139 protein-coding genes and 3 pseudogenes (2 of these 142 only partly in view) are annotated in these 113845 nt (G+C 37.6%); 80 read left to right on the top strand and 62 right to left on the bottom strand.

From position 1 onward, the window contains the following. Positions 1 to 3286, top strand: the 3' end of a protein-coding gene (locus NYE68_RS09430) for a beta-ketoacyl synthase N-terminal-like domain-containing protein (protein ID WP_324635837.1). It extends 4172 nt beyond the left edge of the window; only the last 3286 of its 7458 coding nucleotides appear in the window; the start codon falls outside the window, past its left edge; the stop codon is at positions 3284 to 3286. A 136-nt stretch (positions 3287 to 3422) separates the two neighbouring features. Here the strand turns inward: NYE68_RS09430 and NYE68_RS09435 are convergent, their stop codons facing one another. After that, the gene (locus NYE68_RS09435; protein ID WP_229041401.1) at positions 3423 to 4634 is read right to left on the bottom strand and encodes a cytochrome P450; all 1212 of its coding nucleotides are present in this window, start codon (positions 4632 to 4634) and stop codon (positions 3423 to 3425) included. Positions 4635 to 4922: 288 nt separating this feature from the next. Here NYE68_RS09435 and NYE68_RS09440 point away from each other — a divergent pair, with 288 nt between their 5' ends. Beyond that, on the top strand, positions 4923 to 5357 hold the full coding sequence (locus NYE68_RS09440; RefSeq protein ID WP_229041400.1) for a NucA/NucB deoxyribonuclease domain-containing protein: 435 nt from the start codon (positions 4923 to 4925) through the stop codon (positions 5355 to 5357). Between the two features lie 59 nt (positions 5358 to 5416). Beyond that, positions 5417 to 6172 (top strand): YoaK family protein, encoded by a 756-nt coding sequence (locus NYE68_RS09445; RefSeq protein WP_003154084.1) that lies wholly within the window; start codon positions 5417 to 5419, stop codon positions 6170 to 6172. Positions 6173 to 6205: 33 nt separating this feature from the next. Here NYE68_RS09445 and NYE68_RS09450 read toward each other — a convergent pair whose 3' ends face one another. Together NYE68_RS09450 and NYE68_RS09455 are read right to left on the bottom strand one after the other, a co-directional pair. Beyond that, on the bottom strand, positions 6206 to 6568 hold the full coding sequence (locus tag NYE68_RS09450; protein WP_324635836.1) for a hypothetical protein: 363 nt from the start codon (positions 6566 to 6568) through the stop codon (positions 6206 to 6208). 192 nt (positions 6569 to 6760) lie between these two features. Continuing rightward, on the bottom strand, positions 6761 to 8089 hold the full coding sequence (locus NYE68_RS09455) for a S8 family peptidase (RefSeq protein ID WP_015417518.1): 1329 nt from the start codon (positions 8087 to 8089) through the stop codon (positions 6761 to 6763). Between the two features lie 178 nt (positions 8090 to 8267). Here NYE68_RS09455 and NYE68_RS09460 point away from each other — a divergent pair, with 178 nt between their 5' ends. From NYE68_RS09460 to NYE68_RS09470, 3 genes are all read left to right on the top strand, one after another. Then, positions 8268 to 8501 (top strand): hypothetical protein, encoded by a 234-nt coding sequence (locus NYE68_RS09460; protein ID WP_015239897.1) that lies wholly within the window; start codon positions 8268 to 8270, stop codon positions 8499 to 8501. 255 nt (positions 8502 to 8756) lie between these two features. After that, complete coding sequence (locus NYE68_RS09465) at positions 8757 to 9464, top strand: poly-gamma-glutamate hydrolase family protein (RefSeq protein ID WP_007410381.1); 708 nt, start codon at positions 8757 to 8759, stop codon at positions 9462 to 9464. Positions 9465 to 9523: 59 nt separating this feature from the next. Then, positions 9524 to 9976 carry an OsmC family protein gene (locus NYE68_RS09470; RefSeq protein WP_039251441.1) on the top strand — a complete coding sequence of 151 codons (453 nt, stop codon included), beginning with the start codon at positions 9524 to 9526 and terminating at the stop codon, positions 9974 to 9976. Positions 9977 to 9989: 13 nt separating this feature from the next. Here the strand turns inward: NYE68_RS09470 and NYE68_RS09475 are convergent, their stop codons facing one another. The 3 genes from NYE68_RS09475 to NYE68_RS09485 all read right to left on the bottom strand — a co-directional run bounded on the left by NYE68_RS09475 (position 9990) and on the right by NYE68_RS09485 (position 11118). Continuing rightward, positions 9990 to 10343 carry a multidrug efflux SMR transporter gene (locus tag NYE68_RS09475; RefSeq protein ID WP_007410379.1) on the bottom strand — a complete coding sequence of 118 codons (354 nt, stop codon included), beginning with the start codon at positions 10341 to 10343 and terminating at the stop codon, positions 9990 to 9992. 17 nt (positions 10344 to 10360) lie between these two features. Beyond that, positions 10361 to 10675 carry a multidrug efflux SMR transporter gene (locus NYE68_RS09480; protein ID WP_007410378.1) on the bottom strand — a complete coding sequence of 105 codons (315 nt, stop codon included), beginning with the start codon at positions 10673 to 10675 and terminating at the stop codon, positions 10361 to 10363. A 137-nt stretch (positions 10676 to 10812) separates the two neighbouring features. Then, positions 10813 to 11118 (bottom strand): hypothetical protein, encoded by a 306-nt coding sequence (locus NYE68_RS09485; protein ID WP_039251440.1) that lies wholly within the window; start codon positions 11116 to 11118, stop codon positions 10813 to 10815. A 101-nt stretch (positions 11119 to 11219) separates the two neighbouring features. Between NYE68_RS09485 and NYE68_RS09490 the strand changes: the two genes are divergently transcribed. The 9 genes from NYE68_RS09490 to NYE68_RS09530 all read left to right on the top strand — a co-directional run bounded on the left by NYE68_RS09490 (position 11220) and on the right by NYE68_RS09530 (position 17987). Continuing rightward, entirely contained in the window at positions 11220 to 11624 is a 405-nt protein-coding gene (locus NYE68_RS09490; protein WP_014417831.1) for a YmaF family protein, read from the top strand. A 97-nt stretch (positions 11625 to 11721) separates the two neighbouring features. Continuing rightward, entirely contained in the window at positions 11722 to 12666 is a 945-nt protein-coding gene (miaA, locus tag NYE68_RS09495; protein ID WP_324635835.1) for a tRNA (adenosine(37)-N6)-dimethylallyltransferase MiaA, read from the top strand. 39 nt (positions 12667 to 12705) lie between these two features. Then, positions 12706 to 12927 carry an RNA chaperone Hfq gene (gene hfq, locus NYE68_RS09500; RefSeq protein ID WP_003154064.1) on the top strand — a complete coding sequence of 74 codons (222 nt, stop codon included), beginning with the start codon at positions 12706 to 12708 and terminating at the stop codon, positions 12925 to 12927. Between the two features lie 96 nt (positions 12928 to 13023). Continuing rightward, on the top strand, positions 13024 to 13299 hold the full coding sequence (locus NYE68_RS09505) for a YmzC family protein (protein ID WP_007611597.1): 276 nt from the start codon (positions 13024 to 13026) through the stop codon (positions 13297 to 13299). Positions 13300 to 13381: 82 nt separating this feature from the next. Next, a complete protein-coding gene (locus NYE68_RS09510; RefSeq protein WP_003154062.1) occupies positions 13382 to 13597 on the top strand; it encodes a hypothetical protein in 216 nt (71 codons plus the stop codon). A gap of 259 nt (positions 13598 to 13856) precedes the next feature. Continuing rightward, positions 13857 to 14249, top strand: a complete 393-nt coding sequence (gene nrdI / locus NYE68_RS09515; RefSeq protein ID WP_015417520.1) for a class Ib ribonucleoside-diphosphate reductase assembly flavoprotein NrdI — start codon at positions 13857 to 13859, stop codon at positions 14247 to 14249. Further along, a complete protein-coding gene (nrdE, locus tag NYE68_RS09520; RefSeq protein WP_007611605.1) occupies positions 14209 to 16311 on the top strand; it encodes a class 1b ribonucleoside-diphosphate reductase subunit alpha in 2103 nt (700 codons plus the stop codon). The genes nrdI and nrdE overlap by 41 nt, the downstream gene beginning before the upstream one ends. A 17-nt stretch (positions 16312 to 16328) precedes the next feature. Then, the gene (gene nrdF, locus NYE68_RS09525; protein ID WP_012117608.1) at positions 16329 to 17318 is read left to right on the top strand and encodes a class 1b ribonucleoside-diphosphate reductase subunit beta; all 990 of its coding nucleotides are present in this window, start codon (positions 16329 to 16331) and stop codon (positions 17316 to 17318) included. Between the two features lie 48 nt (positions 17319 to 17366). Then, complete coding sequence (locus NYE68_RS09530; RefSeq protein ID WP_324635834.1) at positions 17367 to 17987, top strand: hypothetical protein; 621 nt, start codon at positions 17367 to 17369, stop codon at positions 17985 to 17987. Between the two features lie 48 nt (positions 17988 to 18035). On the opposite strand, the gene NYE68_RS09535 is transcribed toward NYE68_RS09530, so the two are convergent. Then, entirely contained in the window at positions 18036 to 18794 is a 759-nt protein-coding gene (locus tag NYE68_RS09535; RefSeq protein WP_324635832.1) for an N-acetylmuramoyl-L-alanine amidase, read from the bottom strand. Between the two features lie 306 nt (positions 18795 to 19100). Between NYE68_RS09535 and NYE68_RS09540 the strand changes: the two are divergent. Further along, a pseudogene (locus NYE68_RS09540) lies at positions 19101 to 19655 on the top strand (AAA family ATPase); the annotation flags it as partial. A gap of 712 nt (positions 19656 to 20367) precedes the next feature. Here the strand turns inward: NYE68_RS09540 and NYE68_RS09545 are convergent. Continuing rightward, positions 20368 to 21333 carry a thermonuclease family protein gene (locus NYE68_RS09545; RefSeq protein ID WP_113766227.1) on the bottom strand — a complete coding sequence of 322 codons (966 nt, stop codon included), beginning with the start codon at positions 21331 to 21333 and terminating at the stop codon, positions 20368 to 20370. 263 nt (positions 21334 to 21596) lie between these two features. On the opposite strand from NYE68_RS09545, the gene NYE68_RS09550 reads away from it, so the two are divergent. Beyond that, positions 21597 to 22031, top strand: a complete 435-nt coding sequence (locus tag NYE68_RS09550; RefSeq protein ID WP_076982859.1) for an SMI1/KNR4 family protein — start codon at positions 21597 to 21599, stop codon at positions 22029 to 22031. 296 nt (positions 22032 to 22327) lie between these two features. Here NYE68_RS09550 and NYE68_RS09555 read toward each other — a convergent pair whose 3' ends face one another. Next, complete coding sequence (locus tag NYE68_RS09555) at positions 22328 to 23077, bottom strand: hypothetical protein (RefSeq protein ID WP_342494078.1); 750 nt, start codon at positions 23075 to 23077, stop codon at positions 22328 to 22330. 266 nt (positions 23078 to 23343) lie between these two features. On the opposite strand from NYE68_RS09555, the gene NYE68_RS09560 reads away from it, so the two are divergent. From NYE68_RS09560 to NYE68_RS09570, 3 genes are read left to right on the top strand one after another with little or no spacing between them, the layout of a single operon-like run. Further along, on the top strand, positions 23344 to 25230 hold the full coding sequence (locus NYE68_RS09560; protein WP_342494079.1) for a T7SS effector LXG polymorphic toxin: 1887 nt from the start codon (positions 23344 to 23346) through the stop codon (positions 25228 to 25230). A gap of 12 nt (positions 25231 to 25242) precedes the next feature. Further along, positions 25243 to 25701, top strand: coding sequence for a YrhA family protein (locus NYE68_RS09565; RefSeq protein ID WP_064115748.1), 459 nt, complete (start codon positions 25243 to 25245; stop codon positions 25699 to 25701). Positions 25702 to 25726: 25 nt separating this feature from the next. Next, positions 25727 to 26212, top strand: coding sequence for an SMI1/KNR4 family protein (locus NYE68_RS09570; RefSeq protein ID WP_064115747.1), 486 nt, complete (start codon positions 25727 to 25729; stop codon positions 26210 to 26212). Between the two features lie 230 nt (positions 26213 to 26442). Here NYE68_RS09570 and NYE68_RS09575 read toward each other — a convergent pair whose 3' ends face one another. Then, positions 26443 to 26532, bottom strand: a complete 90-nt coding sequence (locus tag NYE68_RS09575) for a putative holin-like toxin (RefSeq protein WP_076982784.1) — start codon at positions 26530 to 26532, stop codon at positions 26443 to 26445. 218 nt (positions 26533 to 26750) lie between these two features. On the opposite strand from NYE68_RS09575, the gene NYE68_RS09580 reads away from it, so the two are divergent. Beyond that, entirely contained in the window at positions 26751 to 27224 is a 474-nt protein-coding gene (locus tag NYE68_RS09580; RefSeq protein ID WP_223255060.1) for a DUF4879 domain-containing protein, read from the top strand. Between the two features lie 5 nt (positions 27225 to 27229). After that, positions 27230 to 27589: a hypothetical protein gene (locus NYE68_RS09585; protein ID WP_021493945.1), complete on the top strand. Its 360-nt coding sequence runs from the start codon at positions 27230 to 27232 to the stop codon at positions 27587 to 27589. A 61-nt stretch (positions 27590 to 27650) separates the two neighbouring features. Here NYE68_RS09585 and NYE68_RS09590 read toward each other — a convergent pair. Beyond that, a pseudogene (locus tag NYE68_RS09590) lies at positions 27651 to 27995 on the bottom strand (hypothetical protein); the annotation flags it as partial. Positions 27996 to 28082: 87 nt separating this feature from the next. Between NYE68_RS09590 and NYE68_RS09595 the strand changes: the two are divergent. Both NYE68_RS09595 and NYE68_RS09600 read left to right on the top strand, forming a co-directional pair. After that, on the top strand, positions 28083 to 28415 hold the full coding sequence (locus NYE68_RS09595; protein WP_206583812.1) for a YolD-like family protein: 333 nt from the start codon (positions 28083 to 28085) through the stop codon (positions 28413 to 28415). Further along, positions 28408 to 29658 carry a UV damage repair protein UvrX gene (locus NYE68_RS09600; protein WP_113766221.1) on the top strand — a complete coding sequence of 417 codons (1251 nt, stop codon included), beginning with the start codon at positions 28408 to 28410 and terminating at the stop codon, positions 29656 to 29658. The genes NYE68_RS09595 and NYE68_RS09600 overlap by 8 nt, the downstream gene beginning before the upstream one ends. 163 nt (positions 29659 to 29821) lie before the next feature. Here NYE68_RS09600 and NYE68_RS09605 read toward each other — a convergent pair whose 3' ends face one another. From NYE68_RS09605 to NYE68_RS09635, 7 genes are all read right to left on the bottom strand, one after another. Further along, positions 29822 to 30982 (bottom strand): tetratricopeptide repeat protein, encoded by a 1161-nt coding sequence (locus NYE68_RS09605; protein WP_079891475.1) that lies wholly within the window; start codon positions 30980 to 30982, stop codon positions 29822 to 29824. Positions 30983 to 31133: 151 nt separating this feature from the next. Further along, positions 31134 to 31412: a hypothetical protein gene (locus NYE68_RS09610; protein WP_342494080.1), complete on the bottom strand. Its 279-nt coding sequence runs from the start codon at positions 31410 to 31412 to the stop codon at positions 31134 to 31136. Between the two features lie 337 nt (positions 31413 to 31749). Continuing rightward, positions 31750 to 32001 (bottom strand): phage holin, encoded by a 252-nt coding sequence (locus NYE68_RS09615; RefSeq protein WP_014417851.1) that lies wholly within the window; start codon positions 31999 to 32001, stop codon positions 31750 to 31752. 20 nt (positions 32002 to 32021) lie between these two features. After that, positions 32022 to 32414 (bottom strand): hypothetical protein, encoded by a 393-nt coding sequence (locus tag NYE68_RS09620; RefSeq protein WP_014417852.1) that lies wholly within the window; start codon positions 32412 to 32414, stop codon positions 32022 to 32024. Between the two features lie 113 nt (positions 32415 to 32527). After that, the gene (locus NYE68_RS09625) at positions 32528 to 33571 is read right to left on the bottom strand and encodes an N-acetylmuramoyl-L-alanine amidase family protein (protein WP_113766218.1); all 1044 of its coding nucleotides are present in this window, start codon (positions 33569 to 33571) and stop codon (positions 32528 to 32530) included. A 163-nt stretch (positions 33572 to 33734) separates the two neighbouring features. Beyond that, positions 33735 to 36284 (bottom strand): peptidase G2 autoproteolytic cleavage domain-containing protein, encoded by a 2550-nt coding sequence (locus tag NYE68_RS09630; RefSeq protein ID WP_160182823.1) that lies wholly within the window; start codon positions 36282 to 36284, stop codon positions 33735 to 33737. A gap of 13 nt (positions 36285 to 36297) precedes the next feature. Further along, positions 36298 to 37113 (bottom strand): hypothetical protein, encoded by an 816-nt coding sequence (locus NYE68_RS09635; protein ID WP_020954192.1) that lies wholly within the window; start codon positions 37111 to 37113, stop codon positions 36298 to 36300. A gap of 498 nt (positions 37114 to 37611) precedes the next feature. Here NYE68_RS09635 and NYE68_RS09640 point away from each other — a divergent pair, with 498 nt between their 5' ends. After that, positions 37612 to 38187 carry a DUF6037 family protein gene (locus NYE68_RS09640; RefSeq protein WP_199022537.1) on the top strand — a complete coding sequence of 192 codons (576 nt, stop codon included), beginning with the start codon at positions 37612 to 37614 and terminating at the stop codon, positions 38185 to 38187. 288 nt (positions 38188 to 38475) lie between these two features. Here NYE68_RS09640 and NYE68_RS09645 read toward each other — a convergent pair whose 3' ends face one another. From NYE68_RS09645 to NYE68_RS09785, 29 genes are all read right to left on the bottom strand, one after another. Then, positions 38476 to 39174 carry a hypothetical protein gene (locus NYE68_RS09645; protein WP_127010393.1) on the bottom strand — a complete coding sequence of 233 codons (699 nt, stop codon included), beginning with the start codon at positions 39172 to 39174 and terminating at the stop codon, positions 38476 to 38478. Between the two features lie 117 nt (positions 39175 to 39291). Further along, on the bottom strand, positions 39292 to 41931 hold the full coding sequence (locus NYE68_RS09650) for a phage tail protein (protein WP_342494081.1): 2640 nt from the start codon (positions 41929 to 41931) through the stop codon (positions 39292 to 39294). Between the two features lie 14 nt (positions 41932 to 41945). After that, positions 41946 to 42701 carry a phage tail domain-containing protein gene (locus NYE68_RS09655; RefSeq protein WP_199022539.1) on the bottom strand — a complete coding sequence of 252 codons (756 nt, stop codon included), beginning with the start codon at positions 42699 to 42701 and terminating at the stop codon, positions 41946 to 41948. 48 nt (positions 42702 to 42749) lie between these two features. After that, entirely contained in the window at positions 42750 to 49646 is a 6897-nt protein-coding gene (locus NYE68_RS09660) for a phage tail tape measure protein (RefSeq protein WP_342494082.1), read from the bottom strand. Positions 49647 to 49709: 63 nt separating this feature from the next. Then, complete coding sequence (locus NYE68_RS09665; protein WP_342494083.1) at positions 49710 to 50336, bottom strand: hypothetical protein; 627 nt, start codon at positions 50334 to 50336, stop codon at positions 49710 to 49712. A gap of 610 nt (positions 50337 to 50946) precedes the next feature. Further along, positions 50947 to 51162: a hypothetical protein gene (locus NYE68_RS09670; protein ID WP_218791657.1), complete on the bottom strand. Its 216-nt coding sequence runs from the start codon at positions 51160 to 51162 to the stop codon at positions 50947 to 50949. A 44-nt stretch (positions 51163 to 51206) separates the two neighbouring features. After that, positions 51207 to 52208 (bottom strand): site-specific integrase, encoded by a 1002-nt coding sequence (locus NYE68_RS09675; protein ID WP_342494084.1) that lies wholly within the window; start codon positions 52206 to 52208, stop codon positions 51207 to 51209. A gap of 13 nt (positions 52209 to 52221) precedes the next feature. Further along, a complete protein-coding gene (locus NYE68_RS09680; RefSeq protein WP_218791658.1) occupies positions 52222 to 52638 on the bottom strand; it encodes a hypothetical protein in 417 nt (138 codons plus the stop codon). Further along, a complete protein-coding gene (locus NYE68_RS09685; protein ID WP_053574393.1) occupies positions 52638 to 53123 on the bottom strand; it encodes a hypothetical protein in 486 nt (161 codons plus the stop codon). The genes NYE68_RS09680 and NYE68_RS09685 overlap by 1 nt, the downstream gene beginning before the upstream one ends. Positions 53124 to 53205: 82 nt before the next feature. After that, positions 53206 to 54054 (bottom strand): glycerophosphodiester phosphodiesterase family protein, encoded by an 849-nt coding sequence (locus tag NYE68_RS09690; protein ID WP_342494085.1) that lies wholly within the window; start codon positions 54052 to 54054, stop codon positions 53206 to 53208. Between the two features lie 18 nt (positions 54055 to 54072). Next, a complete protein-coding gene (locus NYE68_RS09695; RefSeq protein WP_014470095.1) occupies positions 54073 to 54225 on the bottom strand; it encodes an XkdX family protein in 153 nt (50 codons plus the stop codon). Next, entirely contained in the window at positions 54226 to 54501 is a 276-nt protein-coding gene (locus NYE68_RS09700; RefSeq protein WP_332274793.1) for a hypothetical protein, read from the bottom strand. Positions 54502 to 54514: 13 nt separating this feature from the next. Further along, entirely contained in the window at positions 54515 to 55846 is a 1332-nt protein-coding gene (locus tag NYE68_RS09705) for a pyocin knob domain-containing protein (protein ID WP_342494086.1), read from the bottom strand. Next, positions 55846 to 56202 carry a hypothetical protein gene (locus tag NYE68_RS09710; RefSeq protein ID WP_342494087.1) on the bottom strand — a complete coding sequence of 119 codons (357 nt, stop codon included), beginning with the start codon at positions 56200 to 56202 and terminating at the stop codon, positions 55846 to 55848. The genes NYE68_RS09705 and NYE68_RS09710 overlap by 1 nt, the downstream gene beginning before the upstream one ends. 71 nt (positions 56203 to 56273) lie before the next feature. Beyond that, entirely contained in the window at positions 56274 to 56738 is a 465-nt protein-coding gene (locus tag NYE68_RS09715; RefSeq protein ID WP_207719809.1) for a hypothetical protein, read from the bottom strand. Positions 56739 to 56756: 18 nt separating this feature from the next. Continuing rightward, positions 56757 to 57560 carry a hypothetical protein gene (locus NYE68_RS09720; RefSeq protein WP_053574387.1) on the bottom strand — a complete coding sequence of 268 codons (804 nt, stop codon included), beginning with the start codon at positions 57558 to 57560 and terminating at the stop codon, positions 56757 to 56759. 40 nt (positions 57561 to 57600) lie between these two features. Next, positions 57601 to 58311 carry a hypothetical protein gene (locus NYE68_RS09725; protein ID WP_053574386.1) on the bottom strand — a complete coding sequence of 237 codons (711 nt, stop codon included), beginning with the start codon at positions 58309 to 58311 and terminating at the stop codon, positions 57601 to 57603. Beyond that, entirely contained in the window at positions 58308 to 58814 is a 507-nt protein-coding gene (locus NYE68_RS09730; RefSeq protein ID WP_160182815.1) for a hypothetical protein, read from the bottom strand. Before NYE68_RS09730 ends, NYE68_RS09725 begins: the two co-directional genes overlap by 4 nt. After that, the gene (locus tag NYE68_RS09735; protein WP_160182814.1) at positions 58811 to 59476 is read right to left on the bottom strand and encodes a hypothetical protein; all 666 of its coding nucleotides are present in this window, start codon (positions 59474 to 59476) and stop codon (positions 58811 to 58813) included. The genes NYE68_RS09730 and NYE68_RS09735 overlap by 4 nt, the downstream gene beginning before the upstream one ends. Positions 59477 to 59485: 9 nt before the next feature. After that, entirely contained in the window at positions 59486 to 59872 is a 387-nt protein-coding gene (locus NYE68_RS09740) for a hypothetical protein (RefSeq protein ID WP_020954177.1), read from the bottom strand. Between the two features lie 12 nt (positions 59873 to 59884). After that, entirely contained in the window at positions 59885 to 60358 is a 474-nt protein-coding gene (locus tag NYE68_RS09745; RefSeq protein ID WP_020954176.1) for a hypothetical protein, read from the bottom strand. Between the two features lie 54 nt (positions 60359 to 60412). Further along, positions 60413 to 61519: a hypothetical protein gene (locus NYE68_RS09750; RefSeq protein WP_020954175.1), complete on the bottom strand. Its 1107-nt coding sequence runs from the start codon at positions 61517 to 61519 to the stop codon at positions 60413 to 60415. Positions 61520 to 61543: 24 nt separating this feature from the next. After that, positions 61544 to 62008 (bottom strand): hypothetical protein, encoded by a 465-nt coding sequence (locus NYE68_RS09755; protein WP_047474209.1) that lies wholly within the window; start codon positions 62006 to 62008, stop codon positions 61544 to 61546. A gap of 40 nt (positions 62009 to 62048) precedes the next feature. Next, positions 62049 to 63203, bottom strand: a complete 1155-nt coding sequence (locus NYE68_RS09760; protein WP_218791665.1) for a hypothetical protein — start codon at positions 63201 to 63203, stop codon at positions 62049 to 62051. 17 nt (positions 63204 to 63220) lie between these two features. Next, a complete protein-coding gene (locus NYE68_RS09765) occupies positions 63221 to 64762 on the bottom strand; it encodes a hypothetical protein (protein ID WP_218791666.1) in 1542 nt (513 codons plus the stop codon). An 18-nt stretch (positions 64763 to 64780) separates the two neighbouring features. Continuing rightward, the gene (locus NYE68_RS09770; RefSeq protein ID WP_201741785.1) at positions 64781 to 66556 is read right to left on the bottom strand and encodes a hypothetical protein; all 1776 of its coding nucleotides are present in this window, start codon (positions 66554 to 66556) and stop codon (positions 64781 to 64783) included. A 2-nt stretch (positions 66557 to 66558) separates the two neighbouring features. Continuing rightward, positions 66559 to 67488, bottom strand: coding sequence for a hypothetical protein (locus NYE68_RS09775; protein ID WP_201741784.1), 930 nt, complete (start codon positions 67486 to 67488; stop codon positions 66559 to 66561). A 103-nt stretch (positions 67489 to 67591) separates the two neighbouring features. After that, positions 67592 to 68122 (bottom strand): hypothetical protein, encoded by a 531-nt coding sequence (locus NYE68_RS09780; RefSeq protein WP_160182812.1) that lies wholly within the window; start codon positions 68120 to 68122, stop codon positions 67592 to 67594. A 30-nt stretch (positions 68123 to 68152) separates the two neighbouring features. Further along, complete coding sequence (locus NYE68_RS09785) at positions 68153 to 68350, bottom strand: hypothetical protein (RefSeq protein ID WP_160182811.1); 198 nt, start codon at positions 68348 to 68350, stop codon at positions 68153 to 68155. 156 nt (positions 68351 to 68506) lie between these two features. On the opposite strand from NYE68_RS09785, the gene NYE68_RS09790 reads away from it, so the two are divergent. Beyond that, positions 68507 to 68917, top strand: a complete 411-nt coding sequence (locus tag NYE68_RS09790) for a hypothetical protein (protein WP_053574380.1) — start codon at positions 68507 to 68509, stop codon at positions 68915 to 68917. A 32-nt stretch (positions 68918 to 68949) separates the two neighbouring features. On the opposite strand, the gene NYE68_RS09795 is transcribed toward NYE68_RS09790, so the two are convergent. The 8 genes and pseudogenes from NYE68_RS09795 to NYE68_RS09830 all read right to left on the bottom strand — a co-directional run bounded on the left by NYE68_RS09795 (position 68950) and on the right by NYE68_RS09830 (position 76021). After that, positions 68950 to 70167, bottom strand: a complete 1218-nt coding sequence (locus NYE68_RS09795) for a hypothetical protein (RefSeq protein WP_053574379.1) — start codon at positions 70165 to 70167, stop codon at positions 68950 to 68952. Positions 70168 to 70178: 11 nt separating this feature from the next. After that, a complete protein-coding gene (locus NYE68_RS09800) occupies positions 70179 to 70388 on the bottom strand; it encodes a YonK family protein (RefSeq protein WP_215532395.1) in 210 nt (69 codons plus the stop codon). Between the two features lie 969 nt (positions 70389 to 71357). Then, a pseudogene (locus NYE68_RS09805) lies at positions 71358 to 71469 on the bottom strand (hypothetical protein); the annotation flags it as partial. 194 nt (positions 71470 to 71663) lie between these two features. After that, positions 71664 to 71810 (bottom strand): hypothetical protein, encoded by a 147-nt coding sequence (locus NYE68_RS09810; protein WP_181461937.1) that lies wholly within the window; start codon positions 71808 to 71810, stop codon positions 71664 to 71666. Positions 71811 to 72388: 578 nt separating this feature from the next. Further along, on the bottom strand, positions 72389 to 72664 hold the full coding sequence (locus NYE68_RS09815; protein WP_053574266.1) for an HU family DNA-binding protein: 276 nt from the start codon (positions 72662 to 72664) through the stop codon (positions 72389 to 72391). 252 nt (positions 72665 to 72916) lie between these two features. After that, on the bottom strand, positions 72917 to 75445 hold the full coding sequence (locus NYE68_RS09820; RefSeq protein WP_215532394.1) for a hypothetical protein: 2529 nt from the start codon (positions 75443 to 75445) through the stop codon (positions 72917 to 72919). A 40-nt stretch (positions 75446 to 75485) separates the two neighbouring features. Further along, entirely contained in the window at positions 75486 to 75665 is a 180-nt protein-coding gene (locus NYE68_RS09825; RefSeq protein ID WP_053574270.1) for a hypothetical protein, read from the bottom strand. Between the two features lie 119 nt (positions 75666 to 75784). Further along, positions 75785 to 76021 (bottom strand): helix-turn-helix domain-containing protein, encoded by a 237-nt coding sequence (locus tag NYE68_RS09830; RefSeq protein WP_020954165.1) that lies wholly within the window; start codon positions 76019 to 76021, stop codon positions 75785 to 75787. Positions 76022 to 76199: 178 nt separating this feature from the next. On the opposite strand from NYE68_RS09830, the gene NYE68_RS09835 reads away from it, so the two are divergent. The 13 genes from NYE68_RS09835 to NYE68_RS09895 all read left to right on the top strand — a co-directional run bounded on the left by NYE68_RS09835 (position 76200) and on the right by NYE68_RS09895 (position 86382). Then, a complete protein-coding gene (locus NYE68_RS09835; RefSeq protein WP_053574271.1) occupies positions 76200 to 76484 on the top strand; it encodes a hypothetical protein in 285 nt (94 codons plus the stop codon). Then, complete coding sequence (locus NYE68_RS09840) at positions 76484 to 77596, top strand: cell division protein FtsZ (RefSeq protein ID WP_342494088.1); 1113 nt, start codon at positions 76484 to 76486, stop codon at positions 77594 to 77596. The genes NYE68_RS09835 and NYE68_RS09840 overlap by 1 nt, the downstream gene beginning before the upstream one ends. Before the next feature lie 986 nt (positions 77597 to 78582). Continuing rightward, positions 78583 to 78762 carry a hypothetical protein gene (locus tag NYE68_RS09845; protein WP_038458712.1) on the top strand — a complete coding sequence of 60 codons (180 nt, stop codon included), beginning with the start codon at positions 78583 to 78585 and terminating at the stop codon, positions 78760 to 78762. Between the two features lie 304 nt (positions 78763 to 79066). Then, positions 79067 to 79303, top strand: coding sequence for a hypothetical protein (locus NYE68_RS09850; RefSeq protein ID WP_053574274.1), 237 nt, complete (start codon positions 79067 to 79069; stop codon positions 79301 to 79303). Between the two features lie 80 nt (positions 79304 to 79383). Further along, a complete protein-coding gene (locus NYE68_RS09855; protein ID WP_053574275.1) occupies positions 79384 to 80616 on the top strand; it encodes a hypothetical protein in 1233 nt (410 codons plus the stop codon). 310 nt (positions 80617 to 80926) lie between these two features. Further along, entirely contained in the window at positions 80927 to 82798 is a 1872-nt protein-coding gene (locus tag NYE68_RS09860; protein ID WP_342494089.1) for an LPD29 domain-containing protein, read from the top strand. A 51-nt stretch (positions 82799 to 82849) separates the two neighbouring features. After that, on the top strand, positions 82850 to 84451 hold the full coding sequence (locus tag NYE68_RS09865) for a DNA N-6-adenine-methyltransferase (RefSeq protein ID WP_342494090.1): 1602 nt from the start codon (positions 82850 to 82852) through the stop codon (positions 84449 to 84451). A gap of 157 nt (positions 84452 to 84608) precedes the next feature. Continuing rightward, entirely contained in the window at positions 84609 to 84974 is a 366-nt protein-coding gene (locus NYE68_RS09870) for a hypothetical protein (RefSeq protein WP_217002439.1), read from the top strand. A gap of 196 nt (positions 84975 to 85170) precedes the next feature. After that, positions 85171 to 85416, top strand: coding sequence for a hypothetical protein (locus NYE68_RS09875; protein WP_342494091.1), 246 nt, complete (start codon positions 85171 to 85173; stop codon positions 85414 to 85416). Positions 85417 to 85447: 31 nt separating this feature from the next. Beyond that, positions 85448 to 85774, top strand: coding sequence for a hypothetical protein (locus NYE68_RS09880; RefSeq protein WP_342494092.1), 327 nt, complete (start codon positions 85448 to 85450; stop codon positions 85772 to 85774). A 38-nt stretch (positions 85775 to 85812) separates the two neighbouring features. Next, positions 85813 to 85977 carry a hypothetical protein gene (locus NYE68_RS09885; protein ID WP_342494093.1) on the top strand — a complete coding sequence of 55 codons (165 nt, stop codon included), beginning with the start codon at positions 85813 to 85815 and terminating at the stop codon, positions 85975 to 85977. A 25-nt stretch (positions 85978 to 86002) separates the two neighbouring features. Then, a complete protein-coding gene (locus NYE68_RS09890; protein ID WP_095353135.1) occupies positions 86003 to 86200 on the top strand; it encodes a hypothetical protein in 198 nt (65 codons plus the stop codon). Beyond that, the gene (locus NYE68_RS09895; RefSeq protein ID WP_342494094.1) at positions 86200 to 86382 is read left to right on the top strand and encodes a hypothetical protein; all 183 of its coding nucleotides are present in this window, start codon (positions 86200 to 86202) and stop codon (positions 86380 to 86382) included. Before NYE68_RS09890 ends, NYE68_RS09895 begins: the two co-directional genes overlap by 1 nt. Before the next feature lie 218 nt (positions 86383 to 86600). Here the strand turns inward: NYE68_RS09895 and NYE68_RS09900 are convergent, their stop codons facing one another. Then, positions 86601 to 87692, bottom strand: a complete 1092-nt coding sequence (locus NYE68_RS09900) for an acyltransferase (protein WP_342494095.1) — start codon at positions 87690 to 87692, stop codon at positions 86601 to 86603. 469 nt (positions 87693 to 88161) lie between these two features. Between NYE68_RS09900 and NYE68_RS09905 the strand changes: the two genes are divergently transcribed. The 8 genes from NYE68_RS09905 (at position 88162) to NYE68_RS09940 (ending at position 91809) form a co-directional block, all read left to right on the top strand. After that, positions 88162 to 88434 carry a hypothetical protein gene (locus NYE68_RS09905; RefSeq protein ID WP_113766192.1) on the top strand — a complete coding sequence of 91 codons (273 nt, stop codon included), beginning with the start codon at positions 88162 to 88164 and terminating at the stop codon, positions 88432 to 88434. Positions 88435 to 88513: 79 nt separating this feature from the next. Further along, positions 88514 to 88960 (top strand): hypothetical protein, encoded by a 447-nt coding sequence (locus tag NYE68_RS09910; RefSeq protein ID WP_342494096.1) that lies wholly within the window; start codon positions 88514 to 88516, stop codon positions 88958 to 88960. A 93-nt stretch (positions 88961 to 89053) separates the two neighbouring features. After that, on the top strand, positions 89054 to 89266 hold the full coding sequence (locus NYE68_RS09915) for a helix-turn-helix transcriptional regulator (protein WP_342494097.1): 213 nt from the start codon (positions 89054 to 89056) through the stop codon (positions 89264 to 89266). A 47-nt stretch (positions 89267 to 89313) separates the two neighbouring features. Further along, positions 89314 to 89529 carry a helix-turn-helix transcriptional regulator gene (locus NYE68_RS09920; RefSeq protein WP_342494098.1) on the top strand — a complete coding sequence of 72 codons (216 nt, stop codon included), beginning with the start codon at positions 89314 to 89316 and terminating at the stop codon, positions 89527 to 89529. Positions 89530 to 89620: 91 nt separating this feature from the next. Continuing rightward, positions 89621 to 89836, top strand: a complete 216-nt coding sequence (locus NYE68_RS09925) for a hypothetical protein (protein ID WP_069007545.1) — start codon at positions 89621 to 89623, stop codon at positions 89834 to 89836. Between the two features lie 126 nt (positions 89837 to 89962). After that, positions 89963 to 91273 carry an RES domain-containing protein gene (locus NYE68_RS09930; protein ID WP_215532385.1) on the top strand — a complete coding sequence of 437 codons (1311 nt, stop codon included), beginning with the start codon at positions 89963 to 89965 and terminating at the stop codon, positions 91271 to 91273. A gap of 53 nt (positions 91274 to 91326) precedes the next feature. Then, positions 91327 to 91554, top strand: a complete 228-nt coding sequence (locus NYE68_RS09935) for a hypothetical protein (protein WP_327973125.1) — start codon at positions 91327 to 91329, stop codon at positions 91552 to 91554. A gap of 24 nt (positions 91555 to 91578) precedes the next feature. Continuing rightward, complete coding sequence (locus tag NYE68_RS09940; RefSeq protein ID WP_342494099.1) at positions 91579 to 91809, top strand: hypothetical protein; 231 nt, start codon at positions 91579 to 91581, stop codon at positions 91807 to 91809. A 14-nt stretch (positions 91810 to 91823) separates the two neighbouring features. Here NYE68_RS09940 and NYE68_RS09945 read toward each other — a convergent pair whose 3' ends face one another. Further along, complete coding sequence (locus NYE68_RS09945; protein ID WP_342494100.1) at positions 91824 to 92006, bottom strand: hypothetical protein; 183 nt, start codon at positions 92004 to 92006, stop codon at positions 91824 to 91826. Between the two features lie 70 nt (positions 92007 to 92076). Here NYE68_RS09945 and NYE68_RS09950 point away from each other — a divergent pair, with 70 nt between their 5' ends. The 14 genes from NYE68_RS09950 (at position 92077) to NYE68_RS10015 (ending at position 99718) form a co-directional block, all read left to right on the top strand. Next, on the top strand, positions 92077 to 92328 hold the full coding sequence (locus NYE68_RS09950; protein ID WP_342494101.1) for a hypothetical protein: 252 nt from the start codon (positions 92077 to 92079) through the stop codon (positions 92326 to 92328). Positions 92329 to 92330: 2 nt separating this feature from the next. Further along, the gene (locus tag NYE68_RS09955) at positions 92331 to 92546 is read left to right on the top strand and encodes a hypothetical protein (RefSeq protein WP_053574292.1); all 216 of its coding nucleotides are present in this window, start codon (positions 92331 to 92333) and stop codon (positions 92544 to 92546) included. 11 nt (positions 92547 to 92557) lie between these two features. Further along, positions 92558 to 92689 (top strand): hypothetical protein, encoded by a 132-nt coding sequence (locus NYE68_RS09960; protein ID WP_124692914.1) that lies wholly within the window; start codon positions 92558 to 92560, stop codon positions 92687 to 92689. Next, entirely contained in the window at positions 92674 to 93282 is a 609-nt protein-coding gene (locus tag NYE68_RS09965) for a hypothetical protein (RefSeq protein ID WP_342494102.1), read from the top strand. The genes NYE68_RS09960 and NYE68_RS09965 overlap by 16 nt, the downstream gene beginning before the upstream one ends. Before the next feature lie 5 nt (positions 93283 to 93287). Next, on the top strand, positions 93288 to 93599 hold the full coding sequence (locus NYE68_RS09970; protein ID WP_342494103.1) for a hypothetical protein: 312 nt from the start codon (positions 93288 to 93290) through the stop codon (positions 93597 to 93599). A gap of 218 nt (positions 93600 to 93817) precedes the next feature. After that, positions 93818 to 94963: an AimR family lysis-lysogeny pheromone receptor gene (locus NYE68_RS09975; protein ID WP_095353331.1), complete on the top strand. Its 1146-nt coding sequence runs from the start codon at positions 93818 to 93820 to the stop codon at positions 94961 to 94963. Positions 94964 to 94983: 20 nt separating this feature from the next. Next, positions 94984 to 95124: a lysogeny pheromone AimP family peptide gene (locus NYE68_RS09980; protein WP_342494104.1), complete on the top strand. Its 141-nt coding sequence runs from the start codon at positions 94984 to 94986 to the stop codon at positions 95122 to 95124. A 130-nt stretch (positions 95125 to 95254) separates the two neighbouring features. Continuing rightward, on the top strand, positions 95255 to 95410 hold the full coding sequence (locus NYE68_RS09985; RefSeq protein ID WP_179288787.1) for a hypothetical protein: 156 nt from the start codon (positions 95255 to 95257) through the stop codon (positions 95408 to 95410). Between the two features lie 149 nt (positions 95411 to 95559). Further along, entirely contained in the window at positions 95560 to 95772 is a 213-nt protein-coding gene (locus NYE68_RS09990; RefSeq protein ID WP_014472000.1) for a hypothetical protein, read from the top strand. Between the two features lie 14 nt (positions 95773 to 95786). Further along, positions 95787 to 96017, top strand: a complete 231-nt coding sequence (locus NYE68_RS09995; RefSeq protein WP_014471999.1) for a hypothetical protein — start codon at positions 95787 to 95789, stop codon at positions 96015 to 96017. Between the two features lie 38 nt (positions 96018 to 96055). Further along, complete coding sequence (locus NYE68_RS10000) at positions 96056 to 96220, top strand: hypothetical protein (protein ID WP_215532382.1); 165 nt, start codon at positions 96056 to 96058, stop codon at positions 96218 to 96220. Positions 96221 to 96229: 9 nt separating this feature from the next. Beyond that, positions 96230 to 97288, top strand: a complete 1059-nt coding sequence (locus NYE68_RS10005; RefSeq protein ID WP_095353254.1) for a tyrosine-type recombinase/integrase — start codon at positions 96230 to 96232, stop codon at positions 97286 to 97288. 76 nt (positions 97289 to 97364) lie between these two features. Then, positions 97365 to 98714 (top strand): DNA sulfur modification protein DndB, encoded by a 1350-nt coding sequence (locus NYE68_RS10010; RefSeq protein ID WP_045207908.1) that lies wholly within the window; start codon positions 97365 to 97367, stop codon positions 98712 to 98714. A gap of 20 nt (positions 98715 to 98734) precedes the next feature. Continuing rightward, positions 98735 to 99718, top strand: coding sequence for an integrase (locus tag NYE68_RS10015; protein ID WP_095353255.1), 984 nt, complete (start codon positions 98735 to 98737; stop codon positions 99716 to 99718). 220 nt (positions 99719 to 99938) lie between these two features. Here the strand turns inward: NYE68_RS10015 and NYE68_RS10020 are convergent, their stop codons facing one another. After that, positions 99939 to 100160, bottom strand: coding sequence for a helix-turn-helix transcriptional regulator (locus NYE68_RS10020; protein WP_045207905.1), 222 nt, complete (start codon positions 100158 to 100160; stop codon positions 99939 to 99941). Between the two features lie 164 nt (positions 100161 to 100324). On the opposite strand from NYE68_RS10020, the gene NYE68_RS10025 reads away from it, so the two are divergent. The 10 genes from NYE68_RS10025 to NYE68_RS10070 all read left to right on the top strand — a co-directional run bounded on the left by NYE68_RS10025 (position 100325) and on the right by NYE68_RS10070 (position 105033). Then, positions 100325 to 100624 carry a hypothetical protein gene (locus NYE68_RS10025; protein WP_045207904.1) on the top strand — a complete coding sequence of 100 codons (300 nt, stop codon included), beginning with the start codon at positions 100325 to 100327 and terminating at the stop codon, positions 100622 to 100624. Positions 100625 to 100698: 74 nt separating this feature from the next. Further along, the gene (locus NYE68_RS10030; protein ID WP_045207902.1) at positions 100699 to 100944 is read left to right on the top strand and encodes a hypothetical protein; all 246 of its coding nucleotides are present in this window, start codon (positions 100699 to 100701) and stop codon (positions 100942 to 100944) included. A gap of 108 nt (positions 100945 to 101052) precedes the next feature. Continuing rightward, positions 101053 to 101277 (top strand): hypothetical protein, encoded by a 225-nt coding sequence (locus tag NYE68_RS10035; RefSeq protein ID WP_069007467.1) that lies wholly within the window; start codon positions 101053 to 101055, stop codon positions 101275 to 101277. A 31-nt stretch (positions 101278 to 101308) separates the two neighbouring features. After that, complete coding sequence (locus tag NYE68_RS10040) at positions 101309 to 101590, top strand: hypothetical protein (RefSeq protein ID WP_342494105.1); 282 nt, start codon at positions 101309 to 101311, stop codon at positions 101588 to 101590. 330 nt (positions 101591 to 101920) lie between these two features. Further along, positions 101921 to 102982: a hypothetical protein gene (locus NYE68_RS10045; protein WP_342494106.1), complete on the top strand. Its 1062-nt coding sequence runs from the start codon at positions 101921 to 101923 to the stop codon at positions 102980 to 102982. A 41-nt stretch (positions 102983 to 103023) separates the two neighbouring features. After that, on the top strand, positions 103024 to 103245 hold the full coding sequence (locus NYE68_RS10050) for a hypothetical protein (protein ID WP_224443665.1): 222 nt from the start codon (positions 103024 to 103026) through the stop codon (positions 103243 to 103245). 192 nt (positions 103246 to 103437) lie between these two features. Continuing rightward, positions 103438 to 103635 carry a hypothetical protein gene (locus NYE68_RS10055; RefSeq protein ID WP_224443666.1) on the top strand — a complete coding sequence of 66 codons (198 nt, stop codon included), beginning with the start codon at positions 103438 to 103440 and terminating at the stop codon, positions 103633 to 103635. An 86-nt stretch (positions 103636 to 103721) separates the two neighbouring features. Beyond that, positions 103722 to 104348 (top strand): SLOG family protein, encoded by a 627-nt coding sequence (locus tag NYE68_RS10060; RefSeq protein ID WP_342494107.1) that lies wholly within the window; start codon positions 103722 to 103724, stop codon positions 104346 to 104348. A gap of 15 nt (positions 104349 to 104363) precedes the next feature. Then, positions 104364 to 104627 carry a hypothetical protein gene (locus NYE68_RS10065; RefSeq protein WP_053574305.1) on the top strand — a complete coding sequence of 88 codons (264 nt, stop codon included), beginning with the start codon at positions 104364 to 104366 and terminating at the stop codon, positions 104625 to 104627. A gap of 190 nt (positions 104628 to 104817) precedes the next feature. Then, positions 104818 to 105033 carry a hypothetical protein gene (locus NYE68_RS10070; RefSeq protein WP_342494108.1) on the top strand — a complete coding sequence of 72 codons (216 nt, stop codon included), beginning with the start codon at positions 104818 to 104820 and terminating at the stop codon, positions 105031 to 105033. Between the two features lie 17 nt (positions 105034 to 105050). Here the strand turns inward: NYE68_RS10070 and NYE68_RS10075 are convergent, their stop codons facing one another. After that, positions 105051 to 105425, bottom strand: coding sequence for a YoqO family protein (locus NYE68_RS10075; RefSeq protein ID WP_342494109.1), 375 nt, complete (start codon positions 105423 to 105425; stop codon positions 105051 to 105053). A gap of 119 nt (positions 105426 to 105544) precedes the next feature. Here NYE68_RS10075 and NYE68_RS10080 point away from each other — a divergent pair, with 119 nt between their 5' ends. Beyond that, positions 105545 to 105853 carry a hypothetical protein gene (locus NYE68_RS10080; protein ID WP_222893576.1) on the top strand — a complete coding sequence of 103 codons (309 nt, stop codon included), beginning with the start codon at positions 105545 to 105547 and terminating at the stop codon, positions 105851 to 105853. Positions 105854 to 105936: 83 nt separating this feature from the next. On the opposite strand, the gene NYE68_RS10085 is transcribed toward NYE68_RS10080, so the two are convergent. Continuing rightward, positions 105937 to 106083 (bottom strand): hypothetical protein, encoded by a 147-nt coding sequence (locus tag NYE68_RS10085; RefSeq protein WP_342494110.1) that lies wholly within the window; start codon positions 106081 to 106083, stop codon positions 105937 to 105939. 142 nt (positions 106084 to 106225) lie between these two features. Here NYE68_RS10085 and NYE68_RS10090 point away from each other — a divergent pair, with 142 nt between their 5' ends. After that, positions 106226 to 107062, top strand: coding sequence for a hypothetical protein (locus NYE68_RS10090; protein WP_342494111.1), 837 nt, complete (start codon positions 106226 to 106228; stop codon positions 107060 to 107062). A 392-nt stretch (positions 107063 to 107454) separates the two neighbouring features. Here NYE68_RS10090 and NYE68_RS10095 read toward each other — a convergent pair whose 3' ends face one another. Together NYE68_RS10095 and NYE68_RS10100 are read right to left on the bottom strand one after the other, a co-directional pair. Beyond that, positions 107455 to 108267, bottom strand: a complete 813-nt coding sequence (locus tag NYE68_RS10095) for an ATP-dependent DNA ligase (RefSeq protein WP_342494112.1) — start codon at positions 108265 to 108267, stop codon at positions 107455 to 107457. A gap of 69 nt (positions 108268 to 108336) precedes the next feature. Further along, positions 108337 to 109011, bottom strand: coding sequence for an SOS response-associated peptidase (locus NYE68_RS10100; protein ID WP_053574160.1), 675 nt, complete (start codon positions 109009 to 109011; stop codon positions 108337 to 108339). A gap of 70 nt (positions 109012 to 109081) precedes the next feature. Here NYE68_RS10100 and NYE68_RS10105 point away from each other — a divergent pair, with 70 nt between their 5' ends. The 7 genes from NYE68_RS10105 to NYE68_RS10135 all read left to right on the top strand — a co-directional run. Further along, on the top strand, positions 109082 to 109303 hold the full coding sequence (locus NYE68_RS10105; RefSeq protein WP_053574161.1) for a hypothetical protein: 222 nt from the start codon (positions 109082 to 109084) through the stop codon (positions 109301 to 109303). After that, positions 109303 to 109665 carry a hypothetical protein gene (locus NYE68_RS10110; protein WP_342494113.1) on the top strand — a complete coding sequence of 121 codons (363 nt, stop codon included), beginning with the start codon at positions 109303 to 109305 and terminating at the stop codon, positions 109663 to 109665. The genes NYE68_RS10105 and NYE68_RS10110 overlap by 1 nt, the downstream gene beginning before the upstream one ends. Next, positions 109662 to 110057, top strand: a complete 396-nt coding sequence (locus NYE68_RS10115; RefSeq protein WP_220007225.1) for a YopX family protein — start codon at positions 109662 to 109664, stop codon at positions 110055 to 110057. The genes NYE68_RS10110 and NYE68_RS10115 overlap by 4 nt, the downstream gene beginning before the upstream one ends. Positions 110058 to 110152: 95 nt before the next feature. Further along, positions 110153 to 110977, top strand: coding sequence for a poly-gamma-glutamate hydrolase family protein (locus NYE68_RS10120; RefSeq protein WP_160182784.1), 825 nt, complete (start codon positions 110153 to 110155; stop codon positions 110975 to 110977). Next, positions 110974 to 112716 (top strand): right-handed parallel beta-helix repeat-containing protein, encoded by a 1743-nt coding sequence (locus NYE68_RS10125; RefSeq protein ID WP_160182783.1) that lies wholly within the window; start codon positions 110974 to 110976, stop codon positions 112714 to 112716. The genes NYE68_RS10120 and NYE68_RS10125 overlap by 4 nt, the downstream gene beginning before the upstream one ends. Positions 112717 to 112754: 38 nt before the next feature. Next, a complete protein-coding gene (locus tag NYE68_RS10130; protein WP_020954103.1) occupies positions 112755 to 113132 on the top strand; it encodes a hypothetical protein in 378 nt (125 codons plus the stop codon). A gap of 504 nt (positions 113133 to 113636) precedes the next feature. After that, positions 113637 to 113845 carry the 5' portion of a hypothetical protein gene (locus NYE68_RS10135; RefSeq protein ID WP_069007268.1) on the top strand. Its footprint extends 166 nt past the window's final position, so only the first 209 of its 375 coding nucleotides appear in the window; its start codon is at positions 113637 to 113639; the stop codon falls past the right edge of the window.

The raw sequence follows: 113845 nt of genomic DNA on the forward strand, positions 1-113845 counted from the left end.
GCCATCTCTTCGTTCTGACGCGAATATCATGGAATTGGGACTTGATTCAGCGAGCCTGATCGGGCTGACAAAAGAGATCGGCGAAGAGGCGGACATCGATGTGAATCCAACATTGTTTTTCGAGTATCCGACCGCGGAGGAGCTGACCCGCCACTTCGCGTCAGCATATGAGAGCAAGTTTTCTCAATTGCTTGCCGATCATAAGCATTTAGAAGAGGCCAGGGTCACGGAAACAGAAGAGCGCACTTTACCGAGGAAACAGCATACGCCTTGTGATAACGCCGATGTCAAGCAAGGAATCGCGATTATCGGTATGTCAGCTCAGTTTCCGCAATCCCCGGATATCCAGTCTTTTTGGGAGCACATCGTAAACGGGGATCACTGTATTACCGAAATTCCGGCGGACCGCTGGGACTGGCGCCGTTACGCCGGTGATGAGAATGACACGAGTCTCAGATGGGGCGGTTTTATTGATGGTGTCGGCGAATTTGACCCGCTCTTTTTCGGAATTTCTCCTAAAGAGGCATCACAAATGGGGCCGGAGCAGTTTCTGCTTTTGATGCATACATGGAAGGCAATGGAGGATGCGGGCCTGACAAATAAGGCGTTATCAAGCAGACCGACAGGCGTTTTCGTTGCCGCGGGCAACAGCGATCCGAACAATGGAACAGCCATTCCGTCCATCATTCCGAACAGAATATCATATGCCTTGAATTTACAAGGACCGAGTGAATATTACGAGGCTGCCTGCACGTCAACCCTGGTGGCATTGCACAGGGCGGTTCAATCAATACGTCATAACGAATGTGAGCAGGCTGTCGTGGGCGCCGCCAATATTCTGCAGTCGCCGAAGGGCTTTATCGGTTTTGATTCAATGGGGTATTTAAGCAAAAACGGCCGGGCGAAATCGTTCCAAAAAGATGCCGATGGCTTTGTCAGAAGCGAAGGGACGGGCATTATCATCATCAAACCGCTTGAGGCGGCAATTGAAGACGGCGATCATATTCACATGGTCATTAAAGGAACAGGAGTGTCTCACGGCGGTAAAGGCATGTCGCTTCACGCACCGAATCCGGCGGGAATGAAGGCCGCGATGAAAAAAGCGTACGAAGACACCGATGTTGATCCGCAAACCGTTACTTATATTGAAGCGCACGGCATTGCCTCCGAAATGGCAGATGCGCTGGAGTTTAATGCAATCAAAGCGGGTTACGGCGAGCCTGCAAATCAAGAGGAAAGCGCGCCTTGTTATATCAGCACCGTGAAACCTTGCATCGGGCACGGCGAACTCGCTTCCGGACTGGCCGCCCTTATAAAAGTGGCGATGGCCATGAAGCATCATACCATCCCGGGCATTCCCGGATTTACAGCTGCAAATGAGCAAATGGCCATTCAGAAAAGCCGCTTCCGTTTCACCGAAGACAATCAGGAATGGACACAGCTCACCGACCATACGGGCAGACCGATCCCGCGCCGGGCCGCAATTAACAGCTATGGCTTCGGCGGCATGAATGCGCATGTCGTCTTGGAACAGTACAACCCGCGCCATAAGGACAAAGAATCTGCGCAAGAACCGCAGCTTATCGTGCTTTCTGCTAAGAGCGAAGGGCGTCTTAAGGCGGCCGCAAGTCAGCTGGCTGATTTTGTGCAAACTGGAGATACTCCGTCATTGCGGGATATTGCTTATACGCTTCAGACCGGCCGTGAGGCGATGAACTGCCGCCTGGCACTCGTTGCCCGCAATCAAGATGAATTGCTGGAAAAACTGAAAGAGTACAGAGCATTTTCCGAAGAAGGCAATGGAATGAAAAGCTTCTTTACAGGCAGTCAGCAGACTGGATCAGGAGATATCGGCGTTTTACTGGAAGGGACTCTCGGTACAGTCGTCACAGAGACGCTGTTGGCTGAAAACAATCTCGAAAAGCTTGCATTTTGCTGGGTGAAAGGTGCGGATATACCGTGGGACAGACTCCACCAAGGCAAATCTGTTCAAAGAGTGCCGCTTCCGACATATCCTTTTGAAAACCATAAGTATTGGAACGGCGGTCAGTCAGAAGACATCAGCCTTGCACCGGTTTCACAGAATCCTCAGATCCGCTGCGGGAGCGCGGCTGACATTGTGGCAGACATTTTGGGGATGAAGGCAGCGGAAATTGATCAAAATAAGCCGCTGACTGAATACGGCTTCGATTCAATCTCCTCTATTCAGCTGTTGAAGAAACTTGAGGACGGAGACAGCCGCATCAGTCTGGAGGCTCTTCAGAAATGCAGCACTCTTCAGGAGATCGGCATGCTGTTAAAAACGAACCAATCGCAGGAGGCGGGCCGAAATTTTCCAGAACTCGTCAAGCTGAATGATAGAGAAAAAGGCCGTCCTGTTTTTTGGTTTCACGGCGGAACGGGAGGCGTGGAAGCATACCAGCCATTCGCCAAAAAGAGTCAGCGTCCTTTTTACGGCATCCAGGCAAGAGGTTTGACAGGGAAAGAGCCGCTGCAAGGAATCGAAGAGACGGCCGCTTCTTATAAGAGAATCATCCAAGCGGTACAGCCGAAAGGCCCTTATGACCTCGGCGGATATTCCTTGGGCGGCATGCTTGCATATGAAACCGCGCGCCTCTTGCAGGAGGAAGGTCATACGGTAAAAAGCGCCGTCATGATCGACACCCCGTACAGTGAAAAATGGAAAGAAAGAAAACCATCTGTTAAGTCAGTCATGCTGCAAACGATCAATACGATGCTTACAGCATATCTTAAGCCTGAAAACCTTGAAGAGGCATTAATCAGCAGAGAAGACATTACCGTCCAGGCTGAGGAAGAAGAAGTATTGAAAGAATTGATCGGCCTTGCCAAAAAGCGCGGTCTGCCAAAATCCGAAGAAGCAATCCGGATGCAGCTGGAGCAAATGATGAAGACGCAGCTCGCTTACGGAATGGAAGAGTATGACATGAAGCCGCTGCCTCATCCGGAAGCGCTGCAATGCTACTACTTCCGTAATAAAAGCGGTTTGTTCCTCGGAGATCTTGAACGTTATCTGACAGCAGAGGAAGAACAAATTCCGTTAGACCATGGTGCGTATTGGAAAGAATGGGAACGCCAGATGAAACAGTTTCACCTGCTGGACGTTCACTCTTCCAATCATGTCACGATGCTGTCGGAACCAAAGCCGCAAAACGCCATTAAGGCATTCTGTGAAAAACTGTACGCAAACAAAGGAACGATAAGCGCAAATTTCCTTAAATCTTTCAGAAAAAAGCTGGACGAAACAAATGAGTTGGTAAAACGGTAATAGAGAACGGCCGGAGCAATCCGGCCGCTTTTTTTATCCATATAGAACTAAATTTACTATGTACTAAATTTTCATTGTTGTATTGATTTCTGTTTATAAGACATTAAAAAAACCCCCGATAAACAGGGGGGCGATATTAAAATCTGACAGGCAATGTTTCAAGCCCTCTCAAAAACACATTTTTTCTCCATGTTACATCCTCGGGCGCGCCTTTCAGCTCTATATTCGGAAATCGTTTTAAAAGCGCAGTAAAGGCAATGGATGCTTCCATCCGGGCGAGCGGAGCCCCCAGACAAAAATGAATGCCGAATCCAAAAGAGATATGACGGTTCGGTGTTCTCGCTATATTTAATGTATCAGGATCATCAAAATATTCCGGGTCCCGATTGGCTGAACCGATGCCGATAAATATCATATCGCCTTTTTTAATGGAAACATCTTTATAGGTGAAATCTTCAATCGCCCATCGATTTGCCATCATGATGACGGGAGAGGTATAACGCAAAAGCTCTTCGACCGCCGTCTGGATATTTTCCGGCTGCCGCTTTATCTTCTCCATCTGGTCTTTGTGCAGAAGAAGCGCCAGGGTGCCGGAGCCGAGAAGGTTAACCGTTGTTTCAAGCCCGGCAACGACTAACAAAAACAGCATGGAATACAGCTCTGATTCACTTAGCTTTTGGCCGTCCTCTTCAGCGTAAATAAGCTTGCTTGTCAAGTCTTCACCCGGATGTTTTCTTTTTTCTTCGATCAGTGTTTTCATATATTGTTTAAATTCTTTGAGAGCCTGGTTGGTCGCATCTTGTCCGCTTTCTGACGTGTCGACCATTGCGTTTGTCCACACTTGAAATTTGGCGCGGTCCTCTTTCGGAATCCCGAGCAGTTCGGAAATGACGATAAACGGAAGCGGTGCGGCGAAATCTCTCATGATATCAGGATCTGCTTTTGTTTCCATTTCATCCAGCAGCTCTTCTGTGATCTGCTCTATCCCGGTGCGAAGCTGCTCAATCATCCGGGGAGTGAACCCCTGATGCACCAAAGAGCGAAGACGTGAATGATCCGGAGGGTCTTTTGCCAGCATATGATCTGAGACAAAATCGATATCTTCACTGACATTCAGCTTCGCGATCAGCTCCTTCGGCATGACCCGTTTTACATCTCTCGTAATTCTGCCGTCTTTTAAAAACGCCATACAATCATCATAACGCGTGATGAGCCAAGCCGGAAAGGTGCCTCCGAAACGCTGCAGTTCGAATTTATGTATGGGGTCCTGCGCTCTGAATCTGCTTAAAACCGCAAAAGGGTTTTCGTGAAACTCGGGTGAGTGTGGGTGAAACATTGTTTTTTCCATCTGGATTTCCCCGCCTTCATGTTTTTGAAAAGACATAACAAACAGCCGGTGCCTGCCGACCGGACGGCATTCCTCCTTTTATCTGCCGAAGACACTGATCACAACGGCTCATAAGTATGTCTAAAATATATAAGGAAACAGAAGCCGGTTCAATAGACAAATCGTAAAGCCGCCATTTTCGTTGATTATCAACAAAACAGCAAACTTTTTTTGCCATTTCATCATGTGTGTTAAATCCGGCTAATATACATATTTACGCTTCATATCAACTTCTTAAGGAGGATGTGAATGAATGCGTTTATGAAATGGGCGGCAAGTCTGCTTTTGGTGATCTCTCTTCAGTTCGGCCTTACGGGCGCCGGTATCCATTCGGACAGTGCTGCTCATGCCGCATCCCGATACGATCAGGTGCTGTATTTCCCGCTGTCAAAATATCCGGAGACGGGAAATCATATAAAAGACGCCATTTCGGCAGGTCATTCTGAGATTTGTACAATTGATCGGGGCGGAGCAGAGAATAGAAGGAAAGAATCATTGAAAGGAATTCCGACAAAGCCCGGGTTTGACCGTGATGAATGGCCCATGGCAGTCTGCACAGAAGGCGGGGCGGGGGCTGATGTCAGATATGTAACCCCGTCGGATAACCGCGGGGCCGGTTCGTGGGTTGGAAATCAAATGAGCGGATATTCCGACGGCACGAGAGTATTATTTATCGTTCAGTAGCTTCTCCGGTTCGCCGGAGTTTTTTTATGCTCTGAAAAAGCGGCACGCCGGCTGGACATATGAAATGGCAAAGAGTAAACTTATATGTTGGAATCAGCATGAGAAAGGATTGGATCACATTGACAGTGACTACATACCGAAATATTGCACTTTTACTTCTTTGTTTAACAGCGGGAATTGTGGATGTGATCGGTTATTTAAGCCTGGGACATATCTTTACCGCCAATATGACGGGGAACATCGTTCTGTTCGGCCTGGCGATCGGCAACTCGTGGCACCTTGCCGTACTCAAATCGTTAACCTCGTTAATCGGATTTATTGCCGGCGTTATTGCCGCGGCCCTGCTTGTGGGCAATAAAAAGAAATCATTCTGGCCCCCTGCGGTAACTGCCGCTTTAGCTATTGAAGGAGCTGTTTTGCTGCTGTTTGCTTTGTTCTCCTGCTTTTTTGCAGATGCCATTTCTGTTTATGTGCTGATTATGCTGCTCAGCTTCGCAATGGGAATGCAGACGACAGCCGCGAGAAAACTTGGTGTAGCGGGGATTTCCACGACCGTATTAACGGGAACGCTCGCTAATTTTTTTGAAGATCTCACCGCAAGGTTTTACAAAGCGGACAAGCGGAAGCAGTTTACGAGAGATGCTGTATTGCGCGCGCTTGCCTTGGTGCTGTATTGCTTTGGGGCGGTCATCGGTGCATTCGCTGAACCGGATTATAAGTTTGCCGTGATCTGGCTCCCGATTATCATTATTTTAGGCATTATGCTTTGCGCATTCACGATGTTCCACGGATATTCAGAAGAAAAAAACCAATAAAAAAACGCCGCTGATTCAGGGCGTTTTTTCTTTTTATTGCTCTTTCCGGGTCCCGATTGTATAAACGGCCCGATCTGTATGTACCTTTAATCCGTCTTGCTCCTTTTGGATGGTGATGTCGCCGAGCAGAGGGATTTCATACGCATCTTGGGGAAGCGGGACATTTCCTTCCTCCGTATAGGTTGTGCCGTGCCCTTTTAAGACGAGTTCTTCGTCCGCTACATAGTCATCGGGATGGTTTGTCCGGCGGACGAGAACATCATCAAGTTGAAGCATGATCTGGTCCATATCAGAAATCTCGTTTCGGCTGTCTGTCAGCTCTCCTTTTCTGATATCAAGCGTTTGTCCGATCTGTTTTTGCAGCCATTCAGACAATTCGGTGTTTGTAAGTGCCATTGTGATTCCTCCTTTTATCTACACCATACTTATTCCCTATTTTTTTAGAAATACACTGCCTTGCATTGATCTTTTTTTCTGACAGCCGGTTCTGAAGCGTTCCGAGTTCCTTCATTATAAATGTTTCATCTGTTCACCTGAAAAACGGAGTCATCTGCAGGTTTAGACGACCCCGTTCTCATGATAAAAAGGTTACTCTTTCGGCACGGCGTTTTCAGCGTTAACTGCGCCCGCTCCGTAAATGTTCGGATCTTCATTTGTCCATTGATCCGGACTTTGTTTGATCAGTGTTTTCACTTCGTCAGGCGAAAGCTGCGGGTTCTGCTGAAGGATTAAGGCGGCAATTCCCGCACAGATCGGAGTGGCCATGGACGTGCCCGACAGACTGAAATACAAGGAGCCTACACGGTTTGATTTCTGTAATTTGTCAAGGTATGAACGCGGAGAACGGAGAGATACGATATCGACCCCGGGCGCAAGAATGTCAGGCTTCTCTTTTCCGTACACCGTCGGGCCGCGGCTTGAGAAAGAAGCGACCGTATCGTCCTCATTGCTGGCCGTATCATTGTCATCATAGGCGCCTACCGTGATGACCTTCTCGCTGACACCGGGGCTTGAAATCGTTTGAGCTTCCGGACCGGAGTTGCCCGCGGCGACGCAGACGACGATTCCTTCATTCCATGCCTCCTCAACGGCTTTGACGAGCGGGTCGTCCGTTTCTTTATCATATCTGAGCGCATCTCCGCCCAGTGACATGCTGATGATTCTGATCGGATTCTTTGTGTGTTCTTTATTATATTGTATGCACCATTCCACACCTTCAATGATATCAGCCAAGGTTCCTGATCCTGATTTGTTTAAAACCTTGACTCCGATCAGATCAGCTTCCGGCGCCGGCCCCTGATATTTACCGGAAGATGAAGCGCCGCTGCTTGCGATATCACCGGCGCAATGGGTGCCGTGTCCGTTGTCATCATACGGTTCTGTCTTTTGGTTGACAAAGTCCGCAAATCCGATAACTCTGCCTTCTAAATCGGGATGCTGATAGATTCCGGTATCAATAACGGCGACGGTTACGCCTTTTCCTGTTAATACGGTGCCGTTACGGGTCACTTCTTTTGCATGAGACGATTCAGCTGCCGTATCAAGGAGCGCTTTTACTTCACGGTTTAAATAGATTTTACGGATATCCCGGCATTGCGAAAGAAGCATGTGAAGGGCGGATGGAGTGACTTCGGCGCTGCAGCAATTGATTGTTTGAAACTGCTTTTTTATGGTGCAGCGTTTTTCTTTTGATAAGACCTGTCCTGTGCTGTGAAAACCGGATTCATGGCAGCCCTCTTCAAATTCAATGATGACTGACATTTTCTTTCTGTTTTTCACCTTTTTTTCGAAAAACTTGTGCAAAAAGCAAGGTGTCCATTTGAAAGGTTTATATAACTGTAATACGTTTTCTCTGAGCGGCCAGTCCAGCTTATGAGCATTTGACCGCACCATTTGTACCATTGAGTAACCAAACATATATACTTTTCCTCCCATTCTGGCGATTCTCTCTATACCATATGAACAGGCCGTATGTTCGGTCAGTTTGTTTGTCCTTCAGGAGCGCTGGTTACTTGCGGCTTTTTCAGGAGAAGAAATCGAGTTGAAACGGAACTTTTGTTCGTTTATAGTGAAGCCGGCGGAAGGAGGTATATACATGAACATAATATTGAGACATTCCTTGGAAAAACAGCTTCCGATTGATATTATATATATGAAAAAAGACGGCTCCATTTCAAAACGGACCATTATGATAAAAAAAGGGGATGAGCGGGCTGTAACGGCATTTTGCTGTACAAAAAGGCAGATGAGAACTTTTTTGACGGGCTCCATTCTGTCCTGTGCATTTGCTTCGGGAGGCGGATATTCATTTTTAAAAGCGTATTCTTGATGCCGTCCGTTTCCGGCCGTGAATCTCCCGCCCCTGAAAATTCGGGCGTTCCTCCCTTTTTTTTTGCCCTCTCTCAACCTTTTTTCACTGATGTCCGGCATTTGAGCGCTTGAACCGTGACAATCCATTGATTTTTCGAAACCGGGAAGTTTTTCACTGATGATAATGTTAATAGAATGTTAAGATAAGACCTATTGACAAAAATCCATATAATGAACATGTCATTTTTCAGAAAGGAGCAAAGAAGGAGAGCTGATGAAAAGAATTTTACTTAATGTCATCATTATCGTAGCAATGGTCTTACTAATAAGATGTGCTCATTATGCGTCAGACCCTGATCCCTCGAATTCTTCTGATACATACACAGATTTTAAAGATTTGGCTGAACATGAAGACCCCGATGATTATCATATATCGTACAATAAGCGAAAGGGGAGCCCCGTATTGATCATGTCGCCGCACGGAGGGAGAATTGAGGGCGGGGTGAGCGAGATCGTCCGCTCTTTCAGAGATGATTATTCAACCTATCTGTTTGAGGGATTAAAAACGCATGATAACCAGACTCTTCATATTACGAGCACCAGGTTCGATGAGCCTTCAGCAGTCGAAAGCATTAAGCAGCACCATTATGTTATCGCAGTTCACGGTTATAAAGGCGACGAGAAAAATACTCTTGTCGGAGGAAGCGACCGGAAGCGGGCGAAAAAATTGGTGAGAGCTCTCGAACGAAACGGATTTTCTGCAGAATTGGCAACCTCAAAAACCGGTCTGGCCGGGGTTGACACCGAAAATATCAATAACCAGGCGCAAACCGGGCTGAGCATACAGCTTGAGATCAGCAGAGAACAGCGGGAAGCGTTTTTTGATAATTTTGATTACCGCGAAAGGGAATTCACAAAAACGGAGGAATTTTACCGGTTTGTCCGTACGATAAAAAGAGTGATCAATCAAGAGTATTCGTAAGCTTAAAAAAAGACAAACGAGTGAAAGATGAGTAAACTGAAAAAAAGGAGGTTTGTCCCTTGGCAAAACATCACTTTTATTTAAAAGCAAATTGGCCCGGAAATCGCAATGACGTCGGCGATATTAAAAGCGGCCGGCTGGAAACGGCTGTGTCCATTCCTAAGGAAATGGACGGACCCGGAGAAGGCACAAATCCTGATGAAATGCTGCTTGGAGCGGCCGCGACCTGTTATATTATAACGCTTGCGGCGATGATGGAAAGAAGCGGCCTGGATAAAGAAGATCTACATATGGAATCTGAAGGAATTGTAGACGTCACGAACGGTGTGTTCACGTACCAGAAAATCATTCACCGTCCGTTTATATTATTAAAGCCGGGTGCAGCCGAAACGGACTTTACGCTCGCCAGGAAGTTAGCGCAAAAAGCGGAGTCCTCATGTATGATTTCACGAGCGGTCCAAGGAAACGTGGAGATGGAGCTTGAGGTTGAAGTAAAAGCTGCCCGCGCTTGACGAGTTCAAACGGTCAGCTCCGGGCCGTTTGATTTTTTTTAGCTTTTTGAGACTTGGAACGGTTCAGCAGGATGACGCCCGTGATGACCAAAACAAGCCCGATCATCATTTTGACTGTCATGGCCTCCTTAAAAACAAAAAAGCCGACAATTGCCGTTAAAGCGGTGCCGACACCTGACCATGTCGCATATGCGGCGGATAAATCAAGGCTTTTCAAAGAGAAGCTCAAAAACATAAAAGAGGCTCCGATTCCGGCAATGACGCCGAGAGCGGGCCACAGGTGCGTAAAACCGTCCGACAGCTTCAGCATCGTGCTCCCGAACACTTCTGATACAATGGCTAATGCCAAGCAAAGTAATCCTTTCATCAGCATGCCTCTCCTTTCTACCAATTCATCAAAATGACACCGGCTAATAAGAAAAAGAGTCCGATGACGGCCTGCTTGTCCAGTTTTTCATGAAACCATTTCGCTCCGATAATGGATGCGAGCACCGTTCCGGCTCCGCTCCATGTTGCATAGGATAAGCTAAGCGGAATGAGATTCAGTGTCAGTGAAAGCATATAAAAGGCCAATGAATAGCCTGCCACTACAAGCGCGCTCGGCAAAAACCGCGTAAATCCGCGGGAGACCTTCAGCATGGCCGCGCCGATTGACTCTGATAAAATAGCAATTGTGAGGAAGATATAACCCAGAATCATATCAAATCCCCCTCTCATCATAATCCTTATGCCTTTTGTTTAAGGCAGTAAAATAAAATAATATCCGAACTTTGCCCGCCAAGTCAAGACATTAGGCCTATATAAAAAGGCCCCCGGGGAGGAGCCTTTTTGATTCGTCAATAGTAATACGGATAACCTCCGTACGGATAGCCGTAGCCGTAACCCCCGTACAGGTACGGATTGAATAAAGCGCTTCCGACAAGCCCCCCGACAAGCCCTCCGACAAACGGTCCGCCGTAAAAACCAAACGGCCGTCCGAATCCATAACCAAACCAAGGCCGGCCAAATCCAAAACCCGGCCGTCCGAATCCAAATCCGAACCCGGGACGTCCGAATCCGAAGCCCGGCCGTCCGAACCCAAATCCAGGCCGCCCAAACGGTCTCATATCACTATCTGCTGCGTATGTGTATTCTTCATTCATAATTAAGGTACCTCCAAGAATAAATTTGAGATGATAACAGAGTATTCAGCCCACCAATTTTTGATTGGGCGTTTATCAAAAAAATAAAGGAGTGAGCTTTTGTGGGCCTGTATCAGTCCGATTGGTCAAAAAAACCTCCGCACACACACGCATACCGGGCGGTTACGGATGTAGTGCAGGGGCATTACCATTTGATCGAAGGCTTTTCGCAGCCGGAGAACGGCAGCAATACAGATGAGCATACACATTTCTATACGGGCATCACCTCGTTTGAAAACGGCCATTTTCATAGGTATTACGGCATTTCCGGCCCTGCCATCCCGAGGGTTGACGGAACACATTACCATGAGCTTTCAGAGACCACCTTTGCCGCCTACAATGAGCCGATTCAGATCCAGCACGGCGGCGTCGTTTACGATCCGCGGGAGGAAGGACGGAAAACGCACCGCCATACACTCAAAGGAAAAACGAGAGAGGTTGTCGGAAACGAGCCGATCGGGTGGTAGCGACGTTTAGCGCTCAGGAAAAAGGGCAAAATGGATAGGTGCCTGAAGAAATGAATGCTATAATTAGGGGGAGATTTATAAAAGAGAGTGATACATATTGAAAAATAAAAAACAGCCTGTCGTCATACTTGTCGGACCGACGGCAGTCGGAAAAACAAAACTAAGCATCGGACTCGCGAAAATGCTGAATGCGGAAATCATCAGCGGAGATTCCATGCAGGTATATAAAGGGATGGACATCGGAACGGCCAAAGTCACCGAAGAAGAGACAGAAGGCGTGCCGCATCACCTGATTGATATTTTGGAGCCGTCCGACACTTTTTCAACGGCGGATTATCAAAAAATGGTGAGGGGAAAAATCACCGAGATTGCCGATAGAGGAAAGCTGCCGATGATTGTCGGAGGGACGGGTCTGTACATTCAGTCCGTGCTGTATGACTATACGTTCACGGAAAACTCCGGCGACCCTGTATTCCGGGAGCGCATGGAGAAATTGGCGGCTGAAGAAGGGGCGGAAGCGCTTCATGCCAAGCTTGCGGCAGCCGACCCGGAAGCGGCGGCAGCCATTCATCAAAACAATACGCGAAGAGTCATCCGCGCGCTCGAAATCTTGCATGTATCGGGAAAAACAATGTCAGAGCATCTTAAAACCCAAAAACGGGAGCTGCTTTACAATGCGGTTCTTATCGGTCTTACAATGGACAGAGAAGTGCTGTACGGCCGGATTAACGAGCGCGTTGACCTGATGCTGGAAACCGGCCTTCTTGACGAAGTAAAGCGGCTGTATGATATGAATATACGGGACAGCCAATCGATTCAGGCGATCGGCTATAAAGAGCTGTATGAATATCTTGATGGAAAAGTGCCGCTCCCTCAGGCTGTGGAGCAATTAAAACAAAATTCAAGGCGATATGCGAAACGCCAGCTGACCTGGTTTCGCAATAAAATGCCCGTTTCATGGACAGATATGACGCCGCCTGTTGATATTGAGCAGAAAAAAAAGGAAATTTTCCAGTGCATAGCAGGAAAACTGGAAATTTAATCGAAACAGTATTGTATTGAGAACCAAGGAGGACGAAACATGAAACCGATTAATATTCAAGATCAGTTTTTGAATCAAATCCGAAAAGACAATACGTTCGTCACGGTGTTTTTACTCAACGGCTTCCAGCTTCGCGGCCAGGTAAAAGGCTTTGACAACTTTACCGTTTTGCTCGAAACGGAGGGGAAGCAGCAGCTTATTTATAAACATGCCATCTCCACGTTCGCCCCGCAAAAAAACGTCCAGCTTGAGCTTGAATAGACTTTTTGAAAAAGACCATGAACAATGGTCTTTTTCTATGCGCATCTGTATATTGCAGGCTGTATATCGGAAACATAAAAGGGGGTTCGGAAAATCGTGTTCGAAAGTGAAAATGAACTGAGAAGAATCAGGATTACGCTCGTTTGGATCGCTGTTTTTTTGCTGTTTGGAGCTTGCAGCAATCATGAGACGGTGGTGACGGATGATGACGGCGGCTCAACGGATACCGAACCGCAGACAGAAGGCATGGTGCAGCTGGAACATAATCGTTTCGGCATCGTTGAGGACGGTTACTTAAAAATATACCGCTATGATGAAAAAACGAATAAAATCGAACTGAAAAAAGAAACGGCGCTGGATGAGCTTGAATAAATTTCACAAGCGTTCGAATTTACAAAGCGGGCCGCACAAGCTACACTAAGTACTGACATTGATCATGCAGAGGGTGAGACGATTGAAACACAAGGTGATAATCAACCATTGGGAAGAAACTTGTGAAGATGATTCCTGCTATGAATATGGAACCAGCATCATCGTTGACGGCAAAGAACTGATCAGAGAGGCTTCCATCACAAGCGCTCTGAAAGCCGTACTGAAAGAAATCGGTGCTGATGTGGAGATTGAAGAAACCGTTGAAAGCGAAAAAAAATGTGATTCTTACAAAAAATAAGAATAAAAGTCTAGACTACTAAGCAGTTTTTTTTCATGTTATGATAGACATCGGCTTACACATGACACCTTGAGTAGGATGAGAGATGATTCTCGTTCTGCTCTCTTTTTTGGGCGTTAATCGGGCCGGAGCCAAAGTCCGCTCTTTCAAAAATATGAATTTTTTATAAATCGATCTCAATATGTTGTGTTTTTCTGAGAGGTTAGTATACTATATATAGTGTTAAGAGATTCATTATTTTTGATAGGTCGTGATAAGGATGGTTCAAATCATATTTGATTCAAAGACAGGGAATGTTCAGCGTTTTGTGAATAAAACAGACTTTCAGCTGATCCGCAAGGTGGACGAAACGAACCACGTGGACACTCCGTTTGTTTTGGTCACCTACACGACAAACTTCGGCCAGGTACCGGCATCAACACAATCATTTCTCGAAAAATACGCCCATCTCTTATTAGGAGTCGCTGCGAGCGGCAACAAAGTATGGGGCGATAACTTTGCAAAAAGCGCCGATACCATTTCAAGACAATATCAGGTGCCGATCTTGCACAAATTTGAACTCAGCGGCACATCTAAAGACGTTGAATTGTTTACTCAGGAGGTAGAAAGAGTTGTCACAAAATCAAGTGCCAAAATGGATCCAGTTAAATAACGAAATCATGATCCAACAAGATGGAAAATTCCAGTTTGATAAAGATAAAGAGGCTGTACATAGCTATTTTGTTGACTATATCAATCAAAACACAGTTTACTTTCACGATTTGAAAGAGAAGCTGGATTATTTGATTGAAAACCAATACTACGAAGAGGAATTCTTAAGCCTTTACTCTTTTGAAGACATTAAAGAAGTGTTTAAGACAGCTTACGCAAAGAAGTTTCGTTTTCCTTCCTTCATGAGTGCGTTTAAATTTTATAATGACTATGCTTTGAAAACGAATGACAAGAAAAGAATCCTCGAGCGTTATGAGGACCGAATCTCAATCGTCGCGCTGTTCTTCGCAAACGGCGACACTGAGAAAGCAAAAGAATATGTAAACCTGATGATCAACCAGGAATATCAGCCGAGTACACCGACATTTTTGAATGCCGGCAGAAAACGCCGCGGAGAACTGGTGAGCTGCTTCTTGCTCGAAGTCAATGATTCCTTAAACGATATTTCACGGGCGATCGATATTTCCATGCAGCTGTCCAAATTGGGCGGCGGGGTTTCTCTTAATCTGTCCAAGCTTCGCGCGAAAGGCGAAGCGATTAAAGATGTTGAAAACGCCACAAAAGGCGTTGTAGGCGTCATGAAGCTTCTTGATAATGCGTTCCGTTACGCTGACCAAATGGGCCAAAGACAAGGCTCGGGCGCGGCGTATTTAAATATTTTCCACCGCGATATCAATGATTTTCTTGATACGAAAAAGATTTCTGCGGATGAAGATGTGCGCGTCAAAACGCTTTCTATCGGTGTCGTCATTCCGGATAAGTTCGTTGAGCTTGCACGTGAGGATAAAGCGGCTTATGTATTCTATCCGCATACGATTTATAAAGAATACGGCCAGCATATGGACGAAATGGACATGACGGCGATGTATGAGGAGCTTGTCGACAACCCTCGTGTCAAAAAAGAAAAAGTGAATGCGCGCAAATTGCTTGAGAAGCTTGCCGTTCTCCGTTCCGAGTCAGGTTATCCGTACATTATGTTCCAGGACAACGTAAACAAAGAGCATGCGAATAACCACGTATCAAAAGTGAAATTCTCGAACCTTTGCTCTGAAGTGCTTCAGGCCTCACAGGTTTCGGCTTACACAGATTATGACGAGGAAGACGAAATCGGCTTGGACATTTCCTGCAACCTTGGTTCATTAAATATTTTGAATGTCATGAAACATAAATCGATTGAGCGCACGGTGAAACTCGCGACGGATTCCCTGACTCATGTATCTGAGACGACGGATATCCGCAACGCGCCGGCAGTCAGACGCGCGAACAAAGCGATGAAGTCGATCGGTTTAGGCGCCATGAACCTTCACGGCTACCTGGCCCAAAACGGCATCGCGTATGAAAGCCCGGAAGCAAGAGATTTCGCGAATACGTTCTTTATGATGGTGAACTTTTATTCCATTCAGCGTTCAGCTGAGCTTGCGAAAGAAAAAGGCGAAACGTTTGAGCATTATGAAGGCTCCACTTATGCAACGGGAGAATATTTCAATAAATACATCGAAAAAGAGTTCTCACCGGCATACGAAAAAATCGCTGCGCTCTTTGAAGGCATGCACATTCCGACAATCGAAGACTGGAAAGAGCTGAAGGCGTTTGTCGCTGAAAACGGCATGTACCACAGCTACAGACTGTGCATCGCACCGACAGGTTCCATTTCCTATGTCCAATCCAGCACGGCGTCCGTTATGCCGATCATGGAACGGATCGAAGAAAGAACATACGGAAATTCAAAAACGTATTACCCGATGCCGGGGTTAGCGTCTAATAACTGGTTCTTCTACAAAGAAGCTTATGATATGGACATGTTCAAAGTGGTGGATATGATCGCGACAATCCAGCAGCATATCGATCAGGGAATCAGCTTTACCCTGTTTTTGAAAGATACGATGACAACTCGTGATCTGAACCGTATTGATCTGTATGCCCACCATAGAGGCATCAAAACCATTTACTATGCAAGAACGAAAGATACCGGGCAGGACAGCTGTCTTTCTTGTGTCGTTTGATTAAAGGAGAGTTTACAGTGACAAAAATTTATGACGCAGCAAACTGGTCAAAGCATGAAGATGATTTCACCCAAATGTTTTACAACCAAAACGTAAAGCAGTTTTGGCTTCCGGAAGAGATCGCATTAAACGGCGATCTTCTCACTTGGAAGTATTTGGGTAAAAATGAGCAGGATACGTACATGAAGGTGCTCGCCGGCCTGACACTGCTTGATACAGAGCAGGGGAACACGGGCATGCCGATTGTGGCCGAGCACGTCGAAGGCCATCAGCGAAAAGCGGTTCTTAATTTCATGGCGATGATGGAAAACGCGGTGCACGCAAAATCATATTCAAATATTTTTATGACGCTTGCTCCGACTGAAACGATCAACGAAGTATTTGAATGGGTAAAGCAGAATAAATATTTGCAGAAAAAAGCGCAAATGATTGTCGGGCTTTACAAAGCCATTCAAAAAGATGATGAAATTTCACTGTTCAAAGCGATGGTTGCTTCCGTCTATCTGGAAAGCTTCCTTTTCTACAGCGGTTTCTATTATCCGTTATATTTCTACGGACAAGGAAAACTGATGCAAAGCGGTGAGATCATTAACCTGATCCTTCGTGATGAAGCGATTCACGGCGTGTATGTCGGTCTCCTTGCTCAGGAAATTTATAATAAACAGACAGAAGAGAAAAAAGCAGAGCTTCGTGAATTTGCGATTGACCTTCTGAATCAGTTATATGAAAATGAGCTTGAATATACAGAGGACTTGTACGATCAAGTCGGACTCTCACACGATGTAAAGAAATTCATCCGCTATAACGCCAATAAAGCTTTGATGAACTTAGGGTTCGATCCTTACTTTGAAGAAGAGGATATTAATCCGATCGTATTAAACGGATTAAACACCAAAACAAAATCACATGATTTCTTCTCCATGAAAGGGAACGGCTACAAAAAGGCGACGGTAGAACCGATTAAGGACGAAGATTTTTATTTTGGCCAAGATGAAGAGCAGATATAATATCTGCTCTTTTGGCTTGAATGGAGAGGTAAGACAGGAGGAACGGGCATGAATAAAATGGATGAAATCATCTTGGCTGCACCGCGGAGTGACGTCTTTCAAAACGAAATGCTGACATTTCAGGGAGTCAACAGCGAGGATGAACGTATCGTAAACATTATGGCTCAAATTGAGGCGCATTTTTTTGAAATCAGAAGAGGCGACGCGGAAGAGGACCCGCGATTTAAACAGCCGATTCCGTATGTCGTCATCCGCCGCGATGGTGAGGTGTTTGTGTATGAACGGCTTGCGGGCGGAGGGGAATCGCGCCTCCATAATAAGCTTTCTCTCGGCTTCGGCGGACACATGAACCCTATGGAAGGGGCGGCTTCATTTTCGGAAGTGCTGAAACAGAATACCGACCGGGAGCTGGCGGAAGAACTGTACATTCGTGAGGAGGACAAACAAAACATTGTCACACTCGGCCTGATCAATGATGATGAAAACGATGTAGGGAAGGTGCATATCGGCATCCTTTCTGCGCTCCAGTTAGCGTCTGCGGCACAAGTCGAAGTGAAAGAAAAAGATCAAATCGCCGGGCGCTGGATGAAACTGAGCGAACTGAAAGAGGAAAATGTGTATCAGCGTCTTGAAGCTTGGTCTCAGTTTGTCGCCGATATACTTCAATAACAAAAAACCCCGTTCGTCCCAAAAAAGGGAGAGCGGGGGTTTTTTCATTTAGTCTTGCACAATGAAGGCATCAAATCCGGCTTTTTCGGCCCGCGCGGCCAACGCTTCAGCGTAATCTTTGGAAGAGAATGCGCCGATCTGCACTTTAAATAAGCCGCCTTTTGGAAGCACAATCGCGTCAAAACCTTTAGACACCGCATCGGCGGCAAGCGCATCAGCATTTGCTTTCACTTTGAATGCGCCGATTTGCACTTTATATAAGTCAGCCTTTTTTTTTAGAGCGAAAGCTTGCTCCAAGCCCTTGGCATGTCCTCTTGCAAGGCTTTCAATAAAACTGGCTGTTTTCAGTTTGTTTGCATCAGCTGACGTATCAACAAAACCATTCTCCGTCAAAATTGCCGGCATACTTGTCTCCCGCAGCACATGGAAGTTGGCTGTTTTTTTTCCTCGGTCATTAAAACCCGATGCTTGAATCACTTGCGTGTGCACGGCTGATTGGTAAGTCGAGGTCGGCGCTCCGACACCGGGGTAAATATAGCTTTCGAACCCGGTTCCGCCTCCTGAGTTAATATGAATGGATAAATAATAATCTGCGCCCCAGCTGTTGGCGGCATCCGTTCTTTCCGTCAGGCTGACTGTCTTATCGCTTGTCCTGCTCATCGTGACAGAAACTCCTTCATACTCATTCGTCAGAATCGTGCGCAAAGCCAGCGCGATCTCCAGCGTGACCGCTTTTTCCTGAAGTCCGTTTCCGGTTGCACCTGAATCAGTTCCGCCATGACCGGGGTCTATAAAAATTTTAACCATTCTCCATCACCTCATTACAGCATATGATGATATTCAAATGGTGCTTGTACGGCTGTCATTCATGAAAAAAATGAGAAATATACCCAACATTTCCCGGAAAATAAAAATAAATGGTTTGTCCTCCCGTTTCTGCTGAATACAATAAGAAATGAAAAATATTTCTCGGGAAAGCGCAAGATTCAACATCATTCCCGAAGAGAACGGAAAAAGTGACAGATAAAGAGGAAAACGGGTCTCATGATGATAGGCGGATGTCACGGAACCGCTTCATCATGAGTAAGATAAAGAGAGAACAGAGAGGTGAGCATGTTGGAGCGCGCTGTAACCTATAAAAATAACGGACAAATTAACATCATTCTTAATGGCCAAAAGCAAGTGCTGACAAATGCGGAAGCTGAGGCGGAATATCAGGCCGCCCTGCAAAAAAATGAAGCCAAGCACAGCATTCTGAAAGAAATTGAAAAAGAAATGAACACATTAGTGGGTATGGAAGAAATGAAACGCAACATTAAAGAAATTTACGCGTGGATATTCGTCAACCAAAAACGGGCCGAACAAGGGCTGAAAGTCGGAAAACAAGCTCTTCATATGATGTTCAAAGGGAACCCCGGCACCGGGAAAACCACCGTCGCGAGACTGATCGGCAAGCTTTTCTTCGAAATGAACGTGCTTTCCAAAGGACATCTGATCGAAGCGGAACGTGCCGATCTGGTCGGTGAATACATCGGACACACGGCGCAAAAAACGAGAGATCTGATTAAAAAATCGCTCGGGGGCATTTTATTCATTGATGAAGCATACTCACTTGCAAGGGGCGGAGAAAAGGATTTCGGTAAAGAGGCGATTGATACGCTTGTCAAGAACAAGGTTTTAACTTTTATGTCACTTCTAAGATCGGCATCCCTAAACCAGAAAGCAATTACACATATCAGTGGGAACAATACTCAGGTAAGCTTGAACAAATAAAAAGACTTCACTTCGATGAACTTAAAACAGTGGGGGAAATATCAAAGGAGCTTAATATTCCAGACTGGAGTATTTTGAATCTTTTTAAGGCGAAAAAAGTGGACAAGCTTTCTTATTCTGAATTGTCAAAGAGGAGGAGAGCAAAGGATTTTGATCTGCTTTACGATCTGCATTTCAACAAAAAAATGAGTCTAAAAGAAATTGGCCGGAAATATGATTATTCACCTCCCTATATCCGTCAAGTTTTTAAGGATCAAGGAATCAAACACTTGGCGTTTAAAAATCAGAATAAGAATTAAATAAATTAAAGCTGACAACAATGACTGGAAATTCGTTTTGTATATCTGGGTAAAGACAACCGCCTAAATTCTGAAGAAGAGACAGAGATGATGATATCTCTAAAAGAAAGTTCTTTATAAAATCCTCATTTTAACGAAACATTTTTAGATCAGCTTGCTTATTAATCTAATTTAAAGTATTCTAATTGATGTATCATAGGGGTTTAACAGCCACTATAGACCACAGAGTCCCTCACAGCGCTCTGTGGTTTTTTATTTAGATAGAATATACCCAAATAAAAAAGAAGCCTCAGAGGGCTTCAAAATGATTAATTCTTCTCACATGCAAAGTTGTCATTGTCGCGATCCATTTTAGATGTATAGGCAGGGTGAGTGCTTGGTACACCATGTGGATATTTCTTTCTCAACTCTGTACAGTTTGCAAAGTGTTCTGCTCCTCCAGTAGAAGGGGAGGCTTGTGTAGAGTTAGAAGAGCTGCTTGATGCTGAACTGCTTGAGTTCGATTGATGTGTCTCTGATTGGTGTGTTGTAACGGACTTTTGAGCCGGTTTAGATTCACTTACTGATTTCTTCGGTTTAGATACGCAACCATTAAATCCTTTATCAGTTGAATAGCCATTCTTACTCCAAATCTTCAAGTCCTTATCTTTAGCAACTTGCTCATCTTTCTTATACGTGTCTAAATACTTCGTGTTCGGCTCATACACATAAGCTACTCGTGCTAATCCTTCTTTAAGAAGTGTTTCTTGAACAGATTTACCGTCTACATAAACGTAAGCCAGCATTCTGCCATACTTGTCTGTACGATCTCCTTTATCAAACTCCAGTTGAAGTTTGCCGTTATTGACTAGCTGCTTGTTTCTTGCTGAAGCATCCTCACCATATGGTTGCACACAAGAGTTTGGCTTTTTAGTTTCAGGAGTGTCAACCAGCAAATAACGAACTGTTTTGATTTCGCCTTTATAGTTAACTTTAATTGTGTCTCCGTCAACTGTTCTGTTAAGCGTTACATCGACCAGCTTTTTCTTATTTTCAGATTTCTTTTTATCCGACGAATCCTTCTTTGAAGCATTTTCGGCTTTTTCATTCTTGTCATTATTGCTTTTGTCGTTTGCTTGGGTGTCTGCCTTTGTCTCTTTTGCATTCTTTTCTTCTTGCTGCGTTGTTTTAGCTTTATCTGAATCTGTTTTATCTGTAGAAGCAGAATCAGACCCACACGCAGCCAAAGAAAAGCTTAGAGATAATGCGGCAATACCTAACAACCATTTCTTCATTGTAATTCCCCCAAATTTGTTTGTTCTGTCTCTATATCGGACAAACCTTCCTAATTATAAATATAAAGCCAAAGATTGTAAATTTGATTTTGTCATTTTAAAACACTCAAATAAAGTTGTGTGGTAAAATTTAGTGGTCTAAACCTTAGAGGAGGGAAAGTTATATGGAAGAAGGGAAGTTAATTCAAATGACTCTTAATGGAATAAAGGAAGCTGTTTCTAAATACGGAACATTCCCTATGTTTCATCATGGAGGGTATGTCATGGAAGATGCTACTTTTCATTTCAAAGATCCTGCTAGTCCTCAAGAAATTAGCGATATAGAACAGAAGCTAGGTGTTACCTTCCCTAATGACTATAAAGAGTTTTTGTTACAGCACAATGGGATGGAAATGTTTGATGGGATTGAAATACTTAGCTTAGAGGGAATCATTGAATATAATGAGGTTCAAGATTTCCCAGAGGGATACGTTTTAATTGGATATCATTTTGATGGAAGATATGTCATAGACACAAACAAATCAAAAAATGGATTAGGTTATATGCTATATCTAGACTCAATTGATGATATTGAAGATGCGATTAACTTAGATTCGAATTTTGAAATATGGTTTGATATGTTAGTGTCTTCTAATGGAACGAAATATTGGGAAGTGAATCCGAATATCCGAGAGTATTATAAACTGGTTTCAGAATAAAAAGACTCCGCATAGGAGTCTTCATCTACAATTTTACTTCTTTTTTGTATAAGAAGCCCACCATGGATTTACTTCTTTCCTGTGAAAATTCACATCGATAGGAATTAAATTGCTTGTCTGATTTCCTCCACCGTACTCTCTAGGTAGTTGATGATGAATCTCAAATTTTACCCAAGTTTTTTTGCCGTATTTTTTATCATACCAGTTCCTATATGCTTTGCGTTCTGTAGTTCCCCATTTTACTCTTTTATCGCTAGGCACCCATTTAATAAATGCATTAGATGGAGCTAATATATTTAATCCTGATTGCTTATCTGTGTAATTGGAGGGGAAAACATTCCCTTCATATTCGTTAGGTATAATCCTTCAGTCCAGGATATCGTTCTAACAGTTGGTTTTTTCCCTGCCCAAGTAGCAATTGCGCCGCCAGTATACTTCCAAAATGTTGTTTTGTTTACATTAATAAATTGATGAACTTCCGATCCCTTTTTCACTTGAGTCCCTACAAAGGTCTTTCTAATAGTATGGGGGCAAGTAAACTGTTTGTTATAATAGCCACTCTTACATAAACCCTGATGTACTTCTGCTGACGCAGGAGGAATTCCTACTATTTTTGAAATTTCAACTCCGTGCATCACTTTATTAACTTTTCCACCTAAAAAAGTGTGACTGAAATAGATAATACTTTTTGCTTTTTTCTCAACAGTTTTCCGTTGGTTTTCAGAGGTGACTTGTCCAGATGATGTCTGATTACCATCTTTGTCATAAGCTATATAAGTTTGGTATGAATTTTCAACATCCATTCCTTGTTCCTTGGCGATTTTTTGCAGCTTACTTTCTGATCCGGCTAATTCTCTTTTAGATGAATCGGTGTTTTGCGGTTTTTCATTTACTGTTGAGATACGTTTGTTAAGGTCAATGCCAGTTGCATTATTGTCAGTGATTTCTTTGTTTGCCGTTGCCTTTACATCATAGAGGGGATAGCAAGAGAATAATAAAGAGAGAGCTATTACAACTAACCAAATGCTTTTTGACACATACTTCATAATGGTTTTACACTCCTTTTTCTTCTGTTTAAACCTGTTATGAGTATCTGAGGTGTAAATAAATAATATATTTTACAATTAATACCTCCTTTCGTGAGGATAGTATCACCTTTTCCATTTTTTATCAACTGAATTAAGCCTATTTTAAGATTTTGTTAAAGTACAAATCTCCTAAGAAAGAGACCTTCAACAAAACGAAGAAGCTCTCCTTACATGTGATTTAATGTGGTAAAATTTAGATAAGATTGAGTGGGAAGGAGACGGATATGAAAGTATTTGAAGCATCCTCGTTAATTTCAGCAGCTGAAAAGCGAGCAAAAGAATACGATCAGATTAGAGAACAATTTATTAATCTCAGAAAAGCATTTCAAGGAATGGCTGATTTAGATGACAGTGAGTTTTCGGGCAAAGGTGCTGATAACATCAAAGCATTCTTTCAAGACCACGCCGGCGTCACAGACAGCTGGCTTGATCTGATCGATATGAAGATTGCGTTTCTTAACAGTATTTCAGGAAAAGTAGCTGATGCCGGATTGGCCGATTCGTTTGTGGAAGAGTCCTTTTTAGAACACGAGCTGATTCATGCGAAGAATAAATCAAAAGCCATCATGCAAGAGCAACGTAATGAAATGAGGGATATTCTTAATGAGATAAGTGATATCATTCATCTAGATGTTTTCTCTACAGAGGATGTCGATCAAAAGCTGGATTCAGCAGACAAGAAACGGGACAATACCATACATAAGCTCGGAAAGCTCGATCATGATCTAACGAAGGAATACGCAGAAACCGAGGCAAACGAACATTTCATTCAAGCAGATTTTCAACAGCTCCAAAATGCCACGGGTAAGGGGAAAAATGCAACACCACTTCACTATAACGCCAAGGCGTACAGAGAAAGTGACATACATAAGAAAAAAGGCGAGATTGCAAGACACTCAGACACATATTTAACGTTTAAGAAGGAAGAAGCGAAAGAGCGGGAGATCAAGGAACTGAAGAAAAAGCTCGCTGACGGAGTAACTGATCCGGATGAATATTTGGAAATTGCGAAGAAGATCGGCTATGAAAACCTTGAACCTTCCCAGCAGCAATATGTCATTCAGCTTGAACAAGCAAAACAGCTGGAAGAAGCCGGAGAAGTGACTTGGGATATTTTAAAAGGTGTAGGCATAGGGGCGTATGATATTGTTAAGGATACGGTAGTTGGTGCCAAAGACTTGGCAGTTGGTACTTGGGAATTTTCACAGCTTTCTGATGAGCAGAAGCTATTAAAAATAACTGGTACCATAATTGAAACACCTACTTATGCTAAAATTATTTGGAAAGACTTATCTGATTCTTGGAATGATAAAATGGTCAATGGTGATGCTTATTCGAGAGCGCACTATCTAACTTATGCTGTTGGAAGTCTTGTTGGATTAAAAGGTGGGGGCTCTATTCTTAAAGGGTCAAGTAAGTTAGCTACAACTGGAGCAGCCAAGGTTGATAAAGCCTTAGGAGCTGGAGAAAAAGCAGTTACTAATAGCGTAAAGACTGGAATTCATAAAGGGAAAGTCTTCAGTAATTCTTTTTCTATAAATAATAATCAATTGGCATATGCAGGTATCCTTCAGGATATAGAGAATACTCATAATGTTAAAAACACATCAATATTAAAAGAAGCGATAGACGAGAAGAAGAGTGTGCTTTATAAATCAGCTGGTAGCGATGACTTTATAGGAACATTAAAAGGTGAACAGGTTCTTTTGAAAGATGTTAAAGTTAAGGAAATTAGTTACACAAAGAGAAGCCCAGAAGATACAGCAATACTTAGAAGAAAGTTCAACAGTTCTATTAAAAAACAATTTTTAAAAGGTCTATCAAATGACCCTAATAAAGTTAAGAAACTCAAGAAGGCTGGCTTAACAGATAAAGATATAGCCAGAATGAAAGATGGTCTCAACCCTAAGGGATATCAAGTTCACCATAAACTTCCTTTAGATGACGGTGGCACAAACGATATGGATAACTTGATCTTGATCAAAAACGACCCTTACCATAAAGCAATAACTAATGAGCAAAATTCATTAACAAAAGGTTTAACACCAGGAGAAACAAAGAAAATTAATTGGCCTATTCCTAATGGTGAAATATATCCAAGTGAGAAATAAGGAGGCAGTTTTATGTGGATGAATTTATTGGAGGAAATTCGAAAAACTGAAGAAAAGTATGGAGATGAATTGAATTCTCCTGTTACAGACAAAGAATTAAGAAATTTTGAAGAAGCAGTATTAGGTAAGTTCCCTATAAATGAAATTCCTTCAGGATATAAAAAATTTCTTCAAACCGTTAACGGATTAGATTTTAATGGCTTGGTAATCTATGGGCTGGATAAAATATTTTTGGAAGAAGAAAATGATGAAGAAGTTTATGGTTTTATTGAAACAAATGAACAATGGCACGAAAATGACGAACAGAAAAAATACCTGTTTTTTGGTGATTCAGATACAGCTTGGTATTGCTTAGATGTGATTGAGAATGAATATTTGGAGCTTGATAAACCCTCTGGAACGTTGATGAACAAATTTGATGATTTTAACACCATGCTAGCTGATGCATTGAAATTTAGCTTAGACAATTAAATAAAAGTAATACAAAGGTGTGGATATGTTAATCAAAAAGATTGCTTCTACATCAGACTGTCGGTTGTTTGAAGCTGATGGTCTCCCAGTAATAGGCGAGAAGCATCAACTACCAAAAGATATTAGGGAATTTTATGAACAATGTGGTGGAGCAGTTTTATATGAAAATGCGGATTATCCAATATATATAGTAAGTCCACATGAGTTTAAATTGGCTAACCCCGTTATTGTTGGGGAACTTTGTGAAGAAGATATTTCATCCGAGTGGTATATTGTTTGTACGGATGGAAAAGGAGAATATCTGACAATTGATTTAAATGAAGATCGTAAAGGTAAGTGTTACGATAGCTTTTTTGATCGACATGGAATTGTTGGTGAAACACAGGTAATAGCCACTTCATTTACTGATTTAATACAGCGATTGCTTGAGAATAAGGGTAGGCACTGGTATTGGTTAAGGGGTGAATTTATATCATTAGGCTATGCGTATGATGGTGTAGAAATTGAATAATCCAATAAACAAAAGTTTTGCAAATCATTTCAATGGTTTCATTTAATGTGTTATAATCAAACTGTAAAATACAGACTGGTTACAGTGTATTTCTTTAATAAGAAATGCATAAAATAAAAAGACCAGGGTGCTACCAACACCCCAGCTTTGTACAAAAAGCTGCCCATCAAAGGGCTTGCTCAGCGGTTATTCGTGATAGACCTCTTCAGGATTCCAGTCTCAAGGGAGGTCTATTTTTTATTTATATACGTCAACAGGGCGATTATAAACGATCCGAATGCAAGCATTAACATTAATGCCTGAAATGTTGACATAAGCATCACCCCCTTTCGTAGGGGATGAGCAAGACTCCCTTGAGTGAGCAAACTTAATGTACAGGAAACATTATACACTAGTTCCATTTATATGTCGTTAAAAACCTCATACAGTTACCTAAACGAAAAGAACCATGTTAGAAATAGGTTCTTTTTTTGTATTTAAGTTAAATATCTCGCTGGAATTACCGATAAATAACATGTGAAATAATACCAAGGAGGTTGTGAAATTGAAAAAAGTATTTAGTTTAGTAACAATTGTACTTCTTGCTGTTGCAACGATGTTTTCTATTAACACATCAAAAGCAGAAGCAGTTGAAGCAACACCGCTTTACAGTCTTCAGATTCTTTCTGTCACATCGGATGGAAACGACTTTGTATGGGAGCCTATTACAAGCAGCAAGCCAAATGCAACAAATGTTTTGAAAGGTGACAAGCTGCATATTAAAGTTCGCTTTATGGGCTATACAAATTCGACCGTTATTAAAGCAAAGGATGGGAGAAATTTGTTATACAAAGGTGAAGCGAACATATACAAATATGACCCTATACTTGGACAAAACAAAGTTGTGATAGGATGGGACAAATACATTGAAATTCCAATGAACGAACTTCCTTCAAATGAGATTCAAGTTGAAGGTCTTGGGAAAAACATGAAAATCATTTATAGCAACGTTGTAAAATTCGAGAGAGGGTGAATGTTATGGAAGGTCTAAATAACTCTTACAATATTACGAAAGATCCGAAATTTTTAGCGTTTTGCAGTTTAGCGACAGAAGGTGCAGGAATTAGTTCGAATCAGCAATGTTCAATTGGTTTTAATGAATTCAAAGAAGCGCTGGAGAATGGCAAAGTAGTTGATAATAAAAACCTTAAAAGCAGTTCAGAGTTAAATCACCAGTTTGATTACTGGAAGTCCAGAATAACTGGGGGACGAGCTGTAACTGAAACTGATAATCAAGTGTTAGATATAATCAAACAAGCATACAATCTTGGAATGGTTACGAAAGATAATATGCTTTTGAGAAATCAAGCAATTAACGCTTATAAAACATCTATTTAATTTAAAATTAAAGCCCCTTCCTACAGGAAGAGGCTTTTGCTTTGCAACTTATTCTTTAAGTTTAATCTAAAACCATAAAGTCTTGCACTTTTGTTTCTTCTTCAGGTAAATCAAATTCATCAAGTTTCTTTTTAGTACGGATATTAAAAATCCCCATATAGCCACCAACCCCTTTTTTGTTTTCCTCTTGTGAAATCACATAAAGTTTTTGATCTTTAAACTTTGCATTCATATATGGAAATTTTAAATCGAATTTTTTAAAAGAAAAATCCTTACTGTACTCAAGTAAGCCGGCGTATCCGGATTTATTAATATATGTAACGTAAAATTTGCCACTTTTTTTGTCGTAATACACTGTGTCCGCTTGTTCGAGATCATCAGGATATTTAATGAATAGTCATTTCCAACAATTACATCGAACTATTGTTCTTATTTATATTGAATAAAGAACATTTGTTCTGTTAATATTAGATCAATAAAGGAGTGATTCAAAATGCTTAGAGATCGAGGGGCGATCAAATGGACTTCCATGATGCTTCCAGAACATTTAACGCAATTAAAACAGGACTTGTTAGATGTTTCTAAAATGGAGAAGCCATCTTTAGATGAACAACAAATTGAGGAGATTGACATCTTGGTTTCTGAAGCAATGGCATTGAATAAAGAACTGAAGTTTAAACTCTTTAAAGAAGGGGTTGCTGAGGACTTAATCGGTACAGTTCAATATCTCAATTACGAACAACACAAATTACACGTAAAAGATCAACACGATCAAACCGTATACATCACCATGAATGACATCATAGGAGTTGCTTACAATGATTGATTACTCACAGTTTCCACGTAAAAATATACTTTGTGTAGATATGAAATCCTTTTATGCTTCGGTTTCAGCTGTAACAATGGGATTGAATCCAATGACATGTTATCTCGCTGTAGTCGGGAATACAGAAAGACAGGGAAGTGTTGTCTTAGCAGCATCTCCTGCACTTAAAAAAGATTATGGAATCAAGACTGGCTCCCGGTTATTTGAGATTCCAGATGATCCAAGAATTCACATAGTAAATCCGCAAATGAAACTTTTCATCAGAGTTTCAACTGAGATCACTAAATTGTTTTACAGGTTCGTTCCTGAAACATGTGTGCACACGTACTCAATTGATGAATCTTTTTTAGATGCAGGAAAAGAAAATCCAGAAGCCATGGCAGAGGCGATTCAGAGCAGTATGAAGAGAGAGTTCGGCTTAGTTTGTACTGTTGGTATTGGTGACAATATGCTACTGAGTAAGTTAGCTCTTGATTTAGAGAGCAAGAAAACAAAGACTGGGATTGCACGGTGGAGATATGAAGATGTTCCTAAAAAGCTTTGGTGTGTTCATCCGTTATCTGAAATGTGGGGAATAGGAGGGAGGATGGAGAGGAATTTAAACCGGATGGGGATTTCAACTGTTGGTCAATTAGCTAATTATCCATTAGAGCTGCTTGAAAAACGATTCGGCATTATGGGCAATCAGCTTTATTATCATGCTCATGGAATCGACCTTTCTGAAATTGGAGCTCCTTTGATGCAGGGACAGATTAGTTACGGGAAAAGTCAGATATTACTTAGAGACTATACGAAGAAAGAGGACATAAAGGCGGTTCTCTTGGAGATTTGTGAAGAGGTTGCACGAAGAGCACGGACACATAATAAAGTAGGGCGTACGATCAGCTTAGGAATTGGTTACAGTAAAGATGAGTTCGGCGGTGGCTTTCACAGAGCTAAAACAATTGATTTACCTACAAATATCACAATGGATATTTATCGATATTGCTTGATGCTTTTTGATAAATTCTATGCAGGCAAAACGGTACGAAGTGTTTCAGTTACCTTATCCAATATTGAGGATGATGTAAATCAACAATTAAGTCTGTTTGAAAAAGATAATGAGAAGAGAAGAAAGCTTGGATTTGTTATGGACGGGATAAGAAACAAATACGGATCTAAAGCGATCTTACGAGCTGTTTCTTATACACCTGGAGGCACAGCTTTGCATAGAGCAGGTTTGACGGGTGGACATAAATCATGAGAACAGAGAGTCGTTCCCTCTGTTCTCCTTACAAAGTCATTAGTTTTTCACGTTTCGGCTCTTTCAGCAACCTTGAACGTATCATTTTGTTGTTGGAGATAGGAAGCACCCACTGTTCCGGCAACGCCGAATAATAGAACTGCACAAATAAATAGCTTAGTTTTCATATTGCTTCTCCCCTTTTGATTTGTCTTCTTGCTTCATTTGCCAAACGATAAAATTCAACTGCACCCCAAGCATCCTGTTTTCCAGTGAGAAAATCTGCTACAGAGACACCATAACTTTCCATGTCAGGGTATATACTTCTTTCTTTGAAGAACTCGAATGTTTTCCTAACTAAGTCTAAATCATAGTCCAAGAAAAGTCCTTTAACCATTTTTAACTTTTCAAGTACCATTTCATTGTTATGCCGTTCAGCCAACTGTTTGGCCTGTTCATAAAATCTTTTTGCGTTTTCAATGTCATTTTGCCTTCCCTTTAAGAAGGAGATAACAAATAATGTTTTAGCAGCGTAATCATGATTTTCCGGCTCAATGATTTGAAGTGACTTATTAAAGTGAAAAAATGCTTTATCAAGTTCTTCCATTTGATTATAACATAATCCAATATTAAACAGTGCTGAACGCATCAAATGCCCACGATTCTTTTCACTTTTGTTTAGCTCTACTGCTTCCTGATACGCTTTGTATGCTTGCTTTAAAGCTTCATCAAACTTCATACTGTCCAATAAATTACCAAATATGACGAATTGACAGCGTACCTTTTGTACCCCGTATGTAGGGTTACCGTCAATAACAGGTTGCTTTTTAAATATATCGTAAGCCCTCATGGCATAATTCATTGAAAAATAAGTCTGCTTCATGTGGTAATACACTTCTGATAATTTAAAATAAAATTCAGCTTTTTCAACTTCAATATCTTCGCTCTCGATTGAATCCAAATATCTCTCAGCTTGTCTATAGTGATTAAGGGAGAATGCCAACTCCTTTTGTCTAAAATAGAACATGCCCATGAAAAAATAATAGTAATATTCGAGCATTCCTGTTAAGTTTTCATGGCCTTCATATGCTTTTAACTCACCATAATTTTTCTCAATGTCTTTTATAGCATTAGGATACATATATGCCAACATTAACTTATGTCTAAACTCAAGCAGGGAGTAGTATAGTAAAACATCTTGATTTTCTTCCATAATTTTTATTTCCTGCATAACTTCTTTCCGCATTTCTTCTGCTCTACCGACCCAATTCTTTTTAATAGCCACATACCAATGATTCATCTTTGTTGCTACTAAATCATAAGGAATGACCTTTTCACTCTTCAAGTCCTAAACCCCTTTCATATCCATTTTATTATATAGTTGCATTAGAGGAAAGAAATGTAAAGGGGATTTGAGTGAAAATTAAAAACAAATCAATAATTCGATTTTGAACGAAACGAAAAAAATACCCTCCTCGTTAGAGAAGGGTACGTGATCAGTTTGCTGTTGCTTTCAGTGAGGCAAGCCACTCATCTAATGTTCCTGAGAAACCTTGTTGAACGGCTAATTCATATGCTGATTTTCCATCTTTACCAGCAGCGCCAGTAGCACCTTTAACCCCGGCTGCACCTGTAGCTCCAGTGTCGCCTTTTTCACCTTTTAATGATGCTAACCATTCCTCTACAGTTCCTGAAAAACCATTGTCTACTGCAATATCATAAGCAGACTTCCCAGTGACAATTGAGACATTAACCATTGGATTGAAGAAACTCATTTATGCGCCCCCAAAAAGTTATATGTTATTCCTGACTCAGAAATCTTGAAGCTTGTGATAGGTGAATCATGAGCGTCCATTTGAAAGCCTTGCCCAGCTCTTAAATAGATAGGATCACCACCATTGATTGATACGTGGCATTCCTGATCATTCGAAAAGCTGAACTTATAGAAAGAATATTTAATCGTCCAGGTTGCAGGTGGGGAAGGGATCACTTCATGGTTAGATTCTGACTGCTCAAGCATGGGACTTCCGATATATCCAGATCCTATTTGCATGATCAAAAATCATTCCTTTCTTCTTGAAAATGAAAAAAAGGGGAGATAAACTCCCCAAGTTATTTTGGTTCTGTATATTCCATTGCTTGATCACTATCTGAGATACCTGTAGTGGTTGGATCCACTACAATTCCCATGGCAGTTAAAAATGTTAACAGTGCATTAAATTTCTCAGTGAGATCATCACTAAACACAGAAATATCGTATCCAAAAGCTGATGCAATTGCTTGTGCGAATAAAAGAGTTGCAGAGAAGATTGCAACCAGGAATGTTTTCTTTTTAAGTCTTACTTTCCAGTTAATTTTAGTCATTAAATCGTCTCCTGTTCATTTTATTTAAGCCCAAAATGTATGAGTAACCAGGCTGCGACAATAGTCGCAATTACACTGGGCAGTACCTTAAACACAAGGTCTTTAGTAAACTGAGAGGGATCAATTTTGCGAGTAGAATCAGAGCGTTCCAATATTTCAACTCGATTGTCCAGTTTTTCATATGATTTACTCAGATTTTTTAAACTGTTGCTCATTTCGTTCAGAGTGCTGAATTGTTCTCTCGATTGTGCTTGAGAATCCTTATTAATTTCGACTTGCTGCTCAACAAGCGTAGCAATACGACCAATAACATTTGTTCTTTCTTCAAGAGAGTCAATTTTGTTATCAGTGTGCTTAGCTTTTTCTTCAAGTGCACTTAATCTTGAAATGGTGCTTTGCTCAAAGTTATCCATTTGTCACCAACCTTTATAAAATAGAAAGGTGACATTACATCACCTCCTAAAATAAGAGGATAATCATTGATATACCTCGATCAACAATCATCCTCAAAGATATTTAAATATATTTAGATTTTTGACCCAAACTGACCTGAGATGTAGCCGCGTTTACCTTTATAGATCACTTCCCAGTAACCTTTAGCATTGTTTGAACCTTTCACTGAGCCAGAAATGCTGAGTGTGTCACCTAGCTTTACAGTGCCGAGGTTCTTTGCTTTGTTTTTATCGGGTCTGTCCATAACGATTGCAGCGCTTTGTACACCGACAATTTTAATTTTGCCTACAGATTTGATACCACTGCTTTTAGGCTTAGAAGTGGATTTAGGCTTTGGGGTTGATTGTCCAAGTTCAGCATCACTTTTAATGTACTTCACATTTACGTAACCGCTGTATGTAGCACCTTTAGAGTTTGTATATTTGATATATCCCCAACCATTTTGAGTTGATCCTTTTTGGTATTGGACAGTGGAGCCTTTAGGAAGGGCAAGTACAATAGAGGAGTTCGCATTGCGCTGAGTTCTCACATTAAGACTGTCTGCAATAACTGTGTTCTTAACATAAGAGCCATTTGTTTTAACGACTTTTGTTGGCTTTGAAGATGAGGAAGAAGTTTTTCCGCCGAGTGCTTTCAATTCAGCAGCAATAGAAGCTTTAACAGCATTCCAACGTCCTTCATCAAGAACTCGATGTGGGCAATACTTGCCAGACCAGTCTTGATGCTTTTTAACTCGATCTATGCCCCAGCCACGTTCTTTAAGGAGTTGTGCAATAAACTTAATAGCCAATGCTTCAGCTTTTTTATAGCGCTCTCCGCCTGATTTAGAGTAGCAAACTTCTACACCGATTGACTTGCGGTTTCCAGTCCCGTATTCACCATCACCACAATGAAAAGCATTTCGGTTTGTTGGGAGTCCTTGAACTACCTCTTTATCGTCTACAGCGAAGTGATATGATACTGTTTCATTATTATTTCTCATATAACTGATCTCATTATTTGCGCTTGCGTCGTTTGCTGTATTGTGGAAAGTAATATACTCAGCTGTCATAGCATAGGGGCCTTTGATTGAATATTTTTCTGGGGATACTAACATTTGTCTCGCTTGAATAGACATATTAAACATCTCTCCTATTTGAGCACAAAAAAGAGAGAAGGGGACAAATCCCAATCTCTCTTTATCTCACGTATGCTCTTGTTATCTCTGTTTTTGAATGTTGTAAATTGAATAAAATTTATATTTTAACTAGAACATAATCACCTCCTTTAGTTTCAAAGGATTACTTAATTAAGCATATAGCAATGCCATAGCCAAGCTTGTCTGAATATGGAGTTACAATCTCCATAGCCTTCCAGGAGTAAAATCTGTCTTCTGTTTTTGTGCCGATGCCATAATTGCCTTCAATCCGATCTCCAACAGAAACGGTGTTGTCCACTTTCACATAAACCTGTCCAAGCAATCCTACTATATTCCATTCAGGGCGTTCTTCACGAGGGACGTAATCTATTTTTTCAATCCACTCAGGGTTTACTTTAGGCAGTTTCTTAACATCACCGGTTTCTGGGTTGACCACATCTTCATATATGTATCCACCGAATTCATTCTTTAAATATCTACCTTGCCAGTGAATATCAGCTCCGCCTAAAATAGTCCCTGCAGTTTCGGAAATTACTCCGTGTACATCTTCACCTTTTCTCGCCGGGCGAATTTTAGCTCCTTCAAGAGTGACAATTGTTCCTGTTGGTATTGCTTTTCCGTCTAGGCTTTCAAAATACTCAGCGTAATCACTGAAAGTGGCTCCGCCATTCATCTTGCCGGTAGATGTTATGTCTCCGTTCCAGGAGTTTAGCATCCATTTGATATTCGCTCTGGACGGGGTAGAACCATATCCACCAACCACCATATAGCGATCATTTGCACCGAGTTTGACTCCTCCCGAAGATAAGATAGTTCGTGAGACATTGTCGCCTTCAATGTGGGATTCGTTTGAAGACATGACTGTGCTACGCGAACCGCTAACGGAACTTGCTCCGGAAGAGGAAAATACTCCTGTTCTAACCCCAGTTGCTTTTGCTCCACCAGTGGTCCCTATAACAGCAGAAGCTTCACCTGATACTTCAGGTTGTCCAGTAGACGCTGCTATTAAGCCGGTGCTAGATTTGGGTGCTCCAGAAGAGGTTGCAATCCTTGTTCCGCCTTTTATATTATTTGGTACAAAAGTGTAATCAACTCCTGCAATTCTGGCAGCCTTTTTGTATTTTTCCACTGAAATTCCCATAAGGCTTACCTGAGAATTAGAACAATATACACCAATACTGTCAGCTTTCCCATCACCTATTAAACTTGCATTAATAAGCTTTACATTTTCTGTGCCACTGCCAATACGCACGCCGATTCTCGCCGATTCAAAACAATTCACATTTGAAATATTTACATTATCTGATTTTTGATCCCCACCGTATACATAAATGTCAGCTCCAGATGTTTTGAAGTTAGAAATAGAAAGATTGTTTAAATTGATGTTTCTTGATTTAAATTGTGTAGCGATTGCGGGATTTCCTTTGTAATCATAAAAAGGGTCTCCAATTGCGTTAAAGTTTGAAATGTTGACATTTCTGTAAGCTGAGATTACTAGTGCTCGTGGGCTCAACTCTTTATAAAGGTCACTAAAAATTGGGGACTTCGCAGTACAGTTAACAACATTAATGTCGAATGCACTAGTGGAAATTTTATCAGAAGCACGATGAAAGCCGATGTGTCTAAAATCAAATGCACGAATGTCATTCTCTGAGTAGCAGTTGATTAAATTAACGTTTCTTGCTGCAGGCGCTCTATTGTGGGCTTTAACTTCAAAACCTCTGCAGTTTTTTTGACTGTTGCAGTTCACCAGCCATACGTTTCTAGAACCGTCGTCGATTTCAAAACCATTTGAATTTGATGAGCCTTTGTCATGAGCAGACCCATTGGCATTGTATGCGTGACAATTAGTGAAGTAGATGTATTCAGAATAGTGAGTTGTGAAGCCATCGTCACCGAAATTAGTTGCAGTACAGTTTTCAATCCAAACATATTTACTGCCCTTCGGTTGATAATAATCAGCGCCATCTGAAGAAGTGTTCCAAATAGGAGAGCTTACATCAAAACCATGAAGACCGGGATTTCGGGCATTGACGTTTCTAACCCGAACAAATTTAGAGTTAACAATACCCACACAGTTTGCATTTGTCCCGTTTGTGATGGTGTTATCCTTTTTGTCTAAATTCCAATCGAGGTCTAAGTCTTCAATTAAGATATATTCGTTTCCGTTAGTATAGTCACTGTTGGTAAGAACGCAAGATGTTCCAGCAGCTGTAGGATGAAGTTTGATAATAGACCCTGATCCAACACCATAGAGTCTGACATAAGAGGGAATATGCAATCCTTGAACCATATAAATACCTGCAGGAACAAAAACTTCTCGCTTCCCACTTGCAAAGGCAGCTTTAAAAGCTTCAGTGTCATCAGTGACACCGTCACCCTTAGCTCCAAAATCCTGAACATTGACACTTCGTCTGATAAATTCATTTAGGACTTTATCAACAATTGTTGCACCGGATGCAGGGATTTTTGAAATGTCTCCAATAGTGTTTGTGATATCTGTTAAGCCAGAATCGACTGTACTTATTACGTTTTTAATATCCTTAGAAGCTTTATCAAAAGCCTCTTGAATATCGTCTGCAGTATATCTAATATTATTTGATTTTAACCCGATAGCATCAATGGGTATCCATTGCTCTGTTTCTTCGTCCATATAACCCATTGTGTTTACAGGAATTAAATTGTCGTTCAATATATACTCCTCCTTATCCTTTTCTAATCCAAACCATACTTCCGTCAGGGGGTTCTACAGAAGGTTTTATCCTCATCTTTTTGGGAGCATTGTTCGTTCTCAACCATACTGACCTGATGTTGTAAGGCTCTACATAGCTAGAAACAATGTTGAAACCATCATACTTATCTGAGACGCTAATATTTATCCAGTCAAAACCATCCCATCGATATTCAATGCCTGTTTCTTTTACAGTGACAGTCCAACCAATTTGAGGGGAAGGATAAGTGCTTAATAAATCCTGATAGGTGTACACAAACGGCAAGTAAATCTTCCTAGTGTTCTCAACTACATACTCATAATCTGATGTTGCTTGTCTGCACCAATTTGTTATTTCAACACATCGCTTGGTGACACGTTCACATTCAGCAATACGTTCGTTGATACGAATAATGGCATCTTCAGCATCATCAATTAAGCCTTGAAGTGTTTCAATGACCATATTTCCTTGCCGTTTAATCCAAATTCTTGAGGCAGGGAAGAAGGATGCACCTTCTCCTTGATATGTAAAAGTAAGTGATTTGCCTTCATTTGAACCATTGAAGAAGACAACTCCCATAAGGTAATCAACCTTAAAGTAGTTGTCTTCTAATTCACCATCTTCAATTTCTCGCCATTCTTTACTGTCACCACTAACCTCGACTCTGTACTCACGGTTAGGTACTTCTGTAAGTAAGACTCGACCATTGTAAACAGTTAAAGTTTCACTATAGCTTAAATAAGGGTCATCGATTGAACCCTTCCTTTTTTGAGAAAGGGTAGGGTCGTTATAGAGCTGAGGAAAATCCAAACTAAATTCACCGTCCTTTCTTATTGTGTAATTGATTTGAGCAATTCTTCCAAGTGCGCGACTCTCTCTTCTAAACTCTGCAGTCTTTTCTCTCTAAGCTTTTTTCCATTTACTCCTAACAATTCCCATGATCACTATGTATACAATCGCAATACCAACAGTTACATCCTCAATTTTTATAAAAAAGCTATTCAAAATTATTAATAAAAACGCTAGTACTGACGCAAACCAGTGTATAGATTCATGTTTTTTGTCACTCATTGCTGATCCCCTCACTCTTTCTGTTAAACACTTTATATACCAAAATCCATCATGACACAATTTCTACTATGGGATCAAGTGGTAAAATGGTATATAATTTACAAGGTATTTTTAAGTAAAAAAGGGGTATTTTCGTATGAAAACGGTCAAGTCTTTGCATAAAAGTCATCTGTTTAGTGGAAAAATAGTCCATAGAACATTAAAATTGAATGATAAACATCAAAAAAGGAGATGGCCATGAAACTAGATGGATTAGAAATTCTTCATCAGAATATGAAAGAAAACAATTTGGAACGTGTGAAGTTTGATTTTAGAAAAAACGGAAAACTTTTTAAAGTGATCTTCTTAGCTGATATTGACCCATATAAACTTTTAATTGGTGTACGTTCTGAATTATTTTGCCTTTCCGTGTCTGTAAGTACTGACTATGATATAAAGCCCTCTATTGACAGAGACCATTATAAGGCTTTAGTTGAGATTTTAGGATTACAGTACGATCCGAATAATCCTTTTAAACCAAAGTACTTTTTCGAAGAATTAAATATTCAGATTCCTGAAAGGGTTAATGTTAATTCAAGAGTTGCAATTCACGAAATAGCTGAATTGAATCGTCCAGCTTATGAAGATGGAGAGAAGATTTATTTCAAAGGGTGGAAGGATAATAATATCAAAGGTGAAAAAGTGCAAAATCTGCAAAAAACTAGAGAGTGTTTAGGTGAAGAAGCCTACCAAATCTGTAAAGAACATAATATTAGTAGTGTATGGACGAAGCACAAGGCAGAATCAAAAGAGTTCTATTTGTATAAAGTATAAACATTTACAGTTATTTATGAAAGTTATACAAACATGTCTTAGCCGAGAATCATTAAGGGAATCTTTCCTCATTTTAGAAGGAAATAACCGTTTTTTGTCGAATAGTATAAAGTCCTGTTATTCTAAGATGATGAAGAGGTGATTACTTTGACAACAAAACAATACATTCCCTTAAATGAATCCGGTAAACGGCCGGTTCCTCAAGCTCCAAAAGTTCATAAAGGCAGTAGTGAGACAAGGTCGGGTCGGAGAGATACTGCGTCTGCACCAAGACCGCCTCAAAAATAATTACTTAATAATATGTTCGGTATTATCTAACTCATTAACTACCAGCCCTGATTTGGTATCAACATAGGTTCTTTTAACAGGATACTTATATCTTTCGTATGCTTGTTTCCATTCATCAGGTTCTTGTAAAATTAATGCACGTTCCGCCTCAAAAGGGCGGGACATATTTGAAATAGCTCCATACATTCTGTTATCTGGATTATTTAAATAGTACATTTCTACTATCAGAGAAGGAGTCTTTTTTTTCTTTTCATTGTCACCTTTTTTGTTTTCTTTAAAAGCAAGAAAAAAAGTGTCCCAAATGGACGTGGTCTCATCTAAAACAACCATATTTCTAAACAATCTAATTTTGTTAATCACCCAAAGGAAAATGTTGTATAAAGAGACTGCCCAAATAGCTGAGACAAGCAAGCTTGAGAATAGTGTTATAATTGTAAAGCAGGTTAAAAAGCGAATATCCTCGGCGTTGTTCTTAATATCTTCCACAGTCTTCATGTATGACCACCATTGCCCGCTCTTGGCAAGAATATTCATAACCCATATGTTTATCGAAGAAACAGGAATCCACAATAAAGCTGATAAACCAACAAGTTCACCAGCATTGTGTTTAACTGCTGGATTTATACCGAATATTTGTATCCAAAAGTAAGCTAATAACCCTGGTAAAGAAAAAATGAGTACTGAGATTAATTGTTCCATTTATTTTACCCTCTCCTAATTGTTAATTTAATTTATTATAACCTACATTACGGAGCGACTTCTTTATATTTCCATTGTAAAATCAAAAAAAGACGCATCCAATAAGGATAAGCCTGTTTATTGTACATGCCTATATGCTTCCCAGATATACTTGATGTTTAATTTATTCCCTCTTTGATTACTGTCTGAGCCTGTTATAAATCCTAGTTCATTTATGCTTCCGTAGGTAGAGTTTCCTCCAATTAGGGATATTCCCATTTCATTTACCTGATACGTATAACCTCCTGTCTCATCAATTAATAGCATGGAATCATTAGAAGACACTGGCCACACTTTCACATGTGTTGGAGTGAAAGGCAGCAATATTTGTTTACTAATTGTTCCATCACCCACATACGTTCCTTTGGCCATCTGAGGAACATCAGAGGATAGCGCATATTCTGAGTGTAGTTTACCCCCAAGAAACTCAGCGTTGCCATCTATGGAACCTGTAATGATTCCTTGGTCATTACGTACAGGTATTGTATTAGGCGTGGATAGCGTTGAAGTCGTGTAACCATTTAATGAATCAGCCGATCCCGCAGAAGACACAATCCACTCTTCGCCATTAAAAAGCTCTTGTTTATTAGTCTTTGGATCGATCCAAATCGTTCCCGCTTCTGGCGCAATGGGCTTTGTCTCTGTAGATATTGTATAAAGTCCGTTAACTTTTCCATCGAGACTTCCTTTCACTTCAACGGAATTAGAGGGGAGGTAGGGGTTTTCTGATTTAACACTTGAGACTACAATGTCAGATCTAATATATCCATCAGTAGCAATATTGGGATCAACGCTTCTATATGCTTGTACTCCAAATGTGTAATACTTGTTAGGAGTAAGGCTTGTGAAAACCGCTTTACGTTTTTCTCTATCAACAGTCAAGCTATTTTCATGTGCCATTGTTGCTCCAAACATGTATTGATCCGGTAAATCGCTGGCATATGCAATTATTCTGAAGCCGTCTATATTATTTTTATCAATTGTGTAATCATCGGGGTATTCCCACTCAACCGTAATGTCAACAGAACCGTTATCATTTACAATGTGTGACAAAGTTTGTTTAGAGGATAGGGTAGGGGGATCAACAGGAGTAGAAATTTGATCATTTCTCTGCGTGAAATTGTAATACACTTTTTCGTAGTCCAGTTTTCTTTGATTAAATTCGGAAGCTGCTTTTTGAGTTTTGTATCGGGACTTGATTTGTTTATCCAGGGCACTTTCTGCACGCTTACCATTCGTTATTGACAATGCCATAGTTGAATCATCATGATTAATGACAATCTGCGTTATCGTTGCTTTTACATTTATGCCGAGCTCTTCATTGACAACCTGAACGATATCCCCTAGATCAAATTTATCCCAATAAAATTGATGATCAATGCACTTGAAGAAGTTGTATACGCTAAGGTTTGTTATATTAATGGGCGGAGAACTTTTGGTTGCCATTTCTTTTAGACCAGCTTCATATAAATCAGATTCATCAAAGATATTGTCATTCGTCCAGGTATCTTCATATGTGATCTTGGACAGTTCACTCATTAGCTTTTCCCCGAAAAAATTCTCTTGGGATAACAATCCTCTAAGGTTTTCAGTGTCAGTTGCATTTTTCGCAATGCTGCTGATTACATTTTCAATTTCTTTCTGGTTTTTGTTTACCTCTACAAGTTTATCACTCAGTTGTTTGTTAAGATCATCAATTGGATCCTTTGCGCTCTTAGCAACTTCAATCTTATCTAAAATCTGTTTTCTTTCAATTTCAAGTGCTGCTTTTTCTGCTTCTAATTGCGATCTTTGTTTATCAAGTTGTGTTTTTTCATTCAAAAGCGCTTTGAATCGTGTTGAATTCTCATTTATTAGCACATTATAATCTAATATCCGATGTGCCAGTTCATCACTTATTCGTTCACTTGATCTTATTACATTTCTATTTTCATCACGCTCAAAAGGGTATAGGAAAAATGAAAAGTCATCTAAATAGGGCTGTCCTGTTGGATTAACTGAGTTTATTCCAATTCCATCTTTACCTACAACTCTAAGTCTTGTAACAACTTCTTCTAGGTCGTCCGGATCTGAAACATCAATCAAAAATTGCCCTGGTTTAAACTTTACATGTTTAAATGTGGACAGCTCTTCTTTCTTATGGAAGTGTATAATTTCATTCTTAGTGTCAAACTTCAATGTTGCGTCGAATGTTTCAGCGATCTTAAACAAAAGGTCAAGCCGGTTTGTACTGGTTTCATCAAATGAGCGGCGTTTAATATTAAAATCCTCATAAACATAGCCAATATTCCATCCAGTTGTTTTTAAACAATCCTTAGCAGCTTCAGTTAGATTTCGAGATAAGTTTTCATACGCATCAATTTTCTTTCTGTATAGGAGATAGTGAAGACTTTTACAGCTTACTCCTATCCGTTTAGAATCGCTTGCTTGTTTTCTATCCACGTTCGTAATGACATACCAATGTTCTTCATTTTTATAATTAGCTTTAATCAAGAATCCCACTTTAAGAATATCCGCAATATGATTGCGTTTCTTGACATGACGTTTTAGAATAGTTGTCGGAATTTCAAATGAAAGTTCATTATAGCCGCTCCCAAAATTTTCTGTTGTGGAGGCGGAAAAGAAGGGGAGGACGTTGGCTATTTTTATTTTATTTGTGGTTGTTAATGACAGCTTTAATTTATCGACCTTAATATTTCTATTTATTCGTTTTCTCATAAGCCAGCCTCCGTTTAATTGTGTGTGCATTGATACGTGAAGGTTATGTGACATCCGCCTTCGACTTTAACTCTATTTACTCCATATACAAGCCACAAATACTCTTCATTACAATTTTTATATCGTGAATTGCCGTATTTGTCTGACTGAATGGTTTCATACTCTCCATCAATCATAATTTTCTCCCCATCTTCAAGGTTGGTTATGGTGAGTGGTTCTCCATTAAAGTTAGAAAGATTGGATAAGGTAATATCTCCGTTACCTTTTTTAACTATTGTGATTTCAGGGGTTATTTTAATTCTGCCCGTGTTTCTTATCTCAACAGTTTTATAGTCATTAACGATTTGATGTAGGCTAGTAATGGGACTATATTTATAAGGGGAATCACATCTCATGTTTAACTCTAAATACCCTTCTTTCAAGCCGTTATGAACTATTTCAGTCACATCTACAGGGAGACAATAATAAACATAGTCTTCAGGCATAAAGGAGAGCGGCTGATAGTAATCAACATCCAACCAATCTACAATTTCACTAATTTTCTTTTCATCCCATGATTCACTCATCCAAAAGCGGAGTTTGAGCTGTCTCGGTTCTCGTTTCACTCCTTCAAAATGCGGTATATCAATACCTGCTACTGACGTCTCATTTATTGAGCGGCTGCTTAAAAATTCTTCTCTAAATAAACCGTCATCAACCGAACAATTGACTATGCCAAAGTCGGTTGATCGTCTTCCGTTATACATGAAATACATTTTTTCACGAAACATAAGCTACCTCCAAATAAAAGAGCCGATTCTAAGACCGACTCTAAATGATTAAAATTCCATGCCATATTGTTTTTGTCTTTCGTTTAGTTCTTTCATTACCTGATTAGTAATCTGTTTAGGATCATTAATCCCGTGTAATGTAACATGATTGTTGAATACAGGGGAGATGTTTTTGGTTGTTTCCTTAGTATTATTGAGTGTCGAAATCGGTTTACCAATGCTTTGAATAGTCGGGATCAAACTATTAGATAGGCTCGATTGGTTAATATTCGGAATTATCGATGGAATAGAGGTGATCCCTTTGTTAATCAAGGCTGCTAATTTCCCACCTTGTCCCCATTTAGGTGTTTCATTATTCAAATCGTTATCAGACAGATTGCGAACTTGCTTTACAGTTTCAAGCATATTTTCAGTATCTGTTTTATTTAGGATAAGCTCTTTATCATGAAGGAAGGCGAGCTTACCTGCACCTAGTCCTGTTCCTGTATATCCGCCTGATGCAAAAGAAGATACCTTTTTTCCAGTTTTATTGCCTTTGGTCACAGTATTAAGGGCATTAGAGGCTTCTTTAAGCTTATCGATAAGGTTATTAGAGATGCTTTTTCCTATGGACTCCATATTGCTGTTAATGAACTTAGAGAATTCATTAAGCTGCTTAGAGATGTCAGTGATTTTCCCGTTCATGAGTTTGTCTTCAATTTTCTTGAATTCTCTTTCATCATTTGTCAGGTTATCATATTTGTCATTTATGGCATCCTGATCTTTTTCAAGCTGATCCTGCAGCGATTCTTTTCGTTTGCTGTTCTCACGATCTTTAAGAAACTCATCTAAATCAATCTGTTGTTTTTCTAATTCCTTTTTCAGATCATTATAATCAGACTTGCCTTTTTCGGAATCATCGAGTGCAAGCTTGTTTAGTTTATCTTGTATTTCCTGAATTCCATCTTGTTTCTCTTTTAACTGCTTTTGAAATTTAGCTTCATCATCAGTTTTATCAATCTCATCAATCAAGTCTTGTGTAGCTTTTTGGTGCGCTTTTAATTCGATATCACGCATCTTTTCGTACATCTCTTTGTAGATGGAGACAACTTCATCAGCAAGAGATTTATAGATGTCCTTGATCGATTTTTTGGTGTTATAAAGCTCAAGATTATAATCCTTCTGCTTATCTTTCCAATTTTCGATTTCCTCTGTGATTTGTTTCTGGATGTCAGGAAAGCCCTTTGCTGCTTTTTTCTGTTCCTCTAATTGCTTGATGTATTTTTTGGCCTCAGCCTGTTGTTGCTGTACTAATTTGACTTGCTGACTGTAGTACTTAACTTTGTCTTTGTCTTCTGTAGTCATCTGAATCTTGTTGTCAACATCTTTAAGCTTGGATTCAGTTTTCTTGGTTGATTTCTCTATACCGTTAAGTGTTTCATCAACTTTAGATTGGATGAGCTGTCCCTGAAGTTCTCTTACTTCTTCTTGGAAATTGATGAGATCAATCTTAGCTTGTTTTAATTCTTCAGCAAGTTGCGCTCTTTGAGCAGAATTCAGAGTTTTGTTTGTTTTGATCTCTTTTTCAATGAAAGAAACCTTCTGACTCTGAATCTTTTGCTGTTCAGTTAAAGCTTTTTTCTGATCGTTTGTATACTTGCGGAATTCTTTACTGTCGCTCAGATAATGACTAGCGAGCGCTTTGTCTTTAGCGATTCTTACATCAAAATCACCAATACGCTTGTCATATTCATCAAGTTTCGATTGAACGATCTCATATCTGAGCTCTTGTATCTGATCGTTTACTGAGTCAATATCACCTTGGAGGGAGAGGAGGTCGGATTTAGCTTGCGCTATTGCCTGTTGTCGTTCTGCTTCGGCTTGGGATGCATCTGAAATAGATGTACCGACACCTTTTAAATACTTCTCGGGGTCAATAGTCTTTCCGTTTTCCTCAATTTGAAGATGAAGGTGATTTCCTGTTGAATTACCCGTACTACCAACTTTACCGATGGTCTGACCAGCTTTAACAGTTTGACCGGCTTTAACAGAAGGGGTATCAAGCATATGCATATACTTAGCAACTTTTCCATCATCCTGCTGAATGACAACCCAGTTACCGGCAGTCTTACTATAACCAGCAATTTGAACTTTTCCACTCTGAACCGATTTAATTGCGGTTCCAGCTTTTGCTGCAAAGTCGATACCTTTATGTGGAGTTGATCGGTAAGCGCCATCTTGCGCATTATATTTAGAACTTATTCTAAACGCACTGTTCTTCGTGTAGTAGCTTGCAATGGAGGAATTAGCAGAAGTCATTGACTTAGTGTAATTAGACATGATCTTCTGAACATAATTCTGCGTTTCTTTGAAAGGAGGGACTCCACCATATTTAATCACATTACCAGGGCCTGCGTTATAAGCAGCAAGTGCTTTCTCAACATTGCCACCAAATTTGCTTAGTTGTTGGGCTAAATATTTCGTGCCACCCATAATGCTCTGATAAGGATCATAAACATTGTTTACACCTAAGCTTTTGGCAGTTGAAGGCATCAACTGCATTAATCCGGCTGCGCCTGCTCCAGAACGGGCTCTTGCATTGAATCCTGATTCTTGCTGGATTACAGCTGCAATTAGAGCTGGATCAACACCATATTTACTTGCGGCAGAATTAATGTAGCTGGAGTATTTACCGGAGTAAGACCCGCCACCGGAAGTATAAGAACTACCAGAAGATGAACCAGTTGAGAGGGAAGAGGTCACAATACCGTATTGTGCAATGTTCCCTGACTTGATTTGATCCTTGAGGAGTTTGGCTTGCTCCTGCATAAGCTTTTTCTTTTGTTGGAGAGCTTTGATTTCTTTCTGCAGGGCATTTCGATAACTTTGAGAATACTTTGGATAGTCGTTTACTTGCTTATTGTACTTTTCGACTTCAGCGTTGACTTTCTCCAGAGCTTCCTTGTATTTATCAGCCACGTACATAGATGTTTTAGTTTCTTCATTAGCTTTCTCTTGGCCATCAGAGTAGTCCTCAAGAGAAGTACCAGCCTCGTTGAGAGAAGATGAAGTTATATCGAAAATCTTGTTCATGTTCTCAAGACTATCTACGAGCTTTTTATAGTTTTCGTAGTTCTGTTTAGCACCACTGACATGTTGAATACCGCCATTGTTAATGTTCTTTAAGGCGTTGTCATAAGCATTTTTGAATTCAGCAAGTTGCTGTTTGGCTTCTTTCAACGAGCTAACAGTAATCGGATCTTTAGAGTGGTTCTTCGACATTTGAGCCGTATATTCGTTTGCTTGAGCTAAAATTAATTCCTTAACAGCTTTAATTTTATCTTTATAGGAGGCAACAAATTCATCTCTGCTTTTTATTACAGCTTGCCGGTTGATGTTAACCATGCCGTTTTGAACAGAAATTGCCTTTGAAAGACTCTTTTCTTTCTGAACAAGTTTCATTGCTTCAGAAGCTGATATGCTTTTACCTTCAGCCATTTTTTCAAGAAGGTTATTGTAAATTGAAACTTTATCTGCAACTTCGTTATATCCTTCTTCTTGAAGGACAGAAGCAGCGTGATCGCTTTGTTTGGAATTTACCAGGTCATCAATTACATCTAATGTTGCTTCGACGTCGCCTTTTACTTCTTTGAGCTTGTCAGATAAGTTCCCGACTTGCTCACCTAATGCATCTACACCTTCACCATTTTCATCCCATGTTACTTTTGCAGTTTTTGCTGAATCATTTGTAGAGTCAATAGCAGTTTTAAGGTCATCATAAGACAATGTTAGGCTATCTGTTTTGTCACTGCTGCTCATGTATTGATTAACAAGCTCCTGAAGGCTCTTAGATGCGGAAGCAAATCCGTCTTTATCGCCAGAGTTCAGTGCTTCTTGTATTCTTACCAAGTCATTAGAAACAGTTTTAGAAAAGGAGGTTAGTTCATCAGCGCTGAGCTGCGAAAAATCAATCTTACTAAATGCATCGTTAATTTCTTTCTTTATGTTCGGGTCAATCTTAATTGAGTTATAAGCATCTACAGTTTTCTTAACTTGTTCTCTTATTTCAATCTGAACACCAGATAGACTTTGGCCTAGTTTTTTGATTTCTTCCTTTGCTTTAACACCTGCATTTTTGTAATCATCATCACTAGAGAAAGGATTCTCCAGGAAAGACCAAACAGATTTACCTTTTGAGTACGTATTTGCCATTTTCTCGTACTGATTGATCTGTTCTCTTAATTTGTCAAATTCTTTGAGCTGGTCTTTGAAATCACTTTTAGTACTTGTTTTGATATCTTCTTTGTTTAATTTGGCTAAGTCTTCGGTGTACTTAATGGCATCCTTTAATGCCTCATTGTTTTTAATAATAGCATTGCCCTGAGAATCATAACCAGAAACCAGCATAGGAAATGTTTGTGCTAATTGTTGTGTTACTTGTAGATATTCTTGTTCTTTTTCAGGTGATAAAGAGCCTGATTCCTTAGCTTTTTGAAGGTCTTGATATTGACTTATTAGTTTGTCAGTTTCATCTTTATTCGTTGTAATTGCTTCAATACTTGTAGACTTTGATTGCTCAAAATCCTCTTTAGCTTGTTTTAGCTTTGAATAAGATGATATAAGTTTTTCAATTACTACCCCAAGACCAACCATTGCAGCCATTGGAAGAAAACTACCCGCTAAGAATGCTCCAGTAGTCATTGCTACTTTTTTAAGCCCGGCTAGGGACGTACTAAACGCAGTTACAATTCTATTCCAAATAACTGTTTTGGCAGACGCAGTAGTTACACCTACAGTTACAGCATTAAAGTTGAGCGCTAAATTCTTAAGAGTGGCTCCCATTGTCATTCCTGAAGTAAGTGCACTTGTACGGAGGGAAGTGTTGAAAAGCATAACTGCAGCTGTAGCGGCTCCTATAACTTGGGGAAGAAGTCCAACTGATTTAGTTATTTGGGCACTTATTTGCATTAAACCTTTAAGCGCATCTGCAAAAACAACAATGCTATCTGATATGAAAGCTTCACTTGAGGCAACCGACATTTCTGTAAATGCATTTGACAACCTGTTTAATCTTGCCTGTAAGCTGTCTGCGTATTTCTGTTGCTCGCTCCATGCACTCCCAGCGGAATTAGCGGCAGTCGTTGCGGCATTCTGGGCAATAGAGAAATTATTCATCATTGCATTAAATCTTGAAAGCTGATAAATACCGGCTACGCCTATTGAGGTATTTTGCTTTTGAGCATCACTCAGAGTGTCCCATTTTTCTGCAACTTCGCCGATAAGGTCACTTGCTGACTTAGCTTCTCCACCCGCAGTCTTTACAGAAATTCCGATCTGTTCTAAGGCTTTAATTGAGCTATCATTGTTTCCAATTCGTGCGAAAATCGTCTTTAATGAGTTACCAACAATGTTTCCTGATTCACGAGTGGTACTTCCAATTGCTGTAGTGTATCCAATTAAATCATTTAATTCAACACCAAAAGTAGAAGCAGTACTTCCTGCTTTTCGAATTGAGTTGGCTAGATCAAGAGTGGTTACAGCATAGTTGTTATCTACTTCATTTAGCTTATCTGCGACTGAAATAGAATCATTAGCTGCAATATTGAAGTTTAACATTGCGGCAGTTAAAGTGTTAACTGTGTCGTCAGGAGTCAAGTCAGAGACGTTTTGAAGTACCTGAGCGGTTTTTGTTAGAGTGGACAGTTCACTTTCATCGAACCCCATTCGCCCGAAATCGCCAGTCATTTGGAGTATGTCAGTGATCTTGTTTGAAAGGGTGTCTCCTAGGTTTATTGATTCCTCGAGTAGCTCATTGTACTTATAATCAGGCTCATTCATCACACGTCTGATGTTTGTCATTAGAGTATCAATTTCAACAGCCTGAGATACCATTTCCTTGAGTCCAGATATAGCGCCGTAGAACAAAGAACCAGAGATTAAATATGTAGACATACTTTTGAAAGCTTGCGTTAGCTCCGCACCAAAAGACGAGGCTTGACTAGCTGCTGCTTGCGCATTTGAAGCCAATTCCCTGTATTGCATGTTCAAGCTTTGCATTTGAGCTCTGATATTGCTTCCGCCGGCACTTACATTAAGGCTATTAACTGCATTGAGGTACTCTTGGATAGCTTGTCTATTTCCAGCGCCCATCGTATCGCCATAACGCGTATTAAGGTTTTGTGCGTTTACCTGCGCTTGGCGTTGATAAAGCTCAATAGTTTTTCGGAGTTCATTATTTTTAGCCACAGCAGCAGACTTATCATCGAGCATTTTAATTCTGTTTTGTAATGCTTCAATTTGTTGTGCTGTTTGAGCAGTATTTAATTTCCGTCCAAGGGAAGAGAGGGTGGTGTCAGTTACAATTCCTTGCTGTCTAAGTTTTTCTAAATCCAGCTTTAATTGTTCAATAGCTTTTCGTTGCTGATCATAATTCGTTGTAACTTTTGCCGTTGTAGCGTTTGTTTTTGGGTCAGTTGTATAGGTAATATCGTCAAAGCCATTGCGGTTCTTTTGAGTAACCCTCGTCGTTTGTCCTTGAGCATTCTTTTGCTCTGTTTTCTTCTGTGCCTGACCAAGCTTTTCTGTCGCTTGAGCAAGCCTGTTAACTTCTTGCGTTTGTTCACGTAATGATTGATTACGATTGTCTATGGTCTTTGTTTCTCGCTGAATGATTTCGCCATTTTTCTTATATTGCTGCGTCAGCTTTTCGACAGTGCCATCGGCATTTCTGGTAACCGTTGTGGTTTCTTTAACTGTTTGATTGAAGGATTTGAGATGTTTTTGATAAGTGTCAACTGCAGAGGAGAAATCGTTGAGAGTCTTTAAAGCAGAGGCATCAATATTGGTCTTTAAATTGAGGGAACGAAGCTTTTTCTCTAGAGATTTAATTTGCTGATTTAACTGTTCGACAGTTTTTGAAGAAGTATCAGTTTTAGGTGTGAGTATGATCTTTAAATTTTGACTCAAATATAGGTCACATCCTTTCGAATAGGGGAGAGTGATTTTTAGGGCATATAAAAAAGCCACTCATTATTGAGCGACTTTGTTTGCTTTCCGTATTGCTATCTCCATAATCCCTTGCCATATTTCAGCCTTTGATAATGCATCTTTAACTTTTGGATCATCCTGTTTAAACCCTTTTACATTTTCTAGGCCAAATTCATCTTTGCTTGGCAGAAAATCAAATCTGTAAATAGGGGAGGAGAAATCATCGAGCTTTAATTTTAAATCAATTTTTTTGAAGTACTTTGTTTCTGTCTTATTAGAAGATAACCCACCAACTAATGCTCCAATACTTCCTGCTGCTAACCCACCAACAACAGCACCTGCTATTTTACTTCCTTTGGACACTTTTGTAACTGTGTTATCATCAATTGAAACCTCAGCTTCAATGATTTTTTCAAAGGGTATAATTTTTTCTTCTAGCTCTCCATTTTGATTGAACATATGGATTGCAAATTTATCTTCTGGTTCAACCAATGTAAGTTTTGTTGTTTTATCTGGATTTAAAATGCCCTTGTACTGAGCAGGGAAGTTCCCGGCAGCTTCAATTTCAACCAACTTTTTTTTCTCAATTTCTTTCTGTTTGTCTGTTCCAAAGTCTCCAATTATAAAAAAAGCAGCAATGATCAATAAAATAACTATTGCCCAGATCATCCAACCACCACCAGTATTATTTTCCTACATTATACCATGATTTCCAAAAGTGTAGAACCAACAAAGGGGAGAGTCACTTTCCTTTTTCGGACTTAATCTGCTCGAGTAATTCTTTAAAATATGTTGCAGTAATAACAATATCCCTATCCTTTCGTACAATGAAAAGTAGGAGAAGGCAAATGGATGTTGCGATTAGAATATACCAAAGCAAATTAAAACTAAACATAATTCTGAGAGATAGTAAGCATGTTCCTATGAGCACACTTCCAACTGTCCACATTTTTGTATGATCGAAGGATGCTTCAATTCGAGTCATACGAGAAATAGCTAAAGTTAAATCTGATGAATTAAGTGATTTCAGGATTTGAAATTTGCGTTTTTGTTCTGAGTAAGGTTCGCCTGAGTGGGGGAATTCCTTTTGTATATATTTGATTAGGTCACGACTATCCATCTGTACTAAATTGTGTTTAAGTATGGTCTTATTCATATTTTTCACCTCTCCATATTATCGTCAAATATGGAAATAAGTTTAAGGTTTTATCCATAAGCAAAACCCCTCAATCGAAGGATTTTGATTCTGCATAAAAGAGGGATTTCATAAAGAATGTCGCTAAAGCAAATCAATTGATATGTCTCCCAACAAGCTTTTCTTAATCTTTCCGTATTCAAGTTTACCGGTGTTTGCATTGTAAACAAGAACTTTACCGTCACTGATCTTGGATTCATCAATCTGTTTAGACCCGAATTGATTCTTATCTGCTTTAGTATCAAGCAGCCTAGTTAATTCAGCTACAGCTTCGTTCAATTCATTAATTTGCTGTTGCATATTCTCAATTGAACTTTGGTGAGGATTGAAGAGACTCATAATGTTTACGAGAAGATTTGATTCTTTTCTTCTTTAAAATCACGAAGGTCGTAATGCTTAATTGTTGTAGACACGTCATTATGCTGTGCAACATATTTACTCACGAGCTCAATCTTAATTTTCTTAACTTCAAGAAGGTAAGTAATACAGGAGGCCTTAAAGAGGTGAGGGTTAATGCGGCGACCGAGGATATCAGAAAGAACATCAGAACAAAAATAGTCAGCCCAACCCTCTGACATTTGTCTTGGTTGGCCACCGTACTGTGTAGTAAATAGATATTCATGGTCATATCCCCGTTGTTCATGCCAAAGCTTCAAATATTCCAGAGCTTCTGTGTTAATCATGTAGTCGAGGGGTTTTCCTTCGCCTTTTCCTTTTCCGAGAACTTTGTGAGCCATGACATAAGATCGGCCTTCAGGTATCTCATAATTCAGGATTTCGGTTTTAAACTGAATGATTTCAGCTCTTCTGGCACCTACATTAAAGGCAGTAGCTAACCAAGCCATCCCCAAATAGTTTTTATCTTCTTCAAGCACTTTCATCATTGTTCTGTATTCATCGTAAGTAACCTTTACTTTTTCATACGTGGTTGTTTTAGGGATGGCAGGGAGACCTCTTGTAAAGTTCCTGAATGATTTGTAATTATCGTCATCTTCAGCAACAACATTTTCAATGTAGTTATTTAAAGAAGATACTCCAGCCTTTTTTAAAGCTATTCCACTTGAAGACATCCCTCTATTTTTCAGGAAGCTTTGATATCTGATGAAATCCCTTTTAGATATTTTGTAAAGCTTCTTCCCATTCAAGGAATTGTGCACCCACCAGAAGAACTGACGAAGAGAGGAGTTGTATTGCTTCCTGGTTTTATCTCGGAATGAGTGGGCGTCAAGAAACTCTTGAGTTAAGCTTCTATGCTCGTCATCAACCTGACCCCACATTTCATCCGTGACTTCGGGCAACTTTTCGGCTCTAGAGCGCATCATGTTTTGTTTTATTTCTCTGGCCATTAATACACCACCGTTATTCTGTTTTAATACCACTTGTATATAAATCTTTTTTCATAGCAGCAACCAATCGCCCATCTTTTAACGATTCAGCGGTATTCTTCATAAATGGGCGAGGTTTTCCATAACCATAACCGTATTTATCTGGATACGTATATCCTTGACCAGTCTCAACAACCGTGGCAACATCCTTACCGTTGTCTTCACGAGTATTGTCTAATGAAATTCCGTTAGATTCGTTTTGAATGACGAAGGAGTCCTTCAAAAGAGACGTACGTTCATATGCAAGAGGGTCGTATGTGTCATATACATCAGATTGCACATGCTCTTGACCCGTTTTAATCATCGTATTTTTTGTGCTGGATTGCTTTTGAACGGCTTGCTTTGCGGCAAATTCAATTAGTGCTGCTATTTCTTTTATGTTCTTGGCCATTATTCAGCCTCTTGTTCATTTTCAATCTCTTCGACCTTATTAAGGATAAGATCATTTATTTCTTCTTGAGATATGTTTGACAGTTTGTCTAAATTCTCTTGCATCATCTTTGTTGCTTCTCTAAATTTCTTCATGCTTTCTTCAGGGAAACTACTAATAATCAATGGGAAAAATTCAGAGTCCACAAGCTTAACAAACCACTTTACTTTGTTTTTGATATCACTTGGAATACCCAAGTCTGTAAATTCTTTAATTAATGAAAAGAATCCCCATTGAACAGGATTAATATCTTCAAACTTAATTCCAGCTTCTTTTGCCTCTTCTTGATCCGTAATTAATTCAGTAAGCATTTTGGTTAAGCGGGTAGGGGAGAAGTAAGGGTAAATATAAACATGAACGTCATCAGTAAGTTGCACTCGTTCTTTCTTGTCATATTTGCTTACACTTTCTTCGATCAACCCAAGATTTAATTTTTTCGATGCCATCTCATTTCCTCCTTATATATCCTCTGAACTCATTAAAAAAGACACCTCAAAAGGGGAGAGGTGTCTAAATAAAACTTGTATTTTATTTATAATCTTCTTTTAGAACTTTTTCTGTATAAGCTGGGTTATTTGTAAAAAGTCCATCAACTTTCAACTTAAGCATTTTGGGTGTGAGTGTTCTTTCTCTATCAGCATTAAAAAACACATGTACTTTCATATTGTTTTTGTGGACTAAATCAACAAAACCTTTATCAACCAATTTGGCATTAGGCCCAACAACATTTGAATATTTTTTTATTTCGTTTAGCTTTGATTTGCTCATAGGCTTAATATCTTCATCTTTCAAAAGTTGAACAAGAGGAACATCGCTGTCTAGCTTATGTAACTTCTTTAGACTTTTGTCACTAAATGACTCTAAAACAACTTTGTTATTAGCGATTAGTTTATATTTAGAGAGTATGTCAATTAATTTTTTCTCCATTACTAATTTGCCTTTGTTGTTTGTTCTAGTCTCGATATAATATTTTGTAGTTTGTCCAAATTTTTTAATGATCTCTTCAATAGTTAATATCTTTTGTCCTTTTCCAGTACGTAGCTTTTTAATCTGATCTAGTGTAAGATCCTCAACTTCTCCTTTGCCGTTTGTGGTTCTATCAACAGTCTTGTCATGGTTTGCGACTAGATGACCGTCTTTGGTTTGTCGTAAATCAATTTCAATGTAGTCTGCTTTGTCTTTTATTGCTCGTTCATAAGAGAGTAGGGTATGCTCTGGCTCAATTTCCGATGCGCCTCTGTGTGCAATCATTAGCGGCTCGTATTGTTTACTGCTTCCTTTTCCTAATCCCGTAGCTGATGTTTCTACTTCGTTAAATGAACATCCCCCAAGCAAGACTAAAGCACTGATGAATGTTATAAAATTTATTGTTTTCATAACCTAAAATTATCATAATTAGGTAGTTGGTTCAATATATTTCTTTCCAACAATTTCTTCGTACTGTTCTGGTGTGATTTTTCCTTTGACTACAGCTTGTGCTACACGATATTCGTCCCACACACCATTGCCATCGTTGTAATAATCTTTTATAAGTTCATACCAATTCATTTAAAGTACACCATCCATCATTAGTTGATATGTTAAATCACTTAATTGTTTTTTAACTTTTTCAGCTTCCGATGGCTCGGGGTCAAGGGGTTTTAAACTGTCAATGTATTCTTTGGAGGCGGACTCAACCCATTTTTTCGTTTTGGGACTGAATTTAGGAATATAAAGACCATCGGATGGAGCTATAGTAGTGCAATTATCAGGAAGCGGACTACCATCTTCAAGTACAACAGGGGATTCGTAAATATAATTTTCGTCATATTTGTATACTTGCATCATAATATTCTCCCTACACGGCCTTAAAACTAAAGCCTAAGCTAATGTAATCATTGGGTTTGGAGGTGTTTGAGCTATTTTCTATGATAACTTTTCCGTCAGTGTCAACAAGCGCTCTGTGAGTTTGCGGGACACCTGACATTCCCGCTTGGGAAGCTACACCAACCCACTGAAACGCTCTTCCAGGTCTGTAACCCTCAGGTAGGGTGAATGCTGCCACTCCAAAGCCAATTGTTCCTTTTGCAATAGCACCCTCTACAAAGACAGTTCCTACAGCGTCCTTTGTGTATCGAGTTTTAAACACTGTTTGATCTGTAGAGTTAGCATCAGTGTAATTAACCCATCCATTCTGTAAAGTAGGAGTGTACCATGTCGTAGAGGAAAGCTTGGTATCGGTATAGGTTTTAGCTGAGTTGAGTGCAGTAGTAGCTCTTGTTTGTGCTCCGTCGGTCGTTTCATGTGTTTGCCATGAAGTCCAAGTTGAATCACTCTTTCTAAATCGGAAATAACTATGAGTTCCGTAATATGCTTCTAAAGCAAATTGGGCTATTGTATCACCATAATTCATGACAACCAAATAGACATTGGACAAGTTAGCAGGGGAGTGGAGCCCCTGGTTGGCGATTAAATAGAACCCCGTGGTAATCAAATCATTGTATTCCGTTTTTTCGGAACTGTCTTTGTAGTTTACTTTTCCATCATCGGCAGTGAGTTTGAAAAGTTGAGCAGCGTTCCATTTATCCCGTTCAGATTTTTTGATATGGACATTAGTATCATTAAGATGATTGTCAAAGTCATTTTTAGTAGCTTGTTTTACATTGTCTACATTCCCAAGCCCGACCTGTTCAGCAGTAACCTTGTGTGGGTTTGATTGATCGTTAGTATGTTCAGCTAAAAAAGACTTCGACCTGTCATCTGAGCCGTTCCAATAACTGCGCTCATCCTTTGTGATATGTCTATCTAGGTCTGCATCGTGAGCATCAAAATCGGTTTTCGCTGCTTGTTGAATATTATCAACCTTAGACAAGCCAACTTGGGTTTTAGTAACTGAATGGGGATTTTTCTTATCGTCGAGATGGCTATCAAAATTCACTTTTGTGGCTTGCTCTTCATTGATTACATTTGATAATCCGACTTGTTCTTTTGTGACTTGATGTGGATTCGCATTGTTTTGAATGTGCATTTTTAATTCGAAGTTCTGCTTTTCCATAAACTCATCAACTTTGTCATTCAAACGTTTTTCATGATCAGACATATGAGATTCAGTTCTGAAAAATTGATCTTTAAGATTATTAATTTGCTCATTGTTTTGTTTGAGTTGACCTACAAATTTGCTACTACTCATTAACTCACCGCAATTCCTTTAATCGTTACATCTCCATTTACGGAAACAACCTCAACCATGAATTTGAAAAGCCCCGCAATATCGAAATCCCAGTTTTCATTTGTATTCAATGTGCCCGTACCTAATTGAAAATCAGTTTTGTTTGTTCCAGCAATTTCTGTCTTTTCACCATTTTCATCTACGGCAAAGAATTTTATTTCTCTTGAAGTTGAGGAACCAGAGATCTTAACAGTAATATCCCGATAATGTGATACTACAAATTCTTCACCTTCAGACGGGGCAGTTGTTGCTTCGTGGAATGTAAAGGTTGCTTTATCTGGAATGGTTTTTAAAATATTTGCATCGGTTTCTGTCAACAACTCCACCTCCTAAATCTGTTTAAAAACTGACTTTTATTTAAAAAGGAGAGGGGAAGAATCCCCTCAAATTATTTAGCCTCAAATACTCTTACGTCTCTGTCAGTACCGTCATTAATCACATAGACATAAAGTGTTTTACCAGCAGCGACAGGAACTGAAAAAGGTTTGTCACCTGCTGTCAATGGGATACCTGTATCAGCAGTCACAGTAGAGTTTCCAATATAAATCGTGCCTTCTGCAGGAGGATAAATAGTAAGTGCTGTTCTGTCAGTGATACCTGCGGTAACTTTTTGAGCTGTTGAAGTAACAGTGAATTTATCCGTTTTAAATGAGGAGAAACCGGGATCTCTTTCATTCAAGGTCACGGAAGGGGATTGTACTTGGATCTCTTTGATAGCATCCAAGCCAGCTTGAGGAAAGTCAACTTGTACTGGTTTTTCTTGTGATTTTAGATGAATGTCGGTAATTGGTTTACCAGTTCCATCGTCTCGAGCTGAAGTGTAAATGTCTCCGTCTTTGTTTAAAAGTGCCAAGATATCAAACTCCTAACGTTATTTTGTTTCTTGCGTTGTTCCAATGTCTACACTGCTTTTCGATGCCGCATCTTCTTGTTCCGTTTTAACTCCTTTTGTCCCATCTGGGTTACGCTTAACACGTGCAAAAGTACCGATCTTGCCATTGTCATCAGCTAATGCTCGGTAACCAATTTCTGGTGTGTAGGCTTGCCCAGCTTCTAAAGACATGTCTGCTTCACCAGAGAAATTAACTTTAGGCAACTGGATATAGAGATCACTGTAAATTTTCGATGTCTTTGGATCGTACTCTAGTGTGTGAATTTCGAAGTAATAGTTCTCGGAGAATTTTTCACCACTAATTTCAACTGTTTCTGCATCAACTTCAATTTGATAATGAGCTGTTACAGCGTTCCCTTTAGTAGCAAACGTTTCAGGAACAGTAATTGTTTTGTCTGAAACACTAAATTCTTGTTGATCTCCGTCTTCATTTGTAAGTGAGACTTTGGATAAAGGAGTATACGCGATTTTGACCGTTCCAGAATCATCTACAACAAGACTTTCATCTTCCCATACAGAAATCGTCTCATTTTCAATTTTTACACCTTGCTGCATTGCCATAAAATCAAGATCAAAGAAAGCATTTTTTACATTACCTGAAACTTCTTTGCTTGAGTTGATGACATAAAGGTCTCTATTTCCCCATCCACCTTTTAAAAAGTCTTGTTGGACTTGTTGCGAGAACTGAGTCATTTGCGTTACAGAAGATGCAACGACTTTATGGTCACTAAGCCTTTTGGTTAGCACCTTACCAACTTCATGGATAACTGTTTGTTTTGCCAAGTGTTTTCCTCCTAATTTAAAATGAAAAAGAGACTGAAAGTCAGTCTCCGAATAATTGCTCTAAGTTTTTAGCATCTGCTGTACTGAGGTGGTGCTTTTCTTCTTTATACATATCAACATGACTATTCCAGTCACCGATTTTCACATCAGCTGAAACAGTGGCAAATAACGCAGAAGTGTTATAATTCATTATTTCGCCCATTCTGTAATATGACAGGTACAATTGATAAATTGTCATATCGGCTACCTCTTGATATGTATATCCATTAAAAGCAGCCACACAGCTGGCGATGTCCTTTAAATCATTTTGAGAATCTTGAAGCTTTAATTGATTATTTAAATCATGAAACTCCTGCAATTCATCATTCTCAACAATTTTCTCTTCAGTCAAGCAATGCATCTCTAATATCAATTTTCTAACATTATTAAATGCTTTCTGATCAATAAGATGTAGTGATTCTTTGTCCACAAATACTTTGCTAAACACTTTAAAATAAGCTTGGTTAAATTCAGGTAAGTAATCATGAACAATTTTGAAGAGGCTGTTCTTCTTCAATTCGATAATTAAATCATTTAATGAACCATCATTGTTGATTTTTGAAAAGTTTCTGATGATTTCCTTCTTGCTCATTTTCATCATATTTAGCTCGCTTATGTACTCTGGGTAATCTCTTAAGTGGATAAAGCTTATTGCACCGACTTCAGTATTAATAGGCCTTCCTAAAAAGAAAAAATCCTTTAACACATTCATTTACTTGCTCCGAAAGTAAATATCAATTTGTATCCCAAATACCCTTCAGGTGCGTTCGATATGAGCAGTCTTGTGTATTTAACATTTTTACCGATACCAGCAAAATTTTGATTGAAGAGCATGTCACAAACACGATCCGTAATTTTCAGGTTCCTGAATTCAGTCTCTTCATAGGTGTTAATGTGTGTATAAACATCAATCATCAAATCTTGATCTAGCAGCATCACACTTTGGGTTGAGGGTTTAGGGATTCCATTACCAAGATAGACACAAAGCCTGCAAATTGGTTGATCGGTTAAATCATCAGTTTTGGGAGCACGTTTGATTATGGAGTTTAATATCGATGGGGAATCATCAACTGGATCATAATAATTTTCCAATGTCTGAACGTCAGGGAGAGAAGAGGAGAGAGGGTCATCTTTATAATATAGAAGACGATTCAATTCTGTGTCATTTATAATAGTTCTGAATACAGTTGTCATATGTTCGACCATCATACTCATTCACTATCACCTCCAACTTTCTTTTTGGCTATAAGTCTAATTGTTCCGATGTCTCCATAGACCTTGGAATAGTCTATATCATCAACACGGAATTCCTCACCATAAAAAGAAAGAAAAAGACCCTTCTTTAATTTTTCATGTTTTAAAAAGGGGATGGTGACATGTGCTTGCCCTTCAGGAATATTTATAGCCAATTCTGATCCAATTGTTGAGGTTGTCCGTTCTAAAACACACGGGATGTCAATCTTCTCACCAGGCACTTTAATCTTTATCGGTCTCCCTGTAACTTCATCGATCTTTCCGGAATCAATTAGTTTGTCAGAAGATGTTAGACTAATTGATGAATTACAAAGCCGCATAGTAGCACTGTCATTCATTTTGTTATCGGTAGGGCGTGAATTAACTAACCAGTAACTACCGTCATACAAAATCAAGTCACCACGATTTAATAAACCTAAAACTGTAAGGACTTTTTTTGTTTCACTGTCCTGAGTGGTTTGAATTATTACCTGTGCAGGCTTGCCATTCAATTTAATATCGTAAGTTTCAGGTGAATTTGCTAAGATTTCTTTGAAAATTTCATACTTGTTTGAATTAAACTCTTCATTTTCCCAGCCACTCAAATAATTTGAAGAAGAGGTAAGATACCAATCTACAGACACCGAACCACCTCAATCAAAATTATTTACTTTTAGTTTGCTCATTTTTTTTTCAATCTCATCGACAAGATCTTCATAGGATCTATTAACCTGAGCTTTAGTATTAGATAAACCTGTCAATTGAATATCTCTTCCTACAATGTTGTTTAATTTTAAGGCTCTGTCTCGATATCTTCCTAAATAATCTTTGTACATGAGTCTTCCTAAAATTTGAATTTGAGCAGGGGAGAGGGGTTCTTTAAAATCTTTTGTTTCTTTATCAAAACCCAGTTCAGTTAAATCTGTTTCATATTCACCAATAGCGTTCTTGAAAAACTGATACTCAAGTCCATCTGGTAATATTTCATTTGACTGAAACTTTGAATGGAAAACGTTTATGATTTCATCATAGGTAGTCAAGATTTAACCCCCTTATGATTGAGTATCAAATTTAAATCCAGTGTATTCTTCAATGAACTTAATCTTAGCGTAGTCATTAATCTTTTCTTTTTTAGCCACATCAAACAGCTGAGCTTTTTCAGACTCAAGTAAAATTTCTTTTTGAACATTTTCTTCGAAGGCTTTTTGTGTTTTATACCCCAAGATTTGTTTAATCCGTTCTACAGTAACAACTTCTTGCTTATCGTCTTTATCATCAGTCTCAAAACCTAAGTGTACACGGGTTTCTTTGTCATCAATATAGATTTTGGCATGAGTACCTTGACCGTCAGTTCCAGTGAATAGCGAGGTATTGTCATAGACTTGGGATTGCACTTCTCCAGCTGTAATCTGTCTAATCCCATTGGCTGGCAATCTGAAGTCTCCGTGAGTGTCAATCTTTCGGAAATATAAATCCCATGGACATAGGTTTTTAATTGTGATCTTTTTATCTAAATTAAAAGACATGTAATCCCTCCAAAAATAAAAGGAGGGACACAGCCCTCCTAGATTTTAAATTGTTTAAATTTGTGGTAATTCATATTTTGTGTCTCTGATGAGACCAATTTGATGTTCTTGTCCTTTTGCTACACCAGCCCCAATTTCCATATCAAAACGAGTAATCTCTGTTCCAGTAATAATGTCGTTACCATTCATTGAAGTAAGTCCGCCTTTTTGGAATACTTGAAGAGGGGATTTTTTACCTTGAGGAACGAAGAAAAGAAGTCCTTCAGGAAGATATGTTTTGAAGTTGTCGCCGGCTTTATTTAATTCAGTAAGATTATAAGCGTTAGGTAATTCTACAACAGAAGAACCTTTATAAGTGTTAAGCAATCCTGTTCTTCGGATCTCATCCATCACAGATTGAGGGAGCTTAGTGCTTGAAGCATCTCCGGCTACAGCCTGAAACCCTGCAAAGTCATTTAACTGAGAAACAACAGAAAAGTCACCAACAATAGAAGGTTGTCCAAATCGGCGAATCTTTGTGATAATATCGTCTACAGATGATTTGGTGATACCTTCAGTTTCAGCAAAGTATTTAACGCCTGTTGCATTTTTAATTGCATTGAACATTTCATTTACAACATAGTACATTGCTTTGTTCATCATATCTGTTTGAACTTGCTCCATGCCTTCTGCTACTTTATCGAGGTTTCCACTTTGAATCTCACGATAGTTAACAGCATAGCCAGAAGAAATGGTTTGAGTTCCAATTGGATATTCGCTCCAAGTTGTAGTAGCGAACGGTACGTCACCGCGGGAAGCTTGGAATTGGCTTCGGATGGATTCATGCGCGTATGTTGTCATCATTGGTTGCTGATCATAGCCAATAGTTCTAAATGTGCCCATAAAATCAAATAGCTTAATTGCTGAAATAAGCTTAGGCTCAATGGCATAACGCACAATTGTGTTGATCTCGGCTTTAGCTACAGGGTTGCCCATAAGAGCTTTGGAAGCTAGTTCCTTCACATGGGTCATAGCAGCATTGGCTTTTGCTCCAAACTTGGAAAGATCTTGACCTGTTGCAGCTGCAGAAAAGATTTCTACAATAGGGGACTTAGCATTCAATTTAGCATTTGCATAATGGTTTGAGTCTTTTTGAACATTATTTAATTCAACTGTAAACATTAATAATTACCTCCAGAATATTAATTAAGCCTGTACTGTTAGGTACAAACCTTTTCCGCCAAATGTATTTTTCTCTAAGACTTTTAGAGATACTTTAAACTCCGCAACGTCATCTCCAGCTTTAACCCATTTACCTGTTTTGTCCGCAGCAGGAACCAATACGTCATCTTTAACAAGCGCATCATAATCAACTACCACGTCTGAGCTGAGTTCAATTGGCAGTCCTTTTAAGTCTGCTAAATTAAATGCAAGGACATATTCACCTTTTAGAACTTTGAAGTCTTCTTTATTGCGAATTTCAGGTTTATCAATAATGTTTCCAACAACATACACATCACCTTTTGCAGTTGAAGATGCGCCTGGCGGGAATGCGTTACCAGAAGAATCGTTAGGGATTACGGCTAAACCAGGGACTAAATCGACACTAGCCTTGCAGCGTGGATTATTTCGTACTTGTTTGTAAGCACCAATTGTTCCGAATTTGAACATTGAGTATTCCTCCTAAATTTTATAAAAGTGTTATTTTATCTTAATAAAGATCATCAATTGTCACTGAACCTTGTTGCCCAGAATCACGAACGTCTGAATAAATATCGAAATTTTTGCTATTAGTCTCAGAGGCTTGTTTCTTTGAGCGTTCAGCGATGAAGGATCGAGCGATTGCTGAGTTGATTTCAGAAATAATTTCGTTCTTAAGCTCGATAGAAGGAGACTTAGAGAACATTTCAATTTTCTCTTTTGCGACATCCTTTTCTTCAGGGGAATATTCCTTTAAAGCTTGGTTAAGCTCTCCTTGCATCTTTTCGGCTACCGCCTTGTTTTTGAATTCCTTTAGGGAATTAAGCTCTTCATCTGCCTTGGCTTTTTCATCCTTGGCTTTTTGCGCTTCTTTTTCTTTTGCATCAGCCTTAGCTTTTTCATCCTTTGCAGCTTTAACAGCAGCATTCAGTTCTTCAGTTTTTTGCTTTAAGTCCTCAGTAAGTTTCTCAACTTTTTGATTTAACTCTCCAATTTCTTTATTCTTATTATCAAGTTTGTTGTTTAACTCAAGGACTACTTCTTCTTGAGATTTTGACATTAAATTATCCTCCTTTTGGTTACTGTTTAATTCAAGTAAAATGGCAGCGTCATCTGCAGGATCGATACCTAAAATTGCATCACCTGTAAAGTCAAACTTCATAGGTATACGTCCTTGCTCTTTCCAGCCACCTTCATATTCAATTGCATCTGAACCTTCCACAGCTGCTATCTCAACCGAGGTTTCAGGGAAATCACCATCAAACATTTTTGATTTTAACCATTGAACAAATTTAGGGTAGCGCTGGTTGTATAGGAAGCCTTCAGCTATTAACACTCTTTTTGGCTCACCATTAACATCTATAGTATCAATGTAAGCATTGGTGGTCGTACCAACCACAGCGCTGTTTTCAAAGAGCGGGGTACCGTCCTTGACTTCTGTTAACCCGTGTCCGAATGGCTCACTGTTTTCATCATCCAAGAACTCTGCGCAAATTGGCATTAACTTGATTGATTCAAGGTTAGCGTTTATGTATTTCTCCAGCCAGGTAATGCCATTCTTGTTAAACTGAGTATTGTTTTCATGAATTTCAAGAACGACCCACTTGATGTATGTCTGACCACTGGTTTTCTTCTGATTGTTAATTTCTAAAATCGTGCTTTTCAAATACTAATCACCTCCTCTCAAGAGCCAGAAGGCGTTCCGTTACTGTTATTTGTCTTCGATTTAATCGTGTTTTCATTTTTCGGATCGTCGATCTCAGGTGCGCCGGCTGACTTGTCGCTATTCTTACTCATTGTGAAAGAGGTCGCATGAACAGGGAACTTTTCATCAAAACCTTCGTCTTTTTCATATTCCATTAGGGATAAGTAAGCATCAGGATTCCATCCAGTCGCGGCTATCCAAGCAATAAGGCTACCTCGACCACTTGTATAAAGATCTTTCATGTTTTGGACTTTTTCTTTCCTGTTAACGTGAGTAAGAGGGAGGTAATAAACCTCAATATAAGAGCGAGGATCTTTGATGATATTGGCGTTTATCACCTTGTTAAACTCACTTTGAATTTGTTCTAACCAGGAGAATATTTGGGAAGAAACCATCTCGATATTGGTTTGTTGAGAAGAGTAGTTACCATCTTGCCCGTTGAGAGCAGAACCGGCAAATCCTAAATTTGTAGTAATTCGCTTAATGAGCTCGTCTTCACCTTTAACCTTCAAGAAATCCACATTGGTTTCTAACTTGTCTAATTTTGTTCCCGAAGCCAAGGAGAAGAACTTAACACCTTTAACGCTTCCTTTAGCAACTAATGCTTTTTTTATATTCTCATGCTGCTGTTCCTGTTGCTTCTGAGATAATGCAGATTTACCTTTTTGATCACCTTCAGGGAAAGTCTGATAAATTAAAGTGCTGTTGAGCTCATCTAAAATGTTCCGTTTAGTGTCAACAAAGTATTCATCATAAACCATATCAATAAATGCAGATAAACCGATTGGGCGTCCCCATTGATCTTCAATGTCGCTGCTTCCTTTAACAGCAATGGTCTTATTGTTATCAAGAACTAGCCATTTTCGATTTTGATCTTTCTTATAAGCCCTATAGCCTTGTCTAATTTCTTCTGGCCATCGTCTAAGCTTGAGCGATCTTCCGTTACTTGTGAACTTGTCAAAATAGGAGACATCAAAAGCTAACTGATAAGAGGAGTTTTTCCTGCCTATAATTTTGCAATAATCGAGAGGAAGGGGGAGAACGGAACAATTAAAGTCGTCAATAGCATTTGATTCAGTTATTGATCCGATCTCATTGTCACTTAGAGTAGTGGGGAAGGAATCATTCACCACAGAATCAAAATAATAAAAACCAGTGCCATATTTACTGAGTTTTCCTAATGCATCCCTGACAGCACTTTTGTCGCCGATTTTTCTTAAAGCCAGGTTGAATCTTTGTTTGTTCGATTTGAAACTATCCACTTTACTTGATCCCAAAATAACTCTGTCTAAAGTAGGGAGGGCTACCATGTAGTCAATAACGTTTCTATACACACCATTTGCGTTATAAAGCAATTTAGAGGCATCTCTAATCTGTTTATTGTAGGCGTTGTGGTCTTTCAGCCATGATTTAACTTTGTCGTAAGAAATGCCGTTAAATAAATCATTAAAGAACAATGAATCAAGCGGTGTTAAATTTGTATTAAACTCATATGATGGCTGTGGTTCAGGTGTAGTCATTATTCACCTCCTCAATTTCTAATTAAAAAAGAATCCAAATGAATACTCATCATCGGATTCTTCCTTTTCTAAAAATAAAGCTATGTAGTAAAGAGCGTAACTCAATGCACTGTACCTATCTTTATCAATACGTTTAACTACTTGTTCAACGCTAATTGAGTTCTGTGTTTTCTTTAGCCTTAAGTTGGCTACTTCATCAATTAATAATTGTGTTTGAATACATGTGGCCTCAACCATTATATCGTCGCTGATGACTTTTTTGCTTTTTATTTCTTCATATGGTCTCAATAATTTCAACTTTCCAGATTCAACATAATCTAAGAAAGTGGTAATAATCTTGTCATTAATCCCTTGAGATTTGAGGTTGTAAACAATAGCAGGGGAGTTTGGAACATCTGGCTTCTGATCAGTATTGATTGTTGCCCAGCATCCTAATTCTTCATTCGTTTCTGGATCTGTAACATCTTCTAGAAGTCTATCCACTAGTCCACTTCCGACTCCGTTTCCATCCACAATCACAGCTCTAACTCTTGATATAGATAGATCTTCATTACCTCCATAGTTTTTGAAAACCCTTTTAACCATGATCGATTGCTCTTTAAAATTCAATCCATTTGGTGGCTCGATTATATTTACAACCTGGACTTGTCTAATTGCATTATTGGAGTTGCGAATAATCTTCAGAACAATGATGGCTGTTTTGTTGTTTGACTTTTCACTTGAGCGGGCAACATCGACCCCAATCACATATTCATTTAATAAGAAATTCTTATTCTTATCTCTAGGGCAGGTCAGTTCTGGGTTTGTAATTGTCCTTGCTTTGATCAATTTGCTAATGTTGATAAGTGCTCCATCACTCGCACCAACCCATTTAGACTCATAGTTCATTGCAAAAGCAGTTGATGAGGTTGTAGGATCGTTTTTCTTTGCAAGTATTTGAGTCCGTGTTTCACCTCTGCCAAAGTGACAAGGTAACTCCCAGCTTGCTCCTAGAACAATTTTCCCTTTTAAATCAGCCATTTCATCAAGCATGTTTAAAATCCTGTTGAATTCATCCGATCCTCGATAGCCTGACGTTGTTAGGTAATTAATCATTCCGTTCAATTCAAAAGGGTTTACTGTAGCAAGCTTACCAATTGTTCTTCTGGGTACGTTTACTACTGGTTCAAGCACATCTTTAAATAGCTCGTTATTTAAAAGAGCTGATTCTTCAACATTTAGCCTTCTTCTACGCTGGCCTTTTGTAGACTGTGCATTTGCCAGTACAGAATAAACTCCTCCTGAAGAAAACTTAACCTCAACAGAGTCTTTAGTAAAAGAAGGTCTCCCAGCTAATTCATTTTTCATTAAAGGAAACCACTTCATAATTTCATTGTGTTTCTCTTCACTAATTGAAGCAGCGTTTTCTCTGGTTTGTGCTGACATGGCTATTGTGATATCAGGAAACCAAATAGCAGTATGGTAAATTGACATTAACTCAAGCATCGTTTTACCAAACCCACGAGGGAAAACTCCATACGTACTTACAAAACGACTCATACATCTTAGGAAAACCCTTTGATCTAAGTCTAGCCTCATGCCGCCTTTTTCTGGCTTAATTAAGTCGTACCATAAATCAGGAAACCACCTTGCCCATTGAACAAATTCAATCCATTTGTCTAAATTTCGCTCAAAAGTATCAACCTTATTTTGATTTGCTTGAACAGGGGAGTTGAATTCAGGGTCGCTGTCTAATCTTGAACTTTGTTTGGTGTATTTAAAATTATCTCTTTGAAAGTTCTTTCTCGAAGCCATATTTATAACTCCCTCATGGAAGGATCATTATCTAATTCTTGTTTCTCATAATCAGCTCTCCGTTCTTCATAAAAGTTGTAGATATCTTTATAATCAGCCGCAGGAAGACCTTTTAAGTCCCGAACATAATTCAAATAACACCATAGAACAACATCTGGTTTATCTTTTGGTTGAGAAACAAACTTCGGTAAGATAGGGATAATGTCAACTTTCTCTTCAACCATTCTGGCCAATTGACCAAATCCATCTAGACCTTGCGATAAATCAGCTTTACTCATTTGAGAAGGTTTTAATTTACCTGCTTCAGCTGTATCTTTTGCCATTGCAGCCCAGTCTTTAGCCTGTTTGAAATCTCCTTTTGCTTTTGCAAGTGTCTCGTATACTTTATTTACACAGTATTCTCGCAAGCACTCTTCATGCATTGTGGTAAGTAACTGAAAAGAGGGTTTGAGTTGAAGGAATTTCTTTTCGAAAAGGAGATAGTCGTCATCGGGGTAACCATATCCGTAATTTTCTTTAAGTTTCTCTAGATAATCTGAATCAATATTTTGCGTGGTTTGTTTCTCTTCTTCATTTGTTGTAACGTTTTTAATTTCTTCTTTTACAAATATACTGTCTTTCCAACCAGTCCCGTTAAATTGCTTTAATGAATTAGCCATAGTCATATAAGCGCTAAATGTATCAGTTTTTCTCTTTTCAGCTTGATCCCAATACAACGGATCAAATTTAACATCAATCTGTTGTAAGACTGTATATATTGATTCAATATTGTTATAATCAATGTTTTTCTTCAAGCAAGTCTTGCAAATAGGGACTTTTCCTGTCTTCTCATACAGGCTACTTCGTGAATTGTAGAACCCTGACTCTTTGTCCTTTTCTTTTTGACAAGCAGCACAGATCAATTTTTCCTTTTCTTTGGCTTTTCTAGGCATTCATTCACCTCCATGTTATTGTCCAAAACACATTTTATAAAACGCCCAGCAATAAAGAGGAAGGGGGTTACCTCAATCATCACTGGGCGTTCTAAAAAGGCGCTTAAACTAAAGAAGAGAGGACATCGTCATGATAAAATCCCCCCTTAATTTCAACGTCCAGCTCTTTAATCGTTTTTAGTTGCTCTTTGGTAACAGTGCTATCAATATATACACCATTCGCTAAGCGTCTGCCTAATATACGATTGGCCGGAATAACAACGCAACCTATACCTTTTTCTTCTCCAAGTTGTTTATAAATATTTTCTTCAGTATTCGTACCTACAATTACAGGAATATTGTTTTGTTGTGATAAAGTCATAAGGAAAGTTGTTTTTCCTTTACCGCGGTCAGCAGTGTCTACGAAAACAAGTTTTGGGGCTTTTTTGTGAAATCTACTTTGTAAATCTTTATCAACGTTCTCTATCATTGTCCATTTTCTATCTGATGGAAAAAATAATTCTCTTTCAAATAGATTTTTATGCAAGCAGCGTAAAACCTGACTGATTTCCTGATCACACTTGTGGCCAGCTTCTCTAAGTCTTATCAATGTTGCTAAATGTCTATTAAGGTAATCAAACCCTATTTTCTTCATTCTCATCAATCCTCATCGCATTATTTATTTTTAATAGTTTGTCAAAACAGTCTCTTTAACTTCATCTTTAGTTAAGTGACTAAATTTGTCCCAATCTTTTTCACGAATATTAAAGTTGAATTTACTGAGCAAAAGCTTTACATCCTCAACTGTTTTAACTTTGTCAAAGTCAATTTCTCTGTATTTGATTTTTTCCGAACGTGCAACTGAAGGCATAATTATACTCATAAAAATCTCCCTTTGGTTTGGATAAAATTAAAGTTTTATTAAAAAAAGATTAATGATTAATATACAGATTTAAAAATCCGTAATTAGATGTTGACACCTGATTTAAGGTTAACTTATACTAATTGTGTATTACAATATAGAAGGGGAGATCGTTTTATGGAAAACAAAGTTACATTATCAGATGTTGTACGTGAAAATATTCCAGTGGTTTTAAAGGATTCAAAACACCCTCTTACAGAAAAAGAGCTTCTTGAAGAACTAGCAAAAAAGATACCTGAACTAGTTAAGAATGGTGAGTATAGAAATGGTGTTCTTCGAGGTGTATTGAATAAATTATCTACACAGCCAGTCGATCGATTAGGAATTTCACGTGAAGGTAATCGAGTTAAGTATTATTTCATTACAGATAAAAAAACTGAGCTTCAAAATGTTATTAGAAATCTCATCAGCGAGATTAAAGAAAAGGAATTATTGACAGTTGATTACTTAAATGATTCACCTGAGACAATTGACTTTTTAAAAGATGTATCTACTCACATTAAAGACTTAGAGGAATTTACAAGATAAAACTATTAAAGAAGGCTACTATTAGGCCTTCTTTAATTTAATATGTAATCATACTGAATAGTCCGGCCTTTTCCAGACTCATAAATTGATAAGTTTGCTCCAGCTTTTGCACCTGTCATTAGGCTGTCACTGTATTCATCGGAACCCATAACAGAAGGGAGTTGTATTACTTGGACATTGTGAGTGGCTGCCTCACCTACAGTGAGCATATTTCCGTGGTGGAAGTGGGAGATGTACATATAATCGTAGAATTTTCGTTTCATCTGTGAAATGTCACGAATAGCATTCTTTTTGTTTTTAATCTGGTGTCCATGACAAGCAATGATTTCAAATTCAAGTAATTTAAAATCCACAATTCCTTCATCTTGAAGAAGTGTCTCAATTCGCTCATTGCCTTTGAGCATGTCGTGAATATACGTTGCAATGATACGCTCAACATCTTCTTTAGGCATTTCTGAGCGGCTTGTGTTATGCAATCGTAACTCTGTATGATTCGCAGAGGGGATATGTATGTATTTGATTTTAACGTGCTTAGAAAGCTCTCTGAGCCATTCAACTTTATACCTAGAGTATTTAATCACTTGGTCAATAAAACCATACTGAAGGGCTGTTAATTGTGATACACGCAATGCCATACCTTCAACACTGTCTGCGCCATTCAATACAACTAGCTCGTCCAAGTTTTCTTTTTTTATGTGCTCAACAGTTTCAGAAAGAATCTGATTCATCCGCTGCAAATAAATCTGTTCGTTGTATTCATTATTACAGCTTTTAAATTGCTTCCCAAAATGTTCATCACCAAATCCAAGAACAGCAGCCCTTTTTCTTTCGTTTCTTTTCAATGGATAGAAGGAAGGAGGAGGGGGAGTACCTACTTTCTCGATGGCCTCAGTTACATTTTCATAAATAAGCTCTGTTCTGCTCTTAACACTAGTTTTCTTATGTATTTCATGCTTTACAGCTTGGAGCTTTTTTCTCTCTTCCATAATTTCAACCTTTTTCATTTCCATTTCAATAAGGGAGGAGTTGGACTCTGCAGATTTCTCTTTCTGGTATTCAACACCTTCGATGAAGTTGTTAAACCACTTTCTATATGCAGATTCTCCCTTAGATTCACCGGTCTCTTTATTGATCAAATCTTTGATTTCTTCCCAATTAAGATTATAGATGTCTTTATTAGAGCAAATTCTAATTTTCCATTCTTTAAGATTTTCATCTGAGTGGCGCTTTGTTTGAATAGGATCGATCATTCAGTCACCACCTACTCAGAAAGTCCTTCAGTTTCTTGAGGAACAACATTACTATCACTTTTTAACGTGAAATCAATTGGATCTGTTTTGCTTTCAAGCTCTCTTAGGTATTTAGATAGTGAGTGAATGTGTATACCATCACCTTTATGCTCAATAATTTGATCTTCATCTACATTTACAGTGCATTTTTTAAAAGAATATTCTTTTTTACCTTTAGCCAAATTTAAGTTCCTCCAATATGTGTTTTATTTACGTACAATAAGCTCCTTCGGAAGCCCGATGATCCGAAGCATCGGTAACGTCCGAAAAGGGGATATAAAGGAGATGAAAAGATAAGTCGGATAGGCGTTGGGGAAACGCCCGAAGGAGATTATTGATAACTTGCGTACCGGAAGGCTCGTAAGCACATTCCGGATGATTGGTAAAGTAAAACGCAAGCACAAAAAGACCTTCTAACGATTTAGATGGCCTTGTTCTGATTACATTCTAACCCCGTTTCACCTACGTCAGTAGCTCACGTAGGGAACGCAAGCCTTCGGATCGACAGGGAATACGCTGATTACGGGTTCAGCGATTGAAACCTTTGTAGTCGACAAACTATAAGTAAGGCGAAAAAACAAAAGACGCCATTATGACGCCTTCAGGAACTCCTTGTACATCATGGTACATGAGCATAAAAGGCTGGTTATCGCTGTGCGAAATCCAGCTGGCTCCTTCTACACATGGCAGATGAGCTATGACAACAAATAATACACGCTTTCTGGAATGTGTTAAAAGTTCCTATTACCTTTACATCTTATATATCAAGTTTTTATGTTGCTTGCCAACTGCTCAGCCCTTAGAGTCTGAGAGCCAAGGAAAAAAATTTGAGAAGGAAAGACCCTAATAAGCCTTCTCAATGGCATTTTAAATGCTCTTGTCGGGTTACACGCCTTATTGAGAAACAAAGCGTCTCAAACGCTCGCCATTTATTTTGCACAGTTTTCTCTGACCCGTGTAAGGAGGTATGTGCATGGGAAAGGTAAGTCTCCATACAGAACATTGAAGGAGATAAAGTGAAATAAAGTGAACGTGTTGTTAAGTGAAATTGAAAAGGCAAGACCGAAAATAATCCTTTTCTGTGAAATGGGAGCGGTGATCAAGCACTCAAAAGCCATTTCACTTATTTTACGAGTATAGAAGACTCGCTAACCCGGAATATTTTTATGTGGCCGCATAATAAGCAACAAAGCTTACAAGGGTATTATTTAAAGGGGAGGGAGACGCATCTTCCTTACCTAAGTGCAAGCCGAAGCAATACACCGCAATTTATTTTTTATGCTTATTACTATGACAGGCATTCTTGCTTCAAAAGCGTTTGAGAAACTCATTCGAAAAATCGTTATTGAAGTGAAAAAAGAACTGAATCAGAATCAGTAGATTGCCGTCTACTGAGAAAGAGCCATCTATTGCCGTAGGTGGCTTAAAAGCATTAAAACTTGCCTCTGATATTGAAATTATTCAGAGATCAAACCAATACTTCTCATATATTCTTCTTCAGAAGAGATAAACAATTCAATTTGCTCATCAGTAATTTCAATTCCATTAGCTTTGGAGTTTTTGAGGATTGTCTTCTTTAATTCGTCATAATCAAATTCAACCAAAATTGACCCTCCGTCCTGAAAAGTTTAGAGGCTAAGTTGTTGCCTATAGGCATGTTTAGCCCGATAATAGCCATTCTTGTCTCTTTAAGATACAGACATCCGAGTTAACCTCGAACCCTCATAAATGACCATTATCCGACTAACCACAATGACCAGTTGTAGTTGTAAAGTCGAATTTAATGATTTTGTTCGTATGAAAGTGAGAATAGACATATTTAGAAAAAGCTTAACCCACGGTGGGGCAATACCCCGCTAATATCCACTTATCCGAAACCCTGGCATTCCAAGTCCTCAAACAAATGAATATTAGCCGAGAACTGATATCCCACATATCAGTAAACAGCTTATTATTGACGACACCCCCATGCCATCAATAAAATAACTCTAATTAACCTGGAGATGAATGCGGGAGAGGATTTGCACCTCTCATGGACAGATTTCAACAACCGTTAGCCAAATCGACTATTATGTAGCCCTGTAGTCTACTTCACAGTACCGTCCTTATGTTCGTCTAAGCGTCTACCTATTCCGCCACCACATTTATAGGGGGAGGGAGTACTAATCCTTCACTTATATTATTAAGCTTTTACTGCGTCTTTTAGAGCTTTTGCAGCCTTGAAGGCAGGTGCCTTTGTAGCTGGAATATCAATTTCCTCACCCGATTGTGGATTTCGCCCTTTACGTGCTGCACGTTCACGAACTTCAAACGTTCCAACTCCTGGAATCTTGATTGATTCACCTTTTGTAAGTGTTTCAACGATCACATTAAATACTGCTTCTACTTTAGGCGCAGCTTCTTTCTTAGTAACTCCTAATTTTTCTGCAACTTCTCCAACAAATTCTGTTTTGTTCATGTTTTAATTCCTCCTAGTGATATTGTTTATTTTTGTGTTAAAGTATAATTACGGTAACGTTTGTGCTTTTTTTGAAAAATGGGAGACGTACTCACCCTTATATGTGGAAATTAGCTTTCTTTCTCCCTTATGGGGATTATCTCAAAAGAGGCTTTCAGACCAGTCATATCAAGGGTTTAAGGCGCTTTTTTTGTTAAACTTTTTCCGGTAAAATCGCTGTATCCCTTGGGGGAGTAAGGCTCAGAGCACTTTCTAAATGCTAACAACTTCTTTTCTCTTTTTACGCATTAAATTTTTTTGATAATCCCTTCGCTCAATTTTAGAGCAATTTTGACACTTTTTATGTCTATTTGTTACGGGTTTGAATAATTTCCCACACCCTCCGCACTGATTAAACTTTTTAAAATTGCACTCTAAGTTTAACAAAATCTTTTCTCCAAAACACTCCCACAAAGTTGTCTTAAACTTGCTCTTTTTCTTGTATAGGTGTTTAACTAAAACATCAGTAACATATTGCTCGTCGCTATGAATCTTCAATAATCTGTCTTTAATGACCTTATAAACATAAAGTTTTTGTCCAGGCTTAATGTCTTCAACATTCATGAGCCATTTTTTGTTCTGGTCTAATCGTTTGTATTCACTAATAATTGCATCGTCCAATTTAATATCCTTGTTCTTAAGAAGGAAACGATAATCGAACTTTCCTGCAACAGCTGCGAAATTAATTCGGTCAGAAGGGATAATGGAGTCTAACTTATTTACTGTGCTTTCATTAATTAACTCAACGCTATGTTCTTCTTTATCCTTTGCATTGATGAAGAAGTGGGGGACTTTATTTTTTATGTAATCTTTAATTTTTTCATCAACATGATTAGGTCGGGTAGGCATGAATAAGGTTTTTGCAAAATCGATAGTAAAGTTATTTTCCATGCATAACCATTTGATCACGTCCAGATTTATATTGCCACAGTTCCATATCTTAGTGATGTTGTTGCTGTACTCCCCGATATTGATCCCATAAGCAAGCGTTAGTGCCTCATAGATGTTCTTGCTATTAATCTCTTGTTTCTGGGCTACAGACATTTCATAATACAATGGAACGATGTTTTCCATATTACGCTTGGCAATATTGACGATTAACTCATCAGAAATAATTAAGGCCTTATCCCCGTCATTGTCAAACTGCAGCAACTTAGATATCGGATCATGTATGCTTGTGTAAACACCTGGGGTAATGAACCATTTTTCATATTTCTCATCTTTTTTGTTCCATCTAACACCATGCTCTCTATATAGGTGAGGGGAGCGGAGGATGTCAATATACCCTTCATCATATAAAGAACAATGGACATCATTTCCTGAAAGTAGTCCTTTTGGATTCTGGATATTCAGAAATAACTTTTCGCAGAAAGCATACAGATCAGGACATAAATATGTATAACGAGCACCATCCACAAGCAATTTTCCTGATTTGGCATCTTTAATCATGCTTTTCTTTTTATTTTTAATAATTTCTTTCGTGTGATCATCGTTAAGAAGTTCTGGATATAGAAGTAAAGCGTCCTGAAGAGCTGTCCGATGTTTCTTTTTCTCCGTAGCTCCAAGAACTCTTAACATGGTCTCTTTATCAGTTCCCAATGTGGTTATCTCTTTTACAGTCTTTGAGCTCATCTGAATTAATTCTTCATCTGAGATATCTGTAAGTGTCTGAAGCATTTGATAAGTGAGTTTACCTTCAACAGAAGGGTCTTCTTCGTTGAGTTTAGCCCCTAAGCATCCATATTTTTTGTAATTGCCTTGATATTCTTCCCACGATGAATAATACTTCCACATTTTAAACTGACTTTTAGTGAAGATAATTTGAACATCATCTTTCACTACGTCCCATTCCTTGCCGTATATATCAGTTACTTTAAAAGCTTTGTTTTCCTCAGCAAATTTACGAAAATCAAAAGGGACTAATAAACCCTTTACCCACGGGAGCCTTACCATGAAGCTTTTACGACTTAGAGTGGGGAGTATCATTCCGCAGCCATCTGTATGCTCAATGGGAATGTTCATTGTTTTTCGTGTGATTTCGTAGGTGTCTCGGTCAATATAGTCAACAAGGCTTGATACATCCGTTTCTAGGTCGTTGACAACAATTGCTTTATCAATATCGATCTCCCAAGGGCTACTGGCGCTGTTTGATAGGGCCATATAGCTATTCCATTTGTTAATGCTGCTCCCTCCAAGGGAATTAATCTTTTCAATGCTCAAGCCACAGGTCAAAGCATCCTGATACTTGTCGTAGGTGCTTTTTTTAATGAAACATGATTTCTTTGTGCGAATTTGACCGGCGCTACTCGTGAAATAAACGTATTTTTCATTGTTATGTAAAAATCCTTGATCAATAATGTCTTTCAATACCTCAAAATGATAAGTCTGGACAACCATGATTTCCTCAGAAAGGGTGTTTTCTTTAATCCCGAGGGTTCGAGTTAACACTGAATCAAATAATGAAATCACTTTGTTGTCTCTTAAACTGTCAGTTCGAAGTGTTCTTATGTCATTATGTTCATCGAATGCGGAATAGAGGCATTCTTTAAGGTATGTAATTCTTTGCGAAATGTATTTCTTATGTCTATTATGTACACTATCTAATGTCTTAAGATAATCTCTGTATCTATAAGACTTCAAAATCCTATTATGTAATGAATTTTCTTTGTCATTATAAAATGCTGATGTGTCCACACTGTATATGTGAACTTGCTTAGACAATCCATCCTTTTTTCTTTTCAACCAATCCCCTCCGTATATTTTATTTTTACTCTAAAAGTGCTTAATATTCGCTATTAAGATATTGATTTACTAAACTTCGATATGTAAAGCTTTGTTTTTTAATCTTTCCGTACCATTTGTAATCCTGATAAAGGTGTTCTTCTTCGGGTGTTGCTGTCCCATCGACTACTTTTCCCTCAATAAACCCCATTAAATGACTAAATAAATACTGCTTTTTCATCTTACACCTCCATACTATTTTATTTTTATTCTTAAAATGATTAAAATAAAGACCACTTCATGTGGTTGTGTTTTTATTATATATTTTATTTTTACTCTTGTAAACATAAAAATCCAAAGTTAATTGGATTTAATTTCGATTAATTCAAAAAGATCGTCAACTTTACAATTTAGAATATGTGCCATCAATAAAAGATTGTATGTACTAGGGAGGACGGTTGCAAATCCCTCGCTGTCATTTTTACACCATCTAGATATACTTGCTCTTTCAGCTTTTATTTGCTCTGCTAACCAGCCTTTTTCGATACCTTTGCTGCTTAGAAATGAATCCAACTTACTTTTAACCCTATATTCCATTTAAATCATCCTTTTGCTGTTTGAATAAATTTTATAAAATGACTGGTTTACATACAAGCAGAGTGTAGTTATTTGCATTAAGATACAAAAATATTTGCATTTAAATACAAATAAACAATATAATAATCGTAGATCAACCAAGATACTTCAAAATCACAAGATATTAAGGAGGGGTCACATGGATACTTATTTTGATTCAGTAATTGACAACTTAACTCGAAATGATTTGTATATTCTAGGCTTATTGAGCGATGAAGGGGCTGATTTAAAGTTTAAATCAATTAGGAAGAAAACCATTCAAGCAAAAACTCAGTTAACTGATGCTACCTTTAGAAAGAGCATAGATCGTTTAGAGGCCTTGCAGTTTATTAATATAGTTAAAAACAGTAAAGAGCATACAGTTTTTATTACTCAATATGGACAAGAAGCTTTGAGATATCAATTAGAAGGGGAGAGGGTTTAATGTTTGGCTTTATTGGAATTGGGCAGGCCGGTGGAAGTGTAGCAGATGAAGCGATGAAGAGAGGATTTCATTCTGTCGCAATAAATTATTCACTTTCAGACCTTAATTCATTGATCAATATTCAAGATAAGCTTCATCTGGTAGGGACAGAAGGAGTAGGTAAAGATAGAAGCGTAGCAGCGAAACATATGAAAAATAACTGGGAGTCATCAATTGAGTTTATAAAGAACACAATGGAAAAACCTTCAGTACAAGTTATTTTTGTTGTTTTCTCTGCAGCTGGTGGAACCGGTTCAGGGGTAGCTCCTATATTATTAGAATTGTTAAACGAATGTCTTACTCATAAAACAATAGTTGCTGTACCAATCCTTCCTGACAACAATGAAGTATTGGTTAACCAGATGAATTCACTGGAGTTGCTTGATGACTTATCTATGCCAGAGACATGTGTTTTACCTTTGGATAATCAAATGGTTTTGAGTAAATATGAAGGGAAGATTTCTGAGAGCAGACTATACAAGGAAACAAACAAGATGTTCCTTGATTTAATTGAAGTTTTGCTCAATTACACGGATAGAGGATCAAAGATCAGTACATTAGACAGGAAGGATTTAAATCAGCTTTTTGACACACCAGGAATCATGACTATTGCTCAAACAGACCTCAATGAATTTACAAATGAGGGTAAGTATTTTGATAAGCTGCATGACGATATACAAAAGTCGTGGAACAATTCGATATTCACTCCTGTTGAGTTTACAAATGTGATGAGAGCTGGAGTTATTCTGGATGTTCATGAATTCTTAACAGAGCATATATCGTATAATGAGCTGTTTAATATCTTTGTTAATAAGATGCCCCTAGACTTATTTAAAGGACATTATGATAAAGGGAATAGGGCGATAACGATCCTTAGTGGATTAAACTGGATCAATGAGCGGATGAAGCGGTTAGATGATTTAATTGAAAATGGGAACACTGAGATTAAAGAAACAACTGTTTATAAAGCTAAGAATCGACGTAGAGAGGATTTATTTAAACCGAAGAAACTGGAGAACAGAGAATCGAAAAAGACCTCGTATATGGAGGCACTGAAGAGACTAAAGCGCTAATTTTAAAGGAGGCTGCCTACTAAGGTGGCTTTTTTATTTTGGTTTTTTATGACCCCCTTGGTGATCGTGAGCTGAAAAAGTGCTTATCGTAAATGAAGATCGGAAAGGGTTATTTAGTTGATATAGCAATGTTTTAGAGCTGTCAAAGGGGATAATAGGTATTTTGTGATCGTAAAACGTAGGCAGGAGAGAGGAAAAGTGGTCGTTGAGTTAAAAATCTGATGAAAAAGGGGAGAATGAGGGGTAGAAAAACATTGATATTTTAGGCTTTTACGATAGCGATTACGATGTGAAAATAGGCTGAAAAATGGGAAAGTGAAAAAATAAGTTGGGTGTGGAAATGGAAGTGCTAGGGGTACATTTGTTCCTGTTTTTTGGCCTTTAGATGTTAATATACCCCCTATATATTGGTATTGAATTCCCTATATAAGATACGTTATGTAGGGTTTTTATGATTTGGCTGATAAATTTAGACTTCTAACACAATTTCAAATGAAAAACAATATTTATTTTTGAAAAAATAATAAAGCGGTCAATTTAAAAGTGAATACCCATTCATTAAAAATAATCGTGTGTATAACGAAGGGGAATGAATCGAAGTGTTATCTATCCTATACAATTTTCATCTAATCCACACACCTATTTTATATTCACTCTAATCATATTCCTTCATCTCGTTACATCCACCATTACATATCCTCATCTTGCCTAATCATCTCCATCCAATTCCTTCACCACACATCATCATATATCCATCCCAAAACACACTAACAACACCATCAGAAGCATTCTAATACACCTAGAATCAATTTTAAATTAATCATAGTATCATTGGGTGTCCAATCCACATACACGCCTTATACAGCCTATAAACACCCATAAATAATGTCCGAAATAATTTAAAAAATCCGTTTTAAGAGTAAAAATAAAATGACTTTGTAGGAAAAATGTGCTATAATAGAGTTATAGGAAAGGAGGTGAAAAGAGTGCTTGAGAAAGTGGGTATAACAATTGCTTTCCTTATTCCTATCACGGTTTTGATCATCAACTGTTTAACGATAGCTGAGAAGATTCAAAACCTGATGAAGAATAAGAAAAGCAAAAAGAAAAAGCGTACACGCAAGCGACTCCGTAGCAAGAGACAACGCAAACGTATACGCCGATAAACCTCTAAAGGGGATTAAGTTCCCCTTTAGTTACTACCCATATTATAACATGGACAAGCACATTGTAAATATGAAACGATTCTCATTATGGTTTACGAACATAACATTTATTGTTTTATTCTTATTGTTCCTCGTCATCAAAGATTACTTCAGCAGCGGAACACAGTCGCTTATTACGGCTATCTTCATAGTAACGTGTATCATTATCATTTTGTTATGGATCGGTTACTTTGTTATACGCCAAAAGAAGGTAAACAAATCTAGGTAACATCATGCTATACTAAGCGTATTAGAGGTGAGCGGAATGGAAAAGATCCTTGAAGCAATACAGCAACTTTCCAGGGATATTAACACAATTAAGCAGGACGTTAAGGATATTAAAGAAACGGTTAAACGAATCGAAGAAAATGAGCCTGAAGAGGTTGTATCCATGCTTAAGATTATTAACAAGAATATTGAAAGTGACCACCGATACAATGATAAGAAATTTTCTGGACTTGAAAGACGTATTCATGATCTTGAAGAAAGAATCAACAATTGAATTTCATATATGAGAAGGAGCGGTAAAATATTTATCCGTTCCTTTATTTTTAATATTAAAGGGGGAAGTCTATATTTATTATGAATAAAATTAAAATAATTGATTCTATAATGGGATCAGGTAAGACAAGTTACATGATACAAAAAATGAATGAAGCACCTACAGACGATAAGTTTATTTTTATTACACCTTATCTTGATGAGGTAAAGAGGATCAAGGAAGCGTGTCCAGATAAGAAGTTTATTGAACCTAAGATACACAGCGTAAACGGAGAAACATTTTATAAACTGGATTCGTTACATAAGCACCTTTCAGATAATAAGAATATAGCAACTACACACGCACTCTTTAAGATGGCAAATGAGACAACAAAAGAACTCATCTATTCAGGTAATTATACTTTGATACTAGACGAGGCAATAGAGGTTGTAAAGCAGTTAAACATATCTGCAGATGACCTGGATATGTTATTTAAAAATAACTGGATAATAAATAAAGACGATCGAATAATCTGGAACATGGAACAAGAAAAGAATATGCAAAGGGAATATGATGGAGAGTTTAAACACTTGAAACAGCTTGCATTAAATAACAACTTAATATTACATAATGATTCAGTCATACTTTGGAACTTCCCTGCTGACATATTCAAATTGTTTAAAGAGGTATACAACTTAACATATCTGTTCGATGGACAGTTGCAGAAGTATTATTATGATTTAAACAATATTCCTTATGAGAAATATATGATTAAAAAAGATAAGGGAAAATATAAGTGTGTGCCTTATGATTCAGCAGCCGATAAGCACATTAAGAATAAAATTAAAATCAATATAAATGTATATGATGGTGATCTTAATAAAATCGGTGAAGAAAAGTACTCTTTATCAAAAGGATGGTACAGAAATAAAAGGGTTTTACATAAACGACTGCAGAATAATATCCTGAATTACTTTCAGAACATATGTAAGTCTAAATCAAACTTTAATATGTGGACAACGTTTATTGATTATAAACCAAGGCTTTCAGGCAAGGGATATACTAAGGGATTCATACCATGTAATATCCGGTCTACAAATGAACATAGTCATAAAAATACACTAGTTTATGCTATTAATCGTTATTGTAATCCCTTATTAGTTGAATACTTTAGCTCTAAGGGTATTAAAGTTGATGAGACTTATTTTGCCCTTTCAGAGATGATTCAATGGATATGGAGAAGCAGCATAAGAAATAATGATTCGATTTCAATTTATATTCCATCAAGAAGAATGAGATTAATGTTAATTGATTGGTTAAATAATGATTTATAATCCTTATTGCAAATAAAGCAATAAATCACAAAAAAAAGTCAACTGTCCCAAGGGTTTGAAGGGTGTGTCCCTTAAAGGGGAAGAGGGGTAATAATTAAATAAAAAATAATAAATTCGTCCGTAAAGAAAGTGCCTTTACGGCCGTCTCGTTTCAGCAAGCTGAACCTCGATAATATGTTTTTCTTTTTTAGAATAAAAATAAAATAACTATTGAATATTTAAAGTGATCATGTTAAAATTAAATCAAGTCAAAGGATTACATACATTTAGAATAAAAATAAAATTATTATAAAGAATGGAGAGGTTGAAAATGACAGCTGTTTTAAGAATTAACGAAGAGTTAAACGGGATTGAACTTTATTTTGATAGTAAACCAGAACAAGAGGTTTTAACTCACCTTAAATCAAACGGTTTTCGATACTCTGGATTCAAAAAATGTTGGTGGAGCAAACGGACAGAAAAATCAATGCAGGTCGCTAATGGTGTCACTAAACAAGAAATCTCATCTTCTAAAACAATCACAAAAACCAAAAAGAAAGCTAAGGGTGTAAATATGAGTCTGTGGGATGCAACACAATGGAGTGAATTAGAAGTAAATAAGGAACAAGAAGTAAAAGAAATGGCAAAGGAAATAAGAAAGCATATAAGACAACGTTTCCCACAATGCAAATTCTCTGTTACTACTGGGGGAAGCTATTTACATAGCACTATTAACATCAAAATCAAAGCAAGCCCTTATGAAAAAGGCTCAACTTATTTGACTGCGATTTATGATTATTGCAACAGTCTTTTAAACAATTATCGCCATTGCTACAGCCCAGCAGATCCATACACTGATTACGCAGGCAGTTACAATTTCTATGGTCGTGTTTCATTAGATTGGGAATACACAGTGACAGAACAAACAGAAGAAATTAAAGAAGATATGACACTGTTTGATTCAAAGATGGAAGAATTCGAAAGAGCCGAGAAAGCGAGAAAAGAAAAAGAACTTCAGGAATATTTAAAAGAGCAAGAGCTCAAAAATGCTGAATACAAGAGACAGCAACAAGAAGAAAAGAAGCAAGTCGAAAATATCTATAGCAGCATTGTAGTAAAACAACTGAATGAAGATCAGGAGTATTTTGTTATTGATGCACAGTTTGCCAACTTAAACAAAAATCAAACACTTGATCAATACAAAGACGAGGTTGCTAAAGGTGACTACAGACTTGAAAATGTGAAAATTACAAAAGAAGTACATTTCAATACTGAAGAAGCTTTAAGCAACTTTTCTAACTTGCTTTTAAATGATTTTGATTTTCTTGCGGAAACCGGTGGAAGTTTTACGGAAGACAACAGAATCAACTCAATGATTGATTATTACAATATGGACGATCTTGAAAAGAACACAGTCAAATGGAATTTATATGGCGTAGGAGTGTACTATGATGGGAAATTGCAATTTATTATAGACGCTCAAGGCCATTCTTATGCGAGATATGTTGGCTTAGTGGATAATGCCAAAATTGAAAAGTCAATTTCTCATAAGCAAGCGTTAAAAGAAGAAGAATTGCAGGAGTTAAAATATCAAGCGAGAAAAATAGAAGATCTTTCTAGCTCAGTCATTGAAGAATTAAATATATTTGCAACCTGGAACAATGAAGACTGGGACAAATATAAAACTTCACTCAAAGAAAAATTGAAATTGAATAATTTAAATTTAAGTAAAAATGTTATCCAACAAGCAGATGCAGAAAAATTAAAAACTGCTTTATACAGAATTCTCCATGAAGTTGACAGTATTCAAGAACAATTTAAAAATGCTGATCTTGAAAAAGGTGAAAAATATACTCTGTTTCACATATCTGATCTTGGATCTTTAATTACTGAAAGAATAACATATGACAGTTACCGGCCAACTAAATATGCCCAATATGATAATGCAGTCAAGTTGACATACCGGCCTGAAAGTAAAAGAAAATTATATTTTCGTCACTTCTATTCAGAATTATTGATGTTCAAAGGGTGGCACTCGCTGCCCGAAACAGTATTGAATAATGTAGAGGTTAAACCAGATGGAATGAAAATAATTCATAGTAAGTACCACTCTTGCGACAAAAGACAATTCGATGAGGTTTTAGGTTATTTAAATAAAAAAAGCTTCAAACCAATAATCAACACTTATAAGCCTAATCTATAAACTAATGAGGGGATGGGAAAACATCTCATTCCCTAAAAAGGGGAGCTCAAAATGTTTAAAGATAATCCGGATTTTTATCCGACACCACCACAGTTAATCCGAAAAATGACATCTAAAGTAGAATGGAAGTACATTAACTCCGTTCTGGAGCCCTCAGCAGGCAAAGGGAATTTAGTAGAAGCTATTCACAATCAATTTAAAAACACCAGCAACTATAGAAGGAATTCGAAATATGACATTGATACAATTGAACAAGATGAAAACTTACGACACATACTTAGAGGCAAAGATTACAGAGTGATTGCAGATGATTTTCTGACGTTTAACACTTACAAGAAGTATGATTTGATTTTTATGAATCCACCTTTTAGTAGTGGTGTTAAACATTTATTAAAGGCGATTGAATTAATTGAAAAGCAACAAAGATCCGGCCAGATTGTTTGCTTATTGAACGCCGAAACATTAAAAAATCCGTATTCAAATGACAGAAAATTTCTCATACGTAAACTAGAAGAAATAAATGCAGAAGTCGAATACATTCATAACGGTTTCCAGGGTTCAGAGCGAAGCACAGAAGTTGAAACGGCACTAATATACATATGCATTGAAAAGCAAGAATATAACAGCGTTCTAATAGAAGAATTGAAAAAAGATGAGTTTCATAGAATTAATGAGGATTGTAAAGCAACACAGTTGGTGAATGCAGACTTTATAAAAGGGATTGTAGAACAATTCAATTATGAAATCAAAGCGGGTTTAAAATTAATCAATGAATACAACAGTTTGAAACCCTTAATGCTGCATAGTTTCAATGATGACAGTACTCCAATATTGAAGCTGCAAATTGATAAGAATACCGAAGAAAATGACATAGAGAATGCATATATAAAACAAATTAGGGCGAAGTATTGGAATACGTTATTTAACAATGATCAATTTATGGGGCTCTTCACAAGCAATCTGAAACAAAAGTATTTGCAGCACGTTGAGGAATTAAAAGATTATGATTTTTCTTTGTTCAATATCTATACATTAAGAATTCAGATGAGTAAAGAGATGACGCAGGGCGTAGAAGATACAATACTTAACCTTTTTGAAGAATTTAGCCACAAGCATTACTATGATGAATCATCAAAAAATGTGCACTTATATAATGGGTGGAAAACAAATAAATCATATAAAATTAATAAAAAAATAATTATTCCATTGAACGTGTATAGCTGGCTAGATGGTCGGTATAATCCAACAGACTATAAGGTCTTAGAAAAGTTGAAAGATATCGAAAAAGTTTTCAATTATCTTGACAATGGATTGACAGAAGACATAAATATTGTTGAAACTTTAAATTTAGCTGAGCATTATGGGGAGACGAAAAAAATAGAGTTAAAGTACTTCTATGTAACTTTTTATAAAAAAGGGACATGTCACATCGATTTCAAAGATATGGAAATTCTAAAGAAATTTAATATCTTTGGCAGCCAAAAGAAAAACTGGCTTCCTCCTTCGTATGGCAAGATAAAATATCAGGATATGACGGCAGAAGAAAAAGACGTAATTAATGATTTTGAGGGTGCGCAATCTTACAGTGAAACGGTAAATAACGCTTCTTATTATATCCTGGATACATCGAAGCTTCTCATGCTTACATCATAATAAAATACGCACTTTTAGAATAAAAATAAAATTATTATTGATTATTTAAAATGGTCATGCTATACTTAAATCAAGTTAAAACAACAGCGGAACATGCATATTTCAAGGATAAAAATAAAATAAAATGCATATTTTAAACAGAATGGAGAGAATTAATTTGGATAAAAGTCAATTAATAAAGGTTGGCTCAACAGTATATCTTAAACCAATCAATAATGCCGCACGATATGGAAGAAAAGATATTCTAGAGAAAGTTGTGTTAAAAAAGGGAAGGAAATATTTCTATGTTGGAAATACGGGAGAGACAGAAATAAGACGCATGTTCAAATTTTCTTTGGAAGATATGAGAGAAGTGACAGAATATAGTCCTGACTGGGAGCTTTATTTATCAAAACAAGAGATTATTGATAAGGAAGAGAAGAAAAAGTTAATGTTTGATATACGATCGGTCTTTGATAGGTGGTCGACGGCTGATTTAACTCTGGATCAATTAAGAAGGGTGCATGAAATTATTTCTGAATAACAACAATTTTATACATAAAGAGGTGATCAATTGTTTTCAATGGATAAATTAAGTCTGAGACTGCTCATTGAAAGATTGAGATGGATTAAGAAAAATCCTACGCACGCTTTAGAAAGGCTCTGCTATTACGAAAATGTTATAGAAAGACAGAATGAAACTATTCGGAAGCTTAAACGGGATAAGGAGGCGTTAAACAATGGCTAAATGTAATGATTGCGGTAATGAACGCTTTTTCTACTTAGAGCTGTCGGTAGCGGCTAAACAGCTTATCGATACAACAGGTGGAGCGAGGAACGGAAAGATTTATGATGTAGACTATTCAGATTCAGGTATAGACAATATCTTCAATGAAGGGAACTTTATCTGCAAAAATTGTGACTCTAAAGATGTTTATCATGAGGATGGCGAAGGAGATTATAGGTTGTACAACAATTCTGAATAAAACAGCAGTTTTAAAGAGAGGAGAATAAAGCATGACAAAATCAAAATTAAATGAAAACATCCTTCAATTCTTACTGGACAACGGCTTTAAACTAAAGGAATATGAAGATCAGGGGTTGACATTTTATTCTAAGGAAATAAAAGACGGTCAAACATTGAAAAGATTAATTGAACATCATTATGAACTCGAGGAAGATGAAGAGATTAATACAAAAGGAGTAAGCTTTACTGTAGAGATACAGACAAATGGGGAGTCACCTCAATGGGTCTTTACTGGTAGGCATGAATTGTTTGGCATTCTTGAAGGTCAACAGCAGTTTTTTGAATATGTAAAAGAAATTAAGCCATTAATTAGTTAGGCAACTGGGTAGCAAAAGAGAGGGGAAATACAATAGCCATGAAGGTTAAACAATTGATTGATTCATTGCAAGAGATGATGGACAAAGGGCAAATAACAGAGGAAACACAGGTTCTACTCAATACATATGACGACTGCATGTACGAAGTAGCATGTGTTGAGCCACTGGGAGAGTTTGTACAAATTGAAGCTAAGATTAAATAAAACATGTACAAGAAAGGTGATTAACATGAAGAAATGGATTAAATTTGACTACGATGATGGAGCGGAAGTTTTTTATAAGATAAATACCCCTGACGCCAACGGAGAGATTACTGTTGATTTTAAAGTGAAACAGTCAGAAGAAGATATAAAAGAGTTTCAGTTATTCGATGATGAATTAGAGCAAGTATACAAACAATTACAAGAAATGAAAAAGGGGCTGTAATGGGATATAGCAAAGATTTTGCAATCAACCTTGCAAATGAGAGAGCAAACAAACTTGGATTTAAGCATTATGTTATTCATAATCCTAAAGATTACAGAGAAATTTTTGAAAATACAGGCTTTATTGTGGCACAGACGGTAAACGAAAATGAAAAGACATCTGTTGTTTATGAAACAGAATAAAAAAGGAGAGATGAACAATGGATGAGCTACTAATCAAGTGTGAAGAGTGTGAGTATAGATGGATTGGCGATGACTTTGATGAAGACTGTCCATCATGTGAAAGCGAAAATATCAAAGTTATTGGATGAAACGTTAGTATTCCAAAGCCTATTATAAATAAAAACACCATTTCATGCTAAATAGGATTCGGGCTGCCTACATAAGAACAGCCCTTGCAGTTAGCTCGCAATCCTTGTTTTGACTGGTTTGTTTTTCTTGATATTACGTAATTTAAGAGCAGGTTTTTCCACTATTCTGTACGAAAGAAATGCGATTGCAGCAGTGACAACAATTACAACTATAATCAGCGGGTAATCAGACAATGTTTTATTAATTCCAGTGTATAAGAAGATGTTGATGATCACCATGTGCCATATGAAAATTCCCATACTGATATCGTCTAACCGGTTCAGCTGCCACAATATTTTCGGCCCATTGTAACCGAACCAAATGATTGCGTAGCTCAAAGGCACAAACCATAAAAAGCTCCATAGTGTGCTGTTTATTGAACTAAGATGTATGGGGTCTACCTTAATAAGTAAAAATAAAATAACAGAAGATAAAAACAAAACATTATGTTGCGGCGACTTGCTCCATGCCTTTGCCCAGAAGATGCCTAATGTCAAATAAAACATCTGTGGCAGGAAAGAATGTAAGTACAGGTTACCGAACATACTGCCAGGCCAGAACTTTAAAATTATGAAAGAAACCAACACACTGAAGGTGGCAACAGCAAAAGAGCAAAGAATCATTTTTTTGAATCCGAAACGTTTATAAAACCAATAAATAGCTGGTAACACTAAGTAAAAGCTAATTTGAACAGGAATTGTCCAAAGTGAATCGTTAAGGCGACCTGTGCCAATATGATGGAATATGTCAGGGAAGTATTGAGGGTATAGCACAAGATTACTCAGAAGCCATATCCAGTAATCTTTTGTAGTGAATACTGTTAATGAAAGAGCTCCTAGAACAATTAACAGTACCGTGGAGGTAATAGCATAGGTGTATATTGCGGGTGCGATCCTGATAATTCGGCTCCAATAAAAATCGGTTATATTGTTTCCTTTAAGCTTGCATCTCTCATAAGAAGTGAAAAGGAAAAATGCGCTTAGAAAAAAGAAGATTGATATACCGGTGTGAAACATTGCTTTACTCTCTGGAGTATAACCAAAGACAGAAATGTTTAGATCTCTTGTAGCATGACCAACTAACACACATAGAGCAGCAAACAGCCTGATAACAAAGAAACAGTTAGAATGTTTTACGTTCATTAAAAGAACCTCTTTCCTATACCATATAGCGAATAAGCAGTAAGGGTGCCTATAAGCAGTGATGATTATATCATAAAAATGGAAGAAATGTTCTTTAAAATGAATATTTTTGTTCTTTATATAATTTTTTTGTGTGATTTATGATGATATTGATATATATAGACACACATAGATACTCATAGATACATGTATATCTTGCTGTATCACGGTGAACACAGATAAAGAAGGAGTTTCATTTCCTAGGCTAAGTACGATATAAATCATGGAAAAGAAGCAGGAAGGAAAATACAGAAAATTATGAGGTGGGTTTGGAGATGTGAATATTTTAATTTTACCCAGGAGGAGGCCTTATTAAATTTAAGTTTGAAAAATAAGAATAAATTTAAAATAAATTATTGACTATTTTAAGTAGTCGTTGTATACTTAATTTACAAGATGAAAATAAAATTATCGAATGGGAGAGGTCAACATGACAAAATATAAACTTTTCTATGGCGTGGGCGGTTCAATAAACGATATCACAAGAGATGAAGAAGCTTTTGATTTTGATAGTTATGACGAGGCTATTAATATTGCTAGGCAGCAAGCCTTTGAAGCGTTTGAAGATTACGAAGTGATTTGTAGAGTATTAAGTGTTGAAGAAAGAATGCAACAAGAAGGTTTAACAGAAGAAGAAGCCATTGCTGAGTACGAAGAAGATGTCGAATCTTTTATTGAATATGGCGCAGAAGAAGTAAAATAAAAAGTCTCTGTGATGACATCCTATTATAGACCACCCCCTTTTTTAAATGTAGTATAATTTGGAAGAAGGGGGTGGGGAAATGAAAAAGTTAGGTTTGAGCATTGCTGCTGTGTCTTTAACTTGGTGTTTGAGTAGCGGAATTGTTTCGGCTAAGATCACAAAAGATGAACATAAGGTCAGCTTTAAAATGACAGAGAATGAAACGGGCTTTTTTATGGCTGATAATACAAATGAGCAGTATTGGCCAACTAAGCTAGGATATAGGTTCACCATCTATAATGCCGAAGGATACGAAGGATGTACCTTGAATTTTAAACTGCAGAGAATTACACTGGCAGGATATGATTTTACCCTTAGTGAAAAGAATTTCACGGGTAATCATTTGAACTTGAGCGCGGCTGATAAGGTGAATGGTGATGCAAACAGAAATCATTACTTATTGATCACAAAAGGAGCCGGCTGCGGAGATGTGTGGATTAAAGGCTTTTATGGATTCGAACATGATGAGCCGGATGATGATTGGTAGGCTTAATACATAGTCAAGGTATATCCTTGACCTTTTTTATGGATATGCTGATAATTTAAAGTGATCATACATAATGAATGTGAGGTAGTAAAATTGATTAAATCAAATTTAAAGCCGATATTAGACGAAAAGAATATCAGTATTCGAAAGCTGTCCAATGATATTGACCATGGTTTTAACACAGTTAGGAAGCTTTATCACGATGAAATGGAGCGGTACCCAAGAGACCTGTTAGATAAAGTCTGTACCTATTTAAATATTGAGTTGCATGAGCTGCTAACATACAAAAGAGATCAAAATGATTAAATGTTTCCGATGTGGATTCCTTACTAAAAATAAAGGGAGATTCTAAAATGATTGAATTCAAATTAAAGCAACTAGCTGAAGAAAAAGGAATAAGCGGAATAAGGGAACTATCGAGGATTCTGGAACACGATTATAAAAGCGTACGGTTGATGTGGCTGGGTGAAATAAAGCGAGTTCCAACAGACCTTATTGAAAAAATATGCTCTTATTTTGACGTCACAATTAATGAACTGATGGAATTTAAAAAAGATGAAAATAATTAGAAAAAAACATTGATCCGTTTTAGGGATCATGATATACTAAAGTTACAAGTTAAGGAAACATTAAAAAACAATGGAAAAGAGAGTGAAGAGAATGAATAATTTAGAACAACATTTAAAAGAGCAAACGGATGCCTTTCTGGCAGATTGTTTTAATGAATTAAAACAGTGGCGGGAAACTGGTGTCCTAGAACAAGGCAAGGTTAGAAATTTACATGATACTTTTAATACGAATATCACTCAACTACATATGATAAGTGAAGTAATTTACAGGGAGTTGGCATCAAGATTCGTTGAAAGAGTCAAGTAAAACAAGGACATAACTAAGTGAGGTTTTACTGATGCCTGCAATATAGAAAATGAAGGGAAATTGCAGGCGATTTTTTTAAAATCGTACTTTTATGGAAAAGGTGAAAAATTAATAAGGAGAACATTAATGGATTTGTATAGAAAAGCTAAAAGGCTAAAAAAAGACTTATCGAAACATGAGGAAATTAATGATTCTTTGAAAGAGCTTGCATTTGATATTTTTAAAGAGTTAACAGTAAAACCTGAATTCACAGACAAAAACACCAATGATGTTATTAAGGAGGAAAAAATTAATATAAATACCTTTTCAAATAAAGAAAGGTTAGACATTTTAATTGAATGGGCTATTGAAATATATCCAATATTAAGTTTTATTATTGATAAATGCGATATTCCAATAGAAAGAACGGGTGAAGATTTAGATGTTTTTATGAAGAATTTATATTCAGAATATATTGCAGAATTGTCTAAGCTTCCACCTACAACATCATTCAACCCTTTAAAAATAACCAAGATTGAGTCTTTTGCAAAACAAATTACTAAAACAATTGATTTATACTTAGACGGATCTGTGCATCAGGCCTATGTTGAATTCGCAAAGGGGATGGAGGAGTTTTCAAAAGAGGTAAATATTAAGAACCTCTTATACAATATTGATAGTATACGTATTCCTAATGAATTATTTAGAATGAGGTCTAGTAAAACTAAAGTTCTTTCTTCTAAGGAGGACATGTTTCATATTCCCTTTGAGATAAGGGGTATTATAAAAACACAACGTTTTAGTATACCTGGATTTCCTTGTCTTTACCTTGGTAGCTCGGCTCAGGTTTGTTGGGAAGAAATAGAGAGTCCTGATTATGAAAGTATCTATACTTCAGTTTTTCACCTTGAAAATGATGAATTGAAACTTTTAAATTTGAGTATTTCACCTAAAGAACTCGCTGACAACCTTAAAAAATTTTTTGAGCTTAGTGGTGATTATAAATTTGATGATTACTTGATGACATGGATTTTAATATCTGTGTGTACAATAAGAGTGAAAAATAAAAGCGATGTTTTTAAACCAGAATATATAATTTCTCAATTTTTACTTGAATGGGTTAAACAGTCAAAGTCTTCGGAATACTGGGGAATCTGTTATTTGTCTTCTAAGATTAACAGACAAACAATTGAAAATTACAAGCTATATAAGAATTATGCTATTCCTGTTAGGCAAAGAAAAGACAGTGGACATTGTTCGTTATTGGGCGATACATTCCAAATATCTGACCCCGTAGCTTGGGAAACGTTCCAAAGTCTTAAGGACTCACCAGAATCGCTTCCTTTCAAAAATCCATTATTTCCAGAAACCGAAGGGACTCATCATGATTACCATAAAACAGAGTTGGGGAGACTAGAGGCCTTTTTAATTAGATATAGATCAGTTGTTAAAGACTAACTGTAACTGAATATCTAAATAAAACTACGATTTTAAAGGGAGAGGGAGGACATATGGCAGCCAAAATGATAACTGTATGGTACAAATACGATGATAAAGGAAACGAAGCCAAACTGAATCATATTGAAGATGGATGGATGAACGGAGAATACCCAAAGCCTTTAGATCCGTCATTCACCAGTCAAGAAGCATGGAAGAAGAGTACGTGGGAAAGGAAACATGCTTACTTAGATGAACAATATCGAGTATTGAGCGTTCCACAAGCAAATTGGATTAAATGATGATCTGAAGATTTGGAGGGTAGTATGCAAATGATCAAGGTTTACACAATAGGTCACAAGATACCAGAAAAGATTAAGTCCTGCATCTCTGAATGGAATTATTGGTCTTGGATTGTTGCTGCAAATAGTGAAAAGGGTAATAAAAGTGCAAAGAGGCTTATTGAAAAGATTGAATCGGATCCAGACAAAATTGCGGAATATAAAACTGAAGACGGAATTGAAGTTTATGTAAGCTACATGATTCCAGTGAAATAAAAAAGAGCATCAAACTAAATGCTCTTCTTCATACCACACCTACGACACTCACGCAAAAATACACCACTTTTCACTGAACTCTTGAATAAAGCGTAATCACAGTTGTCACAGCGTCCATATTTAACATCGGGATACTCCTTATAATCATATGCAACTGTTACATCGTAGCCATTAGTCTCAAAATCTTTCTCTTCCATTAAATTTCACCTACACAAAGTATTTAACACTACTATAATACCAGACGATGTATATAAGGAGGGTTTTAATTTGATTGGAATAGCATATTTCTTAATGCTCTGGCTTGGTATTGGCTTTCTAACGGGATTTAAGGCCTTATTTGTTGATCAGGTTTATGATGAAGAGTTTAAGCAGGAATTGATTGATTCATTTTCACCAGGTATGGAGCAGAATATGATTGAACTGTTCTTTAAGAATAAAATAAATATCATGGTGTTTTACATATTAATTGGATTGCTGCCACTGACCATAAAAATTGCTGGTCTGCTGAAGAGGCGTTAGCTATGCCGGTTATCGATAACTTTTTTGTTATTCAATTTGAAAATGATGATTACTTCAAGTCATTTAAATTAGATGGAAGTGGTTATAAGACATCTAAGGGGCTTCATGGCGCTTCTAAGTTCACTACAATGTCAGAAGCTTTAGTAATCGCAAACGAGCTGCACACAGAGTTTAAAGCCACTTCTGCTATAAGACAAATTGAAGTTATTACTAGGTGAGGAGTGTTCAAGTGTACTGGATTGAATGGATTGAGGATGGGAAGAAGAAAAGTATTGTTGCGGATGGCTGGGTTGAATGGGCTTCAATCCTGGAAGACCTTTATCAGCAACGATTTGAGTATGTTGAATGGAAGAGGCTTTAAAAAACAGAAGTCTAAATAAAATTAATGTAAAGGGAGAAGGTTTTAGAATGGAAGAACTAAATAATTATAGAAAATGCCTTAGCGTGAATTACGAATCCATTATTTTATTGGTAGCAACCCCAAAAGGGAAATATCCTTCAAAAAGTGTTGATTTAAAAACAAAAGAATTTGTTAATGAGATATTATATAAAGAGTATTACATTGATATTTATGAAAAAGGTAAAAAAGAAATTCTTCAGGATACAGCGTTTAAGCTTTTTACATTGCCATTAATCGGAGATTCATTTGATCACAAAGTAAATAGGACTGTTGCGAATAGCAGGGCATCTGAAGATAAAGTTGAGGCATTTTTTGTATTACAAAGTATTAATAAAGAATTTCAAGAAAACAATTCAAATATCAACATAGATAATGCAATAAAGAGAGGAGAAGAGAGTGCTAAACTCTTTTTAAATTGTTACCCATTAGGTACACATGATGTTTCCGTGATACCGGTTGAAAGAGGGAACGAAGGGGTAGAGCTATTACTTGACATGAAGTTTAAAGATAATGCCTCTGAGTACTATTTTGATTTCACATATTTTGGCGGTTGATGGACATGGATGAAACATTTATCAATAATCTAAATAAGAACAAATTTGATAATGAAGAGTTTAAAAATGGTTTTAGAGCAGGAGCTGAATACAAAGATCAAATGGAAAAACGGATACGCGATCTTGAATCAGTGCTGCTTGAGTTTATTGGGTATGAAGACGAGTGGCTACTGACAAAAGCGGGCTTAAATAAACGTACTAAGTCAGTCTTAGTTGACATGATTATTGATCAGCGTTATCTTCTTCGCACTCTCTATAACAAATTAGATGAAGAAACAAAAAAGAAGTTAAAAAGGGAAATTGAAATGTGTATTTGACCTGGTGATAAGGAGCAATAAAGATAAACTCGGACTAATATCTTTAAGGCACAGTAAGGGTTCTTATTGTGCCGGTTCAAATAAAATACGAATTTTAATCAGATAAGGATCCTTCAAAAAATAATTAGAATAAAAATAAAATAAATACTTGTAATTCTGACAACTCTAATGTATATTATAAACAAGGGAACATTAGTTGGGAAGGGGTGGAGTAACCAATGAATCTTAAGCAGAAGATTAAGAATGAATGTGAAAAAGACAACCAGCTCGCAGCAAAACTCTCAAAAATAGCAGGGTACGAAAAGGTTAATGGCTTTTACAAATTCATCAACACCCCAGAGAAAGAAATGGACAACTTAGGCGGTTTAATTAATATTGTTAAAAGCTTGTTTCCTGATAATGAAGAGCAACTTCTAAGTGATTACTTCTTATCATTGGATCCCAACAAAAAATGTGCTAGACAATCTGTTGAATACTCTGATATAAATCAATGGGATTCATTAACTGACAAGATTATTTTAAATTTATGCAATTCAAAAAATGCGACAAGTAAAGAATGGGGTAAGACCTATAATATACATAGAAAGTTAACAGAAAACAAGATATCCTTAACTGAAGCAATCAGGGAAACTGGAAAATGCAAAACAGCGGAAATGGTATTTTTCTCAAATGCAATGTTAATGTATGAATACCTAAAAATCGGTGAATTTGGATTAATGAAAAGCACAGCAAAATTGCTGGACTTTCAAGAATTAACAGACGGTTACATAAAAGGTTTATATACCTCCAGAGTAAGCTTGTTGAAAGCTAATATAAGCTTCAATGAGAACAATTTAATTGAAGCAAGAAAATATTGTTTATATGCCACTGAAACTACGAACGTGAACAGGATTTGTTTTTTTGCATATTTAACAATCGGAAACTCTTTCATATTCGAAAATTTTGAAGAGGCTAAACGGTCATATATGAATGGTGCTAAGTATGCAAGTAACACAATTCACAAAGAGATGTTAGACGGAGCATTATGTTTTCTTGCAAGCTTTTGGGACAAAGAGAATTTTTGGGTGAATTATGAATCACAGAATACTAAATACTTGCAATTGAAAGCATACCATTATATACGAAAAGGCGAAGTTGATAAAGCTAATGAGATTTTAAATGAGTTATCAATAAGAGAACAAGATGAGAATGAGATGGGATTTTATTTTTATTATAGAGGTTTAATATCTGTAGATAAATCTGATTTTTATAAATCTATACGCTGTTTCAAAAAATCAGATGACAAATATTCAGTCCAATTGCCCTTGATTGAACTTAAGAAAATGGGCGCGGACACAGAACTGTTAAGTCTTATTTCAATTTAGATCGATGCTATTGAAAGGGGGTGAGGTTGTTGAAAAAAACGATTTTAGGTGTAGCTATTATTGCGGCTCTGGCATTATCTTTTGTTGCAGGACAAAAATCAGTAAGCATTGCAGCTCCAAACGATGAAATTAGTGTAGCAAGCATTATTCGTGGGGCTTAAAAAATCACAACAGCGATACTACATAATCAATGGTTAGACGTTTGATCCAGTGGATCAGGCGTCTTTTCTAATTTTAAGAGAATGTTCCAGAAATTCATAATATAAAAAACGAGAACATGGGGGAATTAAAATGAAAAAGCGTTTCGCACAAGCACTTTCTTATGAAGACATGGCCAAAGGTTACGAAGAAATGGCACCTATTAATCTTGAAATTTCCCAGGAAGATAATCATCTTGAAAATGAAGCAGATATGGTTAGATCAAAATATAAAGCAAAGGTATCCTAATGAGGATTAAAGACAAATTAGCAGACATTTTAACACATACGTGGGGGATGTGTTTTTTGTCTTGAATAAAAATAAAATAAATCATTGCATATTATTGTAGCAACATATATAATGAAGTTACAAGATGAACGTTGTTGGGAGATGAAACAATGGAAACAACCAGTGCCACTCAAAAGGAAGAGTTGAAGATTACATCATTAAGACAATATCAATACATAAAACAACTAAAGAACTTCACACGCGTAAATCTCCACCTAGAGGATCCAGATGTGTTTACACCTAATAATGTAACTACAATGAGAAAAAATCATAAAGAATATAACCTCATTAAAGAACAAAAGAATTCTATAAAATGCATTTAAGGAGTAAAATTAAAATGAATAATAAATATTACACAGAAGAAAACAAGGCTAAAGTTTGGAAAAAGCATATGATCGTTTTAAAATTTCTAGAGCAGCCTGAGATAGCAGTTGCTTATAATGAGTTCTTACGAAGAGAAGCAACAAGTGATGAATGGGTTGGGTTCGAAGAGGAGCTTTATGAGGAATTGACGGGGATGCCAATTATAAACGTCTGTAAGGACGAGAGGGTAAATGTCCTAAACTGAATTTTATTATAGGATAAAAATAAATTAGGTGTGATAAAATGAATACAGACATCTTAATTAACGCGTTTAAAGAATACGACATGTTAAAGCAAATGAAAATCTGTAACGCCAATATAATGCTGCTGAGTAATAATCACGGTGAAAACGAATGGATTGTTGCGTGGAAAGAATTTGATCAATACTTAATGAAAAAAATGATATGAGGTGTCATTATGGAAGCTCAAAAGAAAGCGTCAACACTAAGGGATTATTCAATATTCAACAACATAAATAGGTGGTTTGATGAATTAGATTTAAGAAACAGGGATCAAAAAACTGGAGAAATTGAAAAGTCTAATACTAGAGCCACGTATGAAAGGCATATAAGAGAGTTTTTCAACCACTATGCTGCCAAGGATATTGAATATTTAACTGACAGTGACCTGGCGATTAAGAAGAGCGACCTGTATGATTATCGAACTCATTTGGCTAAAAATAAAAGCAACTCGAATTCAACAATTAACAATAAGATTGCCGCACTAAAAAGTATGATTAAGTATCTTGAATCTGAACATGATTGTGATGCATCTGTATTTAATTTTAGGCCTCTTCCAACAGAAAAGAACCCAGCAGGTTCTTTTGAAGGAATATCTGAAGCTGATGAATTTGCTGAAGCAGCGTATGTTACTGAGCGTCAGAACAGATTAATGAAAAAGATGTTTATTTTGTTTAGTGCACGCACTGGAGGGCGTAAATCAGAGGTGCTTAGAGTTGGGTGGGATGATATTACTTATTCAGAAAAGCATCAATGCTATCTCGTCAACTTTAAAAAAACCAAGCAAAAAAAGGCTAGGCCAGTTGGAATTTCCACAGCTTTTTATGAAGAGTTGTTGCTGTTAAAGCAAGAGTATGGGGAGCATGAACTGTTATTTCATAAGTTAACAGTTGATTCAATACAGGATATGTGGAATCGCGTATGTAGAGTTATGGGCATTCCAAAAGAAAGAAAGATAACTCCGCATAGTTTACGCAATACTGCAACAAACTTTTCTTACAGCGTTAATGGTGATATTAAAAAAGTTGCAGCGTTCTCTGGTCACAGCAATATCAATGTTTTGAATGATCATTATTTAAACAATGAAAGGGATTATTCTCAAGATCCAGGGGTTTTGGTTGATCAAAAAGAAGACATGTCCTTTTTAGATGATGTTACCTTAGAGCAATATAAAGAATTCTTTTTAAAATCAGACATGTATATACAGAGTAAACTTAAAATGTTTTTAAACAAGTGATACAAATAATCATATAAAAGCTTTACTTGCTTATGAAAATAATGATAAATTTAATATGATTATGTGAGGTGATAATGTGTCTGAAGTTTTGTTGACAACGGATAAACTTTATAAGTTAAAAACTGAAATAGAGGGAAGGCTTATTGATATTAAAGATGATTCCAATATGGTGAAGGAATTAAAAGCTACGATGGCGGAAAAATACAAGGCCCTCCCTGGTTATATCCAAGAAATTTTAAATAATAATGATAATAACGTACAGCGTTTAAACGAAAAAGAAGTGTACATTGTTTCAAAAGAGATGTATTCAATTCTCGGGGCGCCAGCTTTAGATCCGTCAAATTATTTTCCAACCAGATTGGCAAAAGAGCTTGAAGGTGGGAGAGTATTCGCCGGTGAAGAAGTAGTTAAGCTCCCATACAAGTTTAAAAATGTGATTAAAATCAAAGAGGATAACTATGTCACTTCCATTACTGCCAAAGAACTTAGTGAGTTATATAATAGCTCCATCCTGCAGTACAATTACAACACTCAGCGTGAAGGAAAGTATATTAAAGGCAGTCTTATTCCTGTCCCTAAAACAAACCCTAAATCAGTTGATGAGATCAAAGAATTGTTTATCAAAGGTGATTTAATTGTATCAATGTTAACTTTTAACGCTCGTCTTGGAACATCTGATGGTGATGAAGAAGTTGAATATGATCCAAGCACTCAAACCCTCACTGTAACACGCGGAACCTTATTAGATGCTCTAGATGGATACCATCGAATTTCAGGTATTGTTAAGGCCATTGCTGAAGTCCCTGAATTGGATCAACCATTCATTTTAAATGTACTCAATTACGATGAAGAAAAGGCTAAGGTTCACTTTGCTCAAATGAACACAATAAACCCAGTTGAAAAATCCAGAATTGAAGAATTAGGGCAAAAACGGTATTCTTCAACAGTTGTCGAGCAGCTTAAATTTAAAAGTGAACTTAAAAATAAAATAAGCCCACAAAGTGAAATTGGTATCGATAGCAATTTCCTTGTGACATATTATACTTTATCCGAAGCTATAGACGATGCATTTGAGTTGAAATCTCGAAAAGATGCGTTGAAAATTGCGAAATACCTGGTCGACTTTTTTGATAACCTTTTTTATGCCTTCCCAGATGAATTTCTTGAAGATGATTTATCGTCCATTAGAAAGCAATCATACATTAATCATAACGTAATGTTTTACGGTTATGTTTATTTGGCCAAGAAGATGAAGGAAAACAATGTAGAACTAAACAAGCTTGAAAGTATCCTTAATACAATTGACTTTAGTAAGAGCGGAAGAGTGTTTGAAGAATTAGGAAGACGAAATAATGAAAATCAACTGAAGACTGCTATGAAGAAGAAACTAAAGAGAATATTTTATGATGAAATTGCTGTTGTTTAAAGCTTAAAGGAGAATTTAATATGAGTGAAATGTATAATGCTGAATTGAAGGAAAAGTTTTTAGAGAAATACGAAAGTGAAGCAACAAGAAACCATTATTGGCTAAGGCTAAGGGATTTCTCAGCTACAGAAAAAATACTTCAAAAAGACATATTTAATTTTTCTTTGGAAGAGCTGCGTACGTTATTTTTAGATTTAGATAGCAAATCTATAGATTCACTAAGAGGAGCAAGAGCTGTAATTGGACAATACACAACATGGGCAATGGAAAATGGCTTGGCAAACAGTAATATTAACAAAGTGTATCAGATACAGGATGGTGACCTAAAGCAGTTTATAGACAAAAACAAAAAAACACTATTCACCAATAAAGAAGTAGAAGAGTATGTTGATTTTATGGTTAATTATCAGGATAAGGCCATGATACAGGCTATTTATGAAGGTATAGATGGTTATCAGCATTCTGAGTTACTGAATTTAACAGGTGACGATTTACTCGATGATAACAAGGTGAAGCTAGTAGATGATAAACATGGTATAAGAATAATTACTGTAAGTGATAAATGTTATGAGTTGCTTAAGCGTGCTAATGACCAAAGAACATATCATCTTAGCAATGGTTCTCCAGATAGTGGCCTTAAAAACAAATTTGCCACATTAGTTAAAAGCGAAAATATTTTTAGGCTAAAATATAAGAGTTCTAATCAGAGTATGAAAGCTGACAAATTTTTAGTTCACCGTTCTTTTAGTCAGTTTCAAAAATTTTTAGAAGAACCTTTCTTTACACCTAAAAATCTTATCAACTCAGGAAAGCTCAACATGGCGTATGAGATATATAAAGAGAAGGGTGAATTAAAAGTACCTGATTATAAAAAAATAACTCGACAATATGGATTCCTGAATAAAGACGCGGAGTTTAATTCACAATCACTGAGGAAAGTAGTGAATATGGAGAACTTAGAAAAATATTGTATCAAGTCTGAAGTAATTGAGGCTAATTCTTAATCCCTGTTACAGGGATTAACTTTACATAACTTTTAGAGTAAAAATAAAAACAATGTGAATTAACTCGTGATATTTTTAGAAAAATATCAGGATTTTGTTCATATTTTTCAGAATTCGACAAAGTTAGACAGAGACAAATTTGTACATATGCAGTAAAATAGTTCTATACCCTGAAAAGGGTACAAAGAGGTTCGCTAGGCCAAACTCCCTAGCGTTTAAGTCAATGTTTGATTTTCCATTCATAGAGATCTTCAATCGAACAGTTAAGTGCAATAGCAATGATTTTAGCCGTTTTTATATTCATGGAAGGTCTAAAGCCGTTTGCATAGTCACTTAATCTTTGCGTACTAATGCCTGTTCGCTTTGAAAGTTCTCCTAAGGACATTCCTCTACTTTCAAGGAGAATGGATATCAAACATTGTCCGATTTCAACCTCCAGCATCGGACAACCTCCTGTTATAGTATTGCTTATCATACTATATCAATTCTTTCCAAGTTTTTAAATGAAAGAAAAAAGATTTGCCACTAACTAGGTAAAAGGTTATAATTAAGTCACCAAAAAGGGAACGTAAGTTCGGTTAATTACTACCAGAGAGAGGGAAACGTATGTCAGAAAAGGATTATTTCATTCAAGGGGAGCTGTGCATACCTTTTTTCGGCAGAATAAAAGCCAAGAATGAAGAGGAAGCACTTTTGTTCGCATATCAATCAATTAAAAAGAAATTAAGAAATAAAACAGGGAAAATGGGGTTTCTTCAAAAAGATCAAGAAAAATATGAGGCACTATTTGATGTAGACATCATGTGTACAGAGGATGCAGAAATAACAACCTCTTATGCCGAAGAAATAGACGATTCGTTTGAAAATGAAGGCTATAAATCTTCTCAGCTGTTATCAATAAAATAAATGCACATACACATCTTGTCAGTCATCATGAGACATAAAAAATTGGTGACTTTTTAGTCAGACTGGAGCATACAATGGATTTTAATCTTGAAATTGACTTGAAAGACATTATGAGATCAGTTTCCATGAGTGTTGGTTCTAAGAACATACAAAGTGGAGATTACTACATAGAAATTATTTTTAAAAACAATGGGGATTGTTTGAGGATTAGAATGGATCATGCTTCAGTTTTAGAATTTAGAGACAAAATAAATGAAACTCTTTGGAAACTGGACGGCATGAAGACGTTTATGAAGACAGCAGCTTTACAGTATGAGTAAAGCTGATTTTTTTAAAATAATTTAGAGTAAAAATAAAATAAGTATTTACAACATTTGGTTGAGGTTATATAATCGAATTAGAATAAGGAAAGGAGATAGCTTTAGTTATTGATTAATGAACCAACTAATAATCAAATAAGAACAATGGTTTTAAGGAAATATGCAAAGCTCTTAGCATCATGTGAAAGGTCTTTACGCAGCATAGATAATGGTGAAATCAGAATGGCAATTGGAGACTTGGATTTTGTTAAAGACAATTTAGAGGAAATACAATACATACTTCGTGATGTTGTGAATCAGCATGAATATATTGAGGATAAAAATAAAATGTAAGTTTTATAGAATTCAGATAAAGAGGAATAACATGGGTGCATTAATCGCTAAGCAGCCGAATGGACGGTACTGCCGATTTAGTTCAGTGGTAGACTGCCCAACGCACATAAATATGACGCGTGAAGACTATTTAAATAATTTTACTGGGACAACAAAAGGAAGGGAAGATGCTGAAGATACACTTGCAAATTATCTCCGGCCGTTTCACGAAGTTATAAAGTGGTATACACCGTTGAATATGAGAGAAAAAGAGTTTGTGAAGACGCTAAAAGAAATGTGTGACGAAAACCCAAAGGAGGCACGGAAATTATGAACACAGCATACAGAGTGTGGGCCGATAGGCGATAGCGAGGAGTGAAGTAATGAAGAGTTTATGTTGTGAAACCGTGTGGGTTGGATACCTATGAAAATACTGCGCCAATCTTTGAAAAGCCTTTAAAGTTTGCTTTGCGGTCTGACATTAAAAATCTAACACAAAACACTGGCGATCATCGAAAACGTACTGAGTAAATCATGCTAAAAGAATTGATAACCAGAATGGAAAGTCATCTTCAGTCTTTCGAAAAATTAGAGTTTCTAAGAAGGATCAATGCGCGAATGGATCCATTCAAAAAAGAAATTAGAAATTTAATAGGAGGAAAAAATGAATACTTTGAAAAATTTTTCAGTTGAAAGTGGAAAAGAGTTGTTTATTTTTGAATACCAAGGAAGAACAGCAACAATTTCCACAGAACTTTTAGCTTTTGAGGGTTATACACACCCAAAGAAGGCTTGGAATGATGTAAAGGAAAGAGAGTGCTTTGAGACTGGATACGAATTTGAAACATTAGAAGGAGAAGAATTAAAAAGATTTAAGAATACTATAAAGCAAAGTGACGACCTTACTCAGGTCGTAACCAATTCAGTGACGACCTTGTATGATCAGTATAAGTCAGTTCCTAGAATAGATATTGTTTTCGAAGAGGGAATATTCGGAACAATGTATGCATCAAACTCAGGACACGCAACTCACTTTAAAAAATTTATGCGAAGAGAAGTAAGTCCCAGTTTAAGACAAGAGGGGAGGTTCGATCAGATTGAAAATGAACTAAAGAAAATTGAAGATGAGAAAGAAAGAACTCTTAGAATCAAAGTAAAAAGATATGCCGATATTGTATATCTTGACGAGAATGACTTAGTTGCATTAAATCAATTAAACACATATAAAACGGAATTAAAACTTTATTTGAGTTCTAAAGAAATTGCCGAAGTTACAGAAAAAGTAGATCAAATAGAGGCTAAACTTTCTAAAACAACTGTTCTTCGGGATGGTGATATGTCACCTGATGCAATAGCGAAAAAATTCAATGTGTTTTCTATATCGAATTTACCACATAATAGATTTGCTGAAAATCTTGCTAGAGATCTAGGGATTTATTTATCTCCTCAAGGAAATATTGGCTATCAAGATGAATACATCAGTATTAATTTAACAGACAAGGGAGGGAATACTGTCCCAGAAGTTAAGTATAGCAGAGCAGCATATAATCTTATGGTAGAACATATTGAAAAAAATGGGCTAGTCATTACTGATCCAAAGTATTTCTCAAGAGGTAAGAAAAAAGGAAGTTTTGATCATAGTTATATTTTATTTAATGGAACGAGACAAATTAAAATTAACGAAAAAACCTATAAGTATTACTGTGAATCACAAGAAACTGTGTAATTGGATAAAAGTAAAATTTTAAAGAGAAAGGAAGAGGAGTAATGATTAAAGGGATGGTTAAATATGAGCTGCTTAAAACAAGCGATGGTGTACTAAGACTGGCAGAGGATACACTTTGCGGCGGGTTTTCACTTGGTATTAGAACACCTGAAGGAGCTGATTGGAGATATATCAGTGATGAACTTGGGCAGTTGCTAATTAAAGAGCTTTCTAATAACCACAAAGATGATGGCGACCATGAAAACCAAAATTCCAACTGTTGAATTAAAGGCATGTTACACAAAGAACAGCAGACATCTGAAGAACTATCCAGACAGTTTAACAGTTGAAGTTAAATCAAAATAAAACTGAAGTTTAAAGAAAAGAAATGACTTCGGAGCCGGCAGACGCTATATTAAAATTAAGTGATTAAAGGGTAAACACAAAACTTTTGAAGTTTAGCAGGGGGCTTAGCGATGAAGATTAGACAAAGATATGAATGTGGGGCTGATAAAATTGCTATTCAGTATTCCATTGATGAAAAAGGGATGATTTCCAGCCTTAAAGAAGTGAATTGGGACTCAAGCACTGAAGCGGGTGAAATCTTACTTCCGAGAATTGAAGTTACTGACAACTGCTTTAATAAGATAATTAACAATCCCAAAATGGTCTAAGATTGGATAAAAAGACTGTTTTAAAGAAAGGGTGAGAACCGATAGTCAATTTCAAAAAACTTAGTGATCCTGAATATATTAAGCAGATGGGAATTGAGAGAAATGAACGTGAGCGGATATATCAAGAAAAGGAGACTTTAAGAAAGAAAACGGTGTGCTTCACTGGTCATAGGCCGAACAAATTGGGTGGATATGATATGAAAAATCCAACAATGCTTAAACTCAAAGAAAAGCTGCTTGAAGTAATTGAAGAATTAATCACTAAGGAAAACAAGTCCAGGTTCATAACTGGTGGAGCATTAGGAACTGATCAGGCTGCTTGTTGGTGTGTACATATTCTAAAGAAGAAATACCCACATATTAAAAACATAATTGCTACACCTTTCAAAGAACAAGATAAAGTGTGGTCTGAAGAACAAAAAATGTGGTACAAACGTATGCTTGATGTGGCAGATGAGATTACCAATGTTGAAGAATTAGATAAATATAAAGTTAGTGGAGCTGTATCAGGGGAATTTTCATCGGCTAAAATGCAAAAACGAAATGAATACATGATTGATCACAGTGAAGCAATAGTAGCTGTCTATGATGGAAGTAAAAGTGGGACAAGGAACTGTCTGAATTACGCTAGGAAAACATACTTAGGACATCAAATTTGGAGGCTACATCCGAAATGTGATTTTGAATTGGATATAAGCTATACGCCTGGATGAGGAGGAACATATAACATGAAGGAATTTAAAATTGTGAATTTAGATGGAGTTAATTGGGGATCGCATAATGATGAAACTTTAGATTTCAAAGAATTGATTACAGGAGGAACGATTGCAGTAGGCGACGTTGTTAAAGTTGAAGGACTAGGCGATTGCCCACTTCCTCTAAGGGAGAACCAATTTTGCATAACATTTAACAAAGAAAATGAATTGTTTCTTGAAGAACCATTCACTTTAGAAGAATGCAAATCATTGTTTGGTGCAGAATTTAAATATTGAATTAAAAGGATTATTTCATTGTAAGGAGGAAGGCACATAGGTTATTTAAAGCACATAATTGATACAGCCTGGTTTAATTTAGTTTGGTTTAGATGGCATCTTGGAGCGGACATAAGCGTATTTGACGGCTGCGGATGGAATACATATAGATATTTGAAGAATAAAAATAAAATAAGTGGAGGTTACAAGGGTGATCAAGAGGAATCTGCTTAGCAACCACGTTGATGAGATTATTGGTGAATATTACGCTGCTAAAGGATATTCAGTCCATAGCATTGAACACCAGGAAAATGGACAACTGATTGTTGTTACGGAACGAGTAGCTGAGGAGAAGGAACAGGCAAAGGTTGATATTGCCTTTGATTTCATACATAAAAGATTGCACAGGAAGAAGCGTTTAGCATAAAAAAGGGCAAAGAGGGATTAACACTCTTTACCGTTAGGTTTCTTTTTTAGACGATCACAGATAAATTTCATTATACTGATAGCTATTGCAACAGATCCAATTATTATTGTGATTTGAAGGATGAATATTGCTCCGAAATTTATATTCACATTGTCAAATAGGTCACTGGAAAAGGAAAGAAGCTTATGAATACCCAAGGCAAGTATGAAAAAGGAAAGGCATATTACGACAAGGGATGCTTTAGAATAATCTTTAGCATGGTCAAAATTATAAATTGCTATTGATAAAAATAATAAACCCGTAGCGATCTTGTGGGATAACGAATCATCGGCCGAAAATGATTGCGCCACAATACTGATGATTAATCCAGTAATACCGATTGTTTTATTCAAGGGATCACCCACTCGTATGTAAGTTTGGTATGAGTTTACCAATTAAAGGGGATTTTCTCAAGATGATACACATTAAAGTTAAATTAAAATCGTGATTTTAAACAATGGGAGGCAGCAAAATGAACACTTATATAGTAACCAAGGAAACAGAATACTTTAGCAATGAGCCAATTAAAAAGGTACTTTACGCGGGTTCCAATAAAGAAGTTGCCTTTAGCAAAATTGATAACACTTCAGGCAACAGACTGGTATTAGATGTTTGGTTTGATGGTATTAAGATTAAATCTTTCATCAGAATTCATAACGATGAATGGCAAGTGGGTTTTGATAAATTGGCCAATACAAAGAAAGAGATTGAAGACTACAGTACCAAACTAAAAGAGGCACAATCCTTTTTAGAAATGTTGGAGAGAGCTGAACAAGTCTAAATAAAAGATAGTTTTCAACTAAACATATAAGGATGGATCGTTATCGAAATTATAAAAATCCGATAACGATCGCAGAAGGGGTGTTAATCTCTATAACGCCTTCTTTCCTCAAAGTCATCGGGATACTCATTCTGCTTTGACTTGAATACAAACCAAATTATAGCAGCTAGCATGTAATCCATGACTTTTTCAAAAATCCAATTTGTGAAAAGATCCATAAGAATTTTCATTGCCTTTCGCCTCCTGAGACAAAAATGTCCTATCTCTCTTAGATGGCATGTGTATGACACGCATCTATTAATAAAAGAGTGAAAAGCAATACGAAAATCAAAAAAGAATTGAAAAAACATAAAAAATATAGAGGTGGAGTAAATGGCAGAAACTAAGGCGAACACAAATACAAAGATTCACGTATTGGTTGATGAAAAACTAGGTGGCACCAAGCGGGAATACATTGAGGTCGATCGGAAGGCGGAGGTTGGGGAGAATATCATAATCGTTGAAAAAGTGGATTTCGAAGAATGGTACGAAATCGGCGATATTTTTACGGTAGACCGTACTTACCACACAGCGGATGGAGCCGTGTATTGCGACGACGCATCATCCGTTAATAATACTTACGGACTTATCCATCTCTCAGAATACCGGGTACTCGAACCGACCGACATCATCCACATTAATGGAATGCGTTATGAAATGGTTGATCGCAAGGCGGAAGCGGGCGAAAAGGTTATTCATGTTTATAAAGGAGAGTCGAATGGCATTGTCCGAATTGTCCGCAAAGCCGGCGATGATGGAGTAGATGTTGATACATACGAAGATGAGGGAGAATTATATAGCGGCTTTTATCATGGACATTATTACGTTCTCGTCCCTCTAGATAAAGAGAAGACCTTTGAAAATAAAAATAGTGTATACAAAGAAGTCAAAAACTACATACATAATGAATTAGGTATTTCAAGGCAAGACGTACAAGAAATGATTAGTATAGCGGTTTCTAATGAAGTTCAGAAGATGTCAGAGTCAGGAAAACTGGATAGATTTGCGGGAGAAAAGATTGAATCACTTATTGAAGAAGGGTTTAGAAATGGAGATCGACTGCTGTATGGATTTAAAGAAAGGGTGTCACAAACAGTTTCCGATGAGGTGGGTAAACGGATTGCAAACGTGTTAAATATTAATGTGGAATTAAAGGAGGAAAAGAATTGATCAAGAACGAACGAGAAGATTATTTAAGCAGGCTTGCTGAATACGGATTAACAGAAGAAGAGGAAGAGGAAATGTCCAATATTTTAAATGATTTTGTGGGCTATGATATTTGGTGATCATATTAGAATCAAAATAAAATAGTTATTTTATAGAGAGGTGATAATAATTTTTGAGGTAACTACTGAGGATATTTTTAGCTGTAAAAAATGTGGTCATACAGTGATGTATGAGCCGGGTCTCCAGTTTGAGGTAAATTGTCACCGGTGTAATGCAATTCATATTATCAATCGTTTGCAGATAGTGCTTTTATCAGATCTAACTAATAGCAACATGTACTAAATTTTTATTTGGTGTGTAATGGCGAGTCACTAAGGAATTATGTAACGGAGAGATTAGACTCTCCAGGATTCAAAGGAAGGTATGCGTAGTTTACCATGCTTAGTCTTAAATCTGTGCTTAACCTTACATAAGATCGGTTCTATAAATACATATTCATCAGATTCAGACTTTACATGTTTCATAGAGTGGAACTTACTTCGTTCTGCGTTCGGCATGAATTCCATAAATCCAGCTGCAGTACCATCAGGATAAGACAGAAGAAACTTTATATCCTCTTTGGTGTAGCCTGTGATAAGCACATCTGTGTAATCATAGTTAATCACTTTCAGCCAGCTATGGGAACGTTTATTGATTTCATAAGGGGAGTTAGCTTTCTTTAGTACGATTCCTTCAAGATTCTTTTCTTTGGCTAGATTAAAGTAAGCTAATCCGTTTCCTTGCAGGCCTTCAATAACAAAGACATTATTATGATCAAGCTTAAGGTCTAAAAGGACGTTTTTACGTTCAGTGAGCGGCTTATTAGCGATTGAATGCCCATCAATATAAATTACATCGAATACACAGTAAACCACCTTATGGGCTGATTTCTTAGACATAAAGCGTTCCATCACGGCTTCGAAATCTGGAGCGCCTCCTGGGGTAGCAACAATGATTTCACCATCTATAACAGTTCCGTTGGGGATATCGAGATCCAACAGTTCTGGGAACTTGCTTGTTACTTCATTGTTGTGACGAGTGTAAAGCTTTATCTGATCATTAAACTTGGAGAGGATCAGTCTAATTCCATCAAACTTCAGCTCGGTAATATAACCATCGTCATCAAATGGCTCTTTGATTGAATGCAATAACATTGGCGATACAAACAATATATCACCTCCTACTTAGAACATAATAGCTAAGCGAAGGTGATATATAAAGCAAAATGACTGTGGTACTTAATGGGATTCAATGAGCTCCGGTGAGTTGTTTTTAGGTGAGTTAACTAAGGATGAAACTTGATAAGCTTCCATGTCATTAGAGTTGTACGGCAACAGTAAGCTCTGAAGATAATCAGGGTCAGTGTTTTTAGGATTTAGCCATTCCTTTTCATTCTCATCTGTAAGGATAACTGGCATCCGATCATGAATGTCTTCCATAAGCTCATTAGGCTTTGTTGTGATGATTGTGCAAGTATACAGCGGATTTCCTTCTGACGTGTTCCACTTTTCATATAAGCCGGCAAAAGCAAAGAGATTGGAGGATTTGAGCTTAATACGCATAGGAATCTTAGTCTTTGGATCAAGACGCTTCCATTCATAAAAACTGTCAGCTGGGATGATACAACGTTTGCTTACGAGTGGCTTTCGAAAGCTGGGTTTCTCGGCCAATGTTTCAGCACGAGCATTAATCATTTTATACCCGATCTTTTCATCCTTAGCCCAAGGAGGTATAAGACCCCATCTAAGTTTGCCCAGACGATTATTTGATCCATCATTAATGATTGTCAGGATGTTTTGTGATGGAGCGACATTATAGCTTGGGTTGTATTCGTCTTCAGACAAAAATTGGTCTATATTGAACTGTTCGATGATGTCGTCAAACTCAGAAAATAAAGTGAACCTGCCACACATGTTCATCATCCTTTAGGGTTTTTGAATATTGTACAGGCTTGATACACGAAAATCAAAAAGGAGGAATGTGATGAAGCAGCAAACAGTTGAGGTTAAAGAAGTGGATGTGTTAATTAGAGGGATATGGACAAAGAAGAAGTTCACTGATATTCAAAAGGGGCAAACCTTTAAGATTAAGGAGAATGGAAGAGCAAAGAAATACATAGCAAGAACAGATCCTTATTGGGATGACATGTATGAGACTTACATAATTGATTTATTGGATAAAAATAAAATAAGTGTATTAGGGTGATGTTTCTGAATTTATTGAGAGATGCACGGATATTAAGAAGAGAACTTTTCCTTGGAGCTTTAGCGTTAGTAGGTATGAACTTGTTCGTATATTTTCTATTTGGTGGTTTAACTGCCATAGACAATCAGAGGATAATAACACGAAGAATTGGAATGTTTGTTGTAAGCATTGGAATACCATGTTCTTTTATTCTAAAGTACTTGATCGTTTGGAGACCGTTAATCCGTAAGGTAATGGAAGAGTTAAAGGAAGAAGATCAGAATGAACGTACGCTCAAGAAATATGAATTTCTAAGAAAGAAATTTGATAAAACAGAGATTTATAAGGATGAAAATAGATTAAAAATGGAGGCGGAAGAATGAGAGAAATTAAGTTTCGAGGAATGAGCATTAATGGAGAATGGTATTACGGCAACCTATCAATCATTAAGCAAAGAATCAAAAGCATGGGTATTGATCCTGGTTCTTATATCTCTAATAAAGCTGGGGTTCCATTTGCTTACAGTGTGAGATCAGAAACAGTCGGGCAATACACCGGATTAAAGGACAAAAGTGAGGCCGGGCAGGAGATTTGGGAGGGAGACATTCGAAAAGACGCTTTGGGGAGAATATTTAAGGTTGTTTACGACAATGATTTAGCCGCATTTTACGGAGAATATACTAACGGTCATTATGAGTCTCTTGGCGATTGCGGGGCAGATTCTGAATTTCTCGGAACAGTCTATCAAAATCCAGAGCTTTTGGAGTCTAAATAAAAACGATATTTTATTTAAGGGGGTGATAACATGTGAGTTATCTATGTGATTTGAGTTTTAAGAATAAAACAAAAATAAAAAGGAGTGGTTGTTAATTGTTGAGGATTAAAAACAGAATAGAGGAACTGTTAAAAAAGACTAAAGGAGCAGAAAAGAGAGACTTTGGACGGTACACTCTAATCTGCACACTTCACCCTGAAGCGAAGCTATTAAAGTATAGCACAGTTAAGAAGACTTTTCCAGTCTTGGTGACTGCTCTGGTTTCATTCCTGAATCCAGTGAGTATTTTAGCAGCGGACAAGTATCGGAACTTTGAAGAGCTTAAAGCTAATGAATCCCCGTTCAATTTCAGTGTATTCTCAAAAGAGAAAGACACCGATGTATTAATTCTTGCTCCCCATGGAGGTGGCATAGAAGGGGGAACAAGTGAGCTTGCAAAGGAATTAAGCGAAGCATACTCTACATATCTTTTTGAAGCTTTAAAGACACCAGGAGCATTTGATTTACACTTAACCAGTACGAATTTTGATGAACCACAAGCACTTGAAATGTTGAAGGAACATGAGTTCACACTTTCACTTCACGGGTACGCAAGTAATGATCAACATGTTTTAGTTGGCGGCACAGATCGGGAGAAAGCTGAAGCGATAACAAACACATTAAATAATGCCGGTTACTCTGCAGAGCTTCTTGATGAGGGGACGAGGTTATCCGGTAGCAGTCCAAATAACGTGGCCAATAAAAATAAAACAGGAAAGAGCATTCAACTTGAGTTAAGTACTGGACTGCGAAAATCAATGTTTAACACCTTTTCTCTCAAAGGGCGCTCAGGAACAAGAAATGAGACCTTTTATAATTTCATTGACACTCTTTCACGGTTTCTCAGTGAAAATGTAGAAGGGAACGGTTTGACAACATGAACATGGAGCAGTCCTTATACTATTTTGTTGATGCTCTGGATTGGGGAATTGATGATAAAGGGTCAAATGCAATTGAAACAACAGAAGGAATAAACCGAGCTTTAGAGTATGCAAGCTCAAAATCATTCTATAAAGTACATATTCCAAAAGGTACCTATCTAATTGATGCTGTGAATATGTCAAGGCGGTTGCCTGAATTCGGTGGAGGTATTAATGTTCCTTCGAATATTGAGTTAATACTTCATCCAGAGGCTGTTTTTAAAGTGTTGCCTAATGATTCTCAAGGCTACTCCTGTTTTTATATTGGCCAAGCGAGCAATGTAACGATTCGTGGCGGTCAAATTATAGGGGATCGATACGAGCATGATTATTCAAAAGTAACTTCAATTAAAAGGACACATGAATGGGGATACGGAATTCATATTCATGGCAGCAGTAATGTGTTAATTGAAAATGTGCAAGTCTCTGACTGTATTGGAGATAACATTTGGATAGCAGCCGATGGGATGATGAACACTTCAGGAGCGTATACGCCTTCAAAGAATGTAACCGTTCGAAAGTGTACTCTTTTAAGAGGGAGAAGAAATAATCTGGCTACCAATGGTTGTGAAGGTCTTCTTGTAGACGACTGTGATATAGAGGAAGCTGGGGGAGATACCATTGGGCCACAATTAGGAATTGATTTAGAGGGTTTTGGAGAAAACGGAATTAAGTATGATCACCCATACAAATTAACTGTACGAAACTGCCGGTTTAAAAATAATGGGCGTGGATCCGTTACAGCTCACACAAGCGGTGAAGTAAACTTAGAAGGAAACTTTAGTGACAATGTTATCTCTTATGGATACAGCACTGATGTCAGTGTTAAGGACAACAAGATTATTAATAAGGGAAAATCCAAGAAATATGGAATTGACTCGGTGGGTGTTTCAAGCACGGAGTCAGGAAATAGAGTACAAATCAGCGGTAACACTGTAAGAGGGTTTGAAATAGGCATATGTGTAAGAGGTAAAGGGATTGATGTAACGAACAATATACTTGAAAACATCGCGGCTTGTCCGATTGCAACACATGAAGCTGAAGATGTTTTTATTTCGAATAATCATATTGAAAACAGCGATTGTATACAAGTTCAAGTGCGAAACTCAAAAGATGTGAGAGTTACAAATAATAAAGGGGGAAATACCACATCTGCTTATGCCATTAAAATCATGGATTCGAACCGTGTAAGCTTTGCAATTAATGAATTTGCAAATGTGCACGGGGGAATTTATTGTGAGAGGTCTCAATCAGTTCGTTTAATGTTGAATGACCTATTCTTAAGCGGAAGTGGATACGGCATCTTTTGGGATAAGGATTCTGAAGTGTATTTCAACAGAAATGAAATTCATAATCCAAGAAATGTTGCAATCAAAGGTACATCCGAGAAATACAGCTGTCAGATCAGTGAGAATCAGATTTATTTCTGTAAGTCATTGATTGCTATCCACCTGACAGGTGGTTCAGAACACATGTTAAACAATAATGAGATCATGTTTAATCGTTCAACAGACCAGGGATATGGAGTGTATTTGGAGAATACGGACAAAGTACGGCTTGTAAGAAATGATGCGCGGGGAATTGGAGGTAAGCTATTATCTCACCCTTATTGCACAGATAAAGCAAAGAATACAACGTTAATTCATAACACATATGATAGTGGAACGCTGAAGACAGCAGAAGGAGATGTTGTAGTCTAAATAAAATTGTAGTTTTAACAAGATTGGGAGATGGATATATGGCCAATATTTTAAGTAAAGAACAAGATGAAGCAATCCGGTATTTCAAGAACAAGCTAAACATATCGGAAAAACTGTACATATCCCTAATTAATTTTAATCTGCTTAGAGATAAACACGAAGACTTTGGCAATAGACTATATGAGCTTTATAAAACAGATCCTTATCTGTATATCAAAGCGCTCAAAGAAGGTTACGTGGTTGATCAGCCAATTGAATTTAATGAAGCAATTGTGCGGTTCTATGATGGTGAAGAACTTGCTGTAATTCATAAGACCACTGGGAAAAGATATAATGTAAATGTAAAAATGAAAAAGCTTCCTGACGGTTTTACGCTGCAAACAATGAACATGTGGTCATGGAGTGAAGTTGTTTAATTTTAGAATTTTCACTCGTTTTGATTTGTCATATCGTTAAGTGGGTACATTAAGGATGAGAAGGAAAAGGTTCTCTCATAATAATGTTAAGGGGTGTTTAATGTGTTGGTATATGAATATGGCAGAACGAAGCAAGAAGCTCTGTCTAACCTATGTAGAAAAATGATCCGTGAGTACCCAGATGAAACTTTCACAACGGACTTTGCAAAAGTTTCTGATTACGGTAATGAAGGATCAGATAAGAGATACGCAGCTGAATTTCGGGTATAGGATAGTTTGTTATACAGAAGCGCCTAAGTAAAGGTGCTTCTTAACTCTCGATATGATTTTATAAAATTACGCTGTTGGGGGTGGAAACAAGAAAATCATTCTTCAGATGCAGTCTGTACCCCAATTGTAAAGAAACTCATTAAAACTTTTCAGAATAAAAATAAAATAGTTATTGACCATGCCGTTTTAATGATGTAAGATTAAGTTATCCCAAAGAGAGAAAGGAGGAAAGAGATGAAAAAGGAATTAAAGATACTGAAAGTATCTGCCGAAGCCTTGCATACCTACAAAAATGATGTAAAAAGGAATTACAACATTGACGAAGACCAAGCAAGAAGAAAATTAACCAGGAATGTAATGTTGGTTAAGGAATTTAAACCAAGAGGAATTAAAAGAGGTCTTTTTTCTAAAACATATTCATATGGAAACTTAAAGATCACAAT

The organism is Bacillus sp. FSL R5-0447 (assembly GCF_038606125.1).
Lineage (GTDB): Bacteria > Bacillota > Bacilli > Bacillales > Bacillaceae > Bacillus > Bacillus velezensis.

Excerpts from the sequence above, each read along its gene's own strand:
- NYE68_RS10000 (WP_215532382.1), top strand. The coding sequence starts at position 96,056 with ATGAATACAGACATCTTAATTAACGCGTTTAAAGAATACGACATGTTA.
- NYE68_RS09450 (WP_324635836.1), bottom strand. The coding sequence starts at position 6,568 with ATGGCACTTACAAACACCGAATTGTCTGAATGGCTGCAAAAACAGATC.
- NYE68_RS09680 (WP_218791658.1), bottom strand. The coding sequence starts at position 52,638 with ATGGCCAAGAACATAAAAGAAATAGCAGCACTAATTGAATTTGCCGCA.
- NYE68_RS09570 (WP_064115747.1), top strand. The coding sequence starts at position 25,727 with ATGTTAATCAAAAAGATTGCTTCTACATCAGACTGTCGGTTGTTTGAA.
- NYE68_RS09455 (WP_015417518.1), bottom strand. The coding sequence starts at position 8,089 with ATGTTTGGTTACTCAATGGTACAAATGGTGCGGTCAAATGCTCATAAG.
- NYE68_RS10085 (WP_342494110.1), bottom strand. The coding sequence starts at position 106,083 with ATGAAAATTCTTATGGATCTTTTCACAAATTGGATTTTTGAAAAAGTC.
- NYE68_RS10005 (WP_095353254.1), top strand. The coding sequence starts at position 96,230 with ATGGAAGCTCAAAAGAAAGCGTCAACACTAAGGGATTATTCAATATTC.
- NYE68_RS09595 (WP_206583812.1), top strand. The coding sequence starts at position 28,083 with ATGCTTAGAGATCGAGGGGCGATCAAATGGACTTCCATGATGCTTCCA.
- NYE68_RS09700 (WP_332274793.1), bottom strand. The coding sequence starts at position 54,501 with ATGCAAGTATACAAATATGACGAAAATTATATTTACGAATCCCCTGTT.
- NYE68_RS09480 (WP_007410378.1), bottom strand. The coding sequence starts at position 10,675 with ATGATTCTGGGTTATATCTTCCTCACAATTGCTATTTTATCAGAGTCA.
- NYE68_RS09930 (WP_215532385.1), top strand. The coding sequence starts at position 89,963 with ATGGATTTGTATAGAAAAGCTAAAAGGCTAAAAAAAGACTTATCGAAA.
- NYE68_RS10065 (WP_053574305.1), top strand. The coding sequence starts at position 104,364 with ATGAAGGAATTTAAAATTGTGAATTTAGATGGAGTTAATTGGGGATCG.
- NYE68_RS09865 (WP_342494090.1), top strand. The coding sequence starts at position 82,850 with ATGTTTAAAGATAATCCGGATTTTTATCCGACACCACCACAGTTAATC.
- NYE68_RS09575 (WP_076982784.1), bottom strand. The coding sequence starts at position 26,532 with ATGCTTATGTCAACATTTCAGGCATTAATGTTAATGCTTGCATTCGGA.
- NYE68_RS09485 (WP_039251440.1), bottom strand. The coding sequence starts at position 11,118 with ATGAATGAAGAATACACATACGCAGCAGATAGTGATATGAGACCGTTT.
- NYE68_RS09475 (WP_007410379.1), bottom strand. The coding sequence starts at position 10,343 with ATGAAAGGATTACTTTGCTTGGCATTAGCCATTGTATCAGAAGTGTTC.
- NYE68_RS09690 (WP_342494085.1), bottom strand. The coding sequence starts at position 54,054 with ATGAAAACAATAAATTTTATAACATTCATCAGTGCTTTAGTCTTGCTT.
- NYE68_RS09825 (WP_053574270.1), bottom strand. The coding sequence starts at position 75,665 with ATGAAAAAGCAGTATTTATTTAGTCATTTAATGGGGTTTATTGAGGGA.
- NYE68_RS10040 (WP_342494105.1), top strand. The coding sequence starts at position 101,309 with ATGGGTGCATTAATCGCTAAGCAGCCGAATGGACGGTACTGCCGATTT.
- NYE68_RS09600 (WP_113766221.1), top strand. The coding sequence starts at position 28,408 with ATGATTGATTACTCACAGTTTCCACGTAAAAATATACTTTGTGTAGAT.
- NYE68_RS09885 (WP_342494093.1), top strand. The coding sequence starts at position 85,813 with ATGAAGGTTAAACAATTGATTGATTCATTGCAAGAGATGATGGACAAA.
- NYE68_RS09835 (WP_053574271.1), top strand. The coding sequence starts at position 76,200 with ATGGATACTTATTTTGATTCAGTAATTGACAACTTAACTCGAAATGAT.
- NYE68_RS10030 (WP_045207902.1), top strand. The coding sequence starts at position 100,699 with ATGGATTTTAATCTTGAAATTGACTTGAAAGACATTATGAGATCAGTT.
- NYE68_RS09465 (WP_007410381.1), top strand. The coding sequence starts at position 8,757 with ATGAAAAGAATTTTACTTAATGTCATCATTATCGTAGCAATGGTCTTA.
- NYE68_RS09920 (WP_342494098.1), top strand. The coding sequence starts at position 89,314 with ATGATTGAATTCAAATTAAAGCAACTAGCTGAAGAAAAAGGAATAAGC.
- NYE68_RS10025 (WP_045207904.1), top strand. The coding sequence starts at position 100,325 with ATGTCAGAAAAGGATTATTTCATTCAAGGGGAGCTGTGCATACCTTTT.
- NYE68_RS09585 (WP_021493945.1), top strand. The coding sequence starts at position 27,230 with ATGGAAGGTCTAAATAACTCTTACAATATTACGAAAGATCCGAAATTT.
- NYE68_RS09655 (WP_199022539.1), bottom strand. The coding sequence starts at position 42,701 with ATGTTTCGTGAAAAAATGTATTTCATGTATAACGGAAGACGATCAACC.
- NYE68_RS09955 (WP_053574292.1), top strand. The coding sequence starts at position 92,331 with ATGCCGGTTATCGATAACTTTTTTGTTATTCAATTTGAAAATGATGAT.
- NYE68_RS09705 (WP_342494086.1), bottom strand. The coding sequence starts at position 55,846 with ATGAGTAGTAGCAAATTTGTAGGTCAACTCAAACAAAACAATGAGCAA.
- NYE68_RS09875 (WP_342494091.1), top strand. The coding sequence starts at position 85,171 with ATGGCTAAATGTAATGATTGCGGTAATGAACGCTTTTTCTACTTAGAG.
- NYE68_RS09555 (WP_342494078.1), bottom strand. The coding sequence starts at position 23,077 with ATGAAGTATGTGTCAAAAAGCATTTGGTTAGTTGTAATAGCTCTCTCT.
- NYE68_RS09990 (WP_014472000.1), top strand. The coding sequence starts at position 95,560 with ATGGAAACAACCAGTGCCACTCAAAAGGAAGAGTTGAAGATTACATCA.
- NYE68_RS09940 (WP_342494099.1), top strand. The coding sequence starts at position 91,579 with ATGCAAATGATCAAGGTTTACACAATAGGTCACAAGATACCAGAAAAG.
- NYE68_RS09815 (WP_053574266.1), bottom strand. The coding sequence starts at position 72,664 with ATGAACAAAACAGAATTTGTTGGAGAAGTTGCAGAAAAATTAGGAGTT.
- NYE68_RS09965 (WP_342494102.1), top strand. The coding sequence starts at position 92,674 with ATGGAAGAGGCTTTAAAAAACAGAAGTCTAAATAAAATTAATGTAAAG.
- NYE68_RS10125 (WP_160182783.1), top strand. The coding sequence starts at position 110,974 with ATGAACATGGAGCAGTCCTTATACTATTTTGTTGATGCTCTGGATTGG.
- NYE68_RS09995 (WP_014471999.1), top strand. The coding sequence starts at position 95,787 with ATGAATAATAAATATTACACAGAAGAAAACAAGGCTAAAGTTTGGAAA.
- NYE68_RS09840 (WP_342494088.1), top strand. The coding sequence starts at position 76,484 with ATGTTTGGCTTTATTGGAATTGGGCAGGCCGGTGGAAGTGTAGCAGAT.
- NYE68_RS09615 (WP_014417851.1), bottom strand. The coding sequence starts at position 32,001 with ATGACTAAAATTAACTGGAAAGTAAGACTTAAAAAGAAAACATTCCTG.
- NYE68_RS09535 (WP_324635832.1), bottom strand. The coding sequence starts at position 18,794 with ATGGTTAAAATTTTTATAGACCCCGGTCATGGCGGAACTGATTCAGGT.
- NYE68_RS09855 (WP_053574275.1), top strand. The coding sequence starts at position 79,384 with ATGAATAAAATTAAAATAATTGATTCTATAATGGGATCAGGTAAGACA.
- NYE68_RS09860 (WP_342494089.1), top strand. The coding sequence starts at position 80,927 with ATGACAGCTGTTTTAAGAATTAACGAAGAGTTAAACGGGATTGAACTT.
- NYE68_RS09670 (WP_218791657.1), bottom strand. The coding sequence starts at position 51,162 with ATGCAACAGCAAATTAATGAATTGAACGAAGCTGTAGCTGAATTAACT.
- NYE68_RS09685 (WP_053574393.1), bottom strand. The coding sequence starts at position 53,123 with ATGGCATCGAAAAAATTAAATCTTGGGTTGATCGAAGAAAGTGTAAGC.
- NYE68_RS09850 (WP_053574274.1), top strand. The coding sequence starts at position 79,067 with ATGGAAAAGATCCTTGAAGCAATACAGCAACTTTCCAGGGATATTAAC.
- NYE68_RS09985 (WP_179288787.1), top strand. The coding sequence starts at position 95,255 with ATGAAAAAGCGTTTCGCACAAGCACTTTCTTATGAAGACATGGCCAAA.
- NYE68_RS09460 (WP_015239897.1), top strand. The coding sequence starts at position 8,268 with ATGAACATAATATTGAGACATTCCTTGGAAAAACAGCTTCCGATTGAT.
- NYE68_RS10130 (WP_020954103.1), top strand. The coding sequence starts at position 112,755 with ATGGCCAATATTTTAAGTAAAGAACAAGATGAAGCAATCCGGTATTTC.
- NYE68_RS09665 (WP_342494083.1), bottom strand. The coding sequence starts at position 50,336 with ATGATCTGGGCAATAGTTATTTTATTGATCATTGCTGCTTTTTTTATA.
- NYE68_RS10105 (WP_053574161.1), top strand. The coding sequence starts at position 109,082 with ATGAAGCAGCAAACAGTTGAGGTTAAAGAAGTGGATGTGTTAATTAGA.
- NYE68_RS09770 (WP_201741785.1), bottom strand. The coding sequence starts at position 66,556 with ATGGCTTCGAGAAAGAACTTTCAAAGAGATAATTTTAAATACACCAAA.
- NYE68_RS09730 (WP_160182815.1), bottom strand. The coding sequence starts at position 58,814 with ATGAGTATGATGGTCGAACATATGACAACTGTATTCAGAACTATTATA.
- NYE68_RS09910 (WP_342494096.1), top strand. The coding sequence starts at position 88,514 with ATGAAAAAGTTAGGTTTGAGCATTGCTGCTGTGTCTTTAACTTGGTGT.
- NYE68_RS10080 (WP_222893576.1), top strand. The coding sequence starts at position 105,545 with ATGAACACTTATATAGTAACCAAGGAAACAGAATACTTTAGCAATGAG.
- NYE68_RS09895 (WP_342494094.1), top strand. The coding sequence starts at position 86,200 with ATGGGATATAGCAAAGATTTTGCAATCAACCTTGCAAATGAGAGAGCA.
- NYE68_RS09755 (WP_047474209.1), bottom strand. The coding sequence starts at position 62,008 with ATGTTCAAATTCGGAACAATTGGTGCTTACAAACAAGTACGAAATAAT.
- NYE68_RS09905 (WP_113766192.1), top strand. The coding sequence starts at position 88,162 with ATGACAAAATATAAACTTTTCTATGGCGTGGGCGGTTCAATAAACGAT.
- NYE68_RS09750 (WP_020954175.1), bottom strand. The coding sequence starts at position 61,519 with ATGTTTACAGTTGAATTAAATAATGTTCAAAAAGACTCAAACCATTAT.
- NYE68_RS09725 (WP_053574386.1), bottom strand. The coding sequence starts at position 58,311 with ATGAATGTGTTAAAGGATTTTTTCTTTTTAGGAAGGCCTATTAATACT.
- NYE68_RS09785 (WP_160182811.1), bottom strand. The coding sequence starts at position 68,350 with ATGAGTATAATTATGCCTTCAGTTGCACGTTCGGAAAAAATCAAATAC.
- NYE68_RS10100 (WP_053574160.1), bottom strand. The coding sequence starts at position 109,011 with ATGTGTGGCAGGTTCACTTTATTTTCTGAGTTTGACGACATCATCGAA.
- NYE68_RS09650 (WP_342494081.1), bottom strand. The coding sequence starts at position 41,931 with ATGAGAAAACGAATAAATAGAAATATTAAGGTCGATAAATTAAAGCTG.
- NYE68_RS09880 (WP_342494092.1), top strand. The coding sequence starts at position 85,448 with ATGACAAAATCAAAATTAAATGAAAACATCCTTCAATTCTTACTGGAC.
- NYE68_RS10115 (WP_220007225.1), top strand. The coding sequence starts at position 109,662 with ATGAGAGAAATTAAGTTTCGAGGAATGAGCATTAATGGAGAATGGTAT.
- NYE68_RS09975 (WP_095353331.1), top strand. The coding sequence starts at position 93,818 with ATGAATCTTAAGCAGAAGATTAAGAATGAATGTGAAAAAGACAACCAG.
- NYE68_RS09795 (WP_053574379.1), bottom strand. The coding sequence starts at position 70,167 with ATGATCGATCCTATTCAAACAAAGCGCCACTCAGATGAAAATCTTAAA.
- NYE68_RS09925 (WP_069007545.1), top strand. The coding sequence starts at position 89,621 with ATGAATAATTTAGAACAACATTTAAAAGAGCAAACGGATGCCTTTCTG.
- NYE68_RS09620 (WP_014417852.1), bottom strand. The coding sequence starts at position 32,414 with ATGGATAACTTTGAGCAAAGCACCATTTCAAGATTAAGTGCACTTGAA.
- NYE68_RS09695 (WP_014470095.1), bottom strand. The coding sequence starts at position 54,225 with ATGAATTGGTATGAACTTATAAAAGATTATTACAACGATGGCAATGGT.
- NYE68_RS09675 (WP_342494084.1), bottom strand. The coding sequence starts at position 52,208 with ATGGCCAGAGAAATAAAACAAAACATGATGCGCTCTAGAGCCGAAAAG.
- NYE68_RS10090 (WP_342494111.1), top strand. The coding sequence starts at position 106,226 with ATGGCAGAAACTAAGGCGAACACAAATACAAAGATTCACGTATTGGTT.
- NYE68_RS09645 (WP_127010393.1), bottom strand. The coding sequence starts at position 39,174 with ATGGAACAATTAATCTCAGTACTCATTTTTTCTTTACCAGGGTTATTA.
- NYE68_RS10060 (WP_342494107.1), top strand. The coding sequence starts at position 103,722 with ATGGGAATTGAGAGAAATGAACGTGAGCGGATATATCAAGAAAAGGAG.
- NYE68_RS09625 (WP_113766218.1), bottom strand. The coding sequence starts at position 33,571 with ATGTCTATTCAAGCGAGACAAATGTTAGTATCCCCAGAAAAATATTCA.
- NYE68_RS09550 (WP_076982859.1), top strand. The coding sequence starts at position 21,597 with ATGGAAGATGCTACTTTTCATTTCAAAGATCCTGCTAGTCCTCAAGAA.
- NYE68_RS09565 (WP_064115748.1), top strand. The coding sequence starts at position 25,243 with ATGTGGATGAATTTATTGGAGGAAATTCGAAAAACTGAAGAAAAGTAT.
- hfq (WP_003154064.1), top strand. The coding sequence starts at position 12,706 with ATGAAACCGATTAATATTCAAGATCAGTTTTTGAATCAAATCCGAAAA.
- NYE68_RS09745 (WP_020954176.1), bottom strand. The coding sequence starts at position 60,358 with ATGTCTTTTAATTTAGATAAAAAGATCACAATTAAAAACCTATGTCCA.
- NYE68_RS10020 (WP_045207905.1), bottom strand. The coding sequence starts at position 100,160 with ATGCTGGAGGTTGAAATCGGACAATGTTTGATATCCATTCTCCTTGAA.
- NYE68_RS10015 (WP_095353255.1), top strand. The coding sequence starts at position 98,735 with ATGAGTGAAATGTATAATGCTGAATTGAAGGAAAAGTTTTTAGAGAAA.
- NYE68_RS10110 (WP_342494113.1), top strand. The coding sequence starts at position 109,303 with ATGTTTCTGAATTTATTGAGAGATGCACGGATATTAAGAAGAGAACTT.
- NYE68_RS09830 (WP_020954165.1), bottom strand. The coding sequence starts at position 76,021 with ATGGAATATAGGGTTAAAAGTAAGTTGGATTCATTTCTAAGCAGCAAA.
- NYE68_RS10050 (WP_224443665.1), top strand. The coding sequence starts at position 103,024 with ATGATTAAAGGGATGGTTAAATATGAGCTGCTTAAAACAAGCGATGGT.
- NYE68_RS09435 (WP_229041401.1), bottom strand. The coding sequence starts at position 4,634 with ATGGAAAAAACAATGTTTCACCCACACTCACCCGAGTTTCACGAAAAC.
- NYE68_RS09610 (WP_342494080.1), bottom strand. The coding sequence starts at position 31,412 with ATGAGTTTCTTCAATCCAATGGTTAATGTCTCAATTGTCACTGGGAAG.
- NYE68_RS09545 (WP_113766227.1), bottom strand. The coding sequence starts at position 21,333 with ATGAAGAAATGGTTGTTAGGTATTGCCGCATTATCTCTAAGCTTTTCT.
- NYE68_RS09790 (WP_053574380.1), top strand. The coding sequence starts at position 68,507 with ATGGAAAACAAAGTTACATTATCAGATGTTGTACGTGAAAATATTCCA.
- NYE68_RS09560 (WP_342494079.1), top strand. The coding sequence starts at position 23,344 with ATGAAAGTATTTGAAGCATCCTCGTTAATTTCAGCAGCTGAAAAGCGA.
- NYE68_RS09765 (WP_218791666.1), bottom strand. The coding sequence starts at position 64,762 with ATGACTACACCTGAACCACAGCCATCATATGAGTTTAATACAAATTTA.
- NYE68_RS10045 (WP_342494106.1), top strand. The coding sequence starts at position 101,921 with ATGAATACTTTGAAAAATTTTTCAGTTGAAAGTGGAAAAGAGTTGTTT.
- NYE68_RS09530 (WP_324635834.1), top strand. The coding sequence starts at position 17,367 with ATGAATAAAATGGATGAAATCATCTTGGCTGCACCGCGGAGTGACGTC.
- NYE68_RS09440 (WP_229041400.1), top strand. The coding sequence starts at position 4,923 with ATGAATGCGTTTATGAAATGGGCGGCAAGTCTGCTTTTGGTGATCTCT.
- NYE68_RS09890 (WP_095353135.1), top strand. The coding sequence starts at position 86,003 with ATGAAGAAATGGATTAAATTTGACTACGATGATGGAGCGGAAGTTTTT.
- nrdI (WP_015417520.1), top strand. The coding sequence starts at position 13,857 with ATGGTTCAAATCATATTTGATTCAAAGACAGGGAATGTTCAGCGTTTT.
- NYE68_RS10055 (WP_224443666.1), top strand. The coding sequence starts at position 103,438 with ATGAAGATTAGACAAAGATATGAATGTGGGGCTGATAAAATTGCTATT.
- NYE68_RS09935 (WP_327973125.1), top strand. The coding sequence starts at position 91,327 with ATGGCAGCCAAAATGATAACTGTATGGTACAAATACGATGATAAAGGA.
- NYE68_RS09970 (WP_342494103.1), top strand. The coding sequence starts at position 93,288 with ATGGATGAAACATTTATCAATAATCTAAATAAGAACAAATTTGATAAT.
- NYE68_RS09780 (WP_160182812.1), bottom strand. The coding sequence starts at position 68,122 with ATGAAGAAAATAGGGTTTGATTACCTTAATAGACATTTAGCAACATTG.
- NYE68_RS09775 (WP_201741784.1), bottom strand. The coding sequence starts at position 67,488 with ATGCCTAGAAAAGCCAAAGAAAAGGAAAAATTGATCTGTGCTGCTTGT.
- NYE68_RS09445 (WP_003154084.1), top strand. The coding sequence starts at position 5,417 with ATGAAATGGCAAAGAGTAAACTTATATGTTGGAATCAGCATGAGAAAG.
- NYE68_RS09640 (WP_199022537.1), top strand. The coding sequence starts at position 37,612 with ATGAAACTAGATGGATTAGAAATTCTTCATCAGAATATGAAAGAAAAC.
- NYE68_RS09945 (WP_342494100.1), bottom strand. The coding sequence starts at position 92,006 with ATGGAAGAGAAAGATTTTGAGACTAATGGCTACGATGTAACAGTTGCA.
- NYE68_RS09900 (WP_342494095.1), bottom strand. The coding sequence starts at position 87,692 with ATGAACGTAAAACATTCTAACTGTTTCTTTGTTATCAGGCTGTTTGCT.